A 115,343-nucleotide genomic window follows, 5' to 3' on the forward strand; every position below is an offset into this window, starting at 1 on the left:
CGGCAGTACGCCGAGAGCTGGCCCATCGAGGACCCGTACCCGCTCGTCGTGCCCTGGTCGACCCTCGGCGTCCTCGTGCTCGTGCCACTCGTGGCGATGCTCGGGGCGGGGCTGTTCACCCGCTCCCGGCTGCCGGTCGAGCGGCGCCTGGACTGACCGCACCGGGGTGGCCGGCCCGGCCTTCCTGTGCACCCCCGCCGGCCGCGACGCGGTCCCGGGACGCGGCCGGGAGCGGGCGGCCGGCAGACTGTCCCCCGTGTCCGTGTTCGGTGCCGTCACCCGCCGCCTGGGCCACCACCGCTGGTTCGCGGCGGTCGCCCGCCTGCTCGTCCCGGCCGACCGGGCCGTCGGGCGGCTCACCCGGGGGCGGGTGGTCGCCCTCGGCCTCGTCCCGTCCCTCATCCTCACCACGACCGGCCGCCGTTCGGGCCAGCCCCGCAGCACGCCGCTGCTCTACGTCCGCGACGGGGACGCGTACGTGGTGGTCGGCTCGAACTGGGGCCAGCCGCACCAGCCGGGCTGGTCGCTGAACCTGCTCGCCGACCCGGCCGCGGAGGTGACCGTCAGGGGCCGCCGCGTCCCGGTCCGGGCCGAGGTCGTCACCGGCCCCGAACGGGACCGGCTCTGGCAGCGCCTGGTCACCGAGTGGCCGGCGTACCGGACGTACGTGCGCCGGGCCGGCGACCGGGAGATCCGCGTCTTCCGGCTGGTCCCCGGCGGGCGCGGCGTGCCGGGTGCCGGCGACCGCCGCCGCTAGGGTGGTGCCCAGCGGGGCCACCGGCGCGCACGTCGCCGCCGGGGCGCCCGCGGTCAGCGGGGCGAGCGGCCCGGGCCGGCCGGCGACGCCCTGACCGGGCAGCGGACGCGCCGCGCGCGTCCACGAGGTCGCAGGGGGCGTCGGGCGTGAGCGTCGACAACGAGGACGTCGAGATCGACCGGCACCTCACCGATCCCCGGTGGACGGTCGCCGAACGCGTGGCGGAGGCGGCCCGGCGCCGGTTCCCGGCCGACGTGCTCGCGGTCGCCGTGCACGGGCCGTTGGCACACGGCGACGACGACGGCGGCGGGGACGGGGAGATCGGGATCCTCGTGGTGACGTACCGCCCGGGCACCGGCCCGGCGCCGGCCACCCGCCGGGTGGACGGGGTGCTGGTCGACCTCACCGTGGCCGGTGCCGAGGACCACCTCCGGCAGGCCCGCGTGATCAGTTCGCTCTGGCCGTTGACGGCCGACCGGTACGTCACGACCCGCCCGCTGCACGACCCGACCGGCTGGCTGCGGACCCTGCGCGACGAGCACCTCGGCCGTCTGGCCCGGGCCCGTCCGGCCGAGTTCAGCGCCGCCGCCCGCCAGGCGTGGTACCGGGGCCACGCGGCGCACGCCCGGGCCGCGCGGCTGGCCGAGTGGTACGAGACGGACCAGGCCCTGCTCATGCTGGGCGAGGCCCGGCTGGCCGCCGCGACCGTCAACGGCCTGCTCAGCCGCACCTACTTCCGGGACCCGGGGGACGCCGTGCGGCGTACCGGGCTGGCGGGCGCGGACATGACCGAGGTGGGCGCGGTGCTGGCCCGGCAGGCCGAGGAGCTGGCCGCCCGGGGTCAGCCGGTCGACGGGACGGTCGACGACCTGCTCACCACGTGACGGCGCCTCAGCCGAGGCCGCCCTGGACGCCGATGAGGGCGCCCACCAGGTACGTGGCGGCGGCCGCCGCGGCGCCCAGCAGCAGCTGCCGCAGGCCGCTGGACCACCAGGGCCGGTTCGTGAACCGGGCGACCACCGCGCCGGCCGCGAACAGGCCCAGCCCGCCCACGCCGAGGGCGAGCCCGAGGCTGGTGAAGCCGAGCAGGTAGGTCACCAACGGCACGAACGCCCCGACGGAGAAGAAGAGGAACGACGAGATGGCCGCCGCCCACGGGCTCGGCTGGTCGTCCGGGTCGACGCCCAGCTCCTCCCGGACGTGCACCCGCAGCGCCTCCTCCGGGTTGCGCCGCAGCGCCTGCGCCACCTGCATGGCGAGGTCCGGGGGCAGCCCACGGGCGACCCACGTGTCGGCCAGTTCCTGCGCCTCGGCCTCGGGGTGCCGCTCCAGCTCGCGCCGCTCCTTGGCCACCTCCGCGGCGACCTGCTCGTTGGCCGACCGGACGCTGGTGTACTCGCCGAGCCCCATCGAGATCGCGCCGGCGACCAGGCCGGCGGCGCCGGTGAGCACGATGCTGCGCGGCGACACCCCGCCGCCGCCGACGCCGGCGATCAGCGCGATGTTGGTGACCAGCCCGTCCATCGCCCCGAACACGGCCGGGCGGAGCCAGCCGCCCGAGACGTCCGCGTGGTGCGCCTCGCGCAGCGCCGCCGGGCTGTCGGTCACGGCAGGGTCAGGATCTCGTGGCCGTCCTCGGTCACGACGATCGTGTGCTCGAACTGGGCGGTCCACTTCCGGTCCTTGGTGACCACGGTCCAGCCGTCGTCCCACATGTCGTACTGGTAGGTGCCCAGGGTGATCATCGGCTCGATCGTGAACGTCATGCCCGGCTCCATGACCTCGGTGGGCCGGGGGCTGTCGTAGTGCGGCACGTAGAGCCCGCTGTGGAAGGCCTCGCCGATGCCGTGCCCGGTGAAGTCGCGCACGACGCCGTAGCCGAACCGCTTGGCGTACGACTCGATGACGCGGCCGATCACGTTGATCTGGCGCCCCGGGGCGACGGCACGGATGCCCCGCATCATCGCCTCGTGGGTCCGCTCGACCAGCAGCCGGGCCTCCTCGCTCACCTCGCCCACGCAGAAGGTGGCGTTCGTGTCGCCGTGCACCCCGTCGAGGTACGCCGTGACGTCGACGTTGATGATGTCGCCGTCCTGCAGGACCGTCGAGTCCGGGATGCCGTGGCAGATGACCTCGTTGAGGCTCGTGCAGCAGGACTTCGGGAAGCCCTTGTAGCCCAGCGTCGACGGGTACGCCCCGTGGTCGCAGAGGAACTCGTGCACCACCTTGTCGATCTCGTCGGTGGTGACGCCCGGCTTGCAGTGCTCCCCGGCGAGCTGGGTCGCCTGCGCGGCGAGCCGGCTGGCCACGCGCATCTTCTCGATCGTCTCCGGGGTCTGCACGTGCGATCCGTGGAACTCCCGGGGGCCCTTCTTGCCCACGTACTCGGGACGCGGGATGTGGGCGGGAACCGCTCGCCACGGGGAGAGCGTGCCTGGGGTCAGCGGCGCACGGACGGTCATGGTCCAAGCCTATCGCCGCGACACGGACACGCCCGCGACGGTCCGCACGGGCGCCTGTTGCCCCGTCTGCCCCGTTGTGCCATGGTGGCGGGGTGGATCACGGGGTCGCGCCGCCCGTCTTCTCCGCCACGGCGGAGATCGACGGCGACGATCTTTTCGTCGTGGTGACCGGCGAGGTCGACATGGCCACCGCCGACACGATGTTCCAGACCGCGCTGCGCGAGCCCGCCGCGCGGGTGACGCTCGACCTGCGGGCGGTCACCTTCTTCGACTCGGCGGCGATCCACGCCCTGGTCCGGCTCGCCCAGCGCCTTCCCGACGCGCTCAGCGTCCTGCCGTCCCGGCAGGTCCGCCGCGTGCTGGACGTCTCCGGCCTGAGCGAGCAGCCCTGGCTGCGGCCGGAGTGACGGTCCCGCTCCCGGAGTGACGGTCCGGTCCCGCTCCCGCGGTGACCGTCCCGTCCCGCTCCCGCGGTGACCGTCCCGTCCCGCTCAGCCCCGCAGCCGCCGGCGCAGCGTCACCTGCGTGCCGTCCGGCGTACGGTCGACGGTCAGGTCCCCCAACGCCCGGATGAGGGACAACCCCCGGCCCCGGAACCCGGAGCCGGTCGGCTCCCGCCACCGCCCGCTGTCGCGGATCGTGGCGACCACCGTGCCGTCCTCGATCGCCACCTCGACGCCGATCGTCGGCTCGGCCGGGGCGACCGGGTGCTCGATCGCGTTGGCGGCCGCCTCCGAGATCGCCACCGTGAGGTCGAACAGGTCCGTCTCGCCGACGCCGTGGGCCACGAGGAAGTCCTCCAGGCGCTTGCGCAGCACGCTCAACCGGGTGGGGTCGGCCGGCAGCCGCAACGCGAACCGGTGGGGTTCGGTCGCCTCCAGCGCGAGCACCGCCACGTCGTCGCGTCGTGGCCGCCCGGCGACCCGGGCCACCACGGCGTCGATCAGGTCGGCCACGTGCTCCGTGGGCGCGGCCGCGTCCGCGCGCACCCGGGCCAGCGCCTCGTCGATGCCGACGTGCCGGTCCTCGATGAGCCCGTCGGTGTAGAGCAGCAGCCGGCCGCCGGTGGCCAGTCGACCCTCCACCGTGCGGTACGAGGCGCCGGGCAGGGCGCCGACCGGCGGTCCGAGGGCACGGTCGTGCAGGAGCACCACGTCACCACCGCGTACGAGCAGCGGCGACGGGTGGCCGGCGCTGGCGTAGCGCAGCCGCCCGGTGCCGGGGTGGTACAGCAGGCAGAGGACCGTGGCGAAGGATCGGCGCTCGGTGAGGGTGACCAGCCGGTTCAGCCGGGTCAGCGACTCGCCCGGGTCGAAGCCCTCCAGCAGGTACGCCCGCAGCGCGTTGCGCAGCTGCCCCATCGCGGCGGCCGCCTGCACCCCCTTGCCGACCACGTCACCGATGACCAGCACCAGCTCCCGGTCGTCGAGCACCATCGCGTCGTACCAGTCGCCGCCGACCTCGACGCCGGCGGTGCCCGGCAGGTACCGGCTGGCCACCACGGCGCCGGGCAGCTGGGGGAGCGACCGGGGAAGGAGGCTGTGCTGGAGGGTGGTGGCGGTGCGGTGTTCGGCCTCGTAGAGCTGGGCGTTCTCCAGCCGCGCGCCGACCAGCCGGGCCAGTTGGGTCAGCGCGGCCTCGTCGGTGTCCCCGCCGTCGCCGTCCCGCCGCCACACCCGCAGGTCACCCAGCGGCTCACCGCCGGTGCCGGTGAGCGCGAGCACGAACGACGGGTCGGCGCCGGCGCTGCCCCCGGCGTCCGCCTCGGCGCGCCCGCCGTCGGCGGTGACGACCACCCGGGCGGCGCCGACGAGGTCGAGCGCGTGCGAGGCGGCGACGCGGAGCACGTCGGCGGTGGAACGGGCCGTGTTGACGGCCACCGCCGCGTCGGCGAGCGCGCGGAGCCGGCGGATGATCTGTCCGCGTAGCTGCCCCAGCTCCACGTTGGCCCGCACGCGGGCGATCAGCTCCTGGCCGGAGAACGGCTTCGTGAGGTAGTCGTCGGCGCCGGCCGACAGGCCGGCCACCGCCTCGGCGGAGCCGGCGCGGGCGGAGAGCAGCACGATGGGCACGTGCCGCGTACGCGGGTCCGCGCGCAGCGCGCCGACCAGCCCGAAGCCGTCCAGTTCGGGCATCATCACGTCCGCGAGCACCAGGTCGAAGCTGCCCGTCACGGCCAGCCGCAGGGCCTCGGCGCCGTCGCCCGCGGTGACCACCTCCCAGCTCGGGGCGAGCAGCCGGGTGACGTGCTCCCGCAGGTCGGCGTTGTCGTCGGCCACGAGGATCCGCCCGGCCGGCGCGGCGGGACGGGCCGCGACCGAGACGGCCGCGCCCGTGCCGGTCCAGAGCGCGGTCTCCGCGACGTGGAGCAGCGCCTGCTCGGGCTCCGCGGGCTCCGGCCCGGCCTCGACCACCCGCTCGGGCGGCAGGTGGGTGCGACCGAACGGGACGGTCACGGTGAACGTGCTGCCCGCGTCGACCCGGCTGGTCACGGCGACCTCGCCCCCGTGCATCTCGACCAGCTCGCGGACCAGCGCCAGGCCGATCCCGGTGCCCTCGTGCGTACGGGCGCGCACGCCCGGCACCCGGTGGAACCGCTCGAAGACGTGCGGTAGCTCCTCCGCCGCGATGCCCACCCCGGTGTCGGCCACCTCGAGCCGGGCGCCCTCGGGCACCGCCCGCACCCGGACCCGGATCTCGCCGTGGAGGGTGAACTTCACGGCGTTCGACAGCAGGTTGAGGACGATCTTCTCCCACATGTCCCGGTCGACGTGGACGGGCGTCGGCAGCGGCGGGCAGTCGACCACCAGCCGCAGCCCGGCCCGTTCGGTCGCCGAGCGGAACGTGCTGGCCAGCCGCGCGGTGTAGTCGGCCAGGTCGGTGGGCTGGTACCGGGCGGCGAGCCGGCCGGACTCCAGCCGGGAGAAGTCCAGCACGGTGTTGACCAGCTTCAGCAGGCGCAGCGCGTTGCGGTGCATCACGGCGAGCCGGTCGGTGTGGGCGGCCGGCAGGGTCGGGTCGGCGAGCAGGTCCTCCAGCGGACCGAGCACCAGGGTGAGCGGGGTGCGGAACTCGTGGCTGACGTTGGCGAAGAAGTTGGTCTTGGCGCGGTCCAGGGCGGCCAGCTCGGCGGCGCGTGCGCGCTCCTGCTCGTACGCGCGCTGCTTGCCCACCGCGCGGGAGATCTCGGCCGCCACCAGGTCCAGGAAGCCGCGGTACTCCGCGGTCAGCGGCAGGAGGCGGGACACGCCCACGACGAGCGCGCCGACGGTCTGGTTCGCCGCCGTGACGGGCAGCACGAGCGCCCGGTCGGCCGCCGCGGCGGGCGGCGGGTCCAGCAGTTCCGCCACCGGGACGGTCACCGGCCCGCCGTCGTCGATCCGCGCGAGCGCGACCGGGGGCGCGGCCGGGGCGGTCGGCGCCTCGCCGCTGCACCCGGCCAGGACGAACCGGTCCCCCTCGTCGCGCAGCCAGATCTGGGCGAACGGCACGTCGGCCCGGTGCCGGTCGAGCACCGCGGCGGCGGCACGGCCGAGTGCGGCGGCGGTGCCCACGTCGGCGAGGTCGGCGGCGAGTTCGGCCAGCGCCCGCATGCGCCGCTCGCCGAGCACCCGCCCGGTGGTCTCGTTCACGATGCAGAAGACGCCGCCGACCGTGCCGTCCGCGTCGCGGATCGGGTCGTACGAGACGTCGAAGTACGTCTGCTCCAGGAAGCCGTGCCGTTCCAGCAGGAACGGGTGGTCCTCCGCCCGGTAGGAGCGGCCCGTGGCGCGTACGCCGGACAGCAGCGGGGCGAGCACGCTCCAGGTCTCCGCCCAGTGCGTCCGGGCCGGCCGGCCGAGCGCGTCGGGGTGCTTGCCGCCGATCGTCGGCCGGTAGGCGTCGTTGTAGAAGGCCAGGTGCTCGTCACCCCAGAACATGACGATCTGCGCACTGGAGGCGAGCATCGTGCCGACCGCGGCCGTGAGCGCGGCCGGCCACTCCCGAGGGGGCCCCAGCGGGGTCGATGACCAGTCGAAGGTGGCCAGGAGGCGACCCATCTCGCCGCCGTTGGCGAAGGCCGCCGCCAGCGACCGCGGAAGGTGGTCGTCGGCGGCCGGTCGTCGTTCCGCGTCCGTGCCCCCCAGCGCCGAACTCATGCACCCTCCCGGACCGGCCCCGTCCCACCCGGCCGATGATCTCCGCCGTGCTCCGCCTTGTACCCCGGCGGGACCACCGCGTAACGCCTGGGACACCTCGTACGCTGTTGTCGTCTTCCCGACCGGGCGGATTCCCGCCGCGACGCGACCCGGCGGCGCCGCCGGCGTCAGAGCGGTGTGACGTACGCGCCGGTGATGCCGCCGTCCACCACGAACTGCGCGGCGGTCACGAACGACGCGTCGTCGCTGGCCAGGAACGCCACCGCGGCGGCGATCTCCTCGGCCCGGCCGAACCGGCCCATGGGCACGTGCACCAGCCGGCGGGCGGCCCGTTCCGGGTCGGCGGCGAAGAGTTCGAGCAGCAGCGGCGTGGCGACCGGGCCCGGGCACAGCGCGTTCACCCGGATCCCCTCCCGGGCGAACTGCACCCCCAGCTCCCGGGTCATCGCCAGCACCCCGCCCTTGCTGGCCGTGTACGCGATCTGCGAGGTGGCCGCGCCCATCAGCGCCACGAACGAGGCGGTGTTGATGATGGAACCGCCGCCCTGCCGGCGCATGTGCGGGATCACGTGCTTGCAGCACAGGTAGACGCTCGTGGTGTTGACCCGCAGCACCCGCTCCCAGGCGTCCAGGCCGGTCTCCAGGATGGAGTCGTCGTCCGGCGGGGAGATCCCGGCGTTGTTGAACGCCACGTCCACGCGGCCGTGCCGCTCCACGACCCCGTCGAACAGCGCGCGTACGGCCGCCTCGTCGGCCACGTCGGCGACGACGGCATCACCGCCCACCTCGGCGGCGGCCCGCTGCCCGGCCTCGGCGTCGATGTCCACGCACACCACCCGGGCCCCCTCGGCGGCGAACCGCCGCACGGTGGACAGCCCGATCCCGCTGCCCGCCCCGGTGACCACGGCCACCCGATCCCGCAACCGATCCACCTGCTCACTCCTCCGTGGCGATGAAGACGTTCTTGACGTCGGTGAAGGCGTGCAGCGCGTCGGGGCCCAGCTCGCGTCCGAGACCGGAGCGCTTCATGCCGCCGAACGGTGTCCAGTAGCGCACCGAGGAGTGCGAGTTGACGCTCAGGTTGCCCGCCTCGACGGCCCGGGCCACCCGCAGCGCCCGGCCGACGTCCCGGGTCCAGATCGAGCCGGACAGGCCGTACTCGGTGTCGTTGGCGAGCCGGACGGCGTCCGCCTCGTCGTCGAAGGGCAGCACCGACACGACCGGGCCGAAGATCTCCGCACGCCAGTGCCGGTCCGCCGGGGAGTCGGCGAGCAGCACGGTCGGGGCGTACCAGAAGCCGGGGCCGTCCGGCCGGGCGCCGGTGAAGGCCACCCTGGCGCCCTCGACGTGGCCCGCCACCCGGTCCCGGTGTGCCGCCGAGACGAGCGGGCCCATCTCGGCGGTCTCCCGCGCGGGGTCCTCGACCCGGACCGCACGCACCGCCGGTTCGAGCAGCTCCAGGAACCGGTCGTACGCGCTGCGCTGGACGAGGATCCGGGAGCGGGCGCAGCAGTCCTGGCCGGCGTTGTCGAAGACCGCGTACGGCGCGGTCGCGGCCGCCCTCGGCAGGTCGGCGTCGGCGAAGACCAGGTTGGCCGACTTGCCGCCCAGCTCCAGCGTCACCCGCTTCACCTGTGCGGCGCAGCCCGCCATGATCCGGGTGCCGACCGCCGTGGAGCCGGTGAAACTGATCTTGCGTACGGCCGGGTGGGTGACGAGGCGCTCGCCCACCACCGGACCGGCGCCGGGGAGCACGGTGAACACGTCGTCGGGGAGGCCCGCCTCGCGACCCAGCTCGGCGAGGCGCAGCGCGGTGAGCGGGGTCAGCTCGGCCGGCTTGAGCACCACGGTGTTGCCGGCGGCGAGCGCCGGGGCGAGCGCCCAGGCGGCGATCGGCATGGGGAAGTTCCACGGCACGATGACCCCGACGACGCCGAGCGGTTCGTGCACGGTCACGTCGAGGCCGCCCGGCACCGGGATCTGCCGGCCCGCGAGCCGCTCCGGCGCGCCCGCGTAGTAGTCGAGCACGTCCCGGACGTTGCCGGCCTCCCACCGGGCGCCGCCGATCGGGTGGCCGCTGTTGCGCACCTCGATCCGCGCCAGCTCCTCCACGTGGGCGTCGACCACGGCGGCGAACCGGCGCAGCAGCCGCGCCCGCTCCCCCGGCGCCACCCACCGCCACCGCTCGTACGCCGCGGCGGCCCGTGCGACGGCCGCGTCCACCTGTTCCGGTGACGTGTCCGGAACCTCCGCGAACACCTCCCCGGTGGCCGGGTTCACCAGGCGCGTCACCCGCCCACCCCTCCCCGCCCCCCGCGATCTTGCAGTTTCGGCCCCGACAAAAGCCACGTACCACCACGAAGAGCGGGCACAAAGTGCAAGATCGCGGGGGCGTCAGAGGCGTTCGAAGCCACGGAACAGCTCCCAGTCGGTGACCGCGGCGTCGAAGGCGGCGAGCTCGACCCGGGCGTGGTTCGCGTAGTGGGCCACGACCTCGGCGCCGAACGCCTCGGCGGCCACGGTCGAGGACTCCCAGAGGGCGAGGGCGTCGCGCAGGGTGCCCGGCACCCGCTCGGCGGCGGCGTCGTCGTACGCGTTGCCGGTGCACTCCTCCCCGGGCTCCAGCTCCTGCTCGATGCCGTGCACCGCCCCGGCGACCAGCGCGGCGATCGCCAGGTACGGGTTGACGTCCGCGCCCGGCACCCGGTTCTCCACCCGCACGTCCGGGCCGTGGCCGACGCGTCGCAGCGCGCACGTGCGGTTGTCGGTGCCCCACCGCAGGGCGGTCGGCGCGAACGAGCCCGGTTGGTACCGCTTGTAGGAGTTGACGTTCGGCGCGAAGAACAGGCTGAACTCGCGCATCGTGGCGAGCAGCCCGGCCAGCACCTGCCGGCCGGTCACGCTCAGCCGCCCGGGCCCGTCCCCGAGCAGTGCCGGGTGGCCGTCCACGTCGCGCAGCGAGAAGTGGATGTGGCAGGAGTTCCCCTCGCGGGCGTTCGGCTTGGCCATGAAGGTGATCGACATGCCCTCCTGGGCGGCGATCTCCTTCGCCCCGTTCTTGTAGATGACGTGGTGGTCGGCGCAGGTGACCGCCTCGTCGTAGCGGAAGGCGATCTCGTGCTGGCCGAGGTTGCACTCCCCCTTCGCGCTCTCCGGGGACAGCCCGGCTCCCGCCATCTGGGTGCGGATGCGACGCAGCAGCGGCTCGACCCGGGCCGTCCCGAGCAGCGAGTAGTCCACGTTGTACTGGTTGGCCGGGGTCAGCTCCCGGTAGCCGCGCCGCCAGGCGTCCTCGTACGAGTCGCGGTAGACGACGAACTCCAGCTCGGTGCCGGCGTACGCCGTCAGCCCGTGCCCGGCCAGCCGGTCGAGCTGGTGGCGGAGGATCTGCCGGGGCGAGGCGACCACCGGACCGGACCCGTCCAGCCACTCCAGGTCGGCCAGGAGCAGGGCGGTGCCCGGCTGCCACGGCACCCGGCGCAGCGTGGCGAGGTCGGGCCGCATGGCGAAGTCGCCGTAGCCGCGCTCCCAGCTCGACATCGCGTACCCGTCGACGGTGTTCATCTCGACGTCCACCGCGAGCAGGTAGTTGCACCCCTCGCTGCCGTGGCCGACCACGTGCTCCAGGAAGTACGGCGCGTGGAACCGTTTGCCCTGCAACCGGCCCTGCATGTCGACGAGCGCCAGCACCACGGTGTCGATCTCGCCGTCGGCCACGGCGACCCGCAGCCGTTCCAGCGTGAGCGGGGCTTTCCTCATCGGCGGCCCTCCATCCCCAAGTCCTACTGGCCGGACCCGATCACCGTCAATGCCCCGGGTGTGGCGAATTGTGGTTGCCGGTGCCCGACGGGCGGCGCATCCTTGTTCCCGTGACCTGGCCCGATCGCGACGGGCCACCGCCGGGCGCTCGGACCGCCCGGCCCGCGGCGGCGCGGCGTGGTCGCCTCTCTCTCACCCGTACGGCGCTCCCTGCCGTACCCGACATGCGCGCCGCGCCGCCGCACCCACACCGTCCGTGCCGTCGTGCCGGGCTCACGTGAGCACCAGGCCGGCGACCCACAGCGCGGCGATCACCAGCCCGGCGAGGAACTCCAGCAGCATCGACAGGCCGGCCGCTGCCACCGCCCGTTTCGTGGCCGGCCAGGCGAGCCGGGCGTCGCCGAGCCGCAGCCGTTCGGCCGCCCACACCCCACCCACGAAGCCGAGCACCAGCCCGACCACGGGGACGACGAAGAACCCGACCAGGCCCAGCAGCCCGCCGGCGAGCAGGGACGACGTGGGCACCCCGCTGCGTTTCAGGTTCCGCCCCGGCCAGGCGTACTTCACCACCGTCCCGCCGAGGGCGACCAGGGTCGCGGCGGCGAGCACGAGCCACCGGCCGCCGCCCGCGCCGCCGAAGAGCGCCCAGATGAGCACCCCGCCCCAGCAGAGCGGCAGCGCCGGCAGGCCCGGCACGATCACGCCGGCCAGCCCGGCCAGGATCGCCAGTGCGGCGACCACCGAGACGACCGTCTCGCTGTCGGTCACGCTCATCGGCGCCGCCCCCCAATCCGCCCGGCCCACCGGGGATCCCGCCGACCCGTACCGGGCCGCCGGGCCGCCGGCGCGGTCACCGGTCGTTCCACCCTCGCATCAGGGCGCGGCGGGCGCACGCCCGGCCGCGCCCGCTCACGCCGCCTCCGTACCGGCCAGGCGGGCGGCGATGGCGTCGGCCGGCACGGGCGCGCCGAACAACTGCCCCTGCCCGGTGTCGCAGCGCAGCGCCCGCAGCCGCTCGGCCTGCACGACCGTCTCCACGGCCTCGGCGGTCACCCACAGCTCCAGCGCGTGCGCCAGCCGGACCAGCGCGTCCACGATGCGCTCGTCCCGGTGGTCGGCCGCCGTCTCCGGGGCGTCGCCCCGGATGCCCTCCACGAACGGGCCGGCCAGCTTCAGGCAGTGGATCGGCAGCCGGCGCAGGTACGCGAGGTTCGAGTAGCCGGTGCCGAAGTCGTCGACGGCCAGCCGTACGCCGAGCGCCGCGAGCCGGCGCAGCGACCGCAGCGGCTCCCCGGCGGTGCCCATCACGGCGCTCTCGGTCAGCTCCAGCTGGAGCAGCCGGGCCGGGAGGCCGCTGTAGACCAACGCGTCCGAGACGGTCTCCACGATGGTCGGGTCCTCGACCTGCCGGGCGGCCAGGTTGACGCTCACCACCAGCCCCGCGTCCGGGAAGCGGCGCCGCCACTGCTCGGCGTCCTCGCAGGCCCGGCGCAGCACCCAGGCGCCGAGCTGCACGATCAGCCCGGTCTCCTCGGCGAGCCCGATGAACCGGTCCGGGCCGAGCAGGCCCAGCTCGGGGTGCTGCCACCGCACCAGCGCCTCGACGGCGAGCATCCGCCCGTCGAGCAGCGACACGATCGGCTGGTAGTGGAGCACGAACTCGCCCCGGTCCAGCGCCCCCGGCAGGTTCGCGGCCAGCGACGAGCGGGCGATGTCGCGGGCGCTGCGCTCCGGGTCGTAGACCGCCCACCGCCCGCGGCCCTCCGCCTTGGCCCAGTAGAGGGTGGTGTCCGCCGCCTTCATGAGCTCCGACGCGCTGGTCTCCAGGGCCGGGCACTCGACGACGCCCACGCTCGCCGAGACGGTCAGCTGCTGGTCGTCGACGTGCACCGGCGTGGCCACGGCGGCCAGCGCGGCCTCCGCCACGGCCACCGCGTCGTCGAGGCCGTCCCCGCCGTCGACGAGGATGACGAACTCGTCCCCGCCCATCCGCGCCACGAGGTGACCGTGGTCGGCCACGGAGTCGGCGAGCCGGCGGGCGATCACGACCAGCAGCCGGTCGCCGAGGTCGTGCCCGAGGCTGTCGTTGATCGCCTTGAACCCGTCGAGGTCGAGGAAGCAGACGCCGACGCGCCGGCCGGCGTCGGCGGTCTCGAGGACGCGTCCGAGCGTCTCGAAGAAGAGGGTCCGGTTGGGCAGCCCGGTGAGCGGGTCGTGCAACGCCTGGAACCGCAGCCGCTGCTGCAACGCGTACCGCTCGGTGATGTCCTCGATCATGGCGACGGTGAACCGCGGCCGGCCGTCGTCGTGCCGGATGAGGGAGACCGCCAGGTCCGTCCAGAGGCTCGTCCCGTCCTTGCGGTAGTAGCGCTTCTCCAGCCGCACCGAGTCGTGCTTGCCCTCGATGAGCTCCTGGTAGAGCTCCCACATCCCGGCGGCGTCGTCGGCGTGGAAGAGCGCGGCGACGTTGAGCTGGCGCAGCTCGTCCGCCGAGTACCCGAGCATGTCGGCGAACGACTGGTTCACGTCGATGATCCGGCCGCTCGTGTCGGCGATGCCGATGCCGATCGCCGCGCCCGTGAAGACCGCCCGGAACCGCGCCTCGCTGTCGCGCAGGGCCTGCTCCACCTCGTCGCGGGCCTGCCAGGCCGAACGGGCGATCCGCTCCTGCTGGGCGAAGGTGCGGTCGCGCAGCGCCCGGGTGAAGCCGGCGGCGAGGGCGCCCTGGAGACCGGCCACCCGGGCCCGCGCGTCCGCCGGCGCGGCCTGGACCGGGACGACCCGGCCCACGAGGTCCTCCCCGAGGGCGCGCACCGACCACTCCAGCATGAGCGGCTCGGTCAGGTGCGCCTCGACCAGCGCCCGCCCGATCTCGGCGGCCGGCTGGGCGGAGAACGGGTCGGCGCGCAGCGCCGACGCCAGCCGCACGGTGTACGTGAGCAGCAGCCGCTCGGTCTCGGCCGCGCTGAGCGGCACGAAACCGAGGCGGCGTACCGCCCTGGCCCACCGCGCGGCGTACTCCTGCGCGCCGGCCGGGCTGACGTCGTCCCCCGTGGGATCCGGGACGCCGGCCACGGCCGTCAGCCGGCGACGGGCCGGTCGTTGCGCGCGACGCCGCCGAACGCCCCGAACCGCTCCGGGTGCTCGTCCACGTCGGACGGCGAGTCGGGACGCCAGAGCGGCATGTGCACCACACCCGGCTCGAGGATCGTCCAGTCACCGAAGAAGCCGGCGATCTCGGCCCGGGACCGCAGGGTGATCTCGGTGTCGGTACGCGCCGACAGCCGCTGCGCGTCGAGCATCTCCTGCGGCTGGTCCTCGAAGGTGGAGTGCGAGATGACCAGGTAGCAGCCCGGGGCCGCGGCGGCCCGCAGGGTCGCCAGGATCTCGGCGGGGCGGTCCGCGTCCGGGACGAAGTGCACCACGCCGGCGAGGAGGATGCCGACCGGCCGGTCGAGGTCGAGCAGGCCGCGCGCCTCGGCGAGGATCCGCTCCGGCTCCCGCAGGTCGGCGTGGATCACGGTGGTCAGCTCGTTGCCGGCGAGCAGTTCGCGGCTGTGCGCGACCGCCACCGGGTCGATGTCCACGTAGACCACCCGCGCCTTCGGGTTGGCGCCCTGGGCCACCTCGTGCACGTTGCCCACCGTCGGGATGCCCGACCCGATGTCGAGGAACTGGTCGATGCCGGCGTCCAGCAGCGCCCGGACCGCCCGGCGCAGGAACTCGCGACCGGAGCGCATGGTGGCCGGCAGGTGCGGCGTCATGGCCGCGATCTGCTCGGCGAGCTGCCGGTCGATCTCGAAGTTGTGGGCGCCGCCCAGGAAGTAGTCGTACACCCGGGCGGCACTCGGGCGGGACAGGTCGATCTCGGTCGGAAGGCCGTCCGGCATCTGCAGACTCCCCAGTTCGTCGCGCGAGCGGGGCGGAGCCGGCGCCCGACGTCAGCGACGCACGCGCGAGGGGGCGCGTGCGGGCGTCCGGCGGCCCACCGGCCGACCCGCGGAGGGTGTGGTGCAGAACACTCTAGGCCGCGGACTCCATCAGGAGGGAGATCCCCTGTCCCACCCCGATGCACATCGTGGCCAGCGCCCGCCGGCCGCCGCGGCGGCGCAGCTCCAGCGCGGCGGTCAGCGCGAGCCGGGCGCCGCTGGCGCCGAGCGGGTGGCCCAGCGCGATGGCGCCGCCGTTCGGGTTGACGTGCTCGGCGTCCTCGGGCAGGCCCAGTTCGCGCAGCACGGCGACGGACTGGGCGGCGAACGCCTCGTTCAGCTCGACGACGTCCACGTCGCCGAGCGCGACGCCGAGCCGGTCGAGCAGCTTGCGCGTCGCCGGCACGGGCCCAACGCCCATGATGCGCGGCGGCACGCCGGCCGTCGCGGCTCCGCGGATCCGGGCCAGCGGGGTGAGACCGTACCGGGCGACCGCCGCCTCGGACGCGACGAGCAGGGCGACCGCGCCGTCGTTGACGCCCGAGGAGTTCCCGGCCGTCACCGTGCCGCCCTCCCGGAACGGGGTCGGCAGCGCCGCGAGCTTCTCCAGCGAGGTCTCCCGGGGGTGCTCGTCGACCTCGACCTGCCGGGTCTCCCGGCGACCGGCCGGCACGGTCACCGGCACGATCTCCTCGGCGAGCCGGCCGTCGGCCTGCGCCTTGGCCGCGCGCTGCTGCGAGCGGAGGGCGAACTCGTCCTGCGCGGCGCGGTCGACGCCGAACTCGGCCGCCACGTTCTCCGCCGTCTCCGGCATCGAGTCGATCCCCCACTGCTTCTTCATCAGCGGGTTGACCAGCCGCCAACCGATGGTGGTGTCGTGGATCTCCGCCGCCCGCGAGTACGCCGACGTGGCCTTCGGCATGACGAACGGGGCGCGGCTCATGCTCTCCACACCGCCGGCCACGACCAGCTCGGCCTCGCCGGCCACGATCGCGCGGGCCGCCGTGGCGAGCGCGTCCAGCCCCGAGCCGCACAGCCGGTTGATCGTGCTGCCGGGCACCTCCTCCGGCAGCCCGCCGAGCAGGGCGGCCATCCGCGCCACGTTGCGGTTGTCCTCGCCGGCCTGGTTGGCGCAGCCGAGGAGCACGTCGTCCACCCGGGCCCAGTCCACCGACGGGTGGCGGGCGACCAGCTCGCGGATCACGTGCGCGGCCAGGTCGTCGGGGCGGACGCCGGCCAGCGCGCCGCCGTACCGGCCGATCGGGGTACGGACACCGGCCACCAGGTATGCCACGGTCATCGCGAGTCCTTCGGGGGGTGGGAGAGGCGGACCTTCGGGGTGGGACACGCGGTCCCTCGGGGGTCGGGCACGCGGTCCGGGGTGGTACGGGCGGGACGCGAGCGCCCGCCGGGGGCGCGAGACACCCGGCAGCCAGGATATCCACCGGCCGGAACGGATAGGTTGACGGCATGGCCCGGGCCCAGTTCAGCGCAGAGACCAGTGCCACCGGCGAGTTCGTCCGCCAGCCCAACCGGTTCACCGGCCGGGTCACCCCGCACTCGACGTCCCCGCCCGGTGGCGGCCCCGACGAGCAGGGCCGCTGGCCGCTGGAGGCCGGCCGCTACCGGTTGATCTGGTGCCGGGCGTGCCCCTGGGCGCACCGGGCCCGGATCGTGCGGAGCCTGCTCGGCCTGGAGGACGTGATCTCGCTGGGCACCGTCGACCCCATCCGCGACGAACGGGGCTGGCGGTTCGCCCTCGACCCGGACGGGTTCGACCCCGTGCTCGGCATCGGCTTCCTCTCCGAGGCGTACCTCGCCACCGACCCGGACTACACGGGGCGGATCACGGTGCCGGCGCTGATCGACACGGTGACGGGGCGGGTGGTCACGAACGACTACCCCCAGCTCACCCTGGACTTCTCCACCGAGTGGCGGCGGTTCCACGCCCCGGACGCGCCGGACCTCTACCCCGTGGAGCTGCGCCCCGAGATGGACGCGCTGATGGCGGAGATCCACCGGGACGTCAACAACGGCGTCTACCGGTGCGGCTTCGCCACCTCCCAGCAGGCGTACGACGAGGCGTGCCGGGCGCTGTTCGCCCGGCTGGACGCGCTGTCGGAGCGGCTCGCCGGGCAGCGGTACCTGATGGGCGAGAAGATCACCGAGGCGGACGTGCGGCTGTTCACCACGCTCGTCCGCTTCGACGTGGCCTACCACGGGCACTTCAAGTGCAACCGGCAGAAGCTCACCGAGATGCCGGTGCTCTGGGCGTACGCCCGGGACCTGTTCCAGACCCCCGGCTTCGGCGAGACGGTCGACTTCGACCACATCAAGCGGCACTACTACGCCACCCACCGGGAGATCAACCCGAGCGGGATCGTGCCGCTGGGCCCGGACACCTCCGGCTGGACCACGCCGCACGGGCGTGGCTGACCGGGCCCGACCCGAGCCGCCGCCGCTCACGCTCCGTGCCGCCGCCGCGGCCGCGGCCGCCGGCTGCATCCTCGCCGGGGCGTCCGCGGTGACGGTCGCCGTGCTCGCCGGTCCCGGCCCGGGATTCACCGGGTACGTGAGCGAGGCCGGCATCACCGGCAGTGACCACGCGCCGACGTACCGGGTGGGGGTGTACGCCCTCGCCGCCGGGCTGCTCCTGCTCGCCGCGGCGCTGCCGCCGGCGCTGCGGGTGGCGGCCGCGCTGCTGGCCGCGGGCGGCCTCGGCACGGCGCTGTCCGGGGCGGTGACCTGCAGCACCGGCTGCCCGCTGCCGCCGTTCGAGCGGGCCACCGTGGCCGACCTGGTGCACGGCGGGGCGAGCATCGCGGCCACCGCGGCGGTGGTCCTCGCGATGGTGGCGGTGACGCTCGCACGGGACGCCGGAGCGCGGCTGCGGCGCCTGTCCGCCCTCGCCGCCGCGGTGGCGTTGCCGCTGTGCGCCGCGGTCGGGCTCGCGATGCTGCTGGTCGGCCGCGGGACGCTGGTCGGCGTGCTGGAGCGCGTGGTGCTCGCGATCGCGGTGCTCTGGGGGGTGGCCGCGGCCACGACCGTCGGCCTCGTCGACCGGCGGTAGGTGCAGGCGGGTGCCGTGCGGGGCGTCAGCCATCGACAGACATATTTGTAAGGATCGTCACGCGCACCGCCCCTTCCGCACCGGACGTCCCCGGCGTATCGTCGTGCGGCGATGACCAACATCTGGTGCCTGACCGTCCGCCTGTACGTCGATCTGCGACTGCAGGCCAGCGGCATCTGTCCGGGGCAGCCCGTCTCCTGACCCTGCCCGGACCCACCAGACCCTTGGACACATCCCCATGCCCACAGCCCTGCGCAAGATTCCCTTCTCCGTACAGATCCTGCTCGGCCTCGTGCTCGGCGTCGCCCTCGGCTTCCTGGCCCGCGCGAACGACCTGAGCTGGCTGACCAGCACCCTCGACACCGTGGGCGGCCTCTTCGTCCAGCTGCTGAAGCTGGCCGTGCCGCCGCTGGTCTTCACCGCCATCGTGGTCAGCGTCGTGAGCCTGCGCGGCGTGGCCAACGCCGCCCGGCTTGCGCTGAAGACGCTGCTCTGGTTCGGCATCACCGCCCTGGTCGCGGTGAGCGTCGGCATCGGCCTCGGCCTCCTCACCAACCCGGGTCGGGGCGTCACCCTCGACCTCGCGGGCGCCGCCGAGCCGAAGCGGACCGGCTCCTGGACGGACTTCCTCACCGGCATCGTGCCGACGAACCCGGTCGGCGCGTTCGTCGAGGGCAACGTGCTCCAGATCGTCTTCCTGGCCATCGTCGTCGGCGCCGCCGCGCTGCTCGTCGGCGAGAAGGCCGAGCCGTTCGTGACGCTCAACCGCTCCGTCCTGGAGATCGTCCAGAAGGCCCTGTGGTGGGTGATCCGGCTCGCCCCGATCGGCACGCTCGGCCTCATCGGCAACGCCGTCGCCTCGTACGGCTGGGACCTGCTCGCGCCGCTCGCCAAGTTCACCACGGCCGTCTACGTCGGCTGCGCGATCGTGCTGCTGGTGGTCTACCCGGTGGTGCTCCTGGCCGCCGGCCGGCTCAACCCGCTGCGCTTCTTCGCCGGCGCCTGGCCCGCCATCGAGCTGGCCTTCGTCTCCCGCTCCTCGGTGGGCACCATGCCGGTGACCCAGCGGGCCGTCGAGCGGCTCGGCGTGCCCCGCGAGTACGCCTCGTTCGCGGTGCCGTTCGGCGCGACCACGAAGATGGACGGCTGCGCCGCGATCTACCCGGCGCTCGCCGCGATCTTCGTGGCCCAGGTGTTCGGCGTGCACCTCGGGGTGACCGACTACCTGCTGATCGCGTTCGTGTCGGTGGTCGGCTCGGCCGCCACGGCGGGCCTGACCGGCGCGCTCGTGATGCTCACCCTGACCCTCAGCACGCTGGGCCTGCCGCTGGCCGGCGCCGGCCTGCTGCTGGCCATCGACCCGATCCTGGACATGATCCGCACCGCCACGAACGTGGCCGGGCAGGCGCTGGTGCCGACCGTCGTGGCGGCCCGCGAGGGCACGCTCGACCGCACCGCGTACGACTCGGCCGGCCGGCGTGAGCTGATCGACCCGGAGCCGGCGGACGCCGCGACCCGGAAGGACGAGCTGGCGCCCGTCCCGGCCTGACCGAGACGCCGGGACCGGTCGACACCTGAGACCGACGGAGGGCCCCCATCCGGGGCCCTCCGTCGTGTGCACCGAGAGGATGACGCCATGAGCACGCTCTTCTCCCCCCTCGCCCTGCGGGCGGTCACCCTGCCCAACCGCATCGCCATGTCGCCCATGTGCCAGTACACGGCCGGCCCCGACGGCCTGCCCACCGACTGGCACCTCGTGCACCTCGGCGCCCGCGCCGTCGGCGGCGTCGGCCTGGTGCTCAGCGAGGCGACCGCCGTGCTGCCGGAGGGGCGGATCAGCCCGCAGGACACCGGGATCTGGTCCGGCGCGCACGTGGACGCCTGGCGCCCGGTGACCGCGTTCCTCGCCGCCCACAATGCGGTGCCGGCCGTGCAGCTCGCGCACGCCGGGTTCAAGGCCTCGACGTACCGTCCGTGGGCGGACGCGCAGGGCGGGGTGCCCGACAGCGAGGGCGGCTGGACCCCGGTCGGCCCGGGCACGGAGCCGTTCGCCCCGCACTACCGGACGCCGACCGCCCTCGACGCGGCCGGCATCGCGGCGGTGGTCGACGCGTTCGCGGCCGCCGCCACCCGGGCGCTGGACGCGGGATTCGCCGCCGTGGAGATCCACGCGGCGCACGGGTACCTGCTGCACGAGTTCCTGTCCCCGCTGACCAACCACCGCACCGACGCGTACGGCGGCGACCGTGCCGGGCGGATGCGGCTCACGCTGGAGGTGGCCCGGGCGGTACGCGCCGCGGTCGGCGAGGACGTGCCGGTGCTCGCCCGGATCTCCTCCACCGACTGGGTCGACGGCGGCTGGACGGTGGACGACAGCGTGGCGCTCGCCGCCGAGCTGGCCGCCGCCGGCGTGGACCTGGTGGACACCTCCTCCGGCGGCATCAGCCCCGCGGCCCGCATCCCGCTCGGCCCGGGCTACCAGGTGCCCGCGGCCGCCCGCATCCGCCGGGAGGCGGGGGTCGCCACCGGCGCCGTCGGCCTCATCGTGGAGCCCGAGCACGCCGAACGGATCGTCGCCGACGGCGAGGCCGACCTGGTGCTGCTCGGCCGTGAACTGCTGCGCGACCCGTACTGGCCGCTCCACGCGGCCGCGAAGCTCGGCGTCACCCCCACCTGGCCCAGCCAGTACCTCCGCGCCGCCTGACCCCGCCCCTCCCCCGCCAACCCCCGACCCCCGACCCCCGCCCGCCCCGCCGGCCCGCCGGCTACTCGGTCGATCATGAGGTTGGCGACGACGAATCGGGCATTCCGCCCCGCTAACCTCATGATCGACGCCGCAGTCCCGGGGCGGGGGGCCGGGACGCGGGGGTCGGGGGCGGGGCGCGCGGTGGGGGTCAGCCGGCGCGGTGGGGGTCAGCCGGCCAGGTGGCCCCAGTCGGGTTCCAGGTCGCGCCAGCGGCCCTGGGCGGCGACCGTGCCGCCCACCAGCACCACCACGTGGTCGGCGCGGACCAGCGCCGCCCGCTTGGAGGTGGAGCCGATTACCGTGACCCCGTGCTCCCGCAGCGCCGCCCACAACGCCAGCTCGGTCGTGACGTCCAGCGCGGACGACACGTCGTCGGCGACCAGCAGCTCGGTGCGGGGCGCGAGCGCCCGGGCCAGCGCCAGCCGCTGCAACTGCCCGCCGGACAGGCGGGTGCCCTTGTGCCCGATGAGCAGCCCCAGCCCGCCGCCGGCGGCCGCCAGGTCGTGCTCCAGCTGGGCGGTGGAGACGGCCGCCGCCGCGTCGACGTCGTGGCCGAGAGCGATGTTCTCCGCCACCGTCCCCGACAGCACCCGGGGCAACTGCCCCACGTACCCGACCTGGTTCGGGCGCAGGAACAGCTCCGGCTCGGTCACCGGTTCCCCGTTCCAGCGGAGTTCCCCGGTGTGGTGCACGATCCCGGCGAGCGCACGCAGCAGCGACGACTTGCCCGAACCGACCGGACCGACGACCAGCACCAGCTGCCCGCGCTCGACCGTGAGGTCCACGTCCCGGGCGGCCAGCGTCCCGTCCGAGTGCAGCGCCCCGAAGCCGGCCAGGTCGAGCCGGCGCAGCGGTCGTCGCGGCGGCGGCTGCGGCGCGGGCGCGGTCCCGGCGGCCAGGTCCACGCCGGGCACCGCCGCCGAGTAGGCCGCCGTACCGCTCATCGCCACCGTCCGGCGGGTCCAGACCCGGGCGGACGGGTAGTGGGAGACCAGCGAGGCCGTCGTCCAGGCGAACCAGCGGGCCGCGCCGAGGGTGGAGACCGCCACCAGCGTGGCGCCGGCGGACAGCCCTCCGGCCAGGTAGAGCGCCCACGCGCCGATCGGCAGCAGGCCGCTCGCCACGGACGGGGTCGACCGCGCCCACACCTGCATGGCGATCTCGCGGCGCTGCCGTTCGCTGCGGACGGTGTCCAGCGTGGCGAGGTGCGCGAGCACCGGCGCGGTCGCTCCGGCGAGCTTCACCGTACGGGCGGCGGACAGCGACGAGACGAGCGCCGTGGCGAACGCCGCCCGGGCCTTCACGGTGCCGGCCGCGGTGCGTTCCAGCCGGGGCCCGAACAGCGTCGCCGCGAGCCCGGAGACCACCATCGTCCCGAGGAAGAACAGCGCCGGCACCACGCTTCCGGTCACCGCCGTCATGGTGACCACGATCGCCAGGGAGATGAACTGGTCGACGAGGTTGTCGGCGAGCTGCACCACCCGCTCGGTGTCGCCGCCCTGGGCGACCACCTCGGCGGGGGTGTGCCCGCTGACCCGGCGCGGGCCGGTCTGCCCGTGCACCAGCCGCAGGCTGATCCGCAGCATCTGGCGGATCCACCACTGCGGGAACCACAGGTTCGTGAGGTAGGGCAAGGGCAGCACGACGAGCAGCGCCGCGGCGATCCCGAGCGCCGGTAGCCACGGGTCGCCCCCGTCCACCACGTCCGCCCAGAGCCACGGCAGCACCGAGCCGTCGAGGCCGAGCAGCGTCATCACGACGAACAGCGCGACGGAGACCAGGCCGAACCGCGGATCGTTGACGGCCAGCCGCAGGATCTCCCGCATGGTCCGCGCGGGCGGGGCCGGGGGCAGCGGCGGCGGGTCCGTCTTCGGTACGGCCACCGCCCGCTCGGCCGCCGCCGGCTCGGTCGCCGCCGACTCCGTGGCCGCCGGCTCGGCGAGGTCCCACTCGCGGCCCGGTCCCGGCAGCAGGTCCAGCCCGCCCCGCGCGGGGGCCACGCTGCCCGCACCGGCGTACGCGCCAGCGGTGGCGAGCAGTTCCGCGAAGCGCTCGGACTCGCGCAGCGGGCCGGCCTCCAGCACCTCGCCGTCGGCGAGCACCACCACCTCGTCGCAGCGGCGCACCGACGAGAGCCGGTGCGCGATGACGATGCCGATCCGGTCGGTGAGCAGCCGCTCGGTGGCCTGCCGTACGCGGACCTCGGTGACCGGGTCGAGCCGGGCGGTGGCCTCGTCGAGGATCACCACGCGGGGGTCGCGGACGAGGATCCGGGCGAACGCCACCAGCTGCTCCTGGCCGGCGGAGAGCACGTGCCCGCCCTCCCCGAGCCGGGTGTGCACACCGTCGGGCAGCTCGGCGATCCAGCCCGCGAGCCCCAGTTCCTCCAGTGCCCGGGTGGCGCCGTCGAGCAGGTCGGGGTCGAAGAGCGCCACGTTCTCGGCCAGCGTCCCGGCGAGGATCTCCGTCCGCTGCGGCACCACCGCGATCCAGCGGCGCAACTCCTCGACGTCCAGGTCGACGAGGTCCGTGTCGCCGAGGAAGACCGTGCCCCGGGGCACGTCGACCGCCCGCGTGAGCACCTTGGCCAGCGTCGACTTGCCCGAGCCGGTGCGGCCCACCAGCGCGTACGACCGGCCGCGCGCGAAGGTCAGCCGGATGTCCCGCAGCGCCGGGCCCCGGTCGTCGCTGGACGGGTAGCGGAAGGTCAGTCCCCGTACGGTCAGGTCACCGTCGGCGGGGGCGGCGCCGCCGGTCGGCTCCTGCGTGGCGCTGGAGAGCAGTTGCACCCGCGCCCAGGCGCCGAGCGCGTACTGCAGGTGCGGCACCCAGCGGGCCATGTGCTCGACCGTCGCCCCGAAGGCGATCGCGAGCAGCCAGATGGCCGTCAGCCGGGCCCCGTCGACCGGCCGCTGGCCAGCGCCCACGCACCCGCGAGCACCACGGCGGCGATGCCGGCGCGGATGGCGCCCGCGGCGACGGCGGTGACCCGGGCCGACATCCGGAACACCCGACCGGCGCGGGCGATCACCTCGGCGGCCCGGCGGGCGTAGAGGCGCAGCACGTACGGCCGGGCCAGGCTGGTGCGGACGTCGTCCTGGCCGTGGACCGCCTCCTCCATGACGGCGGCGAGGTCCGACCAGGCCTCCTCCTCGGCCATCCGGGCGGGGGCGATCGCGGCGGTGGGCCGGCGCAGCACGACGGTCAGCAGCGCGGTCACCACGACCATCCCGACGCCGGCGGGCCACCAGACGAACAGGGCGCTCACGGTCGCGAGCAGGCACACGGCCACGCCCTGCACCAGGCGGACGCCGGTGTTCCGCACCTCGGCGGCGACCTGGTAGACGTCGTTGTCGATGCGGTCGAGCAGCTCGCCGACCGGGGTGGTCTCCAGCGTGGGCAGGTCCTGCCCGAGCGCCACCCGGCAGAGCCGGCGCCGCACGTCGGCGGACCAGTCGGCGGTCAGGCCGGCCATCAGCAGCCCCACCGCCAGGTCGGTGACGACCGCGGCGACCAGCGCCACGGCGAGGGCCGTGAACCAGCCGGCCGACCGGTGGACGAGCACCGGCCCGGCGAGCGCGGAGGCGGCCGCCTGACCGGCGGCGCCGAGCACGACGAGCACGAGGACCGCCGCCATCCGGCGGGGTGCGGTCGCCCAGAGGTCACGGAGCAGGCGCATGGACAGTCCTCCGGACTCTGGTCGGGTGGGGGCGGTGACCCCAGCCTCGTCCGTCCGGCCCGGACGGATCAACGCATTTTCGGCTCCGCGGCCGGAAGCGGGTCAGGTCTGGGCGACCCGGCGGACGATGCCGAGCAGCGCCTCCTGCACGTCCTCGATGGGCCGCTCCGGCTGGAACACGAGCCAGTCCACGGCCACCACGAGGCCGACGCCGAACAGCGCGGACGACGCCGTCCGCACGTCGAGGTCGGCCGGCAGGTCACCGCTGCGCACACCGGCCCGTACCGTCTCGGCGATCACCTCGATCGCCTCGCCGCGCAACAGCCGCAGCGTCTGTTGCCACTCCCGGTTGGTCCGCCACATCTCGGAGAGCAGCAGTTGGGCGAAGGCCCGGTAGCGGCGGATGTACTCCAGTTCCGCCCGGACGAGGGCCGCCACGGCCTCGCGCGGCGGCAGCCCGGCCACGGCGGCCCGGAACTCGGCGGTGAGCAGGCCGATGCCGTGCCGCAGCAGCTCCTCGAAGAGCACCGTCTTGGACTCGAAGTTGTAGTAGACGGTCCCCTTCGCCACGCCGGCCCGCGCCGCGATGTCGTCGACGGTGGTGGCCGAGAAGCCCTGCTCGGCGATGAGCTCCACCGCCGCCTCGAAGAGACGTTGCCGGGTGTCCTCCCGGCGCCGCGACCGCCCGTCCGTCACTCGTGCCCCCGTCCCACCGCCGTCGCGCCCATCCTCACATGGTGAGCTCGGGGTGCAGCCGCGCCGGGGTCAGCCGGCGCGACCGCCGGGCGGCGTCGACGGTGAGCGCCAGCGCGGCCACCGCGAAGCCGGCGAGCACCAGCGCCGCCGTGACCACCGGCGCGGTCGCCCCGCCGTTGACGGTGTGCCGCAGGGCCGTCACCACGTAGGTCATCGGCAGGTACGGGTGGATGGCCTGGAAGAAGCCGGGCGAGGTCTGCACCGGGTAGGTGCCGCCGGACGAGGTGAGCTGGAGCATGAGCAGCGCCAGCGCGGCGAGCCGGCCGGCCGGGCCGAGCTGCGCGCCGAGCCACTGCATGATCGCGGTGAACGCGAGCGAGGTGAGCGCCAGCGTCCCGAGCGTCGCGGCCGGCCGGACCGGATCCAGGTCGAGCACCAGCGTGACCACGGCGAAGAGCACCCCGGCCTGGGCCAGCCCGACCGCCGCGGCGGGGAGCCAGCCGGCCAGCGCGACCCGCCACGCGGGCGCGCCGGACATCACGTGCCGCCGGTTCACCGGCCGCAGCAGCATGTACGTGATCATCGCGCCGACCCAGAGCGCGAGCCCGAGGAAGTACGGCGCGAAGCCGACCCCGTACGCGGCGGCCGGGTGCCTCGCGCTGCGGTCCAGGGCGACCGGATCGCCGAGGACGGCGGATCGGGCGTCCGCGTCGTCGTACCCGGGCAGTTTCTCCGCTCCGGCGGCCAACCCGTCGGCGAGGTCACCGGCGCCGTCGCCGAGCCTCGTCAGGCCGGCGGCGAGGTCACCGGCGCCGCTCTCCAGCCGGGTGAGCCCGTCGGCGAGCCGGTCGCTGCCGCCGCCCAGCGTGCCGAGGCCGCCGTCCAGCTCGCGGGCGCCGGTGGCGAGCCGGAACAGCCCGCCGCGCACCTGGTCGGCGCCGTCGGCCGCGTCACCGAGGCCGTCGCGCAGCGCCGCGCTGCCGTCGGCGAGCGTGCTCAGCCCGCCGGCCAGCTCGTCCACCTTGGCGCGGGCGGCCGCCACGTCGTCGGCCAGGTGCGGCGCCGCGGCGGCGATCTCCCGGGCGGTGGCGGCCACCGTGAGCATCCGCTGGCGCAACGCGGACAGGTCGGTGTCGTCCAGGGCGTCGGTGACCGTACGGGCCGCGTCGACCGTCGCGTCGGCGGCGGCGCGGGCGGCCACCACGTTCGGGTCGTCGGCGAGGTCCGGGTGGGCGGCGACGAGCGCGTCGAGCCGGTCGCGCACCTTCTCGGCCTGGGTCAGGGCGGTGTCCGCGTGCCGAGGCAACGCGTCGAGGTTGTCGGCGAGCGCCTGGGCGCCGTCGGCGATGGCGGTAGCGGACCGCGCGATCCGGTCGGCGTTGTCCCGCAGGACCGGCTCGACCCGGTCGATCGCGGCGTCGACGCGGGTCGCCACCGCGCGGGTCTCGCTGGCCGCCCGGGCGGTGCCGTCGGCGAGCTGCGCCGCGCCCGTGCGCAGCCGGCCGAGCCCGGCGGCGAGTTCGTCGGCGCCGCGCGCGGTCTCGTCCAGCCCGGTGGCGAGCCGTCCGGCTCCGGCGGCCGAGGCGTCCAGACCCTCCGAGAGCTGTCCGGCGCCGGCCACCGAACGGTCCAGACCGTCGGCGAGGGTGCCGGCCCCCGCCCGGCTGGTGCCCAGCCCGTCGGCGAGCTGCCCGGCACCGTCGGCGGCGCGACCGGTCTCGGCCTTGGCGTCGGTGAAGCCGACCAGCATCTTCTGGAAGTAGTCGGTGGCCGCGCTCTCCGCCGCGGCGGCGCGGATCTCGGTGAACGCGGAGCGGGCGAGCAGGCCGGACAGGTAGTTGGTGGCGTCGTCGCTGACCACCGTGAGCTGGCCGCGCCGGGCGGGCCGGTCCGGTTCGGGGCTGCCGGCGAGGCTCGCCGAGAAGTCCTCCGGGATGGCGAAGACGAGGTGGTAGCGGCCGCTGCGCAGCCCGGCGGCGGCGTCGCGGGCGTCGGTGACGTGCCAGCCGAACACCCGCCGGTCGAGCAGTTCGTCGGTGAGGTCCCGGCCGGCGTGGACCTCGGTGCCGTCGGCGGCGGTCACCGGCCGGTCGGCGTTCACCAGCGCCACGGGGATGCGGTCCAGCTTCCCGTACGGATCCCAGAAGGCGTAGAGGTAGAGCGCCCCGTAGAGCAGCGGGATCACGGTCAGCACGGCCAGCGCGGCGCGCGGCAGCCGCCCGCGGAGCATCCGCCGCAGCTCGAACCCGGCCAACCGGATCACGCTCATCGGGTCACCTCCAGGGTCTCGGTGTGCGCGCCGCCCCGTGCCCCGACCTCGGGGCGGGCCTCGGCATCGGGCTGGGTCTCGGGGCCGGCCTCGGTCCCGGGGTCGGGTTCGGCCTGCGCGGGCCCCGCGCCGGGCGGGCGTTCGGCCGACGGGCCGAGCCGGTGCTCGATCGCGCCGACCCCCGGCTCGACGGCCCGGGCGCTGACCACCACGGCGTGGCCCTGCGCCGCGAGCCGGGCCAGTGCCGCCCAGAGCCAGGCGCGCTCGGACGGGTCCGCGCCGGCGTCGACGTCGTCGGCGACGATCAGCCGCGGCCGGCTCAGCGTGGCGAGGATGAGACCGAGCACCTGCCGTTGCACCGGGGCCAGGTCGCGTCCCCGGGCGGCCGGGTCGAGCGGCACCCCGCCGGTGAGACCGGCGCCGTCGAGCGCGGTGGCGAGCGCGTCCCGCCGGTACGCCCTCCGCGCGGCCCGGGACGAAAGGTCGCGGGGCGGGCCGAGCAGCAGCAGCCGCTCGGTGACGTGCTCGGCCACGGTCAGTTCCGGATCGGGTTCGTGCACGCCCGCGACGTGACCGAGCGCGGCGGTGCCGTGCCGGACCAGCCGTCCCTCGGTGGTCGGGAACCGGCCGGCGAGCGCCAGCAGCAGCGACGTACGGCCGCTGGCCGCCGGCCCGGTCACCGCGTGCAGCTCCCCTTCGTCGGCGGTCAGGTCGACGTCCCGGAAGACCCAGCCGCGGCGGGTACGCAGTCCGAGCCCGTACGCCTCGATGATCACGTCTGCCTAACCTTTGCACTGACTGGTCAGTCTAAAAACATTCTCAGCCTAGTGCCCGTGTCCGGTTCCGGCGCGGCCGGCGACCGTGATCCGCCTCATCGCCGGGCGGACACCGGCGAGGGGCAGGAGGAAGGGACGAACAGCGGGAGCGGCGGGCTCGCCGGGCGCAGCGGCGGGCGCCGGTCAGAACAGCACGGTGGCCAGCGTGCCCACCGGCCGGAAGCCGCACCGCTCGTAGACGCGGCGGGCCGGCAGGTTGAAGTCGTTGACGTACAGGCTGACCGTCGGGGCGACCCGCAGCAGGGCGTCCCGCACGACGGCCGCCATCGCGGCCGTGGCGATCCCCCGTCCGCGCCACTCGGGCGCCACCCAGACCCCCTGGATCTGCGCCGTCCGCCGGGTCACCACCGCGAGCTCGGCCTTGAAGATGACCCGCCCGTCGGCGAACCGGGCGTACGCGCGGCCGCCGCGGACCAGCTCGCTGACCCGCCGCCGGTAGCTGCGCCCGCCGTCCTCGGCCAGCGGCGAGACACCGACCTCCTCGGTGTACATCGCCACCGCCGCCGGGAAGAGCCGGTCGATCTCCCCGCTGCGCACCCGGCGGACCTCGGGGTCGGCGGGCACCACCGGCAACGCCTCGGTGGCCAGCAGCGGCTGGTTCGGGCGTACGTCCCGGGCCGGCCCCCAGACGTCGGCGAGGCGATCCCAGAGCCCGAGCACGGCGTCGGCCCGGCCGACGATCGACGAGCAGAGCCGCTCCTCGCCGGCCAGCAGGTCGGCGAAGGCGGCGACGGCCGGCTCGGTGGCGAGCACCGGCGTGAGGTTGCCGCCCAGCCAGCAGATCGACTCCAGGTGCCGACGGGCGCCGTAGCCCAGGACCCGCCCGTCGGCCCGCCACCAGGAGAGCCCGCGCGCGGCGATCCGCTCGGCGACCGGCGCGCCCGCGTACGGGTCGAGGTCGAGCAGCCGCTCGACCGCGCGTCGTTCCGATTCCCCGAGTTGCCGCACCGGCACCGTCAGCACACCTCCAGCGTGCCAGATGCGGCCCCCGGCCCGCGGCCTGAGTGCCGACTCGGCGTCACGCGGCCACGAGCTGCTCCTCCCGGGTCCGCCCGGCCCACCGCACCACGGGCGGCACCAGCGCACCGAGGAGCAGGAAGAGCCCACCGAGGAGCAACCAGCCCGGTACGCCCCAACCGACCGCCAGCGTCGTCACCACGACCGGCGCCACCATCGACCCGAGCTGCATGCCCATCGCGTACGCGCCCTGGTACTGGCCCTGCGCGTGGGCCGGGGCGAGGCCGAACGAGACGCCCCAGCCGGCCGCCGCGTGCCACAGCTCGCCCACCACGTGCACCAGCGCCCCGCCGAGCAGCAGCGGCACGGCGACCGGGGCGGGTACGCCGCCGCTGGCCGCGAAGAGGACGCAGGCGACGGCGATCACGGCTCCCGCCCGGCGGGCGGCCCGGCCGGCGCCGGGCAGGTCCTCGGTGCCACGCGAGGCGCGGACCTGGAACAGCACCACCATCACCGTGTTGACCAGCATGCAGCCCGAGATCAGCCAGTGCGGTGCCCTGGTATGCCCGGCGATCCAGAGCGGCAGGGCGATGTTGAGCAGTCCGAAGTGCATCGACATCAGCCCGTCCAGCACCGTGAAGGCGAGGAACGGGCGGTCCCGCAGCGCGATGAGCCGCGGCCCGTGCGTCGGCGCCGGAACCGGCGGCACCTCCGGCAGCCGCAGCAGGATCGCGGCCGCCACCAGGTACGTGACGCAGTCCAGCAGGATCAGCGCCACGTACGCGGCCCGGGTGTCCGCGGCGAGGCCGACCCCGGCGACCACGGCACCGACCGAGATACCCACGTTGGTGACGGCGCGCAGGTGGGCCCGGGTGCGTACGCGCTGGTCGGCGGGGACCGCACCGGCGATCAGCGCCCCGCGCGCGCCGCGGGTGGCCGAGTCGGCGACCGCCATGAGCACGCCGACCACGAGGAACGCCGCGAAGGAGCGGACCGCCACGAGCGCGGCCGTGCAGACGGCGGACGCGACGAGCGCGGCGAGCTGGAGGCCGCGGGGCCCGTGCCGGTCGGCGAGGTAGCCCATCGGCGTGCTCGCGACGAGGCTCACGAGCGCCGTGACGCTGAGCGCCACACCGACCTGCGCCACGGTCAGCCCGACCGAGCGGGTCAGGAACAGGGCGCTCACGGTCAGCCACGTGCCGCGTCCGACGGTGTTCACCAGGGTGGACAGGGCGAGGGTCCGGGCCGGGCCCGGTTCGGGAAGGAGGCGCACGGCCGTGAGCTTAGCAAGACGTACGTACGGTTTGTGAACCCGGTTGCGCTTCCGTCTTGTCGCCGATGCATTGCCGATATATCGTTGATGCATCAGTGATAGGACGATGAAGGGAGAGCCCGATGGGCTTCCACCGACGGCTGCACGCGATGCACGAGATGCGCATGCGGGGCTTCGGCTTCCCGCCCGTACCTCCGGGCCCGCCGTTCCCGCCCGGGCCGCACGGCCATGGGCACGGCCGCGGGCGCGGCCGGGGACGCGGACGCCGCCCCAACGTGCGCGGGGCCGTGCTGGCCCTGCTCACCGAGCGGCCGATGCACGGCTACGAGATGATCCAGGAGATCGACTCCCGCACCGGCGGGGCGTGGCGCCCCAGCCCCGGCTCGATTTACCCCACCCTGCAGCTGCTCGAGGACGAGGGCGCCATCACGGCCGCCGCCGACTCCGACGGCGGGCGGAAGCGGTTCACGCTCACCGAGCAGGGGCGGGAGGAGGCGAACACGGCGGCGCAGACCCCGCCCTGGGCGGAGTTCGGCGAGACGACCGTCAACAGCTGGCACGACATCCGTGACGCGGGGGCACAGGCCATGCACGCCCTGCGGCAGGTGATGATGACCGGCACCGACGACCAGCGCGAACGCGCCGCCCAGGTGCTCGACGAGACGCGGCGCAAGCTCTACGCGATCCTCGCCGAGTCCGAGTGAGCGACTCCCACCACCACGACACGAGGGCGGTCACCGGCCCCCCCGTACGCGCGAAGGGCGGCCTCCCGCGGGAGGCCGCCCTTCGGCGATGCCGACGTCAGTGGACGGTGACCGTGGGACCGGTGACCAGCCCGCGCAGCTCCTCGGGGAGTTCCGCGCCCATCTCCTCGGCCAGGCGCAGCGCCTCCTCGATGAGCGTCTCCACGATCTGCCCCTCGGGGACGGTCTTGATGACCTGCCCCTTCACGAAGATCTGACCCTTGCCGTTGCCGGAGGCGACACCGAGGTCGGCCTCCCGGGCCTCGCCCGGGCCGTTGACGACGCAGCCCATCACGGCCACCCGCAGCGGCACCGGCAGCCCCTCCAGGCCGGCGGTGACCTCCTCGGCGAGCTTGTAGACGTCCACCTGCGCACGCCCGCAGGACGGGCAGGAGACGATCTCCAGGCCACGCTCGCGCAGCCCCAGCGACTCCAGGATCGCGGTGCCGACCTTGATCTCCTCCACCGGCGGCGCGGAGAGCGACACCCGGATCGTGTCGCCGATCCCCTCGGCGAGCAGCGCGCCGAACGCCACCGCCGACTTGATCGTGCCCTGGAACGCCGGGCCCGCCTCGGTGACGCCCAGGTGCAGCGGGTAGTCGCACTGCTCGGCGAGCTGCCGGTACGCCCGGATCATCACGACGGGGTCGTTGTGCTTCACGGAGATCTTGATGTCCCGGAAGCCGTGCTCCTCGAAGAGCGAGCACTCCCAGAGCGCCGACTCGACCAGCGCCTCGGCCGTGGCCTTGCCGTACTTGCTCAGCAGCCGCTTGTCCAGCGAACCGGCGTTGACGCCGATGCGGATCGGCACCCCGGCGTCGCTGGCCGCCTTGGCGATCTCCTTGACCTTGTCGTCGAACTGCCGGATGTTGCCGGGGTTGACCCGGACGGCGGCGCAGCCGGCGTCGATCGCGGCGAAGACGTACTTCGGCTGGAAGTGGATGTCCGCGATCACCGGGATCTTCGACTTCTTGGCGATCGCCGGCAGCGCCTCGACGTCGTCCTGGGACGGCACGGCGACCCGGACGATCTGGCAGCCGGCCGCGGTCAGCTCGGCGATCTGCTGCAACGTGGCGTTCACGTCGGCGGTGAGGGTGGTGGTCATCGACTGCACGGACACGGGTGCGCCGCCGCCCACCGGGACCGAGCCGACCATGATCTGGCGGCTGGCCCGGCGCTTCGCGAGCGGCGGGGGCGGCACGGGCGGCATACCGAGGCTGACTGCGGTCACTTCAGGCACTCACCTTGAGAAGAGCGTGATCGGGTTGACCACGTCCGCGGTGATGGTCAGCAGCGTGAACGCGCCACCGATCAGGATCACCGCGTACGTGAAGGGCATGAGCTTGAGGTAGTCGACGCGGCCCGGGTCCGGGCGGCGCAGCCGCGCGTAGACCCAGGACCGGGCGCGTTCGAACCAGGCGATGGCGATGTGGCCGCCGTCGAGCGGGAGCAGCGGCAGCAGGTTGAACACGCCGATGAAGAAGTTCAGCGAGACGAACAGCATGAAGAAGACCAGCCAGGCGTTGTTCTCGACGGCCTCGCCGCCGAGCCGGCTGGCGCCCACCACGCTGATCGGGGTGTCCATGTCCCGCTCACCGCCGGTGATCGCCTGCCACAGCGCGGGGATCTTCTGCGGGATCCGCTGCAACGCGTGCACCGTGTTCACCGCCATCTCGCCGGTGAAGTCGGCGGTCGCGCCGAACGCCGCGACCGGCCCGTACGTCACCCGCGTGGGGGTGCTCGGGATCAGACCCACGCCGAGCGCGGCGACCGGCGTGACGGCGCCCTCCGGGTCGTCCAGCGGGGGCCGCTCGGTCTTCGCGAGGACCGCCCGGGTCTGACCCGGCTGCCCGTCCCGGACGTACCCGATCGTCGCGGTGCTGCCCGGCGTGAGACCCCGCAGCGCGGTGAGCAGCTCACCGTAGTTGTCGATCGGCTGGCCGTTGAGCGAGGTGATCCGGTCGCCGTCACGCAGGTTGGCCTGCGCGGCCGGGCTGGCCGCGTCGCCCGGCTGGCACTCGCGGACGCTGTTGTCCGGCACCACGCAGTCGCTCAGCGCGACGACCGCCGGCTCCTGCCGGATCTCCGCCTCCGTGCTCGGGAAGTTCGGGTTGGGCAGGCCGGCGGAGACGGCGAGGATCCAGAGCGTGACCAGGGCGAGCGCGAAGTGGGTGATCGAGCCCGCGGACATCACGATCGTCCGCTTCCACACCGGGTAGCGCCACATGGCCCGCGGCTCGTCGGCCGGGTCCACGTCGTCGTCCTGCGGGGTCATGCCGACGATCTTGCAGAAACCGCCGAGGGGGATGCCCTTGACGCCGTACTCGGTCTCGCCGCGGCGGAACGACCACAGGGTGGGCCCGAACCCGACGAAGTAGCGTGTGACCTTCATCCCGAACGCCTTGGCGGTCAGCATGTGCCCCGCCTCGTGCAGGCTCACCGAGACGAGGATGGCCAGCGCGAACAGCGCCACCCCGAGCAGGTATGCCATCAAGCTCCTTCCACCGCCGCGGCGATGATCTCCTGTGCGTGCGCACGGGCCCACGACTCCGCCGCGAGCACGTCCTCGACGGTACCTGGTTCGCCGAACTCCGGAGCGTCCTCCAGCACCCTCGCGACGGTGTCCACGATGCCGAGGAAGGGCAACCGTCCGGCCACGAACGCGGCCACGCACTCCTCGTTCGCCGCGTTGTAGACGGCCGGCCGGCAGCACCCGGCCTCGCCGGCGGCCTTGGCCAGCGCGACGGCCGGGAACGCCTCGTCGTCGAGCGGGGCGAACTCCCAGGTGTGGCTGGTCGTCCAGTCGACGGCCGGGGCCGCGTCCGGGACCCGGTCCGGCCAGCCGAGGCCCAGCGCGATGGGCAGCCGCATGTCCGGCGGGCTGGCCTGGGCGAGGGTGGAGCCGTCGGCGAACTCGACCATCGAGTGGATCACGGACTGGGGGTGCACCATCACGGTGATGTCGGCGTACGGGACGTCGAACAGCTCGTGCGCCTCGATCACCTCGAGCGCCTTGTTGACCATGGTCGCCGAGTTGATCGTGACGACCGGGCCCATGTTCCAGGTCGGGTGCGCCAGCGCCTGCTCGGGCGTGACCCGCGTCAGCTCCTCGCGCCGCTTCCCCCGGAACGGCCCGCCGCTGGCGGTCACGACGAGCCGGCGCACCTCGCCCCGCGTCCCGCCGCGCAGGCACTGGGCGAGCGCCGAGTGCTCCGAGTCGACCGGCACGATCTGCCCCGCGCGGGTCACGGCGGCCTTCACGAGGGGGCCGCCGGCCACGAGCGACTCCTTGTTGGCGAGCGCGAGCGTACGGCCGGCGCGCAGCGCCGCGAGGGTCGGCGCCAGCCCGAGCGAGCCGACCACCCCGTTGAGGACCACGTCACACGGCCACTGCGCCAGCTCGGTCATCGCGTCCGGCCCGGCGATGATCTTGGGCAGCTTGAAGTCGCCGCTCGACCAGCCGCGCCGGCTCGCCTCGGAGTAGAACGCGAGCTGGAGGTCCTGGGCGGCGGACGCCTTAGCCACGCCGACCGCCTCGACACCGAGTTCGAGGGCCTGCGCCGCGAGCAGGTCGACGTTGCCGCCGCCCGCGCCGAGCGCCACCACCCGGAACCGCTCCGGGTTGCGCCGGACGATGTCGATGGCCTGGGTGCCGATCGAGCCCGTGGAGCCGAGCAGGACGAGTTCTCGCGCGGAAGTCACGCGGCCATTCTTCCCCAGTCGGGCCGTACGTCCGCTGGGAGCCTCAATCTTCCCCGCCGACCGCGGAACCCGTGCCGCTCCCGGCGGCCCCGCACCGTCAGCTCCGGACGGCCGCGCCGGCCCCGCACCGTCAGCTCCGGACGGCCGCGCCGGCCCGGAGCAGGCCCCGGTCACGGAGGAAGTCGGTGAGCGTGGTGCGGTCGGAGGGGTCCAGCCCGGCGATCGGCACCGGGATGACCTGTTGCCGGTTGATCTTGAACAGCAGCTGGCCGGGGATGGGTTCGACCGACTCCAGCGCCGGCCAGCGGACCAGGCCCTCGGTCAACGCCGACGCCATCCGCACGCCCTCGTCGGCGAACTGCCAGGCGATCGGGATGCCGTACGTCTTCCAGCTCAACTGGACCGCGTTCCGCACGATCCACCGCGGCGAGAGCACGAGGACGACCCCGCCCGCGACCAGCCCCGCCGCGATCACCGGAAGCTCGACGAGGACGACGAGGACCGCCAGCACCATCAGCAGCACTCCGGAGAGCCGGAGCAGCATCAGGTTCTGGCGGAAGGCGCGGCGCATCGCGTCCTCCAGCAGGCGGCGGTCCGGCTGGGTCTCGAAGCTGATCATCACGGCCGGACACGATACTGGTGCCCGCACGCGGGCGCTGCCCCGGCGATCGGCCCGGCCGGCGCTCGACCGGTGGCCGCGCCGCGGCGCCGCGCGGCGTGGCGGCGTCGCCCCGTCGGCGGCGCGGCATCGGCCTCGGCGGTGCGGGCTAGTGGGCAGCCGGGGCGGAGTCCCGGGGGACTGTCGGAGAGTCGGACTCGCGCAACCCGTAGCGCCGGTAGATCCGGCCCAGTGGACCCGGCGCCCACCAGTTCCACCGGCCCAGCAGCCGCATGGTGGCCGGCACGAGCAGCGCCCGGACCAGCGTCGCGTCGACCACGATCGCCACGATCATGCCGACGCCGATCAGCTTGATGTAGGCCATGCTGCCGCTCGCGAAGCCGGCCACCACGATGATCAGCAGCAGCGCGGCGGCCGTGATGATCCGTCCGGTGCGCTGGAGCCCGGCGGCCACCGACGCGGTGTTGTCGCCGGTGCGGTCCCACTCCTCGCGCACCCGGGACAGCAGGAAGACCTCGTAGTCGGTGGCCAGCCCGAAGAGCACGGCGAGCATGAGGATCGGGTTGCTCGGTTCGATGAAACCGGTCGGGGTGAAGCCGAGCAGGTCGGCGAGGTGACCGTCCTGGAAGATCCAGACCACCACGCCGAACGACGCGCCGATCGAGAGCAGGTTCATGAGCACCGCCTTGACGGGCAGCACCACCGAGCCGAACGCGAGGAAGAGCAGCAGGAACGTGGCGGCGGCCATCAGCAGCGCCATCCACGGCAGCCGGGAGCCGAGGCTGTCCAGCAGGTCGCGGTCCGCGCCGGGCCGGCCGCCGACGAGCACCTCCGCGCCGTCCGGACCGGGCAGGTCGCGCAGCGCCCGCACCACGTCCTGGGCGACCTCGCCCGTCGGCTCCCCCGGATACGCCACCGTGAGCAGGGTCGACTCGCCCCGGCTGGCGGCGACGTCCACTCCCGTGACGCCGGGCACGCCGGCGATCCGGTCGGCAAACGGGCGGACCTCCTCGGCCGACGCGCCGGAGACCAGCACCTCGACAGGGGCCACCGTGCCGCCGGGGAACTCCGCGGCGATCCGCTCGCTGACCACGCGGGGCTCGGCGCCGGACGGGAGCACCCGCTCGTCGAAGCCGCCGAACGTGATCCGCAGGAACGGCGTGGCCAGCAGCACCAGCACCACCGCGACCCCGACGAGGTAGGGCACCGGGCGGCGCATCACGCTGCGCGCGATCCGGGCCCACGCGCCGGCCTCCGGAACCGCCGCCGGCCCCGCACCCGCCGTCCGCCGCCGCCACGGCACGGGTACGCGCACCGCGTCGATCCGCGGGCCGAGCACCGCCAGCAGGGCCGGCAGCACGGTCAACGCCGCGAGCATGGCGACCAGCACGGCGGCCATCCCGCCGAAGCCCATGGAGCGCAGGAAGGACTGCGGGAAGATCAGCAGGCTGGCCATGGCGAGCGCGATCGTGAGCCCGGAGACGAGCACGGTGCGGCCGGCGGTGGCCATCGTGCGCCGTACGGCGTCGGCCGTCGTACGGCCGGCCGCCAGCTCCTCCCGGAACCGGCTGACCACGAAGAGCGCGTAGTCGACCGCCATGCCCAGCCCGATCAGCGTGATCACGTTGATCGCGAAGATCGACACGTCGGTGAAGAGGTTGACGACCCGCACGGCGATGAAGCCGCCGAGGATGGCCAGCCCGCCGATCAGCAGCGGTGTGGACGCGGCGACCAGCCCGCCGAAGATGACCACGAGCAGGACGAGCAGGACCGGCATGGAGAGCAGCTCGGCGCGGGTGATGTCCTCCGTGGTGCGGGTGTTCGCCTCCTCGAGGAAGGGCACGTTGCCGCCGATCTGCGTACGCACGCCGGGGGTCTCCAGCACCGGACGCAGGGCCCGGAACGCCACCGTCTTGCCGTCCTCGTCCCCGCCCCGCAACCGCACGAGGGCGTAGGTGGCGCGCCGGTCGGTGGCGAGCAGCGCGGGTGCGCCGCTGTCGTACCAGGTCGTCACGCTGGTCACCTCGGGCCGCTCGCGCAGCCGGGACACGGTCGCCGTGACCGGGTCGCGGAACGCCGGCTGGTCGGCCGTGGCGGTGTCGCTGGACCAGAGGACGATCAGGTCGGCGCCCTGCGGCCCCAGCTCGTCGGTGATCCGCGCGTACGCCCGGCTGGACTCGCTCGCCGGGTCGTCGAACCCGCCCCCGGTGAGCTGCCCGAAGACGCCGGCGCCCCAGGTCGCGCCGACCGCCGCGAGCAGCACCGCCGCCGCGAGCACGGCCCAGCGCAGCCGTACGACGGCCCGTCCCCACCACCCGAACACGTACGCCTCCCTCTCGCGACCGCCCCCAGCATGGTCCCCCACACCCCCGACCCCCGGTCCCCCTCCCCCTCCCCTCCCTCCCGCCTTCCCGCCTTCCCTCCCCGGTGATCATGGGGTTGGCGGGCGCGTTGGAGATCGAATCCCCCGCCAACCTCATGATCACCGGGGAGGCACGAGGGGGCGGGAGGGGGCGGGAGGGGGAGGGAGGGGGAGGGACGTGAGGGGGGGTGGGACGTGAGGGGGGAGGTGTGGGGCGGGGGTTCGGGCTAGGGTCCGGGGACATGAGTGGTGAACTCCCTGCCCGTGCCGACGTCGTCATCGTCGGGGCGGGGCACAACGGACTGGTCTCCGCGATCCTGCTGGCCCGTGCCGGGCTCGACGTGCTGGTGCTGGAGGCGGCGGACGTCATCGGCGGCGCCACCCGGACGGAGAACCCGTTCCCGAAGGTGCCCGGGCTGCGCCACTCGACCGGCTCGTACCTGCTCGGGCTGATGCCGCCGGAACTGCTCGCCACCCTCGACGTACGCATCCCGGTGCTGCGCCGCGACCCGCACTACTTCCTGCCCACCCCGGGCGGCCTCGGCTCGCCGTACCTGCTGTTCGGCAGCGACGCGGCGGCGAGCCGGCGGCAGCTCGCGGAGATGTTCTCCCCCGCCGACGCGGCCGCCGACGACGCGCTCCAGGCCGAGCTGGCCGCCCTCCGCGAGGACCTGGCGCCGGCCTGGCTGACCGAGCCGCTGCCCGTCGAGGAGACCGCCGAGCGGTACGTCCGGCCGGCGCTCCGGCAGGTCTTCGTCGACCTGGTGCGCGGTTCGGTCGCCGACTACCTCGCCCGCTTCGACTTCCGTTCCGAGCTGCTGGTGAGCATGTACGCCGTCACCGACGGCCTGTCCGGGCTCAACGCCGGTCCCGACGACCCCGGCACGGGCCACAACTTCCTGGTGCACAACATGTGCCGGCTCCCCGGGTCCGGCGGCACCTGGATGATCGCCGAGGGCGGCATGGGCACCGTCTCGCGTACGTTCGCCGACGCCGCACGGGCCGCCGGCGCGACGATCCGCACCGGCGCGCCGGTCAGCGCCGTCACCGTGGACGGCGGCGCGGCCAGCGGTGTCGTCCTCGCCGACGGCCGGGAGGTGGCCGCCCGGGTGGTGCTCGGCGCGTGCGACCCGTACCGCCTCATGGACATGCTGCCCGACGGCGCGCTCCCGGAGCCGCTCCGGGCGCGGATGGCGGCCGTCCGTCGGCCCGGCACGACCCTCAAGCTCAACCTCGCGCTGTCCGGGCTGCCGCGGTTCTCCTGCCTGCCGGCGGACGCGCCGAGCCCGTTCGGGTCGACCATCCACCTGCTGCCCGGCTCGGCCTCCCTGGTCGGCGGGGGCGGCGAGTCGCCCATGGCGGCGCTGCGCGCCATGTGGGCGGACGTGCGAGCGGGGCGGCTGCCCGCGGAGCCGACCATCGAGTGGTACCTGCACACGACCGTCGACCCGTCGCTCTCCGACGGCGCGGGGCACCACTCGTCGGCGCTGTTCGTGCAGTCGGTGCCGTATGAGCTGGCCGGGACCACCTGGGACGCCGCGCTGCCCGGCTACGTCGACCGGCTCATCGGGATCTGCGAGCGGTACGCGCCCGGGACCGGCGACCTCGTCGTGGACGCCGTGCCCCTGCCCCCGCCCGGCATCGAGGAGCACTTCGGCATCACGGGCGGGCACATCCACCACGTCGACAACACGGTGTCGTTCACCGACCGCATGCCGTACGCCACCGGGGTCGACGGCGTGTACGCGGGCAGCGCGGGCTGCCACCCGGCCGGCAGCGTGATCGGCGCCGCCGGCCACAACGCCGCCCGCCGGATCCTCGCCGACCTGGGCCGCTGACGCCCCGTACCCTGACGGGCGGGTCGGCGGGCGGAGGTCAGCTCGCGGGTTCCGGAGCCGGGGCGGGGGCCTCGTCGGCGCGGTGGGCGCGGATCTTGTGGCCGACGCTGGTGAGGCAGCGACCGCTGGCCAGGTCGAACCGCCAGCCGTGCAGTTGGCAGGTGAGCTGGTCGCCCTCGACGATGCCGAACCGGCTCAGATCGGCCTTGAGGTGCGGGCAGCGGCGCTGCACGACCCAGTCGCCGAGCGTGATGTCCTCCGCGTCGACGGCCCGCTCGTGCTCGTCGTACCAGCCCTCGGCGTACTGGAGGCGCTCCTCCGAGAGGCACTTGAAGAAGGCGTAGACGAACTCGTTGTACTGCCCGATCCGGGCCGCCGAGAAGCGGCAGGAGAGGAAGAGGGAGTTGACCCAGTCCACCTCGCCGCTGTGCAGGAGCTGCTCGATCAGCCCCCGGTGGGTGCGGAACCGGTAGCGGACCTTCTCGTCCGCGTACGGCCGCACCTCCTTGCCCGGGAAGTCCACGACGATCGACTCGACCGTCTCCTCGCCCGAGGCGTCGGTGTCGACCAGGTCGAACCGGACCGGCCCGCCGACCCCCTTGGCCAGGTAGATCGACTCGTCCAGCAGCGGCTCGATGCGGCGCTTCATCTCGCCGAGCACGTCCACCTCGGGGTGGCGCCAGGACGCCTTCTCCGCCTCGATGATCGGGCGCTTGCGCTCCCGCATCTCCTCCAGGTGCGCGACCTTGTTGGCGAAGAACTCCTCGACCGGCACCGGGTGGGTGGTCTCGCAGCCGTCCGTGGTGATCTCGGCGACGCTGCCGGGCAGCAGCACCACACCGTTGGTGCCGCCCACCTTGGCGTACTCGCGCAGGAAGACCGACTGGTCGGGGAAGATGTTGCCCTCGTCGCCGAAGATGTCGTTGAACTGCCACAGCTCGTCGTCGAGGAAGCAGGGCGGGCCGGCGATCGGGAAGACGTGCGACGCCTTCAGGTCGTCGATGTAGCGCCAGGTGCGGTCGAACTGCCGATCCCGCTTCTGCTTGCCGAACGCGGTCTTGGCCGCCTGCGGAAGCTCGTACACCATCGGGTACCAGATGGCGCCGGAGAACTGGAGCATGTGCGCGTGCACGTGGCCCAGCTCGGCGAACGTGCTGAGGTCGGTGGGGCGCGCGTCGTTCTGGTTCAGCAGGCGCACGCCGTCGTACTCGACCCAGAGCGAGGAGTCGCCGATCGGCCCGTCGGTGGGGCTGGTGAGCGCCTGGATCATGATCTTCAGCCCGCCGTCGAGTTCGACGACCTGCTCGTTCGGCGCCTTGAGGAACTTCGTGAACCCCAGCTCCCGCAGCTCGTCCTCCATCTCCGAGGTCGGGAACTCGGGCAGCAGCACGGTGGCCTGCTTCGACACGTACCGCTTGAGGTGCGCCGCGTCGAAGTGGTCCCGGTGCAGGTGGGACACGTAGAGGTAGTCGACCTGGCCGAGGGACTCCCAGTCGAGCTGCGAATTGTCGGGGAACGGGAACCAGGAGGCGAAGTAGGCCGGATTGACCCACGGGTCGCACAGGATGCTGCCCGCGGCCGTGTCGATCCGCATGCTGGCGTGCCCGGTACCGGTCACTCGCACCGCAGTTTCCCCCTCAAAAAGACAATCAAGGTGTACGCCAAACGCTACCGGAGTGACTGTGGCCCCCGGTCCGCGACGCCGGTAGTGCCGTACCGCCCTGGTCGGACCGGGTCCTTCGACCCGGGTACCCCGTCGGAGGGTCGGCACGCCGTCCGTCACCCCACCGGCCCCCGGTCGTGGCCGGCGGGCGGGCCGTGGTCGGACGCGGCCGCGCGCGGCCGGGGTGTCGCCGGCCGCGTGAGGCCGGACCCTGCGCCGCCGCTGGTACGGGGCGTGCCAGACTAACCGGAGATCCGATCGCGAGGGAAGGACCGACAGTGGCAGGAAGCGAGCCGGTAACGTCGCCGGACCAGCACAAGCCGGGGCACCGTAAGTCCGGGCGGATCGGCGCGGTGCTGACCGCGCTGGCACTGGTGGCGATGCTCTGCGGCAACCACGAGGGCAAGGTCGAGGACATCTGGCTCATCGGCCTGGCCGTGCTGCTGCTGGTCATCGTCATCGGCGACGCCGTGCTGCGGCGCAACGGCCTGCGGTCCTGACCGGGGCGCCGGCGCCGGGCGAACCCGGTGTGACCACGCGCGAGGGCCCGCCCGTTCCGAGCCGGAACGGGCGGGCCCTCGTCGTACGTGGCCGGGACGGAGCCGGGGTCAGCGGCCGAAGAGGATGTCCTGCACGTCCTTGAGCGCGGCGTCGACCTCGGCCTCGAAGTAGCCGCCGGGCACGAGACCGAAGCGCAGCGTGTCCAGGTCCTTCGGGTTGACCGGCATCGGGTTCCGCCCGGCCATCCCGCCGAGCAGGCTCTCGAAGAACCGGTCCACCTGATCCGGGTCGTACCCGCTGCCGAAGCGGCGCACCTGGAAGCTGCGCCGGATCTGGTCGACGCGGTAGAGGTCGCTGCCGGGCGGGCCGGCCATCGGCGGGCCACCCATGGGCGGGCCACCGACCGGCGGGCCGGGCACCGGCGGCGGGCCGCCGAAGCCCTGCTGCGGCATCGGGGGCGGACCGGCCGGCCCGCGACGCAGGTCACGCGGGTCCCGGTCAGGCATGTGGATCTCGGCGGTCATGTCGGGGCGGGCGCGTCGCCCCGCCTCGAAGCCGTCGAAGCGCTGCTCGTCGGGGCCGTAGCCTCCCTGGCCGGGCGGCAGGCCGCGCGGAGGACCGGCGGGGCCGCCCATCGGCGCGCCCGGCCCCATCGGCATGCCCGGACCGCCGGGACCGGCCGGCGGGCGTGGACCGTCGTAGCCGCCGCGCGGGGCGTCGTACCCGCCCGCGAAGCTGCCGGTCGGCTCGTCGTACCGCCCGTAGCCGCCGGCGGGCGGGCCGGCCTGCGCGGGCATCGGCCGCGGCGGCAACGGCTGCGGCGGCATGCCCCGGTCGTCGCGCATCGGCGGACCCATCCGGTCCGGCGGGCCCATCCGGTCGGGGGGGCCCATCCGATCTGGCGGGCCGAGCCGGTCCGCCGGGCCGAAGCGGTCGCCCATCCCGGAGTCGCTGCCGCGCCCGACCACGCCGCCGCGCTCCTCCATCTCGGCCAGCTGGCGCTCGACCCGGTCGAGGTGCAGGTCGACCTGCCACTCGTCGTAGCCGTTGAACCGGACCCGGAAGACGACGTCATGGACCTCCTGGGAGGCCACGGGCGCGCCGACCGGCTGCCCGGCGAGCGTCGCCTCCACGCGGTCGAGGAAGGCATCCACCTCGTCGACCTTGTATCCCCGGCGGAGCGCCTTACGCCGGAAACGTTGACCCTGACTCGCCACTATGTCTCCTGGTCTCGTTCGACTCGCCCGGTCACGCCGATGCCGCAGCGGCGCGGTCGATGTCCCTGTCCTCGGCGGCGGCGAGCTGACCACACGCGCCGTCGATCTCGCGGCCCCGGGTGTCCCGCACCGTGGTCGACACCCCGGCGGCCCGCAAGCGCCGGACGAACTCCCGCTCCACCGGCTTCGGGCTCGCGTCCCAACGGCTGCCCGGCGTCGGGTTCAGCGGAATGAGGTTCACGTGGGCCAACTTGCCGGCCAGCAGCCGGCCGAGCAGGTCGGCTCGCCACGGCTGGTCGTTCACGTCCTTGATCATCGCGTACTCGATCGACACGCGGCGTCCCGTCCGGGCCGCGTAGTCCCACGCTGCGTCCAGCACCTCGGCTACCTTCCAGCGCTGGTTGACCGGCACCAGTTCGTCGCGCAGATCATCATCGGGGGCGTGCAACGACAACGCAAGGGTCACGGAGAGGTCTTCGCTGGCCAGTCGGCGGATGGCCGGCACCAGGCCGACGGTCGAGACGGTGATGTGCCGCTGGGACAGGCCGAGCCCCTCCGGGGCCGGCGCGACGAGCCGGCGGATCGCCGCCACCACGCGGGCGTAGTTGGCCAGCGGCTCCCCCATGCCCATGAACACGACGTGGGACAGGCGCGGCGGGGAACCGGCGACGGCCCCGGACGCGGCCACCCCCGCGAGGTAGACCGCCTGGTCGACGATCTCCGCGGTGGACAGGTTGCGGGTCAGCCCGGCCTGGCCGGTCGCGCAGAACGGGCAGGCCATGCCGCAGCCCGCCTGGCTCGAGATGCAGACGGTGACCCGGTCGGGATAGCCCATCAGCACGCTCTCCACCAGCGAGCCGTCGTGCAGCCGCCACAGCGCCTTGCGCGTGGCCCCGTCGTCGCAGGTCAGCTCGCGTACGGGGTTGAGCAGCCGCGGCAGCAGCCGGTCGGCGAGCCGCTCGCGGGTGGCCGCGGGCAGGTCGGTCATCAGCTGCGGGTCACGGACCAGCCGGCCGAAGTAGTGCGTGGAGATCTGCTTCGCGCGGAACGCCGGCTCGCCCAGCTCGGCGACGAGCGCCTGGCGGCCCGCCAGGTCCAGGTCGGCGAGGTGCTGCGGTGGCATGGCGGCACGACGCGCGGGAGCGTCGGACGCGACGGGGATCAGGGGCAGGCTCGTCATGGCGCGTCCAGTCTGTCACGCCGAACGGCGAACGCACCTGTCCGGAGGTGCCGAACCGACCCCGACCCTCCGGTCAGGGCGGCGGCGCCGGGGCGACGGATCACCCGCCGGCCACCGGCACGAAGACCGCCAGCAGCAGGTACGCCGTCGGCACGGCGAAGAGGATCGAATCGAGCCGGTCCATGAGTCCGCCGTGCCCGGGCAGCAGGTTGCTCATGTCCTTCACTCCGAGATCCCGCTTGATCATCGACTCGGCCAGATCGCCGAGAACCGCGGCGCAGGAGACGGCGAGGCCGAACACCGCGCCCCACCAGGGGGCCACGTCGAACACGAGCCAGATCAGCAGGGCGCTGCCGAGCGCCGCCGCGGTGACCGAGCCCGCGAAGCCCTCCCAGGACTTCTTCGGGCTCACCGAGGGGGCCATCGGGTGCTTACCGAACAGCACCCCCGCGACGTACCCGCCGGTGTCGGAGAGCACCACCGCGACGAGGGTGGCGAGGATCCGCCAGGAACCGTCGTCGGGCGCCGCCGCCAGCAGCGCCGCGAATCCGCCGAGGAACGGCACGTAGACCGCGATCAGCGTGGCGGCCGTCAGGTCGCGCTGGTAGCCGCCGGGCCCGTCGCCCAGGCGCCAGATCATCGTGCCGAGCACCGTGACGATCAGGCCCAGGCTGAGCGCGTCCGGGCCGGCGAACCAGGCCAGGCCCACGGTGAGCGCACCGCCGGCGATCAGCGGCACCAGTGGAGGGTGCGCGCCGCTGCGCCGGACCGCCCGGCCCAGCTCCCACACGGCGACGCCGACCGCGGCCACGATGACCGCGAGGAACGCCGGCGGGTAGACGAAGAGCGCCAGCAGGATGACGGCGCCGAGGGCGACCCCGACGCCGATGGCGGCCGGCAGGTTCCGGCCGGCCCGGCTCGGGGTCTGGTGGGTGGCGGGGCGGTCGGCACTCGCGCGCCGCTTGCCCGGCCGGCGCCGGCGCGGCGGCTCGGGCTCCGGCTCGGGGCCGAGGTCGTCGCGCACGGGGGCGAGGTCGTCGCGCACGGGGGCGAGTTGGGCGGTCGCCGTGTCGTCGTCGTACCGGCCCGGGGCGGAGGCGGACGCCATGTCGTGGCGGCCCGCGCCGGAGGGCGGCGGCAGGTCGTACCGGCCGGCGCCGTGCTCGTCGGGATACCGCTCACCGTGGTCGTCGCGCCGTTCGCGGTACGGCTCGTCACCGTACGCGCCGGGGCGGCGGTCCTCGCCGTACCGCTCGGGGTCGTCGTGGCCCCGCCGACGGGGGCCGTCGTGGTACGGCCCGTCGTCGTACGGGCCCTCTCGGCGTGGACGGTCGTGGCGCGGGTCGTCGTGGCGGGGGCCGCCGTCGCGGTACGGGCCCGGCCGGCGCTCCTGGTACGGGTCCCGCTCGCCCCGGCGCCCCGCGCCGTTCCGCTCGGGGTGCGGCGCCGTCGGGTACCCGTCGTCGTGCGGCGCCGGAGGGTAGCCGTCGTCGTACGGGGGCGTCGGGTAGCCGTCGTCGTGGGGGGGTGTCGGGTAGCCGTCGTCGTGGGGGGCCGGCGGGTACGGAGCGCCCCGGTCGGCGTACGGGTCGGGCGGATAGGCGCCGCCCCGGTCGGCGTACGGGTCGGCGGGCGGGCGGGAGCGGACCTGCGGCTCCGCGTACAGCTCCGCCGCGGCGTCCGGGTGCCGCGCCCACGGTCCCGGGTCGATCGCGGGCTCGGGCCACGGCAGGGCCACCGGCCCGTCCGGCCGGTCCCAGCCGCGGGGCTCAGCGCCGCCGTAGGGGTCCAGGTGGGACATCACGCATCGTGACGCGGCACGAGTACCACCACATGACGCAGAACCACAAGCATCCCCTACACGCGCGACTGTTGCTTTCCGATGGCCGGCCCGACGACCGGTCGATCCCCGGCGTACACCGCCCCGTGGCCGGGAATCGTGCCGAGCCTACTGCACCCGCCGCCCCGCCACGGCGGACGCCGTTCCCCGCCCGGACACCCGCTCCCCCACCCCCACCCCGTCGATCATGAGGTTGGCGGGGAGTTCGATCTCCAACCGCCCCGCCAACCTCATGATCACCGCGGAGAGCCGGGGGGCGGGGAGGGGGGCGGGGAGAGGGCGGCGGGAGAGGGGGGCGGTAGGGGGTACGCGTGAGGCCCGCCCCGGTGGGGCGGGCCTCACCTCGCGTACGGCCGGGGGGGGCGGGTCTCAGACCTCGAGCAGCTCGGCTTCCTTGTGCTTGACCAGCTCGTCGACGGTCCCCACGAAGCGCTGGGTGAGATCGTCCAGCTCCTTCTCGGCGCGGCGCACCTCGTCCTCGCCGGCCTCGCCGTCCTTGACGATGCGGTCCAGCTCCTCCTTGCCGCGGCGGCGGATGTTGCGGATCGCCACCTTGGCCTCCTCACCCTTGTGCCGGGCCACCTTGATCATGTCGCGGCGGCGCTCCTCGGTCATCTGCGGGAGCAGGATGCGCAGCTGGTTGCCCTCGTTGTTCGGGTTCACCCCGAGGTCCGAGTCGCGGATCGCCTTCTCCATGGCGTTGATCTGCGAGTTGTCGTACGGCTTGATGATCGCCATGCGCGGCTCGGGGATCGCCACGGACGCCATCTGGGTCAGCGGCGTGGGCGAGCCGTAGTAGTCGATGATGATCTTGGAGAACATGGCGGGCGTGGCCCGGCCGGTCCGGATCGCCCCGAACTCCTCCTTCGCGTGCTCGATGGCACGCTCCATCTTCTCCTCGGCCTCGAGGAGGGTGTCGTCGATCACCTGTCTCCTCGCCTCCTTCTGTGCTCGTGGTGGGCTCTGCTGTGTGTCGGAGGACCGCTGCCGTCGCCGGGGGCGACCGCTCAGGCGGTGATCAGGGTGCCGATCTTGTCGCCACCCACGGCGCGGACGATGGTGTCCTCCCCCTGCGCGCCGAATACCAGCATCGGCAGGCCGTTCTCCATGCAGAGGCTGAACGCCGCGGCGTCCGCGACGCGGAGGTTGCGACGCAGCACCTCGGAGAAGGTGATCGAGTCGAACTTGCTGGCGGTGGGGTCGATACGCGGGTCGGCGGTGTAGACGCCGTCGACGCCGTTCTTGCTCATCAGCACCACGTCGGCGTGGATCTCCAGCGCGCGCTGGGCGGCGACCGTGTCCGTCGAGAAGTACGGCATGCCGGCGCCGGCGCCGAAGATCACCACCCGGCCCTTCTCCAGGTGCCGGATGGCGCGCAGCGGGATGTACGGCTCGGCGACCTGCGCCATGGTGATGGCGCTCTGCACCCGGGTCTCGATCCCCTCCTTCTCCAGGAAGTCCTGGAGCGCGAGGCAGTTCATCACGGTGCCGAGCATGCCCATGTAGTCGGCGCGGGCCCGGTCCATGCCGCGCTTCTGCAGTTCGGCGCCCCGGAAGAAGTTGCCGCCGCCCACCACCACCGACACCTGCACGCCGCGGCGCACCACCGTGGCGATCTGCCGCGCGATGGCCTGGACGACGTCCGGGTCGACGCCGATGGCGCCCCCGCCGAACACCTCACCGGACAGCTTGAGCACCACCCGGCGAGCCCGGCCGGGCGGCGGGGCGGTGGGATCGTCCACCGCCAGCGTCCGGTCACTCACAACCTGCGTCATCCGCCCCGCCCTTCCCCGTACCGGCGCCCCGTGCGCCGCGTACCGCGAACCTGCCGCTGCCGACCCTATGGGACGAGGAGGCCGCGGTGCCTGTCACGTACACCAGCGACCTCCTCGTCGACGTTCCTGCCCACGGGCGCCGAGACGACGCCCGGCGGCGGCTCAGGCCTGGCCGACCTCGAACCGCACGAAGCGGGTGACCTCGATGCCGGCCTCGGCCAGCACCTGCTTCACCGTCTTCTTGTTGTCGGTGACCGACGCCTGCTCCAGCAGGACGAAGTCCTTGAAGAAGGCGTTCACCCGACCCTCGACGATCTTCGGCAGGGCCGCCTCGGGCTTGTTCTCCTCGCGCGCGGTCTGCTCGGCGATGCGCCGCTCCGACTCGACGACCTCGGCGGGCACCTCGTCACGGGTGAGGTACTGCGGCCGCATGGCGGCGATCTGCATGGCCACGCCACGCGCGTCGGCGTCGCCGGCCTCGTCGGTCTTGCCCGTGTACTGCACCATCACGCCGACCGCCGGGGGCAGGTCCTGGGCCTTGCGGTGCAGGTAGACGGCGGTGGTGCCGTCGAGCTTGGCGAAACGGTTGAGCACCAGCTTCTCGCCGATCTTGGCCGACTCCTCCTGGACGAGGTCGGCCACGGTCTTGCCGTCGAGCGTGCTGGCGAGCAGCTCCTCGGCGTTGCTGACGCCGCTGGCCGCGCCGTGCTCGACGAGCTTCTGGGCGAGCGCGATGAACGACTCGGTCTTCGCCACGAAGTCGGTCTCGCAGTTGAGCTCGAGCAGCGCCTGGCCGGAGTGCGCGACCAGGCCGTTGGCGGCCGTACGGCCGGCCCGCTTGCCGACGTCCTTGGCGCCCTTGATGCGCAGGATCTCGACGGCCTTGTCGAAGTCGCCCTCGGCCTCGGTCAGCGCCTTCTTGCTGTCCATCATGCCGGCGCCGGTGAGGTCGCGGAGCTTCTTGACGTCCGCGGCGGTGAATTGGGACATGGCTCTCTCTTCGGTGTTGAAGCGGCGTGTGGATGGTCAGAGGTGCCGGTTACCCGGATTCGGGCCGGATGTGCCCGGCCTCGCCGCCGCACCCGCCGCCCGGCGAACCGGACGGCGGGGCGGCGACGGAACGGTCACTCGGCGGCGGCGGCCGCCGGCTGCTCCTGCTCGCCGGCCTTCTTCTCCTCGAGCAGCTCGCGCTCCCACTCGGCCAGCGGCTCGTCCGAGGCGACGCCCGGCTCCGGCTTCTCGTCGGTGCCCCGGCGCCGGCCGGAGCGGGCGATCAGGCCGTCCGCCACGGCGGAGGCGACGACCTTGGTCAGCAGCTCGGCGGAGCGGATCGCGTCGTCGTTGCCCGGGATCGGGAAGTCGACCTCGTCCGGGTCGCAGTTCGTGTCGAGCACCGCGATCACCGGGATGCCCAGCTTGCGGGCCTCGTCGACGGCGATGTGCTCCTTCTTCGTGTCGACCACCCAGATCGCGGCCGGGAGCTTCTGCATGTCCCGCAGGCCGCCCAGGGTGCGGGTCAGCTTCTCCTTCTCGCGGGAGAGCTGCAGGGTCTCCTTCTTGGTGTAACCGGCGGCGGTGCCGCTCAGGTCACCGAGGGCCTCCAGCTCCTTCATCCGCTGCAGCCGCTTGTACACGGTCTGGAAGTTGGTCAGCATGCCACCGAGCCAGCGGTGGTTCACGTACGGCTGGCCGACCCGGGTCGCCTGCTCGGCGATGGCCTCCTGGGCCTGCTTCTTGGTGCCGACGAAGAGGATGCTGCCGCCCTCGGCGACCGTGTTGCGCACGAAGTCGTACGCCTTCTCGATGTAGTCGAGGGTCTGGCGCAGGTCGATGATGTAGATGCCGTTGCGCTCGGTGAAGATGAAGCGCTTCATCTTCGGGTTCCAGCGCCGGGTCTGGTGCCCGAAGTGGACACCGCTCTCCAGCAGCTGACGCATGGTCACGACGGCCATTGGTGGCTACTCCTTGATCCCTGGTTGTCCCGCCCGGCCGGCGGCCGGGCGTCCTGGTGCCCGGTCGCCGGCCATGACGGGCCCGATCAAGATCGGGACCAGGGAGGCCGTCGCCCCACGACCAACCGTGGAGAGGGCACGCGAGGTCGACCGCGCGAGGCGGTCGCCAGTCGTCCAGTGTACGCCCCTCCCCCGCCCCGCAGGCTCCGGGTGGACGGCGAGGCCACCGGCGCGGCGGGGAGCCCGGGCGGCCGGCGCCCCGGGGCGGGCGACCGGTCAGCCCGCCGCGAGCGCGGCGGCCACGAAGAGCACCAGGGCGACGGTCAGGTAGGCCGTCGGCGGTCGCAGCCACCCGCGCCCGCCGTCGGACAGGGACAGGCCACCGGTACGCAGGCCGTACAGCCCCATCGCGAAGATCGGCAGACCGGCCACGAGGAAGGTGCCCGCCACCACGTTCGCGGGCGATACCGGATCCCCGGTCGCGCCGGCCGCCAGCAGCCGCAGCGCCGGAACCTCGAACACCAGGACCAGCACCGCGAAGAACACGGCGAGGACGGGCCGGCGCGTCCGGTAGACGCCGTCCCCCGCCGGGCGCGCCGGATCGGGCACGGCGCCCGGGACGTACGGCGGGGTGGCGTGCGGAAGGTCGGCCCGGGGAGTGACGGGCGGCATCGGCCCGGTCGGCACGTCGAGGGGATGCGCCGGCTCGGACGGCCGGCCGGGCTCGACGACCGGGTAGCCCGCCAGCGGGGACGGGCGGACCGGATCGGTGGGCTCACCCGCCGGGCCGGCCGGGACGCCCTCCCGGGCGGGCTCGGGCGCGGCCGGCGGAGGCGCGGCGGGTTGGGCGGCGGCCGTCTCCCGGGCGGCCCGCCTCCCCGGCAACTCACCCGACACCTCCGGTCCGGCCTGCGCTGCGCGGTTCGTCCGGTATCCCGCACTTTCGGCGCGCTCGTATCCCGCGGGTTCGGCACGCTCGTATCCCGCGGGTTCGGCGCGCTCGTCACCGCTGCCGCCGGTCGACCCGAACCGGCCGGCGTCGCGCTCCGCGACACCGAAGCGCGACGGCTCGGACCCGGACGCGAAACGGGCCGGCTCCGGGGCGCCGAACCGGGTCGGCTCGGGGTCGACGCCGAGGGAGGCCGGCTCACGGTCGACGCCGAACCGCGTCGGCTCGGGGTCGACGCCGAAGGGGGCCGGCTCACGGTCCACGGCGAGTCGGGCGGGGTCGGGGCCGGGGCCGAAGCGCGCCGGCTCGCGGTAGCCGGGGTTGTCGGCGTACCCGGGCTTCTCGGCGGCGCCGCGCTGCTCCGGCACGCGGAACTCCTCGTCGTGATGGCGTGCCCCGTCCGCGCCGCGCCAGTCCGGCTCGTAGCCGCGGCCGCGCTCGCCCGCGTACCAGGTCGGCTCCTGCTCGTCAGGGAAGCTCCGTCGTCCGTCCACGTGCCGCACCGTATGCGACCCGCGCCGGACCCGTCATTCCGCCCCTCGGACAACTCGTCGGGCGGGCGTGGGAGACGGGTCGGCGTTGCCGGGGCCGGTTCCCATAGCACGCCAGGTGCATGATCGTCCGGTCGTCCACAGCTCGACCGTTGTCCACAGCGCCGAGGTCGAGGGGTCGCCGGGCCCGGCCGGCGGACGGCAGCCTGCCCCTCATGACAACGCGGAACCAGGCCGTCGGCGCGTACGGCGAGCGGTGCGCCGTCCGGCATCTGATCGGGGCGGGGCTGCGGCCGGTCGCCCGGAACTGGCGCTGCCCGGCCGGCGAGATCGACATCATCGCGTGGGACGGGGACGTGCTCGCCTTCTGCGAGGTGAAGACGCGCCGGGGTGGCGAATTCGGCACTCCCGCCGAGGCCGTCGTGCCGGCCAAGGCCCGGCGGCTGCGCGGGCTCGCCGCCCGCTGGTTGGCGGAGACGGGCACCACGGCCGACGAGATCCGCTTCGACGTGCTGTCGGTCCGGCTGCCCGACACCGGACCGGCCCGCGTGCAGCACCTGAAGGGCGCGTTCTGAGGTGGCCGGCCACGCCGTACGCCCGGGCCGGGCGGGTGGTGCCCGGTGAGCTACGCCAAGGTGCTCTGCGTCGGGCTCGTGGGGGTGACCGGCCACCTCGTCGAGGTGGAGGCCGACCTGGCCGCCGGCCTGCCGGCGGTGGTGATCTCCGGCCTGCCGGACACGGCGCTGCAGGAGGCACGGGACCGGGTGCGCGCCGCGGTGGTCAACTCGGGCCAGCGCTGGCCCAACCGCCGGATCACGTTGAACCTCCTGCCCGCGACGCTGCCGAAGTTCGGGTCGGCGTTCGACCTGGCCATCGCCGCGGCGTTGCTCGGCGGGTCGGGCGAGCTTCCGCTGCTGCCGCTGGAGAAGGTGGTGGTCCTCGGGGAACTCGGGCTGGACGGGACGGTCCGGCCGGTGCGCGGGGTGCTGCCCATGGTCGCCGCGGCGGCCCGGGCCGGCATCCAGCGCGTGATCGTCCCCGTGGCGAACGCCGCCGAGGCGGCGGTGATCCCCGGGATGTGCGTCCGCGCGGTCGACACGCTGCACCGGCTGGTGACCTTCGTCCGCGAGGGCGCTCCGCTGATCGACCCGCCGACGGTCGCGCCGGCGCCGCCCGGCGCGGGTCCCGACCTGGCCGACGTGGCCGGGCAGGAACTCGGCCGGCGCGCCCTGGAGGTCGCGGCCGCCGGCGGGCACCACCTGGCGCTGCTCGGGCCGCCCGGCGCGGGCAAGACGATGCTGGCCGAGCGCCTCCCGTCGATCCTGCCGGGGCTGGACGACGACGCGGCGCTCGAGGTCACGGCGCTGCACTCCATCGCCGGCCTGCTGCCGCCGGGCGGGCGGCTGCTGCGCCGCCCGCCGTTCCAGGCGCCGCACCACACCGCGACCGTGCCGTCCCTCGTCGGAGGGGGTTCCGGGCTGGCCCGCCCCGGGGCCGTGTCGCTGGCGCACCGCGGGGTGCTCTTCCTCGACGAGGCGCCGGAGTTCAGCAAGGGCGCGCTGGAGGCCCTGCGCCAGCCGCTCGAGCACGGCCGCGTCCAGCTCGCCCGCAGCCAGGGCGGCACCGAGTACCCGGCCCGTACGCAGCTCGTGCTCGCCGCCAACCCCTGCCCGTGTGCGAAGCCGGCCGGTGACGCGTACTGCGAGTGCAGCCCGGTGGCCCGGCGGCGCTACCTCGGTCGGCTGTCCGGGCCGCTGCTGGACCGGATCGACGTGCAGGTCCGGCTCCCGCCGGTGCGGGCCGCCGAGCTGATGGCCGCCGACGGGGGCCGGGAGCCGTCGGCGGTGGTGGCGCGTCGCGTGGCGGCGGCCCGCGGGGCGGCCGCGGAGCGCTGGGCGGGCCTCGGGCACCGGCTCAACGCCGAGGTCCCCGGGCCGCACCTGCGTCGGTCGCCCTGGCGGCTGCCTGCCCGGGACACGGCGGAGCTGCGGGGCCGGCTCGACTCGGGGTCGCTCTCGGCCCGGGGGTTCGACCGGGTGATCCGCCTGGCCTGGACCATCGCCGACCTGGACGGCCGGGAGCGACCGGACCGCGACGACGTGCGCGAGGCCATCCAACTGCGGACGGGGGACGCGACATGAGCACCATCGAGGAGCGGACGCTGGCCCGGGTCGCGCTGACCTGGCTCACCGAGCCGGGGACCCGGTCGGTGCACCGGCTGGTGGCCCGGCTCGGCCCGGTGGCGGCACTGGACCTGCTGCTCGACGGCGGGGCGCCGGACGAGAAGCTGCGGTCGGCGGTCGCCGCCCGGGCGGCCGCCGGTGACGCGCGGGCCGTCGCGGCCGAGGCGGTGGCGCGTACCGAGCGGCTCGGCGCGCGGCTGGTCACGCCCGAGGACGAGGAGTGGCCGGCACAGCTGGCCGACCTCGGGCGGATGCGGCTCACCGACGCGTACCGGAAGGTGGACGTCGAGACGGCGCCGCCGCTCTGCTTCTGGGTACGGGGCTCGTGGCCGCTGGCCGAGGCGCTGGACCGCTCGGTCGCCGTGGTCGGCGCGCGGGCCGCCACCGGGTACGGGACGCACGTCGCCACCGAGATCGGCTACGGCCTGGCCGACCGGGGTTGGACGATCGTCTCCGGCGGCGCGTTCGGCATCGACGCCGCCGCGCACCGGGGCGCGCTCAACGCGGGCGGGCTGACGGTCGCCGTCCTGGCCTGCGGTGTCGACCGGCCGTACCCGATGGGGAACGCCGCTCTCTTCGAGCGGATCGCCGACACGGGGCTGCTGGTCAGCGAGTGGCCGCCCGGCGCCGACCCGTTGCGACCGCGGTTCCTCATCCGCAACCGGGTCATCGCCGCCGGCACGGCCGGGACGGTCGTGGTGGAGGCGTCGGCCCGCAGCGGCGCTACCCAGACCGCACGCCGCGCCCTGGCGATCGGCCGGCCGGCCATGGCGGTGCCGGGTCCGGTGACGTCGGCCATGTCGGTCGGCACCCACGAACTGCTGCGGGAGTACCCGAAGGCGCGCCTCGTGACCGGGGTGGCGCACGTGCTGGAGGAGGTGGGTCGGATCGGGTACGACCTGGCGCCGCCCGCCCGAGGACCCGAACGGCCGCGTGACCGGCTCGACGACGAGGCGACGCAGGTGCTGGAGGCGATGCCCCGCCGGGGCGCGGTGGGCGTCGAGCGGCTGGCCGCCCGGGCCGGCGTGACCCTCCGGACCGCCCTGCGCAAACTGTCCATGCTGGAGGAACTGACCCTGGTGGTACGTCGCGACGACGGCTACGCCCTCGCACCGCCCGACACGAGCGCCCCCGCCGCGGCCGACACGAGCGCCCCCGCCCCGCCCGCGGCGGGCGGCCCCGCCGCGGCCGACACGAGCGCCCCCGCCCCGCCCGCGGCGGGCGGCCCCGCCGCGGCCGACACGAGCGCCCCCGGCGCGGCGGGCGAGGGCACGCCGACGTGACGGTCAACCGCCGGCGGGGACACGCCGACGTGACGGTGAGCCGCCCCGACGACGCCGGGCGCCGGCCCGGGGCGAACCCGGTGCCGGCGCCGGCTCCGTCATGTCCGTGGTGCCAGCTCCAGCACCACGGGCGGACGTCAGCGGGCGGTCGCGTACGCGGCGCACCCGATCAGCTCGAGCGACACCTGGAGGCGCTCGAGGCTGATGTTCCTGGCGATCGTGTCCTCCGGGGTGTGGTAGGGCGGTTCGAGCAGCGCGGGCGTCTCCTCGCCGCGCCAGGAGAAGTTGGCGCTGGCGATGCCGACCTCCTGGAAGGCCTGGTGGTCGCTGGAGCCGCGCTGCGTCACCGGCGAGATCCGCGGGTCGTAGCCGAGGCGGGCGGCGGCGGCCGCCACCTCGTCGGTGGCCCGGTTGGCCTGCCCGGTGAACGAGAGCAGCCAGTAGCGGGTCGCCGGGTCCCAGCTGGTGGCCACCATGTCGTTCTGGTACACCGCGAGGAACCGGTCCCGCTCCTCCTGCGGCAGCTGCCGGACGTGGTAGCGGGAGCCGACGAGCCCCTGCTCCTCCGAGCCCCAGAGGGCGAACCGCAGGGTGGCGTCGACCGGGATGGCCTTGAGCACGCGGGCCAGTTCGAGGCAGAGCACGGTGCCGGAGCCGTCGTCGTTCGCCCCGGGTGCGCCGATGACCGTGTCGTAGTGGGCGCTGACCATCACCACCGGCCCGCCCGGGCCGGAACGCCCCACCCGCTCGGCGATGACGTTGTGCGAGGTCAGACCCCGGTGCGCGGAGGTGGAGACGGCGAGGGTGAACCGACCGGCGGCCAGCTGCTCACGCAGCCGTTCCTTCTGCGCCTGCGCGACCCCGACCACCGGGATCGGCACCGGCGAGCTGGCCGACCCCGGCAGGGTGGGCGAGAACGCCGAGGTCCGCCGGGGCGGTACGCCGTCGGCGGCGAGGAACACGACGGCGGCCGCGCCACGGGCCACGGCGGTGGCCACCAGTTGCTCGCGCCGCGCCGCCACGTAGTCGACCAGCACGACGCGGCCGGTCACGTCGCCCGGGTAGTTCTCCGGTGCGCCCGCGCCCACGTCCACCACGTCACCGCTCACCGTGGTGTCGAGCGCGGCGTGCGGGGAGGCGCCGGCCTGCCAGTTGAGGTCGGTGGGCAGTCCGGCCGGCGAGGCGAGCTGGGCGAGGAACTTGTCCGCCACGGTGAAGGGTTCCAGCCGGACGTCGTACCGCAGGTGGTCCAGCTCCTTGGCGATGTAGTCGGCGGCGCGGCGCTCCGAGGCCGTTCCGCCGATGCGCGGCCCGATGCCCTCGCTGAGGGCGCGCAGGTGCGACAGCGCCCGCTCGGCCGAGACCTGCGCGATGACCGTGCGGTCGTCGGGGGTGAGCGCCGGCGGACGGTACGCGCCGGGGCGCTGGTCGTCGGTCGCCCAAGCCGGAGCGGGAAGGGCTACGGTGGCGGCGCCACCGAGAGCGATGGTCAGCATCCGCCGTCGGTTCACTGTGGAGCCGACCGGGTTGTTCGACTGGGTAGCGGGTTGGCCGCCGTTGGTCATGGGTCCTCCTGATCCGCTGTGGAGCCCGCCGACCGGTAAGGGGTGAGCAGGCTCACAAGTCCTGTGACCGTATCCGCCCCCGGGTGGTCCTCCAAGATCCGTTCGGGCGGTCGTCCGCCCGCCGAGCAGCCGCCTGACCAGGACGGACGGCCCACACCGCCCGTCCCGGCGTGCCGCGTACCGAGCGCGCCGGGTGCGCCGTGCCGGCGTGGCGGCCTAGGCTCGCGGCATGCCAGCGGACACCGGGTCCAGGCCGGCCTCACGCGTCCCGCGTCCCGAGGCGGTGCGGCGGTGACGCGCCGGAGCGACGGCGGCACCCGGGCCGTCCACCAGGCGCTGCCACCCGCACTGCGCGACGCGGTGGACGAGTTCGCCGACCACCTGGCCCGGGTGCGCAACCGCTCGGCGCACACGGTCCGCGCGTACGTCACGGACGTGGTCTCCCTCCTCGACCACGCCGCCCGGGCCGGCTGCGCCGAGGTCGCCGACGTGGACCTGGCCGTGCTCCGCAGCTGGCTGGCACGGCTGCGGACCGCCGGCGCGGCACGCAGCTCGCTGGCCCGGCGCGCGGCGTCGGCCCGGGTCTTCAGTGCCTGGGCGCACCGGCGAGGGCTGCTGCCGACCGACGTGGGCGCCACCCTGGCCAGCCCGCGGGCACCCCGGGAACTGCCCGGCGTACTCCGCGCCGACCAGGCGGCCGCCCTGGTCGAGGCGCCGATCCGCCCCGCCTCCGGTACGCCGGAGACCACCGGCCACCCCGCCGGCGCGGCGCGTACGGACGAGGGCGACCAGCCCGGCACCGCGGCCGACCCCGACGCCGTGCTCCTCCGGGACCGGGCGCTGCTGGAACTGCTCTACGGCACCGGGGTACGGGTCAGCGAGGCGTGCGGGCTCGACCTCGCCGACGTCGACCCGGCGCGCCGCGTGGTCCGGGTGTTCGGCAAGGGGGGGCGGGAGCGGACCGTCCCGTACGGTGTGCCGGCGCAGCGCGCTCTGGACGACTGGATGCGCCACGGCCGCCCCGTGCTGGCCACCCCGCGCTCCGGTGACGCCCTGCTCCTCGGCGCCCGCGGCGGGCGGCTCAACCCGACGACGGCCCGCCGGATCGTCGGCGGGTACGCGGACGCGGCCGGCCTGCCCCGGACCAGCCCGCACGGGCTGCGCCACTCGGCCGCCACGCACCTGCTGGAGGGGGGCGCGGACCTGCGCGCCGTGCAGGAACTGCTCGGCCACTCCTCGCTCGCCAGCACCCAGATCTACACCCACGTGTCCGTGGAGCGGCTGCGCGCCGCGTACCGCCAGGCGCACCCGCGGGCCTGACCGGAACCGACCGATCATGATCCACCGACGGTTACGATCACCGGGTGAGCGTCCCGCAGCCACCGGAGCCGATCCCGGGTGCCCGCCTGCTCTTCTCGCTGGATCCGGCGGTGAGCCACCTCAACCACGGCTCGTTCGGCGCGGTGCCGATCACCGTGCAGCGGGCCCAGCAGCGGCTGCGCGACGAGATGGAGTCCAATCCGCTGCGCTTCTTCACGCAGGGACTGGTCGACCGGATCGCGCACACCCGCCGGCACCTTGCCACCTTCCTGGGCGCGGACCCGGACGGCGCCGCGCTGGTCGGCAACACCACCACCGGCGTCGCCGTGGTGCTCCAGTCGCTGGGGCTGCGCCCCGGTGACGAGATCCTGAGCACCGACCACGGGTACGGCGCGGTCGGCCTCTCCATCCAGCGGGAGTGCCGGCGCACCGGGGCGGAGAGCCGAGTGCTGCCGATCCCGCTGGAGGCCACGGACGAGCAGGTCGTCGAGGCCGTCCGGGAGGCTCTGCGCCCCGGTCGGACGCGGCTGCTCGTCGTCGACCAGATCACGTCGGCCACCGCGCGGCTCTTCCCCGTGGCCGCCATCGCCGCGACGGCCCGTGAGCAGGGCGTGCCGGTCCTGGTGGACGCGGCGCACGTACCCGGGATGCTGTCGGCCACCGTCGCGGGCGTCGGTGCCGACTTCTGGGTGGGCAACCTGCACAAGTGGGCGTACGCGCCGCGCGGCACCGCCGTGCTGGTCGTGGCCCCGCAGTGGCGGGAACGCATCGAGCCGCTGGTGGTGTCCTGGGAGCAGGAGTCCGGTTACCCGGCCCGCCTCGAATGGCAGGCCACCCTCGACTACACCTCGTGGCTGGCCGCGCCGGCCGGCCTGTTCACCCTCCGCAGTCTCGGCGCCGACCGGGTACGGGCGCACAACGCCGGGTTGGCGGCGTACGGCCAACGGGTGGTCGGCGACGCCCTCGGGGTGGCGCCGACCCACCTGCCGGACCCCGGCGGACCCGAGGTCGCCATGCGGATCATCCCCCTGGCACCGGGTCTGGCCACCACCGTCGAGGGGGCGCGGGCCCTCCAGCAGCGGATCGCGGAGCGGATCGCCACGGAGGTGGCCGTTATGTCGTGGAACGGCCGGGGTTGGCTGCGCCTCTGCGGGCAGGTGTACAACGCGCCCGAGGAGTACGAACGCCTGGCCGTGCGGCTGCCCCCGCTGCTCGCCCAACGCTGACCAGGCCGGGCGCGGCTGCCCCGCCGCTCCCCGACGCCGGCTCGGGCCGCGGCTGCCCCCTGTTGACCAGGCCCGGGGCTGCCCGCTGCTCGTCCGACGCCGGCCGGCGGCCCGATCGCGCCTCGGCCACGTCGGGCGCGACGGGCGGGAACGCCTCGCCGTCGAGCGGGGCGAAAACCGGGCGGCGCAGCGGGGGCGGACCGGTGCCCGTCGACGGGTAGCAGGCGGACCGGGCCGAGACCGAGCAACGCCAGCGGGTCGAGGTACTCCTCGCCGCGCTTCAGGCCCCAGTGCAGGCAGGCCGCTGCCAGGCAGCCCGGGTGGCCGGCCCGCAGGACGCCCACCGGCGTCCCGGCCGCGACCGGCTCGCCGGCGGCGACGGTGGGCTGCACCGGCTCGTACGTGGTCCGCAGCCCACCGCCGTGCGCGACGGTGACCACCGGCCGCCCGGCCACCGTGCCCGCGAAGAACACGGTGCCGGAGCCCGCGGCCCGCACGGTGGCGCCGGGCGGGGCGGCCAGGTCGACGCCCCGGTGCCCGCGTAGCCACGGCTGGGCCGGCGGATCGAAGCGACGCACCACCTGGGACGACCCGTCGAGAGGCCATCGGAACCGAGCCCTCTCCCCCGGCTCGGCTGCCACCCACGACGAAGTCACAGCCCCCGAGCCCGTCGCCACAGAACCCCAGCCCGGGGCCGCGGAAGCCCAGCCTGGGGCCACAGAATCCCAGCCCGGGGCCGCGGACGCGGCGAGCGGCACCGGCGGTGCGGCCAACAGCAGGGCCAGGCCGAGCGGAACCGCCAACCGTCGCGCCGGAACGGCCCGACGGGACGGACGGGTACGCCGGAGCACGGCCGGAGGGGCCGACGACGGAGGTCGCATGACAGGCAGCCTGCCCGGCGAGGTCGGGCCACGCCGTCCCCTGTGGACAACGGACCGCCCTGTGGACGGCCCCCGTTCGCACGGACGATCTGCTAAGCACGTCCCGCGGGCCGCGTCTCCCCCGCTGACGTCGAGTCCGCCCTGCCCCGCCCCGGGCAGACGGCCCTAAGCTGGGGCCGGGCACGGCGGCCGCACCGCCGTGGGGACGGGGAGATCATGACGACGGTGGACGACACGACGCCTCGGAGCATGAGCGAGGTCAGCGGGCCCTCCCGGCTCGCCGGGCCCGACGAGGGGATCAGCACCGAGGAGTTGCAACTCGCGGCCCGCAACCACGGCATCCCGCTGGAGGCGCTGCGCTACGACGTCACCCCGGCCGGGCTGCACTACCTGCTGATCCACTACGACATCCCGGACCTGGACCCGGCCACGCACGCCCTCGTCGTCGACGGCGCCGTGGCCCGCCCGCTGACGCTGAGCCTGGCCGACCTCCGCGACCGTCCCCGGGTCACCCGGCGGGTCACGTTGGAATGCGCCGGCAACGGTCGGGCACTGCTGCACCCGCGCCCGGTGAGCCAGCCGTGGCTGGTCGAGGCGGTCGGGAACGCCGAGTGGACGGGCACACCGCTCGCGCCCCTGCTGCGGGAGGCGGGCATCGCGGCGGACGCGGTCGACGTGGTGTTCACCGGCGCCGACCACGGCGTCGAGCGCGGTGTCGAGCAGGACTACCAGCGGGCGCTCCCGGTCGCGGACGCGCTGCGCGAGGAGGTGCTGCTGGCGTACGAGATGAACGGCGCTCCCCTGCTGCCGCAGCACGGGGCCCCGCTGCGGCTCATCGTGCCCGGTTGGTACGGGATGGCCCACGTCAAGTGGCTGCGGTCGGTCACCGTGCTCACCGAGCCGTTCGAGGGTTACCAGAACGCGGTGGCGTACCGGCTTCGGCAGGACGCCGACGACCCGGGCGTGCCGGTGACCCGGATCGAGCCGCGGGCCCTGGTCCGCCCGCCCGGTTTCCCGGACTTCATGTCCCGCGCCCGCGTGCTGCGCCCGGGTCCGTGCACTCTGGACGGTCGCGCCTGGTCGGGGCACGCCCCGGTGGTGGCGGTCGAGGTCACCACCGACGGCGGCTCCACCTGGGCACCGGCCATCCTGGACGAACCGACGGGCGGCGACTTCGCCTGGCGGCGCTGGCGCTACGAATGGTCACCGCGGCCGGGCCGCTACGTTCTCGGCGCCCGCGCCACCGACGCGTCGGGGCGCACCCAGCCGCTGGAGCAGCCCTGGAACCGGGGCGGCTTCGCCAACAACCTGGTCCAGCGGGTCGAGGTGACGGTCGTCGCGGAGTGACCCGTCGCCATCCGGCGCGCCACGACGCGGGCGCGCCGGACCGGCGGGAACCACGCCGGCCCGCCGCCCGGCGGGCCGGCGACGCACAGACGCCACGACGCGACGCGCCGGGACGGGCGTGCACCACGACAACGGTGCACGCGAAGATTTCATGATCGGTGACGCGGGGGTCGGTGCGGGGGCGCGGCCGGCGAGGTGGGGGATTCCGGCGCGGCCCGGTGGGGCGGGCCGGTCAGCCCCCGAAGCCCGAGTCGGCCGGCAGCGAGATGTCCGGCTTCTCCAGCTCCTCGACGTTCACGTCCTTGAAGGTCATCACCCGGACGTTCTTGACGAACCGGGCAGGACGGTACATGTCCCACACCCAGGCGTCGTGCATCTCGACCTCGAAGTAGACCTCGCCGTCGGAGTTGCGCACGTGCAGGTCGACCTGGTTGGCCAGGTAGAACCGTCGCTCGGTCTCCACCACGTAGGAGAACTGGCGGACAATGTCGCGGTACTCCCGGTAGAGCTGCAGCTCCATCTCGGTCTCGTACTTCTCGAGATCTTCCGCGCTCATCGCTCTCCGCCTTCCATGACCACATCTTCCCCCACCGGCGCCGGCGGTCGAGGCCGCTCGCCCAACGCCACGCCGACGGTACTCCCTGGCGCCCAGAAGCGCTCCATCGGCTCGTCCGGACCCTCCTCCGACGCCCCCGCGACGTCCCCGGACGGCATGTCCCGGATGTCGGAGAAGAGCGCATCCGGGAGGTCGGCGGCAGCCGCGTGCCCGACCACCGGCGCGGGACGCCGGGCCCGCGGCGGGCTGCCGTCCCGGCCGGAGACGGTCGCCACGTTCACGTACGAGAAGCGGTGCTCGCGGCAGGGGCCGTGCTCCCGCAGCGCCGCGGTGTGCTCCGGCGTGATGTAGCCCTTGTGCTCCGCGAAGCCGTACGCCGGGTAGGTCTCGTCCAGTTCCACCATGATCCGGTCCCGGGTGACCTTGGCCAGCACGCTGGCCGCCGCGACGCAGGCCGCCACCCGGTCCCCCTTCCAGACCGCCAGACCGGGCACGTCGAGGCCGTCCACGCCGAAGCCGTCGGTCAGGACGTACTCGGGCCGGGTCGTGAGCGAGGCCAGCGCCCGGCGCATCGCGGCGAGGTTGCACACGTGCAGCCCGCGGGCGTCGACCTCCTCCGCCGGGATGACCACGACGGCGTACGCGAGCGCCCGGGCGACCACCTCGTCGTAGACGCGCTCCCGGCTGGCCGGGGTGAGCAGCTTCGAGTCGGCCAGCCCGTCGATCTCCCCGCGGCGCCCCTCGGGCAGGATCGCCGCGGCGGCGACCAGCGGCCCGGCGCACGCGCCCCGACCCGCCTCGTCGGCCCCGGCCACGTACCGGAAGCCGCGCCGCTGCAACGCCCGTTCGAGGGCGTAGAGGCCGGCCTCGCGGCGCACGATGGTGCGGGGCGGGGTCAGCACGGCACACCACCCGCCGGGCCGTCCGCGCCGGCGAGGACCCGGGACAGGAGCGCCGGAAGGTCGCCGGGGTAGTAGCGCTCGCCGCTCGACACCAGCTCGGCGGCCGACCACCAGCGGTGGCCGGTGACGCTGGCCTGCTCGATGTCGTTGAAACCCGTGGTGTCCACCTCCCACGACGGCACACGCACCAGGAAGAACTCCTGCTCCTGGCGGTACCACACCCCGTCGAACGGGTACTCGACCGTCTCCCGCCACACCGGCTCGCCCAGCTCGGCGGGGGTCAGCCGCAGCCCGGTCTCCTCGGCCAGTTCCCGTGCCGCCGCCGCGGCCGGCGACTCGCCCGCGTCGAGCCCGCCACCGGGGGTGAACCAGTACCGGTGCTCGGGGCGCGCCGGGTCGAACCCGGCGAAGAGCAGCACCCGGCCGTCCGCGTCGACCAGCAGCACACGTGCGGCGCGTCGAGGGGTGTAGACGGTCACCGCCCCAGCCTGCCAGACCCGTGGCCGATCGCCCACGGCCGCCCGGCCGTCACGGGTTCGGGATGCTGTCGTACTCCTTCGGCACGCTCAGCCACTTGGCCCGGCCCACCGGCCAGAAGACGGTGAAGGCACGCCCGACGACCTCGTCCTCGGCGATGGTGGCCGCCTCGATGTCCTGCCCGGACTGCTGCCAGTGCTCCAACGAGTCGCCCGAGGCCGAGCGGTGGTCGCCCATCACCCAGAGGCGGCCCTCCGGCACCGTGATGTCGAACGGCTGGTCGGCCGGCTTGTCCCGCTGGCCGTCGGCCGAGAAGATGTACGGCTCGTCCAGCGGCTGGCCGTTGATCACGAGGCGGTCCTCGGCGTCACAGCAGACCACGTGGTCACCGCCGACGCCGATGACCCGCTTGATGAAGTCCTCGCCCTCCCGGCCGCTCCACTCGACCGGCGCCTTGAAGACGACGACCTCGCCGCGGTGCGGCGACCGGAAGTCGTAGACCAGCTTGTTGACCAGCACCCGATCGTCGATCTTGAGGGTGTTCTCCATGGACGGAGAGGGGATGAAGAAGGTCTGCAGGACGAAGGCGCGGACCAGCACCGCGACCAGGATCGCCACACCCAGCAGGATCGGCAGCTCCTTCCAGAAGGAACTGCGCGGCTTGTCGGTCTGCTCGTCAATCACGCCAAGGAGCCTACGTTGCCCGGCTCGACGTCACCGTCCGGAACCCGCGAGTACGACGCAGCGCCGCCGCGAGAGGGAGGATCAGGAACACGCCGCCCTCCGGGGTCGGCCGGACGGGGGCCGGCTCGGCCGGCGCCGCGGCGGGCGGCGCGGCCACGTCCTCGAACGTGTCCGGGACGGACAGCGCACTCCACCGGGAGGACGGCCAGACCACGAGGAAGGCACGGCCCACGACGTTGTCGATGGGCACCGGCCCCTGGCACCGGGCGTCCTGGGAGACCAGCCGGTGGTCGCCCATCACGAAGATCTGACCCGGCGGGACGACCACCTCGTCGAAGCGCCGCGACCGGCACTCCTTCGGGTTCGGTGGGATGTCCAGCGGGGAGTCCTGGAGGACGTACGTCTCGTCCAGCGGCGTGCCGTTGACGGTGACCCGGCCCTGCGCGTCGCAGCACTTCACCCGGTCCCCGGGCACGCCGATGACCCGCTTGATGAAGTCCTTCTCGCCGGGGCGGCTCACCCCGACCAGGTCGCCGATGGTGCGGCCCAGCCTGTCGAGCGCGCTGAGCCGCGGCTCCTCGCCGACCTGCGGCGCCCACCGGTCGGTGCCCCGGAACACGACGACCTCGCCGCGCTCCGAGTCGCGTACGTCGTAGACGACCTTGTTCACGAGCACCCGGTCGCCGACGAGGAGGGTGTCCTCCATCGAGCCGGAGGGGATGAAGAACGCCTGGAGCAGGAACGTGCGGATCAGCACCGCGAGGCAGAACGCGACCACCAGCAGCAGCGGCAACTCCTGCCAGAGCGGCATCTGGCGCCGGGGCCGCCGGACCCGCCGGCGCCACGGATCGACGGTGCCGTCCTCGTCAATCGACTGCGCCACGCCACTCCTCGATCCGCAGAAACGACACCACCGCCCGGGAGCCTCGACGAGGCCCCACGGGCGGCAGTGGACGACTTCCCGCGGTGTCGCGGGACGATGCCCTCGCTGCGCCCGCGCCGACCAGGGTAGTGCGGTGGGACCGGTGCGGCACAGGTGCAGCCAGGCGTGGCGGGCGGAGCGTCAGCTCGGCTGCTTCTCGCGCTTCTCCTTGATCTTGGCCTTCTTGCCCCGCAGCTCGCGGAGGTAGTAGAGCTTGGCCCGCCGGACGTCACCGCGGGTCACGACCTCGATGCGGTCGATGGCCGGGCTGTTCACCGGGTAGGTCCGCTCCACGCCGACGCCGAAGCTGATCTTGCGAACCGAGAAGGTCTCGCGCAGCCCGTCACCCTGGCGGCGGATGACCACGCCCTGGAAGATCTGCACACGGGACCGGTTGCCCTCGACGACCCGCGCGTGCACCTTCACGGTGTCACCGGCACGGAAGTCGGGGATGTCGACCCGCTTCGACTGGGCGTCAAGGGCGTCCAGGATGTTCATCGCTGCGTCCTCGTGAGGCTCACGGCGCACCGTCAGTCGGTGCGCGAATGGGTGATTCTGATCCCCGGGTGGCGATCGGTGGAGCCGACCCCGGTCGAGGATCCTCGCAGCCGCCCGCGGCGCGGCCGACTGCGGCAACCCCTCTACTTTGCCACATCCCCCGGTGGCACCTGAAATCCGGCCCGCTCCAACGCGGCCCGGTCCCGTTTGTCCAGGCGTTCCGGGTCGAGCGCGGCGAGCAGGTCCGGGCGGCGCACGGCCGTACGCACCAACCCCTCCTCCCGCCGCCAGCGGGCGATCCGCCCGTGGTCGCCCGAGCGGAGCACCTCCGGCACGTCGTGTCCCCGCCAGCTCGGCGGCTTCGTGTAGACCGGCGCCTCCAGGAGGCCGTGGGCGTGCGACTCCTCGTCCAGCGAGCCGGCGTTGCCCAGCACCCCGGGCAGCAGCCGGGTGACCGCCTCCATGATCACCAGAACGGCCACCTCGCCGCCGAAGAGGACGTAGTCACCGAGGGAGACCTCGGTGACCGGCATCCGGGTCGCGGCGTGGTCGAGCACCCGCTGGTCGATGCCCTCGTAGCGGCCGCACGCGAAGAGCAGGTGCTCCTCGGCCGCCAGCTCGTACGCCATGGCCTGCGTGAACGGCGTGCCCGCCGGCGTGGGCACCACGAGCCGCGGCGGCGTGGCCTCCGGCGGCACGAGGGCGTCCAGCGCCTCGCCCCACGGCTCCGGCCGCATCACCATGCCCGGCCCGCCGCCGTAGGGGGTGTCGTCGACCGTGCGGTGCACGTCGTGGGTCCAGGTCCGCAGATCGTGTACGGCCAACTGGAGCGTGCCGGTCGCCCGGGCCCGGCCGATGAGCGACAGCTCCAGCGGGGCGAAGTACTCCGGGAAGATCGACACGATGTCGACGCGCATGACGGGGAGGCTCCATCCGGGTGGTGGCGCGGCCGGGCCGGCGCGGCGGAAGCGCCCTACAGGTCGAGCAGACCACCGGGCGGGTCGACGACCACGCGCCCGCCGGCCAGGTCGACCTCGGGGACGATCGCCTTGACGAACGGGATCAGCGCCGTCTTCCCCTCGGGGCGGCGCAGCACCAGCAGGTCCGAGGCCGGTGCGTGGTCGATCCGGGCCACCTCGCCCAGCCGGTCGCCGGCCGGGGTCACCACGTCCAGCCCGACGAGCTGGTGGTCGTGGAACTCCTCCGGATCCTCCGGCGGCGCGATGTCGGAGCTCTCCACGCCGACGAGGGTGCCGCGCAACGCCTCCGCGACGTCGCGGTCGAGTACACCCTCGAACGCGACGAGCAGCCGGCCCTGGTGCCACCGCGCCGACTCGACGGTCAGCTCGGCGGGCACGTGGAACGGCACGCCGGGGCCGGGCGCGGGTGCGGGCGCGTTGCCCGCCCCTGGTTCGGTGCGCAGCACCGAACCAGGGGCGAACCGCGCTTCCGGTTCGTCGGTCCGCACCTCCACGGTGACCTCACCGCGGATGCCGTGCGGCTTACCGATCCTGCCGACGATGAGCAGCATCAGTACGAGTCGACGATGTCGACGCGTACGCCGCGCCCACCGATGGAGCCGATCACCTGGCGCAGCGCCTTGGCGGTCCGGCCGGACCGCCCGATCACCGTGCCGAGGTCCTCCGGGTGCACGCGGACCTCGAGCCGCTTGCCCCGACGGGAGTCGACCATCCGGACCCGTACGTCGTCCGGGTGGTCGACGATGCCCTTGACGAGGTGCTCCAGGGCGGGGCGCAGTGCCACGTCAGCCCTGCTCGCCGGAGTCCGCACCGGCCTGCTCCTCGGTCTGGGCCGGCGCCTCGGCGGCCTTGGCCGCCTTCTTCGCCGGCTTCGGCTCGGCCTCGGTCAGCCCGGCCGCGGCCTTCGCCTCGGCCTCGTAGGCCGCCGTCCGGTCCGCCTTCGCGGCGGCGACCTTCAGCGGCGGCGGGGCCGGCAGGCCCTTGAACTTCTGCCAGTCACCGGTCAGCTCCAGCAGCCGCTGCACCGCCTCACTCGGCTGGGCGCCGACGGACAGCCAGTACTGGACCCGGTCCGACTTGACCTCGATCACCGAAGGGTCCTCCTTCGGCTGGTAGATCCCGACGAACTCGATCGCCCGCCCGTCGCGCTTGGTGCGCGAGTCGGCGACGACGATGCGGTACTGCGGGTTGCGGATCTTGCCCATCCGCAGAAGCCGGATCTTTACGGCCACAGTTGTTTCGCTCCTGTTGCGATCTCACCGGCCCGTTGGGGGCGGTGTGCACGGGTGAGCGCCGACCGGCACAGTGGGGATGGGCCGGAGACTGCTCGGTGGACTGGCGACGCGCCCGGGGTAGAGGGCGCCGGAGCGCGCGCCGGATACCAGCGACCCATTCTGCCAGATCCGGCACGGATCTCTCACACCGGAGGCGGCACAACCCCGCACAGGTCGCCGGAAGGGTGAGGCGTACCACACTCGCCGGCGCCGGGGCGGCGCGCTGATGCCGGCGCCGCGCCCGCGACGGCGGCACCGGCCACGCGCGCGGCGCGGGACCCCCTGCCCGGCTCTCAGCGCACCGGCGGCCGGTCCCAGCCGGCCGGCAGGCTCTCCGGGGCGGTCCAGTCCGGCGGCGGTGTGAAGTCGCACCAGGTGCCGTCGAACGGGAACTCGCCGGCCTCGGCGAGCGCGATCACCCGCTTGCCCTCGGCGCGGACCGCCGCCTCGTCGGCCACCCAGTAGTGGTCGGGGTGGGCCAGCCGCTCGGCGAACTCGTCCTCGTCCTTCCACTCCCAGGTCCGGTCGGGGCGGATCACCACGTCCAGGTCCTGGTCGACCATGTCCACCCCGGCCACGTCACCGTCGTCCCAGCGGACGCCCGGTTCCTCCAGGTTCACGTACCAGTTGGCGAACCGGCCCCGCGCGTCCGAGAACCACCACACGGAGTGGGCCGCACCGGTGGGCAGGAACTTCAGCAGCGGCGGCCCGTTCCAGCGGTCCAGCGCGAGCGCGTACGACGAGGTGATCCACTCGGTGAACGGCACGGCCCGCATGCCGAACCCCGCCTCGGTCACCTCGTACGCCACGGGTGAGTTCCGGGCGATCCAGATCAACAGGCCGCGCTCGTCGTCGCTCACGACCCGGCCCGGCCGGACCCAGCCGATCCGGCCACGCCGCACGTTGCGGTGCAGGATCAGCCGTCCTGTCTCGAAGCGCACCGGTCCACCCATCGCTCGTCGAACGGTGGCCCCTCCCGGCGCGCACGCCGCGAAGGGGCCCTCGCGTGCCTCGGGGTCAGTAGGAGCGGGCGAGGATCGCGACCAGGTCGGGCTCGTCCTCCGAGTCGGGCACCGAGCCGTCCGCGCGCAGCAGGCAGCGGACGGTCACGCCCTGCCCGTTCGCCTCGGCCTCGCCCTCGACGCCCACGGCCGACCACGGCACCCGGGCCCATCCGGTCGCCGCCGCCTCGACGGCCTCCGCGAGCGTGCTCACGTCGGTCGTGCGGGACTCCCGGAAGGCCAGCGCCTGGTCGTGCAGCGCCCGCTGGTCCTCCTCCAGCGCGGCGAGCACCGCCCCCACCACGTCGGCCACCGCCGTCGGGCTCTTCGACCCGTCCGTACGCCGGACCACCACGGCGTTCCCCGCCGCGAGGTCGCGCGGGCCGACCTCGACCCGGACCGGGTAGCCGCGCAGCTCGGCGTCGACGGCCCGGCGGCCGAACGGGGTGTCCGTGCGGTCGTCCAGCGCCACGCGGACGCCCGCGTCCCGCAGCGCGTCACGCAGCTTGGCCGCCGCCTCACCGACGCCCTCGCCGTCCTTGACGACCATGACGTACGCCTGCACCGGCGCCAGCTTCGGCGGCACCCGCAGGCCGTTGTCGTCGCCGTGGCACATGATCAGGCCACCGAGCATCCGGGTCGAGGTGCCCCAGGAGGTGGTCCAGGCGTGCTCCCGGCCGCCCTCGGCCGAGGAGTAGGTGATGTCGAACGCCTTGGCGAAGTTCTGCCCCAGCTCGTGGCTGGTGCCCATCTGCAACGCCTTGCCGTCGCCCATCATGCCTTCGCAGGTGTAGGTGGCGATCGCGCCGGCGAAGCGCTCCCGGGCGGTCTTCAGGCCCACCACCACGGGGATGCCCAGCACGTTGACCATCAGGTCCTCGTACGCCTCGTGCAGGATCCGCCGGGCGTAGGCGCGGGCGTCCTCCCGCGTGGCGTGCGCGGTGTGCCCCTCCTGCCAGAGGAACTCGCTGGTCCGCAGGAAGATCCGGGGGCGCAGCTCCCAGCGGACCACGTTCGCCCACTGGTTGAGCAGCAGCGGCAGGTCCCGGTAGGAGTCGACCCACTTGGCCATGAACTCACCGATCACCGTCTCGCTGGTGGGGCGCACCACCACCGGCTCGGCGAGCTGCTTGCCGCCGCCGTGGGTGACCACCGCCAGCTCCGGCGAGAAGCCCTCGACGTGCTCCGCCTCGCGCTTGAGGTAGTTCTCCGGGATGAAGAGCGGGAAGTACGCGTTCTCCGCGCCGGCCGCCTTGATCCGCGCGTCCATCTCGGCCTGCATCCGCTCCCAGATGGCGTAGCCGGCCGGTCGGATCACCATGGTCCCCCGGACCGGGCCGTTGTCGGCCAGCTTCGCCTTGGCGATGAGGTCCTGGTACCAGCGGGGGAAGTCCTCCGCACGGGGAGTGAGCACGCGTGCCATGACCGCACATCCTATGCGCCCGCGGGCGCTCCCCCGCCACCGGCCACGCCCCTCACCCCGCCCCTTCGTCGGGTCCGGGGCGGGGTGGGTCAGCGGACGACGCGGCCGCGCAGGACGATGCGCGACGGCGTACGGACGACGCGCAGGTCGGCGCGCGGGTCCTCCGGGTAGACGACCAGGTCGCCGAGCCCGCCCTCGACGAGCCCGGGGAAGCCGAGCCACTCCCGGGCCCGCCACGACGCCGCCGCGAGCACGTCCACGGCGCTCATCCCGGCCTGCTCGTGCAGCAGCAGCATCTCCTCGGCGGCCAGCCCGTGGTCGATGCCCCCGCCCGCGTCCGTGCCCACGTAGATCGGCACGCCCGCCTCGTACGCCGACCGCACCACGGTCGGGAAGCGGTCGCGCAGGGCGAGCATGTGGTCGGCGTACCCGGGGAACTTGGCCCGCGCCTGGTCGGCGATCCCGCCGAACGTCCGGATGTTGATCATCGTGGGGACCAGCGCGGTGCCCTGGCGGGCCATCAGGTCGATCAGGTCCAGGCTGAGCCCGGTGCCGTGCTCGACCGAGTCCACCCCGGCACGCACCATGATCTCGACGGCCGACTCGGAGAACGTGTGCACGGCGGCGCGTACGCCCGCCGCGTGCGCCGCCTGCACGGCGGCGGTCATCGTGTCCGCGTCCCAGGCCGGGGCCAGGTCGCCCACGCCCCGGTCGATCCAGTCGCCGACCAGCTTCACCCAGCCGTTGCCGGCGGCGGCCTGCGCGGCCACCGTGGCGGTCACCTCGGCGGCGCCGACCTCCACGCCGATGTCGCGCAGGTAGCGCTTCGGCGGCGCGACGTGCCGGCCGGCCCGGGCCAGCCGGGGCAGGTCCGGCTCGTCGTCCAGTTCGGGGTACGGGAACGGGGAGCCCGCGTCCCGGATGGCGAGCACGCCGGCGTCCCGTTCCACCCGGGCCAGCTCGCGGGCCTGGTCGAGGGACGTGATCGGGGCGCCGCCCCGGGCGATGCCGATGTGGCAGTGGGCGTCGGTCAGGCCGGGGAGGACGAAACCGCCGTCGACCACCGTCTCGGCGCCGGGCACCGGCTCGAACGTCACCCGGTCGCCGACCAGCCAGAGATCGCGGACCTCGTCGTCGGGGAGCAGCACACCGCGCACATGCAGAGCCATGTGCACAGTCCTACCGGATCACTCGTCCCCGGTCGCCAGCAGGTCGTTCCTCCGCGTGGTGAGCGCCGACAGGTCGACCGAGACCTTCCACGGGCGCTCGGTGACGAACAGGTCCTCGGCGTGGGCCACCTGCTCGTACTGCCGGTCCGCACCGAGCGCGTACTCGGTCAGCGTGATTCGCTCCTGGAGCGGGTCCACCACCCAGTACGAGCGGACCCCGGCGTGCGCGTAGACCCGCGCCTTGTCGTACATGTCGCGGAAGGTCGACGTCGGCGAGACGACCTCGACCGCCAGCAGCGCGTCCTCGACCGGGACTGGAGAGCGGTCGGCGTGCCTGCGGTGGATGGCCACCACGTCGGGGCGCGGCTCGTTGCGGCGGTCGACCCGCATCGACAGGTCGATGCTCACGAGGTACTCGGACGGGCAGTTGACGCGAAGCGCGAGCAGCAGCTCGACGCACAACTCCTGGTGCACGGCGGTCGGCGACGGCACGATCAACCTTCCGTTGATCAGTTCGTACGGAAGGTCCCGGGGCAGCTCGCCCAGGTCGTCGACCGTCCACTCGTGCCGTTCGGGCAGGATCGGCGCCGCGGTCATGACATCTCCTTCCACGGGGGCGATCCGACCCTAGGTGATGACCGCGTCGCCCACCGTCACCGACACGCGTCAGCGGGAGCCCTTGTCCCCCTTGCCGAGCTTGTTGAAGTCGATCTTCGGAAGCTTGAAGCCGGGCGGGAGCCCCTGGCCGGCGAGGTCGTTCGGGTCCATGCCGGCCGGTAGCTGCGGCATACCGCCCGGGAACCCGCCGGGCATCCCCGCCCCGGTACGCGGACGCCCGCCGCCCTTGGTGCCCTTGCGCTTGTTCTTCGGGGACTTGGTCGCCTTGCGCCGGCCGCCGGGCAGGCCCATCATGCCGCCCATCTGCTTCATCATCTTCTGCGCGTCGGCGAAGCGGTTGAGCAGCTGGTTGACGTCCATCACGGTCACGCCGGAGCCGTTGGCGATCCGCGCGCGGCGGGAGCCGTTGATGATCTTCGGGTTGACCCGCTCGGCGGGCGTCATCGACCGGATGATCGCGGTGACCCGGTCGAAGTGCTTGTCGTCCAGCTCGGCGAGCTGGTCCTTCATCTGCCCCATGCCGGGCATCATGGCCAGCACGTTGGCGATCGGGCCCATCCGGCGGACCGCGATGAGCTGGTCGAGGAAGTCCTCAAGGGTGAAGGTCTCGCCGCCCATCAGCTTGGCGGTCATCTTCTCCTTCTGATCGGCGTCGAAGGCCGCCTCGGCCTGCTCGATCAGAGTGAGGACGTCGCCCATACCGAGGATCCGGCTGGCCATCCGGTCGGGGTGGAAGACGTCGAAGTCCTCCAGCTTCTCGCCCGTGGAGGCGAACAGGATCGGCTGGCCCGTCACCTCGCGGACGGAGAGCGCCGCACCACCACGGGCGTCGCCGTCGAGCTTGGAGAGGACGACGCCGGTGATGCCGACGCCGTCGCGGAACGCCTCGGCGGTACGGACGGCGTCCTGACCGACCATCGCGTCGATGACGAAGATGACCTCGTCGGGGTTGACCGCGTCACGGATGTCGGCGGCCTGCTGCATCATCTCGGCGTCGATACCGAGCCGGCCGGCGGTGTCGACGATCACGATGTCCCGGGCGGCCCGACGGGCGTACTCGATCGAGTCCCGCGCTACCTGCACCGGGTCGCCCACGCCGTTGCCGGGCTCCGGGGCGTACACCTCGACGCCGGCCCGGCCACCGAGCACCTGGAGCTGCCCGACGGCGTTGGGGCGCTGGAGGTCGGCGGCGACCAGCATCGGCTGGTGGCCCTGCGCCTTGAGCCAGCGGGCCAGCTTGCCGGCGAGGGTCGTCTTACCGGAACCCTGGAGGCCGGCCAGCATGATCACGGTCGGCGGCTGCTTGGCGAACTGGAGCCGGCGCCCCTCGCCGCCGAGGACGTTGATCAGCTCCTCGTTGACGATCTTGATGATCTGCTGGGCCGGGTTGAGCGCCTGCGAGACCTCGGCGCCGCGGGCCCGCTCCTTGACGTTGGCGATGAAGCCCTTGACCACCGGCAGCGCGACGTCCGCCTCCAGCAGCGCGAGGCGGATCTCGCGTGCCGTGGCGTCGATGTCGGCGTCGGTGAGCCGGCCCTTGCCGCGGAGCTTGGTGAAGATCCCGGAGAGGCGGTCACTCAAGGTGTCAAACACGGAACATCCCGTTTGTCAGTGTTTCGGCGGGCATGGTGCGGCCGGATCCCTGGAGCACGGCCACCGCTAGGGTAGCCCGCCACCGACAGCCCGCGCTCCGCGCCAGCGCTCCCCCGCGTCCCTGCCGCCACCCACGCCACTCCGGCCCCGCCCGGCAGGATCGCGCTGTTTCCTGGACGCAGTGGCATCCCGGTCACCCGGAGGCCCCCACATCATGGTTCGAGCGCGATCATGGGTCGCGCCGGCGCACGGCCCACCGGCGCCGGCCCCGGGATTACGATCGGGTCGGCAGGGCGAGTCGCGCGACGATCTCCACGGCCACCTCGTCGGGCGTACGCCCGTGGTTGTCGACCTCGATCGTGTCGGCTTCCCGGTCGGCGAGCCCGCCCAGCTCCGCGAGCGCCCGCTCCACGTGCCGGTGGCGCCACGCCCGGGCGGCCCGCTCCACGCGGTCACCATCGATTCGGGCGCGGAGCACCGGCCCGGGCACCCGCAACACCACCTGCCGCACCGACATGCCCCGGTTCCGCAGGCCGCCCAGGATCTCCGCCCGGTAATCGGCGCGGAGCACGGTCATCGGGACCACCAACGGGCGCGCATGCCGTGCGGCGAGCCCGGCGAGACGTACCGTCCAGGTCCGCCAGGCGGCCAGATCCTGGTAGTCCCCCGTCAGCCCCGGGCGGATCCGCCGCAGCACGAAGCCGACCCACTCGGGGTCGAACCTGCGGGCCCCGGCCAGCGCACGGCACAGCTCCGCGGCGACGGTGGTCTTGCCGGCGCCGAACGCGCCGTTCAGCCAGACGATCACGACTGGACCAGCCCCGACTGGTACGCGAACACCACCAGCTGGGCGCGGTCGCGCGCGGCGAGCTTCACCATGGCCCGGCTCACGTGGGTACGCGCCGTGGCCGGGCTGACCACGAGCCGCTCGGCGATCTCGGCGTTGCTGAGCCCCTCGCCGACCAGCCCGACGACCTCCCGTTCCCGGTCAGTCAGCGTGTCGAGCCGGGGGTGGGGTCGGAGGGCCCGCGACGGCCGGGTGGCGAACTCCCGGACGACCCGCCGGGTCACCGAGGGCGACAGCAGCGCCTCCCCCTCGGCCACCAGCCGGATCGCCCGGAGCAGCTCGGCCGGCCGGGTGTCCTTGGTGAGGAACCCGCTCGCCCCGTGCCGGAGCGCGTCGAAGACGTACTCGTCCAGCTCGAAGGTGGTCAGCACGATCACCCGGGTGTCCGCGAGCCCCGGGTCGGCCACGATCCGCCGGGTCGCCTCGATACCGTCCACGCCGGGCATCCGCACGTCCATGAGGACGACATCCGGGCGCTCCCGCCGGGCCAGTTCCACGGCGGCCAGCCCGTCGGCGGCCTCGCCGGCGAGCGCCAGGTCCGCCTCGCTCTCGACGAGGGCGCGCAGGCCCATCCGGACCAGGTCCTGGTCGTCGGCTATCAGCACCTTGATCATGAGCGCTCCTCCACGGGCAGGCTCGCGTACACCCGGAAACCACCGTCGGCGGCGGGCCCGGCGTCGAACGACCCGCCCAGCGCGGTCACCCGCTCCCGCATCCCGGCCAGCCCCGAGCCGCCCACGCCGCGACCGACTCCGGCGCCGCCGCGCCCAGTGTCGGTCACCTCCACGGCCACCTCGGCGGGGGCGTAGCGGATCCGCACCGCGGCGGTCGCCGGGCCGGCGTGGCGCAGCACGTTGGTCAGCGCCTCCTGCACCACGCGGTAGCCGGCCAGGTCCACGGCGACCGGCAGCGCGCGCGGCTCGCCGCTGATCTCGACGGTGACCGGCAACCCGGCGCCGGCCAGCCGGTCGCGCAGCGCCGGCACCTGGGCCAGCCCGGGCGCCGGCGAGCGTTCGCCGCCGTCGTCGCCGCGACGGACCACCGCGAGCGTCACCCGCAGCTCGTCCAGGGCGTCCTTGCTGGTCCGGCTGATCGCCGTCAGCGCGCTCTCCGCCCGTTCCGGCTGGGTCGGCATGAGGTGCAGGGCGATCTCCGCCTGCATGTGGATGGCGGCCAGACCGTGCCCGACGACGTCGTGCACCTCCTGCGCGATCCGCAGCCGTTCCTCGTCGGCCAGCCGGCGGGCCTGCTCGGACCGGTTCCGGGCGGCGGCGTCCCGGTTGAGCCGTACGGTGACGCCCACCGCGAACGGGACGACCACCCACGCGGCGCCGGGCACGAGCCCCACCAGGCCCGGCGCGGCGCCCGCGGAGAAGAACACGTGCACGAGCAGCACGGCCAGCGCCGGACCGGCGGCGAGCGCGGCGGGCCGGACCGGCAGGTACGCCGCGACCGTGTACACGGCGACGATGAACGCCACGAGGATCGGCCCGTACGCGTGCCCGAGCACCAGGTACGCGGTCGTCGCCAGGGCGGACACCGCGAGTGTGGCCCGGGGCCAGCGGCGGCGGACCGCCACGACGAGCGCCGCCACCGCCACGGCGGCGTACGCGGCCCCGTCGGGCGGCACGGCGCCGGGCTGGTTCTCGCTCGCCGGGCCGGTGCCGAGCAGCCCCAGGAGCAGCAACAGGAGGGCGAGCACGGGGTCGAGGAGGCGGCTGCGCCACCGCACCACCCACGGTGCGGCGCCGTGCGTCCCGTCCGGGCCGGGGCGGCCCGCCACCGCCCCGGCCCGGGTGCCGCCGGGCGCAGCCGGCTGCGGGGTCTCCATGCCGTCAGAGAATGTCACGTCGGCGCAGCAACGCCCCGCCCACCACGGCGAACGCGACCAGGTACGCGGCCACCACGAGCGCCGCCTGCCCACCGCCGACCGTCGCCGCCACCCCCGGCGTGTCCGAGGCCGCGCCGAGCGCGGCGGCCAGCGAGCCCGCGTTCGGACCGGGCAGGCCCTTCTGGAGCTGCGCCACCCAGTCCAGCAGTGGGGCGGCGATGGCGGTGAGCAGGTTCTGCACGGCGAGCATCCACACCAGTCCCAGTCCGACGGGCAGGGCGACGGCCCGCAGCGCGATGGCGAGCAGCGCGCCCAGGGCCGCCCACATGGACGCGATCAACCAGCCGGCGCCGATCCCGACGGCCAGGTCCGGCACCGAGGGCCACGCCACGGGCTGGGACTCGGTGGCGGCGATCAGGACGCTCGCCACGGCGCCCGCGCCGAAGACGGCGAGGACGACGACCAGCGCCGCCACGAGCAGCGCCAGCAGCTTCCCGGCGTACACGGCCAGCCGGGACGGCCCCTGCGACAGCACGGTCTTCCAGGTGCCCCAGCCGTACTCGCCGCCGACGACGAGCACGCCGAGGATCAGCACGATCGATCCGAGGAACACCGGGAAGCCGCCGAGCGAGTTGCCCACCAACTGGTCGGGCAGCAGCATCGGCAGCGCCCGGTCCGTGTTCGGGCCGGCCGTGCCGGCCGCGTACCCGGCGTACGGGAAGACGTACGTGAACAGGAGCGCGAGCACGAGCGCGACGCCCAGCAGCAGCCAGGCCGCCGGCCGCCGCACCAACTTGACCAGCTCCGCGCGGAAGCTACCGGACATCGGTCGTCTCCTTCCCGATCAGATCGAAGAACACCTGCTCCAGGTCGCGTTCCCGGGGCCGCAGCTCCCGGACCGCCACCCCGGCCCGGACGAGTTCCGTGTTCAGCCAGGCCGCCCGGTCCGGGTCGACGGCGAGCTCCAGCGCCCCGTCCGCCACCCGCACGCGCTCCGCGCCGACGAGGGCCCGGGCGTGCTCGGCCGCGTCGTCCAGCGGCTCGGCGAGCATCCGCAGGCCGGCCGCGCCGCGCAGCTCCGCGACGCTGCCCTCGGCGATGAGCCGGCCCTGGGACACCACGCCGACCCGGTCGCAGACCTGCTCCACCTCGCCGAGCAGGTGGCTGGAGAGGAGGACGGTGCAGCCGGCGGCGCCGAGCCGGCGGATCAGCCGCCGCATGTCGGCGGTGCCGGCGGGGTCCAGCCCGTTGGTGGGTTCGTCGAGGATGAGCAGGCGGGGGTCCTTGAGCAGGGCGGCGGCCACTCCGAGCCGCTGCTTCATGCCGAGCGAGTAGCCGGCGTACCGGTCGCCGGCCCGGTCGGCGAGGTCGACCAGGTCGAGCACGAGCGGCACCCGCTCGGCGGGGGTGCCGGCGTAGCGCGCCAGCACCCGCAGGTTCTCCCGTCCCGACAGGTACGGGTAGAAGGCTGGTCCCTCGATCAGCGCGCCGACTCCGGCGAGCCGCCCGGCGGCCGGCGGCCGGCCGAACAGCCGGACGGTGCCGGCGGTGGGGCGGACGAGGCCGAGCAGCATCCGCAGCGTGGTCGTCTTGCCGGCCCCGTTGGGGCCGAGGAAGCCGTAGACCTCGCCGGCCCGCACGCTGAGGTCCAGGTCCCGCACGGCGGCCCGTCCGCCGTACCGTTTCGTGAGTCCTTCGGTCTGCACTGGCAGGTTCATGCGTCGAGCGTGCCGCCGGGACCGGCCGTGGGCGTCGCCCCGGAAGCGGCATCCGGCCTACGTTCCCGGACGTAGACGCGCCGGCCGCCGTCGTCACACCGCGGCGAGCACCGCCTGCTCCAGCCGGGCCCGGGTGGCGTCGTCCGGCCAGCCGCCGACCAGGTAGAAGGCGTCCACCACGTCCCCGCCCAGCGTGGCGATGCGCGCGGCGCGGACCTGGGCGCCCACCTCGTCGAGGGCACAGGTCACCCGGTAGAGCAGCCCCGCGGCGTCGGCGGCGCGCAGTTCCAGCAGGACCGCGTCGGTGGCCGCCTCCCGGTGCCATACGACGCGCGGGGCGGCGGCCGCGCCACGGGCCGCGAGGGCCCGCCCGCGCAGACGCTGGGTGACCGAGACGTCGCCGCCGACCGCCCGGCGCAGGTCGCCGCTGACCGCGACCGGGTCGGGCGGCAGGCCGTAGCGGGGCTGCACCCGGCACTCCACCAGGGCCCGCCCGTCGACCACGGAGGCGTCCGCGGCGACCACGTCGAGGCGGTGCAGGGCCAGGCAGCCGGCCACCGTGGCGAGCAGGCCCCGCCGGTCGGCGGCGGCGACGGCCACCCGGTCGCCGGTCACCTGGATCACCGGCAGCGGCTCGGTGAGCAGCGCCGGGTCCGGCGCGGGTGGCGCCGGCAGCGCCCCGGTGTCGAGCGCGGTACGGACGCGGGCCACCAGCTCGGCGACGAGCCGCCCCTTCCAGTCCGACCAGGCGCCGGGCCCGGTGGCGGCGGCGTCGGCCCGGACGAGGGCGTGCAGCAGGTCGAGGGTGGCCGGGTCGCCGACCGCCTCGGCCACCCCGGCGATGGTGACCGGATCGGCGAGGTCCCGCCGGGTGGCCACCTCGGGCAGGAGCAGGTGCAGGCGTACGAGGGTGCCGATCAGGGCCACCTCCGGCGGGGGCAGCCCGATCCGGGCCGCCACCGCCTCGGCGATCGGTACGCCGGCCGCGCTGTGGTCACCGGCGAGGCCCTTGCCGACGTCGTGCAGCAGCGCGCCGAGCAGGAGCAGGTCGGGTCGCTCGACGTCACGGGCGTGCCGGCTCGCCTCGTACGCGGTCTGCACGAGGTGCCGGTCGACGGTGAACCGGTGCACCGGGTTGTGCTGGGGCAGGCTGCGCAGCCGGGTCCACTCGGGCAGCCAGGCGTCGACCAGCCCGTACCGGTCGCAGGTCTCCCAGGCGGCGAGCAGGCCGGGGCCGGCGCCGAGCAGCGTGAAGAGCGCCGCCCGGGCCTCGGCGGGCCAGGGCGTGGGCGGCGGCGGGCAGTACGCGGCCAGCCACTCGCAGGTGGCGCGGGCGATCGGCAGCCCGGTGGTGGCCGCCGCGGCGGCGACCCGCAGCGACAGGCTCGGGTCCGGCCGCGCGCCGATCGCGGTGCGGGCCAGCACCAGCTCGCCGTCGTGCGCGACGACGTCCCGGGCCACCGGCCGGCGTACGGGGCGGGCGATGCCGACCCGGGTGCGTCCACCCCGCAGCCGCTCGGCGGCGCGGAAGGCGTCGTCGAGGGCGTGGCGGATCGTCCGGGCGTCACCGGCCACCCGGCGCAGCAGCACGTCGCCGTCGTGGAGGGCCGGCTCAGCGCTGTCGCCGCGCTGCGGCTGCCGCAGCCCGAGCCGCGCGGCCACGCCGTCGCGTTCCTGGGCGACGAGGCGGTCGACCCGCCGGCCGACCTGTTCGTGCAGGGCGTCGCGGACGTCGAGCAGCCGCAGGTGCGCGGCGTGGACCGCGGGGCGCAGCGCGTCGGTGACGCCGGCGGACGCGATGGCCCGCAGGACGCCGACGTCGCGCAGCCCGCCGGCGGCCTCCTTGACGTCCCCCTCCAGCAGGAAGGCCAGTTCGCCGTGCGCGCGCCAGCGTGCGGCGGTGATCTCGCGCAGGCGCGGCAGCCGGCGTACGGCGGTGCGCCGCCAGTGGTCGGCGGCGGTGCGGACGAGGGAGTCGGCGAGCGCCGCGTCACCGGCGACCAGACGCGCGTCGAGCAGCCCGAGGGCCACCTTGTCGTCGTCCTGGGCCACCGACAGCGCCTCGGCGACGGTACGCACGGAGTGGTCCAGCCGCAGCCCGGCGTCCCAGACGGGGTACCAGATCGAGGCGGCCAGGTCGTCGATTCCGGGCACCCCGGCGTGCAGCAGCACGAGGTCGAGGTCGCCGTACGGGGCGCACTGCCGCCGGCCCAGCCCGCCCACGGCGACCAGCGCCACCCCGGGACGGCGGGGCAGGAGCCCGGCGAGGAACGCGTCGTACGCGGCGGCCCGCCGGTGCCGCGCCGGCTCGCCGACGCCGGCCGGGACCACGACGCCCGGAGAGGGGCCGGCGACCCCGCCGGGCGGGACGGTCGCCCCGCCGGACGCGGCGACCCCGTCGGGCGGGCGGTCCGTGCCGGTGGGAACGGGGGTTCCCGGCACGGCGCGCCCGGCCGACGGGGTCATGGCGCCTCCTACAGCGCGTCGAGGCCGCGCTCGCCGGTGCGGACCCGGACGACCTCGTCGACGCTCGTCACCCACACCTTCCCGTCACCGATCTTGCCGGTGCGGGCGGCACCGACGATCGCGTCCACGATCTTCTCCACGTCGATCTCGTCGGTGAGCACCTCGACGCGGATCTTCGGCAGGAACTCGACCGTGTACTCGGCACCCCGGTAGACCTCGGTGTGCCCCTTCTGCCGCCCGTACCCCTGGACCTCGCTGACGGTCAGGCCGGCCACGCCGAGGGCGTGCAGGGCCTCCTTCACCGCGTCCAGCTGGTAGGGCTTGATGACCGCGGTCACCAGCTTCATGTCCAACCCCTCCATCGGAGAAACGTTAACCGGCTACCTTCTCGCTGACCGGCGCGGCGGGCTCGCCGTCGCCGGTGGCGCCGGTGGCGCCGGTGGCGCCACCGGCCGCGGGCGCCCCGATGCCGGCCAGCGCGAACGCGCCGCCGCTGCCGCCCGCCGGGGAGAGGTCGTACGCGCTCTCCGCGTGCTCGGCGATGTCGATGCCGTCGGCCTCGGCCTCGGCGCTCACCCGGAACCCGATCGTCTTCTCGATGAGGAAGGCCAGCCCGTACGCGATCGCGAAGGAGACGACCGAGACGATCAGGGCGCTGAGCGCCTGCACGCCGAGCTGGGTCGCCCCGCCGCCGTAGAACAGGCCCTCGCGGGCGACGAGGGAGCTGACGGTGCTGGTGCCGAAGAGCCCGATCCAGAGGCAGCCGATCCAGCCGCCGACGAAGTGCACGCCGACCACGTCGAGCGAGTCGTCGAAGCCGAGCCGGTACTTCAGGCCGACGGCGACCGCGCACACGGCGCCGGCCACCAGGCCGAGCAGGACGGCGGCCCAGGGGGCGACGAACGCGCAGGCCGGGGTGATCGCGACCAGGCCGGCGATCGCGCCGGAGGACGCGCCGACCAGCGTGGGCCGGCCGTTGCGCAGCCACTCGACGACGATCCAGCCGAGCACCGCCGCGCCGGTGGCGACCTGGGTGTTGAGGAACGCGATGGCGGTGGTCGAGTCGGCGGTCAGCTCCGATCCGGCGTTGAAGCCGAACCAGCCGAACCACAGCAGGCCGGCGCCGAGCGCCACCATCGGCACGTTGTGCGGCTTCATGCCCTCCCGGGGCCAGCCGGCCCGCCGGCCGAGCACCAGGGCGAGGGCGAGCGCCGCGGCGCCGGCGTTGATGTGCACGGCGGTGCCGCCGGCGAAGTCGAGCGCGCCCAGGGTGGCGCCGATGAAGCCGCCGCCCCAGACCATGTGCGCGACCGGGAAGTAGACGAGCGTCGCCCAGCCGAAGGCGAACAGCAGCCAGCCGGAGAACTTCGCCCGGTCGGAGACGGCGCCGCTGATCAGCGCGACCGTGATGATCGCGAACATCATCTGGAAGGCCATGAAGACGTAGAGCGGGATGCCGGTCTCGCCCCACAGGTCCGTCTCGGCCATGAACGTCTTGGTGCCGAGGTACTGGCCCAGGTCGCCCCAGACGCCGTTCTGGTCGTCACCGAAGGCGACGGAGAAGCCGTAGAACAACCACAGGATGGAGATGAGACCCATCGACGAGAAGCTCATCATCATCATGTTGAGGACGCCCTTGGACCGGTTCAGCCCGCCGTAGAACAGCGCCAGACCGGGCGTCATGAGCAGCACGATCGCGCTCGAGATCAGCAGCCACGCGGTGTTGCCGGTGTCGATCGTCGGTGCTTCAGGCACGCTGGCCTCCTATAGGTGAAGTTCCCTCCTTTGCGGCTTCCGGGGCAGCGTCGCCCGTACGCCGGCAGCGGAAGCCTTGTCGCCGGCTGTTTCACCCAGGGACCCCGGCCGGTTTCCGTTCCGTGACGGGTTGTTTCGTACGTGTGAAGGACGACACGCGCCCGGCGGGATGGACGGCGGCGGATCCGCCGGACGGCGAACGTCGATGGACGACCGTCCGGCGCGATCCGTCGTCGCGGCTCAGCGGAGCGCGTACTCGAGGGCGTGGCGCTCGTAGTCGAGCAGCCGCAGGTCGCGCATCGGCCGGCGGAGGTGCCCCTTGTGCACGATCCGGACGAACGCGGGATCACCGGCCGCGGCCATCCGGCGGATGCCCTCCACGTGGTCCACGATCCGCTTGCGGATGGTCCGGATCAGCCGGTGCCGGTCCCGCGGGATGAGCCCGTACGCGTCGGCGAAGAGGCGCAGCCGGCGCGGCCGGTCCGGGTGCTTCCAGCCGAGGGTGATCGAGTCCCGGTCGGAGAAGATCGGCACCCAGGTCCACGCCGCGTACGCCACGTCGTAGATCCGGGCCCCCGGCGAGGCGAGGTCGAAGTCGATCAGCCCGAGGGTGCCGTCCGGCCGCCAGATGACGTTGTGGGGCGCCGCGTCGTGGTGGCAGATCACCTCGGTGTCCGGCGGGGGCGGCCCGAACGAGCGCCACACGGCGTTCGGCGGCGGCACGAAGCCGTACTGGGCGTCGTGGAACATCCGCAGCATGGTGGCGACGGTCACCAGCGCCTCGTCGGTCACCCAGTGCGGGGCGAGCGGGTACTCCCCGCACTCCCCCTCCAGGTACGACAGGACCTCCCGGTTGCGCTCGTCCATGCCGAGCGCGCGGGGCGCGCCGGTGAACCCGACGTACTCCAGGTGACGCAGCAGGGCGTGCACGGAGGGGGTCCACGGCCCGGCGTTGCGCCGCACCGTGTCGCCGACCCGGACGACGGTGCTCACGTTCCCGCCGTGCAGCGGGATCTCCTGTGACGTCACGTACGGTCTCCCCAGGCGCTGCGACGGGTGGCTCGGGTCGCGCCACCCCACGTACGCGCGATCGTCAGTGCTCACCCGAGCCTACGCGTCCCGTGCCGCGGCTTCGGTGCCGAGCAGCGCGTCGACGAACTGGGCCGGGTCGAACGGCGCCAGGTCGTCCGCCCCCTCGCCCAGGCCCACGAGCTTCACCGGGATGCCGAGCTTGCGCTGCACGGCGATGACGATGCCGCCCTTGGCGGTGCCGTCGAGCTTGGTGAGCACGACGCCGGTCACGTTGACCACCTCGGTGAAGACCCGCGCCTGCTCGAGGCCGTTCTGGCCGGTGGTGGCGTCGAGGATCAGGATCGTCTCGTCGATCGGGCCGTGCTTCTCCACCACCCGCTTGACCTTGCCGAGCTCGTCCATGAGGCCGACCTTGTTCTGGAGACGACCCGCCGTGTCGATGAGCACCGTGTCCACGCCGGTGTCGATACCCCGCCGGACCGCGTCGAACGCCACGCTGGCCGGGTCGGCGCCCTCGGGCCCGCGGACCGTCTCGGCGCCCACCCGGCCGCCCCAGGTCTCCAGCTGGTCCGCGGCGGCGGCGCGGAACGTGTCGGCCGCGCCGAGCAGCACGCTGCGCCCGTCGGCGACCAGCACCCGGGCGATCTTGCCGCAGGTGGTGGTCTTGCCGGCGCCGTTGACGCCGACCACGAGCACCACGGCCGGCACCCCCTCCTTCGGCGCGGTCCTCAGGGAGCGGTCCAGCGTCGGGTCGAGCGCGTTGACCAGCTCGGCGGCGAGCAGCGCCCGCAGCTCCGCGGCGGTGCGGGTGCCGAGCACACGGGTGCGCTCGCGCAGCCGGTCGACGATCTCGCGGGTGGCGTCCACGCCGACGTCCGCGGTGATGAGGCTGTCCTCGATCTCCTCCCAGGTGTCCTCGTCGAGGCGGTCGCGGCTGAGCAGGCCGAGCAGCCCCTTGCCGAAGACGTTCTGGGAGCGGGACAGCCGGCCACGCAGCCGGACGAGGCGGCCGGCGGTCGGCTCCGGCACCTCCAGCACCGGTGCCGGCGCCTCCACGACGGGCGGCGGTTCGACGAGCACTCCGGTCGAGAGGTCGGCTTCGGGCGCCTCGACGGGCGGGCCGGCCAGATCCTCCTCCGCCCGTGTCTCGACCTCCGTCGTCGGCAGCGGTGGCTCCGGGCGGCGGCGCAGGCGCGGCACGACCAGCCCGAGCGTGCCGAGGATCAGCACACCGAGCAGGACGAGTGCGATGAGGAGGTAGTCCATCATGCCGAAATCCTGTCAGATGCGGCCGGCGGCGTCCCAGCCACCGCACCCGGCAACCCCTCCGAAGCGGCGGTAGCCTAGATCACAGCCAGCAGGGGTGCGACCGCCGGCCGGGTAGTAAGGATGAAGCCCGCTCACGATCCGGAGGTCCGTCATGCCCGCCGCAGACCTGCTCATCGGCCCGCTGCTGCGCCGGGTGGCGGGCACGCGGGCCACCGTCTGGGTCGAGACCGCGGCGCCCGCCGTGGTCACCGTCCGCACGGCCGACGGCGCCTCGGGCAGCGCGCCGACCTTCACGGCGTACGACCACCACTACGCGCTGGTGGTGGTGGACGGGTTGACCCCGGACAGCGCCACGACGTACGAGGTGCTGGTCGACGACGAGGTCGTGTGGCCGGTGCCCGACTCCGGGTTCCCGCCCAGCGTGATCCGTACCCGGGCCGCCGACGACCGGGACCAGCCGGTCCGGCTGCTCTTCGGCTCCTGCCGGGAGACCACCCAGCACGCCACCGCCCGCCGGCTGCCCCCGGACGCGCTGGACGCGTACGCCCGTCGCCTGATGGCCGACTTCGCGCCGGCCGCGCTGCCCGACCTGCTGGTGCTCCTCGGCGACCAGGTCTACGCGGACGTCACCTCGCCCACGGTGCGCCGGCTGCTGCGCCGGCGGCGGCGCCGGCCCCGGGGCGCCCCGGCCGACCAGGTGGTGAGCTTCGACGAGTACACGAAGCTCTACCTGGAGTCGTGGCGCGACCCGGAGATCCGCTGGCTGCTCTCCACCGCGCCGAGCGTGATGATCTTCGACGACCACGAGATCATCGACGACTGGAACACCTCCGCCGCCTGGCGGGCCGACGCGCGGCGGCAGCCGTGGTGGGCCGAACGGATCGGCAGCGGCCTCGCGTCGTACTGGGTCTACCAGCACCTGGGCAACCTCGCACCGGACGAGGTCGCCGCCGACCCGGTGTTCGCCAAGGTGACGGCCGCCGAGGACGCCACCGGGGTGCTGCGGGAGTTCGGGCAGCGGGTCGACAAGGAGTCGGACCTCGCGCACGACACCGAGCGGTGGCGTGCCGTGCAGTACCAGTGGAGCTACGCGCTGGACCTGGGCCGGACCCGGCTGGTCATGCTCGACAACCGGTGCAGCCGCGTCCTCGACCCCGGCAACCGGGCGATGCTGCCGCCGGGCGAGTGGTCCTGGTTCCTCGACCAGGTGCACGGCGTGTACGACCACCTCGTGGTCGGCGCGTCCCTGCCGTGGCTGTTGCCGCCGGGCATCCACCACGTCGAGTCGTGGAACGAGCGGCTGGCCGACTCCCGGCGGCCCTGGGTCGCCCGGGTGTCGGAGAAGCTGCGCCGCGCGCTCGACCTGGAGCACTGGGCGGCGTTCCGGCGGTCGTTCGAGGCGCTGGCCGCCACGTTCGCCCGGATCGCCAGCGGCACCCCGGGCCGGGTGGGCGATCCGGTGGGCGCCGGGCCCGCGTACGCCCCGCCGGCGTCGATCAGCGTGCTCTCCGGCGACGTGCACCACTCGTACGTGGCCCGCGCCCGGTTCGACGACCCGGCCGTGACGACGCCGGTCCACCAGCTCACCTGCTCGCCGATCCACAACCAGGTGCCGGCGGGGCTGCGGCCGCTCATGCGGCTCGGCTGGTCGCCCGGTCCCGCGGCGGCGACCGCCGCGCTGGCCCGCTCGGCCGGCGTACGCCGGGCCGGGGTGCGCTGGCGCAAGCTGGCCGGCCCGTACTTCGGGAACGCGGTGGCCACGCTCGTGCACTCCGGGCGCAGCGCCGAGGTGACCATCGAGGGCACCACGGCGGACGGGCACCTGCGCCCGGTGATGCGCCAGCGGCTCACCGGGGCGGTGTGAGAGCGGCACCGTACCCTCTACGGGGTGGACGAGCACGCGGAGACCCTGCGGGCGGTCGAGCACGAGCTGACCGCCCTGCTGCGGCGCGGCCGCGCGGTCTCCTGGGAGGTCGCCCGTGAGGTGCACCCGAACCTCGAACCGAACGCGTACGGCCTGCTGCTCTGGCTGCGGCGCTCCGACCGGATCCGGCTCACCGACCTGGCGGCGCGGCTCGGCATCGGCAAGGGGACGCTGAGCCGGCAGATCCGCGCGCTGGAGACGCTGGGCCTGGTCAGCCGCACCCCGGACCCGAGCGACCGGCGTGCCTCCCAGCTCAGCCTCACCGAGGAGGGCCAGCGGCGTTTCGACGCCGCGCGGGCCGCGCGGCTGGAACACATCCGGCGGGTCCTGGAGACGTGGCCCGCGGCGGACGTGGCGGAGTTCGCGCGCCTGCTGGGGCGGTTCAACGACGCGTGGCCGTGACGTGCTCCACGCCCGGTGAGCCCGCGTGCCTGGGAATGGTCCGGACATCCGGACGGTTGTTGCTTCGGGCAACCAAATGGCAGGGTGGGACATGGCCACCGTGATGTTGTCGACGCGCCGGCACAACGACGGCTCGCCCGGCGTTGGCACCGGATGGGAGCAGGCGTTGCGGCCCGCACCATATCGATGGACGATCACATCCGAGGGAGGGGTCGTGGGCCAGCGCAGTGAGCGGATCATCAGGAACCGCGCGGCCCGACCCCGTGACGGCGCCCACCGGAGGGAGGCGGCATGAGCGTCGGAGCCCCCGACCGCGAGGAGTACGGCCCGCAGGCCCGACCGCTGCCGTTCGAACGCGGCACGGACGGCCCCCGGGTGGTGCTGGTCGGCGTGGACGGCACCCGCACCTCCGAGCGGGCCGGCTGGTACGCCGCCGGGCTCGCCCGCCGGCAGGGCGCCGCGCTCGTGGTCGTCTTCGTGAGCGCGCCGACCGGTTTCGCCGCCATGATGCCCGGCGTGGACGCGGGCGCCGTGCAGCAGGCGCAGGACGAGCTCGCCGCGGAGATCCGCCGCGACATCCGGCGCGGGGCCAAGGAGCTGGGCCTGCCGATCACGTTCGTCTGCCGGCGTGGTGACCCGTACGTCGAGCTGCGCGACGCGGCCGACGAGTTCCAGGCGGACATGGTGGTGGTCGGCGCGTCCGAGCAGGCGGGGCACCGCCTCGTCGGGTCGGTGGCCACCCGGCTGGTCCGCACCGGCCGCTGGCCGGTCGTCGTGGTGCCCTGAGCGGGCGCGGAACCGTCGCGGCGCCCTGACGGGCACGAAACGGACGGGAGGCGTCGACCGTCGCGCCGTGCCGACAAACCCGTCGCGTTTCGTCAGGGGTGCGGGCGAGGATGGCCGGCATGACGTGGACGGCACCGGCGATCACCCGGACCCCTGAGATCAGCGTCGGCGACGAGCGCCCGATGCTCGAGAGCTGGCTCGACTACCACCGGCAGACCCTGCTGCTCAAGTGCGCGGGCCTGACCGCCGACCAGTTGCGTACGCCCAGCGTCGAGCCCTCCGGGCTGACGCTGCTCGGCCTCGTCCGGCACCTGGCCGAGGTGGAGGCCTGGTGGTTCCGGGAGAACTTCGCGGGACAGCGGGTGGACTACCCCTACTACACGCCCGAGCACCCGGACGCCGACCACGACGTCAGCACGGCGGACGCCGAGGCGGACTTCGCCACCTACCACCGCGAGGTGGAGCTGGCGCGGGCCGCGGTGGCCGGCCGGTCGCTCGACGAGACCTTCACCGAGGTGGGCCCGAAGCGCCGCACGTTCAACCTGCGCTGGGTCTACCTGCACATGATCGAGGAGTACGCGCGGCACAACGGCCACGCCGACCTGATCCGCGAACGCATCGACGGCGTCACCGGCGAATGACCGCCGGTGGGCGAGGTGGCCGCCCGAGTCAGTACGCCAGCGCCGCCCGCAGGTAGCGCAGATCGGCCGCGCCGGTCCAGCGGTGCGCCGAGAGGCCGGCGGCCCGCGCGCCGCGTACCGACCAGTCCTCGTCGTCCACGAACAGCACCCGGTCCGGCGGCGTGGCCACCGCCTGGCACGCGACCCGGAAGTACTCCTTGGCCGGCTTGTTCACGCCGAGCCGGTACGAGTTGACCACCGCGTCGAACTCGCCGGCGAGGCCGAACGCGGCGAGGTCGTCGTCGAGCAGGTCGGTGGCGTTCGTGGCGAGACCGACGCGGATGCCACCGGCCCGGGCCTCGCGGACGAAGCCGAGCACGTCGGCGTCCACCTCGCCCCGGTACCGCTGCCACTCGTCCACCGCCGCCCGGGCGCGCTCCGCGCCGCCCGCCGGCTCGGCCAGCGCCTCGGCCACACCGGCCATCCAGTCGGCGTGGCTGACCTGCCCGGTGAGCGCCGGCTGGAGGCGTCCCCACTGCATCGCCGTCTCCAGCAGCGCACCCTCGGCGAGGCCGTAGCGCCGCTCCACCCCCGCCACGACCTCCGGGTCCCAGCGCCGCAGGACGCCGTCGAAGTCCACGAGGAGCGCCGTCGCGCGTTCCCGACTCACCCGTCCTTCTCCTGCCCGTCGTCGGCCCGGTTGAGCCGCTGGCTGATCACCTGGGTCACGCCACCGCGCATGGTCACCCCGTAGAGCGCGTCGGCGATCTCCATGGTCCGCTTCTGGTGCGTGATGACGATCAGCTGGCTCTTCTCCCGCAGCTGGGCCAGGAGCGTGATCAGCCGACCGAGGTTCACGTCGTCGAGGGCCGCCTCCACCTCGTCCATGATGTAGAACGGGCTGGGCCGGGCGCGGAAGATCGCCACGAGCATGGCCACCGCCGTCAGCGACCGCTCGCCGCCGGACAGCAGCGACAACCGCTTGATCTTCTTGCCCGGCGGCCGGGCCTCCACCTCGACGCCGGTGGTCAGCAGGTCGTCCGGGTCGGTGAGCACGAGCCGCCCCTCGCCGCCGGGGAAGAGCACCTCGAAGACCTGCTCGAACTCCCGCGCCGTGTCCGCGAACGCGCTCGCGAAGACCTCGAGGATCCGGTCGTCGACGTCCTTGACCACGGTGAGCAGGTCCCGCCGGGTCGCCTTGAGGTCCTCCAGCTGCTCCGAGAGGAACTTGTAGCGCTCCTCCAGCGCGGCGAACTCCTCCAGCGCCAGCGGGTTCACCTTGCCGAGCAGGGCCAGCTCACGCTCCGCCTTCGCGGCCCGCTTCTCCTGCACGGGGCGCTCGTAGCGCACCGGTTCGGGCACCGGCAGGCCGTCCCGCTCGGCGGCGGCGACGTCGGCCTGGGTGGGCGGCACGGGCTGGTCCGGCCCGTACTCGGCGACCAGCGTCTCCACGTCCAGGCCGAAGTCCTCGGCCGCCTTCGCCTCCAGCTGTTCGATGCGCAGCCGCTGCTCGGCGCGGGCCACCTCGTCCCGGTGCACCTGGCTGGTCAGCCGCTCCAGCTCCGCGCCGAGCCGCTTGGCCGCACCGCGTACCTCCTGGAGTTCGGCCTCCCGGGCGGCGCGTTCGCGCGCCACCGCGTCACGCTGCTCCTCGGCCGTGGCGATCGAGACGGTCAGCCGGGTGAGGGCCTCCCGGGCCCCGCCGGCCACGGCCCGCGCGATCGCGGCGCCGCGCGTGCGCGCTGCCCGCCGGGCGGCGGCCCGCTCCCGCGCGGCCCGCTCCGCGGCGGCCTGCCGGCGCAGCGAGTCGGCCCGGCCGGCGATCGACGCGACCCGCTCCTCGGCGGTACGCACCGCGAGCCGGACCTCCATCTCGTTCTGCCGCGCCTGCGGCACCATCGCGGCGAGCTGGTCCCGCTCCTCGGTGGAGGGCTCGGCGTCGACCGGGGTCTCCTCGGCCAGCCGCAGCCGCTCCTCCAGCTCGGCCAGGGCCAGCAGGTCCCGTTCCCGGGCGGCCTCGGCGCGGGCCCGGGACTCGCCGAGCCGCTCGCACTCGGCCTTCGCCGAACGCGCCGCCGCGCCCAGCTCGGCGAGGCGCCGGGCGGCCGCGTTGCGGTGGCTCTCGGCCTCCCGCTTGGCGGCCGCGGCGTGCTGCACCGCCTCCTTCGCGGTGGCCACCTCGGCGCGCGCGTCCACCAGTTGCTCGCGCAGCTCCGCCGCGGTCTGCTCGGCCGCGATGCGGTTCGCGCGCGCCTCCTCGACGGCCGCCTGCACCTCGATGAAGCTGGGTGCCTTGGCCGACCCGCCGGCCGCCGCGTACGCCCCGACCACGTCACCGTCGGGCGTCACGGCGCGCAGCTCGGGGTTGCCGGCGACCAGCTCGGCCGCCGCCGCGAGGTCGTCGACGAGCACGACGTCCCGCAGCGCCCGGTAGACCGCCGGCCGCAGTTGCTCGGCGCACTCCACGAGGTCCGGTGCCCAGCGCGCGCCGTCGGGCAGCTTCGGGCGCAGCGCGTCCGCCGGGCCCTCCATGCCCGGGCCGGCGGGGCTGCCGATGAGGAGCCCGGCCCGGCCCGCGTCGGAGATCTTCAGCAGGCGCATCGCCTCGACGGCCTCGTCCACCCCGGTCACGGCCACGGCGTCGGCCAGGCCGCCCAGCGCGGCGGCGAGGGCCGCCTCGTGCCCGGGTGCCACGGTGAGCAGCCCCGCGAGGCTGCCGAGCAGGCCCGGCACCTCGTTCGCCTTGGCGAGCAGGGCGCCCGCGCCGTCCTTGCGGCGCAGGCCGAGGGCGAGCGCCTCCTCGCGTGCCTTCCAGGTGGCCGCGTCCTTCTCGGCGGCGCGCTCGGCGTCGGTCAGCGTGCGGACGGCCGCCTGGGCCCGCTCGTGCACCGCGACCGCCTCGGCGTGCCGTTCGTCCAGCTCGGCGTTGTCCCGGTCCGCCTCGGTCGACTGGGCCGCCACGGCGTCCAGGTCGGCCTGCGCCTTCTCGGCCCGGGCCAGGGCGTCGGCGTGCGCGGCGGCGAGCCGCTCGATCTCCTCGCCGGCACTGGTGGTACGCGCACGCGCCGAGTTGACCTGGCCGGTCAGGCGGGCCAGCCCCTCGCGCCGGTCGGCGATCGCCTTGGCGGCGGCCACCAGTTCCCGCTCCGCGGCGGCGAGCTGCCGCTCCAGCTCCTGCCGGTGCTCGACGGCCTCGGCCAGCCGGATCTGGTCGTCGGTGAGCGCCGCCCGCAGCTCCTCCTCCTGCTCGCGGACCCGCTCGGCCTCGGCCTCCAGCTGGTCCGGGTCGCGGCCGGGCCGCTCGTCGTCCGGCGTCGCGCTGAGGTGGCGCAGCCGCTCCCGGGCGAGCTGCTCGATCGAGCGGAACCGCTCCTGCAGGGCGGACAGCTTGTACCAGGTGTCCTGTGCCGCGGCGAGCAGCGGGGCGTCCTCGGCGAGGGCCGCCTCCAGCTCGGCGAGGCGCCGCTGCACCTCGGCGTGCTCGGCCTCGACCTGCTCGCGCCGCTGCCGTACCGCCGTCTCGTCGGCGATCTCCTTGTCGAGGGTGGCGCGCAGTGTGGCCAGGTCGTCGGCGAGCAGCCGCAGCCGGGCGTCCCGCAGGTTGGCCTGGATGGCGGCGGCCCGGCGGGCCACCTCGGCCTGGCGTCCCAGCGGCTTGAGCTGGCGGCGCAGCTCGGTGGTGAGGTCCGTGAGCCGGTTGAGGTTGGTCTGCATCGCGTCGAGCTTGCGCAGCGCCTTTTCCTTGCGCTTGCGGTGCTTGAGGACGCCCGCCGCCTCCTCGATGAACGCCCGCCGGTCCTCCGGCTTGGCGTGCAGCATGCCGTCGAGACGGCCCTGCCCCACGATGATGTGCATCTCCCGGCCGATGCCGGAGTCGGACAGGAGTTCCTGGATGTCGAGCAGCCGGCACGAGTTGCCGTTGATCTCGTACTCGCTCTCGCCGGACCGGAACATCCGGCGGGTGATCGACACCTCGGTGTACTCGATGGGCAGCGCGCCGTCGGTGTTGTCGATCGTCAGGGTGACCTCGGCGCGGCCCAGCGGCGCCCGGCCGGCCGTGCCGGCGAAGATGACGTCCTCCATCTTGCCGCCGCGCAGCGCCTTGGCGCCCTGCTCGCCCAGCACCCAGGCGATGGCGTCGACGACGTTGGACTTGCCGGAGCCGTTCGGGCCGACCACACAGGTGATCCCCGGCTCCAGCTTGAGCGTCGTCGCGGAGGCGAAGGACTTGAATCCCTTCACCGTCAGGCTCTTGAGATGCACCTTCTCGATCCTCGTCCGGTGGCCGCCGTACCGTCGCCGGCTGCGCGGACCTGGGTGAACCCGCAGACTAACCCGCCGCCCCCGGTACGCCGGCACGCGACCCGCCCCGCCCTGCCGGTGTGGCGGCACCGGCCGGGCGCCGGAATCGCCCGGTGGCCCTCGCCACATCCTCGGCAAAGGTGCCGCCATTCGCGCCCGGAGGGATCCCCCGCGCCGTTTTCACCAATGGCGCGGTCCGGCCGCCCACCGCCGAACGGCAAGATCGAAAAATGGCGGCCGAAATGGGGTGGAGACAAAAGCTGCGCGCCGGCACACAGGTGTCGGCGCGCGATTTTGCGTGGTGCGATTCAGTTTTCCGACGCGAGGATCAGGTCAGCGCGGGCTCGGCGAGCCGGAGCAGACCATCCGCCTCGGTCGCGGCGGCAGCGAGCCGATCGTTCTCGGCGCGCAGACGCGTGAGCTCGAACTCCAGTGCCTGAACCCTGGCACGCAGTCGGGTGACCTCGTCGAGCAGGCGCCGGTCGGGCGCTGCACCTACGTGGCCGTAGAGGGCCTTCGCCATGTTGACTCCTTGATATGCGCTGCCGGAAAGGCCGGCCAACGCGCGCCCATGTGTTCGCGACTGCCATTCCAGCTGTATCTGGGCATGGCCGGGCGCGACTGGCGACATCTCCATATTGGGCCGCAAACCCCCTCGTCGTCAAGTTCCCGCAGGCCGTAGATCATCTCCACGCCGACCTGCCACTTGCCGGGGGGGACCGCCACGAGGCACGGACACGCTCTGTCCGGACTCCTTAACTGTACGCCAGCGGTCGGGGGAAGTCCGCACCGGGGCGTCCGACTTCCCCTTAACTCTTTCTTAGCCACGTTGCCGCAGGTCGCGGCGCAACCGTAGCGTCACTGCGGCCCACAACCGACCCCGTGGAGGCGACAGGCGTGTACGGCTGGACCGACCCGAACGAGCCGGACGGCGCCCACCGGCGTCCCGAGCCGCCGATCGACGAGCCGTCCTGGCTGACCGACCGCCCGGCCCCGCGATCGGCCTACCTGTTCGGAGACGACCCCGACGAGCCGGCCGTGACCGGACGTGACGGCGCCGGGTACGCCGACGCGCACACCGGGGACCGGGGCGTCGACGCGCGGTCCGGTGAGCCGACCGACCGGTGGACGGCCGGGCCCGGCCCACGGGACGAGTGGAGCGCCGGACCCGGCCCGGCCGACCGGTACGCCCCCGAACCGGAGCCGCGCCGCCCGTGGAGCCCCGAGCCGCACCACCAGTGGGCCTCCGAGCCCGCGGCGCAGGAGAGGTGGACGGCCGACGACGGCAGGGACGGGACCGGCGGCTGGGCCACCGACGCCACCGGCTGGTCCGGGAGCGGCGGCGCGTGGCGGGCGGACGAGCCGACCGGGCCGCGGTCGAACGAGCGCCCCGGCGCGCACCGGCCGGCCGACGAGTGGGAGACCGGACGCACCGACGGGTGGGAGACCGGACGCACCGGCGCCGGCTGGTCGGCCGACGACCGGCGCGGCGACGCCACCGACGGCTGGCGCCACGGGTCCGCCACCGGGTTCGGCGGGTACGCGACGGGCGGCTGGTCGGACGAGCGTTCGGAGGACGCGGCGCCCGGGTACGCGGCCGGCGGGTCCGCGGGCGACGACACGGCGTACGGCGTGCGAGCGGGCGGGTGGGACGCCGGCCACGACCCACGGCGGGACCTCGACGCCACGGCGCCCCTGTACCCCGTGTCCTCGGCACGGGACACGGGCTGGCCCACCGACACCGGCGGGGAACGCGACGACGCCTGGCACGTGCGCGACGAGGTCGCGTCGGCGCCGGGCGGCCCGGCGCGGGCCGGCGCCGAGGAGTCTCCCCGCTCCCGGCGCCGGCTCCCCCGGCCGCTGCTCATCGGCGGTGCCGCCGCGGCGGCCACGCTGGTGGTGAGCCTCGGCGTCGGCGCCCTCGCCCTGCCCGGCGGCGACGAGCCGGCCACCCCGAGCGCCGTCGACGACACCGTGGCGGAAGCACCGGTGGCGCCCACCGACGAGGCTCCCGCCGAGACGCTCACCGCCCCCTCCCCGACCGCCTCGCCGAGCACGGCGCGCCCCACCCCGTCGGCCAGCCGGAGCGTGCGGCCCACGCCGAAGGCGTCGCGCACCACGGCGCCGTCGCGGCGTACCGCCGAGCGGAGCACCCCGCCGAGCACCCGCGGCGCCACCACCGCCACGACCACGGCCCCGGCCGGCAGTGTGAGCGCCCAGGCGCGCGAGGTGGTCGACCTGGTCAACGCCGAGCGCGCCAAGGCCGGCTGCGGGGCGGTGAGCATCGACGACAAGTTGATGACCGCGGCCCAGCGGCACAGCCAGGACCAGGCCGACCACCAGAACATGTCGCACACCGGCAGCGACGGCAGCGATCCCGGCGACCGGATCGACCGGGTGGGCTACGAGTGGCGCACCTACGGCGAGAACGTGGCCTGGAACCAGAAGACCCCGGCCGCCGTCATGGATGCCTGGATGAACAGCCCCGGACACCGGGCCAACATCCTGAACTGCGCGTTCACCGAGATCGGTGTGGGGATCGCGACCAGCAACGGGCCGTACTGGACCCAGGTCTTCGCCGCGCCGCGTTGACCGGCGAGTCGTCGGCGGGCCCGCACTCGTTTCACCGGGTGTGAGGTACGCCGGCGAGGGGGCGGCGTACCGGAGCGGGCGGCGGGGCGCCGTCCGGGACCCGGGAGCTGCCGATGGGGATCCGGCCGCGCCGCCGCGCCGTCCGGTTGCGCCGCGCGTTCGCCGCCGGCGTGGCGCTGCTCCTGCTCGCTCCGGCGTACGGCTGCCGGGTCGAGGTCGCACCACCGGGCGCGCCCACGCCGTGGCCCGCCGCGTCGGCGCGGCACTGGCAGTGGCAGTGGCAGCTCACCGGCCCGGTCGACCCGGAGGTGGACGCCGACGTGTTCCTGCTCGACCCGGTGACTACCACGTCGGCGGAGACCGCCGAGCTGCGCGCGCGGTACCGGCGGCTGGTCTGCCAGGTGCACGTCGGGTCGGTACGCGCGGACGACCCGGACGCCAACCGTTTCCCGGACAGCGTCCGGGGCGCGGCCGGCCGGCGCCCGGGCAGCCGCTGGCTGGACGTACGGCGGTGGGACACGCTCCAACCGGTGCTGGCCGACCGGTTCCGGCTGTGCCGGGGCAAGGGCTTCGGCGCGGTGGCGCTGGCCGACGCGGACGGCTACCTGCACCGCTCCGGCTTCGCCCTCGGCTTTGACGACCAGTTGCAGTTCAACCGGCGGCTGGCCCGGCTCGCCCGGTCCCTGGACCTCTCCCCCGGGCTGATGAACGACGTGCCCCAGGTCGCCGCGCTCGCCCCGGACTTCGACTTCGCGGTGAACGAGGAGTGCGTCCGCCTGGGCCAGTGCGCCAAGCTGCTGCCGTTCGTCGAGGCCGGCAAGCCGGTCTTCCACGTCGAGTACACCGGCTCGACGACCGACTTCTGCGTCACCACGGTCGGCTACGGCTTCGCCTCCATCCGCAAACAGCGCGGCCTGGACGCCTGGCGGGACGCCTGCGCGCTGCCCTGACCGCCGGCACGGCCGGACCGTGCGGGCGTCGACCACGGCTCGGGGTCATCCCCGAAGCGACCCCCGGGGACGGGGCTGGCAGCGCGGGCAGCTGTACGACGACCGGTTCATGAACGGCTCGCGGCGGATCGGGGCGCCGCAGCGGCGGCACGGCTCGCCCTCGCGGCCGTAGACGTTCAGCGAGCGCTCGAAGTAGCCGCTCTCGCCGTTGACGTTGACGTAGAGGGCGTCGAAGCTCGTGCCGCCGGACCTGATGGCCTCGCCCAGCACGTCCCGCACGTGCCCGAGCAGCCGCTGGGCGGCCGGCCGGGTCAGCGCGTCGGTGGGCCGGGCGCCGTGCAGCCGGGCCCGCCAGAGCGCCTCGTCGGCGTAGATGTTGCCGACGCCGGAGATCAGCGTCTGATCGAGCAGGGCGCGCTTCACCTCGGTGCGCCGGCGGCGCAGGCTGGTCACGAACGCGGTGTCGGAGAAGAGCGGATCCATCGGGTCGCGGGCGATGTGGGCGATCTCCGACGGCAGTTCGGCCCCGCCCTCGCTCACCGCCAGCCCGCCGAACGTGCGCTGGTCGACGAAGCGCAGCTGCGGACCGTCGTCGGCGAAGCGGAACCGGACGCGCAGGTGCGTCTCGTCCGGCGCGTCGGCCGGTTGCAGCAGCAGCTGGCCGGACATGCCGAGGTGGCCCACGACGGCGTCACCGCTGTCCAGCGGCAGCCACAGGTACTTGCCGCGCCGGCGCACGTCGAGCACCGTCCGGCCGGCCAGCACGTCCGCGAAGTGGGCGCCGCCGGCGGTGTGCCGGCGTACGGCCCGCGGGTGGCGCACCTCGACGGAGGCGATCCGCCGGCCGGTCACCCAGGGGGCGAGCCCCTGCCGGATCGTCTCGACCTCGGGCAGCTCAGGCACTCGCGGGCTCCGAACTGGCCGTCTCGCCGCCCCGCGTACGCCCGCCGGCGTCCCGGGCGTCGGCGCTGCCGGCGCCGTCCACGCCGTCGCCCGACGGGCCGGCCGGGGCGCCGTCCGGGCCGGAGCCGTTGCCGGTGGCGCCGCCCGCCCGGGCCGCGCTGGCGCCGCCGTCGCCCTGCCCGTCCTGCTCCGCCTGCTCGGTGAGGGTCCGCCAGGCGGCCTCCGCGGCCCGCTGCTCGGCCTCCTTCTTGCTGCGCCCCTCGGCGCCGCCGTACCGGTTGCCGGCGACCACCACCCAGGCGGTGAACGTCTTCAGGTGGTCCGGCCCGGTGCCCTCGATCCGGTACTCGGGCACACCCAGCCCGAGCGCCGCGGTCAGCTCCTGGAGGCTGGTCTTCCAGTCCAGCGCGGCGCCCCGCCGGGCCGACTCGGCCATCAGCGGGTCGAAGAGCCGGTGGATGACCTCGGCGGCCGTGTCCAGGCCGTACTGGAGGTAGATGGCCCCGAGCAGCGCCTCCAGCGTGTCGGCGAGGATGCTCGCCTTGTCCCGGCCGCCGGTGGTCTCCTCACCCTTGCCGAGGAGCAGGTACGCGCCGAGCCCCTCCGGGCCGAGCCCCCGGGCCACATCGGCCAGGGCGCGCATGTTGACGACACTCGCCCGCAGCTTGGCGAGCTGCCCCTCGGGCAGGTCGGGGTGGTTGTGGAACAGCGCCGTGGTGATGACCACCCCGAGGACCGAGTCACCGAGGAACTCCAGGCGCTCGTTGGTGGGCAGGCCGCCGTTCTCGTACGCGTACGACCGGTGGGTCAGCGCGCGCTCCAGCAGCTGCGGGTCGAGCGACACGCCGAACGCGGCCTCGAGGTGACCGACGGACGCCCGTCGCCGCTTGTCGTTGCTCATGGTGTGGCTACCTCGGTGTCGATGATGTGGTCGTGAGCCGTGCGGGCACGCCCGGCGAGCAGAGCGGCGACCTGGTCGGTGGCGCGCCGCCGCCACAGGTGCGCGGCGAGACCGATGCCGGACGCGACGTCGTCGGCCCCGGCCGCGCCGTGGCAGACGACCACCGTGCCGGAGACGCCGAGCAGGGCGGCCGCACGGGGGGCGCCTCCGCTGGCCGGGGGGCCGCCGGCCATCGCGTACGCGCCCTCGATCGCCTTGAGCAGCACGTTACCGGTGAACCCGTCGGTGACCACCACGTCGGCGCGCGTGCCCAGCGAGACGTCGTAGCCCTCGACGAGCCCCACGTAGCGGGCGTCGCAGGGCAGCGGTTCGGCGGCGAGCACGGCGTCGGCGGCCCGCCGGACCCGGTCCCCCTTGCCCGCCTCGGTGCCGACGGAGAGCAGCCCGACCCGCGGCGCGTCGACCGCGTGCGCCACGGCCGCGTAGGCGGCGCCCAGCACGGCGTGCCGGGCGAGGGTCGCCGGGCGGGGTTCCAGGGAGCCACCCACGTCGAGGAACACGACGGGCCCGGCGACGGCCGGCAGGGTGGCGACGAGGGCCGGCCGGCGGACCTGCGGCCAGCGGCCGAGCCCGAGGGCGGCGGCGGTGACCGTGGCGCCGGTGGCACCGGCGGAGACGAGGGCGTCGGCGGTGCCGTCCCGCACCGCGGCGACGGCGGCGCGGACGGTGCTCTCCGCCCGTGCCGCGCTCGGGTGGTCGGCCATGCCGACCTTGTCCCGGACCGGGCGCACCGTGATCCGGGGCCGGTGCACCGGTTCCAGGGCGGCGATCAGCGCGTCGGCGACCTCGGGAGGTCCGACGAGCAGCAGGTGCAGGTCCGGATCGGCGCGGACGGCCCGCAGAGCGCCGTCAACCACGACGGCGGGAGCGTCGTCCCCGCCGAGGAGGTCAACGGCGATCCGCGCGGTGCCCGGCTCCACCGGAGGGCTGACCGGTGAGGACCGGTCGGCGCCGGAGGGAGCCGGGGCACCGGGCGATCGCCAGGGTGCGCGCGCCGCCCGACCAGGGGTCGGGAGCGTCACTCGGCGTCCAGGTCAGACCTCGAGGACCTGGCGGCCGTTGTACGTGCCGCAGACGGAGCAGGCGGCGTGCGGCAGCTTCGGGGACTTGCACTGCGGGCACGCCACGGTCGCGACCGCCGCGGTCTTCCACTGCGCCCGGCGGGACCGGGTGTTGCTGCGCGACATTTTGCGCTTGGGGACGGCCACGGTTCTTACTCCTCTTTACGGGTCAGTTGCGACAGGCTCGCCCATCGCGGGTCGATCTGCTGGTGGCTGTGGTCGGCCGGCAGATCGTCCCGGTGCACCCCACACTCGGGGCACAGGCCTGGGCAGTCCTCCCGGCAGAGCGGGTTGGTCGGCAGTGTGAGCACCACCGCGTCCCGCAACGCCGGTTCCAGGTCGATCAGATCGCCCTGCATCCGGCCCACCTCGTCCTCGTCGGTCGTGGTGTCCGTGGTGCTGTTCTCGTACGCGTACAGCTCCTGGATCCGTACGACCACCGAGTCGTCGATGTCGCGCAGGCACCGGCTGCACTCGCCCCGGATCGGACCGCTCACGGTCCCGGAGACGAGCACACCCTCGGACACCGACTCCAACCTCAGGTCGAGGTCGAGGTCCGCGCCCTCCGGCACGCCGATCAGCTCCACGCCGAGGTCCGCCGGTGCCGGCACGACCCGCTTGACCGTACGCAACGCGCCAGGTCGGCGCGGCAGGTCCCTCGTGTCGAGGACCAGCGGCGACCTGGGGTCGAGTGGGCTTGGCGAGTGTTTGGGCATAGTCAGACTCCGGCCGGTGCGAGGCCGACAATCGAGGTTACCTGGGCGACCGCCGTACCGTCGAACCGGGGCCGACGGCCGCCCCGCGTGCCGGCTGTGGCGTGCTGCCGGTCAGAAGGGTAGCGGCCGTTCCGCCTCGTCACCGGCGAAGGTCCCGATCTCGCGCAGCGCGTGCATCTTGTCGCGGCCGCGCTCGATCGAGGCGAGCGCCCGGGTGAGGAACTGCTCGAAGTTGGCCAGAGCGGTGTCGACGTAGTCGTCGACCTCCTCCCGCAGACGCTGGGCCTCGGCCCGCGCCTCCGCGATGATCCGCGCGCCCTCGTGCTCGGCGGAGACGGTGATCTCGTTGACCGACACCAGCCGGGCGTGTTCCGCCTCACCCTCGCTGATGATCCGGTCGGCCTCGCGCTTGCCGGCCTCCATGATCTTGTCGCGTTCCTCGAGCAGGGCCTGGGCCCGGCGCAGGTCGGCGGGGAGCTCGGCGCGCAGCTCGTCCAGGGCCGCGATCATCTCGGCCCGGTCGATCATGCAGTTGTTCCGCGACATCGGGACGGACCGCGCCGTCTCCACCATGGCGATCAGTTCGTCGATGCGATCGAGCGGGTCCACCGGTACCTCACTCCTGTCGTTCGTCGGCCGACCTACATGATGCGGGCTGCGGCCACTTCCCGCTCCACCCATCATCCCGTGCGCCGCCGTACGCCCACCCTCGCGGTGGCCCGGCGCGTCGCACCATCCCCTGATCGCGCCGATCTTGCACTTCCTGCCCCTGACTCGTCCCGGTACGGGCGGTTTGTCGGGGCCGAAAGTGCAAGATCGCGGGGAGGGTGGGGGCGGGGGGTGGGCGTCAGGGGCGCGGCGGCGGGGAGAGCCTTGCCTCCAGTTCGGCCCGCACCCGGTCGGGGACGTGCGGCGAGACGTCACCGCCCCACTTGGCCACGTCCTTCACGAGGCTGGAGGAGAGGAACGAGTAGAGCGGGTTCGTCGGCATGAACAGCGTCTCGACACCGGCCAGGCCGATGTTCATCTGCGCCATCTGGAGCTCGTAGTCGAAGTCGCTGACCGCGCGCAGGCCCTTGATCAGCACGCTCGCCTGCTGGGCACGGCAGAAGTCGACGAGCAGCCCCCGGAAGGACTCCACCCGGACGTTGTCGTACGAGGCGGTCACCTCGCGGAGCATGTCGATGCGCTCCTCGACGGTGAACAGACCGCTCTTCGACTGGTTGACCAGCACACCGACGATCACCTCGTCGAACAGCCGGCTGGCCCGACCGATGATGTCGAGGTGTCCGTTGGTGACCGGGTCGAACGAGCCGGGACACACCGCACGTCTCATGATCGGCGACCGTACCAAAGTGTGGTCTCCCCGTAACGGCGGCTGCGCTCGCCGGTGATGCCCGGCACCCAGCGCAGCTTTCCGCTCCGGCTGGACCGCTCCACGACCACGAGCGCGTCCGGCGCCAGCCAGCCGTGGTCGACCAGCGCGGTCAGCACGGCGGCGACCTCCTCGTCGGAAACGGCGTACGGGGGATCGGCGAAGACCAGGTCGTAGGGCTCCCCCTCCGGGCCGCCGGCCAGGACCGTGGCGACGCGACCGGTGACCAGCCGGACCACGGGCGCGGCGCCCAGGGCGGCGACGTTGCGCCGGATCACCCGGGCGGCCCGCGGATCGGACTCGACCAGCAGCACGTGCGCGGCCCCCCGGGAGAGCGCTTCGAGCCCGACCGCGCCGGAGCCGGCGTAGAGGTCGGCGACGCGGGCCCCGTCCAGGTCCGTCCCGGCCTGCACCGCGCTGAACAGCGCCTCCCGCACCCGGTCCGAGGTGGGGCGGGTGCCTTCGCCGGGTGGCGTGGCGATCCGCCGCCCGCCGAACGTCCCCGCGACGATCCGGGTCACGGTCTCCTCCTGCTCATGGCCACGACGCTACGCGACGGCCGGAGCCCGGTGCCCGGTCGGGCGCGGGCCGGAGCCCCACGCGGAGAACGACCTCCGCGATCACTCCGCACCCGCCGGATGACGGGCTGTATATCTAAGATCACAGATCCACAACATCATCCTTAAGGACCACTGAGGGCTGTAACGCAACCGGCCGGATCGATATGGTCTGCCGGGTGTCGGGCGTGGCGTGTCGATTTCCGCCCCGTTCGACGCAGTCTCCGATCACCCCGAATCAGGAGTAGACGTGAATCGTCTGAACCTCCGGCGCGTCGTGGCGGTAGCCGCCGGCGCGCTGCTCGGCCTCGCCGGCGTGGCCACCGTCGCCGCCCCGGCCAGCGCCCACCACAGCGAGGTCAAGGTCACCGCCGAGTGTGACACCGCCGCCGGCGAGTGGATCACGACCTGGACCGTACGGGCCGTCGCTCCGTCCGACGTGCAGAAGTTCAAGCTCATCGAGGTCAACGCCCAGAGCAAGAAGGGCGACACGACCGAGTCGTTCACCATCGAGGGCATCCAGGCGACCCAGGACGACTCCTACCCGTACGCGGTGGCCGAACCCCTGGTCGGCACGGCCAGGCTGGCCGGTGACGTCACCGAGGCGTCGCTGAGCGTCCGCGCCGAGTGGGACAACAAGTTCAAGGAGAAGGAGCCCAAGGGCGCCTCCATCAAGTTCAGCGAGACCTGCGACAAGGTCGTCACCCCGCCGCCGTCGACGGCCAACCCGAAGGCCACGGTGACCGCCGACTGCAGCGGCGACGTGACCGTGAAGCTGGAGAACGGCAAGGAGGCGACCAAGGAGGCCGAGTTCACCGTCACCGGCACCGACGGCTTCAAGAAGGAGGCGACGGTCGAGCCGGGCAAGGACAAGAGCATCACGGTTCCGGCCGCGAACGCCGGGAAGATCACGATCACCGAGGCCGGCCAGGAGAAGCCCCTCTTCGACGGCAAGCCCGCCGAGGCGAAGGACTGCGTGAAGCCCGGTGAGCCCTCGGGCAGCTACCTGTCCACCTGCGACGAGCTGATCTTCGAGGTCTCGAACCCGGCCGACGGCGAGACGGTCACCATCACCTTCACCCCCAACAAGGGCGAGGCCAAGACGCTGACCGTCGAGCCCGGCAAGACCGGCACCGTCTCCTTCCCGGCGCAGGAGGGCCTCAAGGTCACCCCGAGCGCCGAGGGAATGGACGAGACCGAGCCGATCGCCTGGGAGAAGCCCGAGGACTGCGACACCCCGGGCCAGGGCGGCGGTGGCGACGAGCCCGAGCTGCCGCTGACCGGTGCCGCCACCGGCGGGATCATCGCCGGTGCGGCCGTGCTGCTGGCCGCCGGTGTGGCGCTCTTCGTGGTGGCCCGCCGCCGCAAGATCCGCTTCACCGCCTGAACCGCGTAACCGTACGGCCCGAGGGCGCGTCGACCACCCGGTCGGCGCGCCCTCGGCGTTCCTGACGGCAGGGATCGCCCGGCGGACCGGACAGGCCAGCCGCCCGACGTGCCGGCGGCCCGACGTGCTTGCGGCCCGACGTGCCGGCCGGCGGCGCGGGCCGGGACGGCCCGGCGGACCGGACAGGCGGCCGGTCAGCCCTTCTCCAGGTACTCCGCCCGCTCCTCGTCGACCAGGGCGGCCACGGAGGCGGCGAGCGCCGGGTGCCGGGCCAGCTCCGGGTCCTCCTCGACGAGGGCGATCGCCTCGGCGCGGGCGTCCCGGATCAGGTCCGCGTCACGCAGCAGGGAGAGCAGGCGCAGGTGCGAGCGACGCCCGGACTGGGTCGCGCCGAGCACGTCCCCCTCCCGGCGCTGCTCCAGGTCGAGTTCGGCCAGCTTGAAGCCGTCCGTCGTGGACGCGACCGCGTCCAGCCGCTCCCGGGCCGGGCTGCCCTCCGGCGCCTCGGTCACCAGCAGGCAGAGCCCGGCCGCGGCGCCCCGACCGACCCGCCCCCGCAGCTGGTGCAGCTGCGAGACGCCGAAGCGGTCGGCGTCCAGCACGATCATCACGGTGGCGTTCGGCACGTCCACGCCGACCTCGACCACCGTGGTGGCGACCAGCACGTCGAGCTGCCCCGCGGCGAACGAGCGCATCACGGCGTCCTTCTCCTCGGCCGGCAGCCGGCCGTGCAGCGTCCCGATCCGCAGCCCGTGCAGGGGCCCCTCGGCGAGCAGCGGCGCGACCTCGGTCACCGCCAGCGGCGGTCGCCGGCCGGAGTCGTCCTCCCGCGGCGCCTCCTCCTCGCCGGTGGCGCCCTCCCCGATCCGCGGGCAGACGACGTACGCCTGGTGGCCGGCGGCCACCTCCTCACGCAGCCGCGCCCAGGCGCGTTCGAGGAAGGCGGGCTTCTCGGCGGCGGGCACCACGTGCGAGGCGATGGGCGAGCGACCCCGGGGCAGCTGCGAGAGCGTGGACACCTCCAGGTCGCCGTAGACCGTCATGGCCACGGTGCGCGGGATCGGGGTGGCCGTCATCACGAGCACGTGCGGCGGCTGGTCGGCCTTGGCCCGCAGCGCGTCCCGCTGCTCGACACCGAACCGGTGCTGCTCGTCGACGACCACGAGACCGAGGTCGGCGAAGTCGACCCCCTCGTAGAGCAGGGCGTGCGTGCCGATCACGATGCCCGCGCGGCCCTGCGCCACCTCGGCCAGGGCCCGACGACGGGCCGCGGCGCCCAGCGAGCCGGTGACCAGTTCCACCCGGGTGGCGTGGGCGGCCGCGTCCAGCTCACCGTCGCGCCCGAGCGGGCCGAGCAGGTCGAGGACGCCCCGGTAGTGCTGCGCGGCGAGCACCTCGGTCGGCGCGAGCAGCGCCGCCTGACCGCCCGCGTCCACCACCTGGAGCATCGCCCGCAACGCGACGACGGTCTTGCCCGAGCCCACCTCGCCCTGCAGCAGCCGGTGCATCGGGTGCGGCGTGGCCAGGTCGGCGGCGATCTCGCGGCCCACGTCCCGCTGACCGGGCGTCAGCTCGTACGGCAGCCGGGCGTCGAACGCGTCCAGCAGCCCACCGGGGCGGGCCGGGCGCGGCCGGGCCGGCCAGTCGGCGGCGCGGTGCTTGCGCTGCACGAGGGTGAGCTGCACGGCGAACGCCTCGTCCCACTTGAGCCGCCGGCGGGCCCGGTGGAGGTCCTCCTTGCTGGAGGGGCGATGGATCTCGCGCAGGGCGGTGCCGAGCCCGACCAGGTTGCGGCTCGCCCGCACCGTGGCCGGCAGCGGGTCCTCCGGCGGGGTGAAGGTGTCCAGCACCACCCGGACGCACCGGGCGATCACCCACGTCGGCACGGCCGCGGCGGCGGGGTAGACGGGGATCAGGGCCCCCGCGAACTCCTCGATCTCCTCGCTGGCCGCCGCCTCGCCGTCGCCGCCCTCGCCGAGCAGGACGTACTCCGGGCCGTTGAGCTGCCGCCGGCCCCGGAACTCGGTGACCTTGCCGGCGAAGAGCCCCCACCGCCCGGGGCGCAGGTCCCGTTCGCGCCAGGCCTGGTTGCCGAAGAAGGTGAGGGTGAGCACGCCGCCGGAGCCGTCGCCCACGGCGACCTCGAGCAGGTTGCCCCGGCGCTGGCGCATCGGCCGCACGGTGGTGCGCTGCACCTGGCCCAGCACCGTGACCTGCTCCCCGACGGCCAGCGAACGGATGTCGGTGTGCTCGCCCCGCTCGTCGTACCGGCGGGGGAAGTGGTAGATCAGGTCGCCGGCCGTGTGCAGGTCGAGGTGGGTGGCGAGGGCCTTGGCCGTCTTCTCGCCGACCAGCTTCTTCAACGGCGTGTCCACCGTGGCCGGTCCGCTCACGCCGGCTCCCCCCTTCGCCTGCTCATTCCACGCCCACCAGGAGCGGGTAGTGCGGCTGCCCGCCCGCGTACGCCTGCACGTCGACGAACGGCCACCGTCGGGCGACGTGCGCTTGCACCGCCTCCACGAGACCGGCCGGTGCGTCGGCCCCGGAGATCAGGGTGACGAGTTCCCCACCCCCGCCGAGCATCCGGTCGACCACCGCGACACACGTGTCGACGAGGTCGGTGCCGATGAGGTGCACCTCTCCCTCGACCAGGGCGAGCACGTCACCGGCCCGGCAGGGCCCCGCCACCGTGAGCGCCTCCCGGCTGGCGTAGCAGACCTCGGCGTAGCGGCACGCGCCCGCCGCCTCCGCCATGGCGATGACGTCGTCCTCGAAGCGGCGGCCCGGGTCGCGGACCGCCAGGGCGGCCAACGCCTGCACCGGGGACCGGGTGGGCACCACGCTGACCTTGACGCCCAGCCCGTGTGCCTCCCGCGCGGCCGCGCTCGCCACCGCCTCCGTGTCCGGGTCGTCGGGCAGCACCACCACCCGGGCCGCGCCGGTGGCCCGGATCGCGTCGAGCAGCTCGCCCGTGGAGGGGTTGCCCGGCACCACCTTGGCGCCCTCACCGCCGAACAGCTCGGCGATCCCCGCCCCGGGCGCCACCACCACGGCCGCCCGGCCGTCCGCCCTCGGGGCCGGGGCCTGGTCGGCGAAGCGCGTCACCGAGATCCGGTGCGGCCGTCCCGCCACGACCCCCGCCTCGATGGCCGCCCCGACGTCGTTGACGTGCACGTGCACGTTCCAGGTGCCGCCGCTGTCGTCGCCGACGATCACGAGGGAGTCGCCCAGCCCGGCGAGCACCGCCCGCATCCGCTCGACCTCCTCGCGGCCGGCGTCGAGAAGGAACTGCACCTCGTAGGCGTAGTCGTCGGAGCCCGTCTCGCGGACGGTGACGGGCGGCGGGGCGGGCGCCGTGCGCGGCGCGGCGGCCGGCCGGGCCGGCCGCTCCCCGGTGACCACCTCGACCAGGACGTCCAGCAGCAGGCAGAGCCCGCGTCCACCGGCGTCGACCACACCGGCCCGCGCGAGCGCGGGCAACTGCTCGGGGGTACGCGCCAGCGCGGCGGCGGCCTCCCGGGCCGCGGCGCCGGCCACCGCTGGCAGGTCGTCGGTGTCCGCCCGGTCGGCGCCCCGCGCGGCGGCGGCGACGACCGTGAGCAGCGTGCCCTCGACCGGCCGGGCCACCGCCGTGTAGGCGGTGGCGGCGGCGGCGCGCAGCGCGGCGGCGAGCGCCCGCCCGCGCACGGCCGGCACGGCGCCGGCCGCGTCGGCGAAGCCGCGCAGGATCTGCGACAGGATCACCCCCGAGTTGCCCCGGGCGCCGAGCAACGCGCCTCGGGCCATCAGCCGCAGCGCGTGCCCGTGGGGCGTGGCCTCGCCGTCGGGGAGGGTGTCGAGGTCCATGGCGAGCGCCTGGTGCGCCGAGGTGAGCGTGAGCACCAGGTTGGTGCCGGTGTCGCCGTCGGGCACCGGGTAGACGTTGAGCTGGTCGATCTCGGCCTGGTGCCGCTTGAGCGCGGCCAGCCCGCCCACACACCAGCGGCGCACCGCGGCGGCGTCGAGGGTGTCCAGCACGGCCGAAAGCCTACTGGCGCGCACCGACGCCCGCCGGGCTCGTCGGGACGTGTCCGCCGGGGGCCGCTATCCTGGCGGCGGTTCCGCCTCCGGCGCGCGGGCCCGGGCGACCGGCGGCGCTGGTAGCGGCCCGGTTGGGCGGGCCGGCCGCTCATCGGGTAACCTGGCCAGGTTGCCCGGGCAGCGCCTGCCGCCGGCGACCTCATGAACGTTTCAAACCCAGGAGTATCCCGTGGCTAGCGTGTGCGACGTCTGTGGCAAGGGGCCGGGCTTCGGCCACAACGTGTCCCACTCGCACCGGCGGACCAACCGCCGCTGGAACCCGAACATCCAGTCGGTGCGTACCCCGGCCGGTGGTGGCACCACCAGGAAGATGAAGGTCTGCACCTCGTGCATCAAGGCCGGCAAGGTCACCCGCGCCTGACCCGGTAGCGGACACTTCCCAGACAGACGACAGCCGGCGGACCGAACGGTCCGCCGGCTCTTGTCGTACCCGCACCCGCCGACCCGCTGTGCCACGGCCGCTGTGCCCGCCTCCCGAACGCGCGCTGACGGGTACGCGACGCCCCATGGACCGGGGCCCTACGTCCGGTTAGGGTCTCCCTGCGCCGAGTGCCGGACCGTCCGCCGGCGCCGACCACGGGAGGGATCGTGCGGGATCTGGGCCGCGAGCAGATGATCATCGTGGGGACCTCCCACGGCATGCTGCGCTGGTTCGTCGACGACCTACCGGCCGACAGCGTGGTGCTCATCGAGGAGCCGGACGTGATCCGGCGCCGCGACGTCGACGGCCTCGCCGAGCGGCTGCCCTTCATCTCCCGCCTCGTGGCCGCCGAGTACCAGACCGGCCTGGACGCGGCCGCGCTGCTCGCCCGCGATCCCGCGCTGGCGTCGGCCCGGCTCGTGATGCCCGGCCTGGAGTACGCGGTGGGCGCCGCCGCCCGGCTGGCCGACGCCCTCGGTCTGCCCGGTGCCGGGGTCGAGGCCGCCGACGTGTTCACCGACAAGCACCGGATGCGGCTCGTGGCGGCCGGGGCCGGCATCGTCAACCCGGCCTTCGAACTGGTCGACGACCCGGAGCGCGCGGCCGCGTTCGCCCGCCGGCACGGCGGCCGGTGCGTGCTGAAGCCCACCCGTCGTTCCGGGAGCCTCGGCGTGCAGATCCTCAACGACCCCGAGCAGGTGGCCGCCGCCTGGGCCGAGACGGCCGCCCCGGAGGACACGCCGGACGCCACCGACCGGGGGCTGCCCACCGACGTCCTCGTCGAGCAGGTGCTCGACGGACGCGAGCACAGCGTCGAGCTGCTGGTCGTCGACGGGGAGGTCATCTTCGGCAACGTCACCGACAAGCGGGTGCAGCCCGGGCGACGCCCCGTGGAGACGGGGCACACCGTCCCGTCCCTCCTGCCCGGCGACGTCCAGCGGGCGCTGCTCGACGCGGCCACCCGGCTCGCCGGTGCCGCCGGCTTCCGCACCGGCGTCCTGCACAGCGAGTGGATGGTGGCCGACGGCGTGCCGGCTCTCGTCGAGTGCGCGGCCCGCCTCCCCGGCGACATGATCACCGCGCTGATCTCGGTCGCGTACGAGTGCGGGTTCATCGAGGCGTACCTGCGGGTGCTGCGCGGCGAGCGGCCTGAGCCGCCGGTCCTGCCGGTGCGGCCGACGGGCGGGGCGGCGGTGGAGTTCCTGCTCGCCCCGCAGGGAACGGTCACCGGGATCGACGGCGTACGGGCGGCCCGCCGGGTGTCCGGGGTGCTGAACGTGCAGCTCGACGTCGGGGTGGGCGACACGGTCGGCGAGGTGACCCACTCGCTGGCCCGCAGCGGGCACGTGCTGGCCTGGGGCGCCGACGCGACCGAGGCGACCGCGTCGGCGGCCAAGGCCGCCGAGCAGGTCCAGATCGTCACCGGCTGAGCGCGGCCCGCACCTCGCGGGTCAGAGCGTGCGGCCGTACGACAGGCAGCCGGGCGCGTCCTTGTAGAAGCCGAAGTTCGGGATCCGCTCGTAGCCGGCCGAGGTGTACATGGCGACGGCCTCGGGCTGCCGGTCGCCGCACTCCAGGATCATCCGCTTGCGCCCGTGCTCCCGCGCGGACCGTTCCACGGCCGCCAGCACGGCACGCGCCACGCCCCGGCCACGGGCCGCGGGATCCGTGTACATCCGCTTCAGCTCGGCCACCTCGCCCGTGTCGCCGTGGCTGCGCCAGCCGCCGCAGCCCACCGGCTCCCCGTCGAGGTGGGCGACGAGGAAGGCGCCGGCCGGCGGGACGAACTCGGCCGGGTCGACCGGCGTCTCGTCGCCGCTGCCGCCGTACCGCGCGCCGAGGTCGGCCAGCGCGGCCCGGATGAGCCGCTGCGCCACCGGCGAGTCGAACGGCACGAGGCGAATCTCGATCTCACTCACCGGTAAAGGGTACGACCAGCAACGACCCTTACCGGAAGTGGTCCCAGCCGGCCGGTCCCGCGTACGGCTCGCCGTCGACGGTCACGCCCGACCCGTCCACCACCCGGCCGATGGGCCGCCACTGCGGCGGCAGGGCGACCTCCGGCGGGAACGAGGCGACCAGGGCGTGATCCTCGCCACCGCCGAGGATCCAGGTGTACGGGTCGGCGCCGAGCGCCTGCGCCGCGTCGCGCATCTGCCGGGGCACCTCGAAGGCGTCCCGCCGCACGTCGATCCCGACACCGCTGGCCCTCGCCACGTGCCCCAGGTCGGCCACGAGGCCGTCCGACACGTCGATCATCGAGGTGGCTCCCAGCTGGGCGGCCTGCGGCCCCGCCGCGTACGGCACCTCCGGCCGGCGGTACGCCTCGACGAGCAGCCGGGGCGTCCGGAACCCGCGGGAGAGCACGGTGAGCCCGGCCGCCGCGTGGCCGATGCGGCCGGCGAGGGCGACCACATCCCCGGGACGCGCCCCCGACCGCGTCACGGGCGGACGGCCACCGAGGTCGCCGAGCGCGGTCACGGCGATGGTCAGGGTGGGGCTCGCGGACATGTCGCCGCCGACCACGCCGGCGCCGACCGTGGCCGCCTCGGCCGCCAGCCCGTCGGCCAGCTCCTCCGCCCAGCCCGGGTCCAGCTCCGGCGGCATGCAGAGGGCGACCAGCAGGGCCGTCGGGCTGCCGCCCATGGCCGCGATGTCGGCCAGGTTCGCGGCCGCCGCCCGGTGACCGATGTCCCGGGCACTCCCCCAGTCCCGCCGGAAGTGCCGCCCCTCGACCAGCACGTCGGTCGACGCCGCGACCCGGCCGTCCGGGGCGGCGATCACCGCGGCGTCGTCACCGGGCCCCAGCAGGGTGGCCGGCCCGTGCGCCAGGCGGGCGGTCACCCGGTCGATCAACCCGAACTCGCCGATCTGCGCGACGCTCAACCCGCCACCCTCGTTCCGCTCCCGCCGCCCGGCCCCGCCGTGCTCGCTCACCGCTTCTCCTCGACCACCGATAGGGATCGGACCTGCACCGTACGGTAGTTTCACCCTTCAGGCCGCTTCGCGCGGCGACGGAGGGAGGTCGAGTCGTGGTACAGGCGTACATCCTCATCCAGACCGAGGTCGGCCGCGCGCGAGACGTGGCCGGCCGCATCGCGGACCTCGCCGGCGTGGTGCGCGTGGACGCGGTCACCGGCCCGTACGACGTGGTCGTGCTCACCGAGGCGAACACCGTCGACGAGCTCGGCAAACTCATCGTCAGCAAGGTGCAGATGGTGCCCGGCATCACCCGCACCCTCACGTGTTCGGTGGTGCGCCTGTAAGTGGACAAGATCACTACTACCTCCGTCGACGCGCAGACCGACGAACGGCCGGACGCGACGGGCGACCGACCGGGCCCGGACCGGACCACCCGCCGCGCCGCGCTGATCGCGGCCCTCGTCGCGCTGCCGATCACGCTGCTCGTGGGCGGGCTCACGTTCGCGCAGCTCGCGCCGGACGAGCCCGCGGCCGACCCGACGCCGTCGGCGACGGCTCCGCGCGTCCAGTCGACCGCGCCGGTCGAGATGGCGGCCCCGGCGCTGGCCGAGCGGCCGGCCACACTCTGCCGCGCGCTGCTCTCGCAGTTGCCGTCCAGCGTCCGCGACCTCCCGCAGCGCCCGGTGACCGCCGGCCCGGAGCAGAACGCCGCGTACGGCGACCCGGCGGTCACGGTGGCCTGCGGTGGCGCCGAGCCGACGATCCCGGCCACCTCCGACGTCTGGGTGGTCAACAAGGTCTGCTGGTACGCGGACGAGCAGTCCGAGGCCACCGTGCTCACGACGATGGACCGGGAGACCGCCGTGACGGTCCGCGTCCCGCGTGCCTACGAGCAGCCGTTGCAGTGGGTGGCCCCGTTCTCCGACACGATCGTTGCCTCGGTGCCCTCCGGCGGCGACATCCCGGCCGGCTGCCGGGGCTGACGCCGGCGCCCCGGCACAGGCCGGTGCCTCAGTGCAGGCCGGCGCCCCGGTTGAGGGCCGTGCGGATCAGGCGGTCCACCAGCTTCGGGTACTCCAGGCCGGAGGCCGCCCACATCCGCGGGAACATCGACGAGGGCGTGAACCCCGGCATGGTGTTGATCTCGTTGAGGTAGACGTCCAGCTCGGGCGTGACGAAGAAGTCCACCCGGGCCAGTCCGGCGCAGTCCAGGGCCGTGAACGCCCGCACGGCGTACTCCTGGACCTGCCGGGCCACCCGCTCGGGCAGGTTGGCGGGGACGTCGTACTCGCAGACCTCGTCCGAGTCGATGTACTTCGCCTCGAAGTCGTAGAACTCGTGGTCGGCCACGACCCGGACCTCGGCGAGCACCGACGCCTCCGGCGTACCGCCGGCCTCACCCTCCAGCACGCCGCACTCGATCTCCCGGCCGACCACGGCGGCCTCGACGAGCACCTTCGGGTCGATCTGCCGGGCGACGGCGACCGCCGCGTCGAGCTGCGCCCAGTCGCTGACCTTCGTGATGCCGAAGGACGAACCGGCCCGGGACGGCTTCACGAAGACCGGCAGCCCGAGCCGTTCCTTCTCCGCCTCGCTGAGGGTCATGCCGTTGCGCAGCACCGCGTACGGACCGATGGGGATGCCCTCGGCGGCGCAGAGCTTCTTGGTGAACTCCTTGTCCATGGCGGCGGCGGACGCGAAGACGTTCGCCCCGACGTACGGGATGCCGGCCATCTCCAGCATGCCCTGGATGGTGCCGTCCTCCCCGTACGCGCCGTGCAGGACGGGGAAGACCACGTCCACGTCGGCGAGCGCCCGGGGCCCGTCGACCGGGTCGAGCACCATGAGGCCGTTGCCGGTCGGGTCCGCGCGCAGCACCAGGTCGACACCGGACTGCGCGGTGATCTCGGGCAGCCGCCGGGACTGGATGGCGAGGCTGCCCGGGTCGCCGTCGGTGAGGACCCACTGCCCCGCCCGCGTGATGCCGACCGGCACGACCTCGTACTCGTCGGGGTCGAGCGCGCCGATCACGCTGCCGGCGCTGACGCAGGAGATGCCGTGCTCCGGGCTGCGACCGCCGAAGACGACGGCCACGCGGGTCTTGCCTGGGGTGGTCACTCCGGTCACCTCTCCGGTCGGCTGCGCTGGGTTGCTCACCGGTTGACCTTACTGTGCGTGGCGGCGAGACGAGGGCGATACCCGGCGAGACGCGGCAGACCCTCGAAACCGGTCAACGAGCGCACACGGTGCGTAATCACCCCGGGCGCGCGCTGGTCACAGCGGGGCGGTCGGTGCGCCGCTCCGTCCGCCGCCCCCACTACGCTGCCACCCTGTGAGTTCCGACGCGCTCCTCGACAGCCTGCGGGCGGCGGTCGACGCACGCCCGGAGGACGTGCCGCTGCGCCTGCACCTCGCCACGCTGCTGCTCGACGCCGACCGGGGCGGGGAGGCCATCGCCCACATCGGTCAGGCGCTCGCCCGGGATCCGGGCAACGAGGCCGCGCAGGCGCTCATGCAACGGGCACTCGGACCGGTGCCCCCGCCCCGGCCGGCGCCGGACGCGGCGTCGGCGGCCGATCCCGGTCCGGCCACGGCGGCGCCCCGACCGCCCGCGCAGCGTCCGGCCCCGGCCGGGCCCGGCGGTGACCCACTCTCGGCGTACGAGCAGGAGCTGTCGGACGTGGTCCCGCCGCGCTTCGTCCCGACCGGCGACGAGCCGGAACCGGTCGCCGGCGAGCACGACCGGCTGTACGACGTGGAGACCTCGACCCTGCGGCTGGCCGACGTCGGCGGCATGTCGGCCGTGAAGGAGCGGCTGGAGCTGGCCTTCCTCGGCCCGCTGCGCAACCCGCAGCTGCGGAAGATGTACGGCAAGAGCCTGCGCGGCGGCCTCATGCTCTACGGTCCGCCCGGGTGCGGCAAGACGTTCCTCGCCCGGGCGGTGGCCGGCGAGATGGGCGCGAAGTTCGTCTCGCTCTCCATCGTCGACGTGCTCGACATGTGGCTGGGCAACTCGGAGCGCAACCTGCACGAGCTGTTCCAGGCGGCCCGACGCAACGCGCCGTGCGTGCTGTTCCTCGACGAGATCGACGCGCTGGGGCACAAGCGTTCCCAGGTCAGCTCCAGTTCGATGCGGACGCTGGGCAACCAGCTGCTGGCCGAGCTGGACGGCATGGAGGGCGACAACGAGGGCGTCTTCGTGCTGGCCGCCACCAACACCCCGTGGGACGTGGACCCCGCGCTGCGCCGTCCGGGCCGGCTGGACCGCGTGGTGCTCGTGCTGCCGCCGGACGCCGAGGCCCGCGCCGCCATCCTCGAGTACCACCTGCGGGAGCGGCCGATCGCCGGCATCGACCTGCGGCGGGTGGTGGCGGCCACCGAGGACTACTCGGGGGCCGACCTGGCGCACCTCTGCGAGACCGCCGCCGAGTACGCCATGGCCGACTCCGTCCGCAGCGGCGAGGTGCGCATGATCGAGCAGCGGGACCTCGAACGGGCGCTGAAGGAGGTCCGGCCGTCGACCCGGCCGTGGATGGCCACGGCCCGCAACGTGGCGATGTTCGCCAACGAGGGCGGCGTCTACGACGACCTGGTCGCCTACCTCAAGAAGCGCAAGCTGCTCTGACCGCGTCCGGCCGTGGCGCGCGCCCGGCCGGTGGTCACTCGCGGGCGTGCCGGCGGCCGACCGCGATCACCTTCACCCGCTGCCGGCCGGCCCGCACCATGCCCAGGGCCATGAAGGCGCCCGCGATGCGGTCGGCCGCCTCCCGGCTGCTGGCGCCGACCACCTGGCGGCGCCGCTCCGGGCAGGCCCGCTCGTCGCGGCCGGGCCCGTCGAACGGGCGCACGTCGGTGAGCACCACCAGGAAGCGGGTCATGGCCGGCTCCCGGGGTGGTCGGGGTGGACTTGCGGACCGGTACGCACGCTCACTCCCTCCGCCAGGGGGACGGCGCGGCACGCGGCGACCGGGCACGGGGGAGAAACCCGATCGCCGCGCGCCCCATCCCCTCCGGTCGCTCACCGCCACCGTCGCCACGACAACCGGCGGTGAGGACGCGGTAACAGATTGACAGGTGCGCAGCCATGAATGCAACTCTCACCGGCGTTCTCTCATGTATACATTCCCAAAGATGTATGCGACCATCGATGCATGGCGCCGAAGACCGCTCGCGCCCGCCGACTCGGGCTCGCCCTGCGTACGCACCGGGAGGCCGCCGGCCTCACCCTCGAGGCCGCGGCGGACGAGATCAACAGCACCCGCAGCACGCTCTCGCGCTACGAGAACGCGCAGTCCCCGGTGAAGCCGGCCACCGTACGCGCGCTGCTCACCCTCTACGGAGTCGCCCCCGACGAGGTCAACGCGGCCGTGCAGCTGGCCAAGGACGCGCGCAAGCCCGGCTGGTGGGTCTCCTACTCGTACCTGCTGGACCGGCGCACCATCGACTTCATCGCCCTGGAGGCCGAGGCGACCGGCATCGCCAACTTCGAGCCCTCGGTGGTGCCCGGCCTGCTCCAGACGGCCGACTACATCCGCGGGGTGATGCGCGGCGGGCCCCACACGCTCAGCGACGAGGAGGTCGAGCAGCGCGTCAAGGTGCGGCTCGACCGCCAGGAGCGGCTCACCGGCGATGCCCCGCCCATCCTCGACGCGATCATCGACGAGGGCGCGCTGCTCCGCCCGGTCGGCGACCGGTCGGTCATGGACGGCCAGCTGCGGCACCTTCTGAAGATGTCCGAGCTGCCGAACATCACGGTCCAGGTGATCCCGCTGGCCGCCGGCTACCACCGGGGCACCCGCGGCTCCCTGCACATCCTGGAGTTCGCCGACCCGGAGGACCCGATCATCGCCTCGGTCGAGACGGTGGCCGGTCAGATGATCCTCGACCGCCCGGGCGACCTGCGTACCTGCACCAAGATCATGGAACACCTGCGGACGGTCGCGCTCAGCCCGACGGGCAGCCGCGACCAGCTGCTCCAACTCCTGAAGGGACGGTAGGGACGATGACACCGACGATCAGCGCGGCGCTGGCCGCGGCCGGCTGGCGCAAGAGCAGCCGCAGCGGTGACGAGGGCGCCTGCGTGGAGGTGGCGGTGATCCCCGAGCTGGTGGCCGTACGCGACTCAAAGGACCCGGACGGCCCCGCCCTGCTCTTCCCCCC

The 115,343-nt window shown here is 74.4% G+C and carries 103 protein-coding genes and 3 pseudogenes (2 of these 106 running past the window's edge); 31 read left to right on the plus strand and 75 right to left on the minus strand.

What is annotated here, in order from left to right:
- The 3 genes from D7I43_RS11480 to D7I43_RS11490 form a co-directional block, all read left to right on the plus strand.
- Positions 1 to 156: the end of an FtsX-like permease family protein gene (locus D7I43_RS11480; protein ID WP_240032919.1), read on the plus strand. It extends 2,637 nt beyond the left edge of the window; 156 of the gene's 2,793 nt are visible here — the last part of the coding sequence; the start codon falls outside the window, past its left edge; the stop codon is at positions 154 to 156.
- A 100-nt stretch (positions 157 to 256) separates the two neighbouring features.
- Entirely contained in the window at positions 257 to 757 is a 501-nt protein-coding gene (locus tag D7I43_RS11485; RefSeq protein WP_120328647.1) for a nitroreductase/quinone reductase family protein, read from the plus strand.
- Between the two features lie 146 nt (positions 758 to 903).
- On the plus strand, positions 904 to 1,641 hold the full coding sequence (locus D7I43_RS11490) for a nucleotidyltransferase domain-containing protein (RefSeq protein WP_240032920.1): 738 nt from the start codon (positions 904 to 906) through the stop codon (positions 1,639 to 1,641).
- Positions 1,642 to 1,648: 7 nt separating this feature from the next.
- On the opposite strand, the gene D7I43_RS11495 is transcribed toward D7I43_RS11490, so the two are convergent.
- Both D7I43_RS11495 and map read right to left on the minus strand, forming a co-directional pair.
- On the minus strand, positions 1,649 to 2,365 hold the full coding sequence (locus D7I43_RS11495; protein WP_120328445.1) for a VIT1/CCC1 transporter family protein: 717 nt from the start codon (positions 2,363 to 2,365) through the stop codon (positions 1,649 to 1,651).
- Entirely contained in the window at positions 2,362 to 3,219 is an 858-nt protein-coding gene (gene map, locus D7I43_RS11500; RefSeq protein ID WP_120328446.1) for a type I methionyl aminopeptidase, read from the minus strand. The genes D7I43_RS11495 and map overlap by 4 nt, the downstream gene beginning before the upstream one ends.
- Positions 3,220 to 3,311: 92 nt before the next feature.
- Between map and D7I43_RS11505 the strand changes: the two genes are divergently transcribed.
- On the plus strand, positions 3,312 to 3,626 hold the full coding sequence (locus D7I43_RS11505) for an STAS domain-containing protein (protein WP_120328447.1): 315 nt from the start codon (positions 3,312 to 3,314) through the stop codon (positions 3,624 to 3,626).
- An 84-nt stretch (positions 3,627 to 3,710) separates the two neighbouring features.
- Here the strand turns inward: D7I43_RS11505 and D7I43_RS11510 are convergent, their stop codons facing one another.
- The 8 genes from D7I43_RS11510 to pcaF form a co-directional block, all read right to left on the minus strand.
- Entirely contained in the window at positions 3,711 to 7,358 is a 3,648-nt protein-coding gene (locus D7I43_RS11510; protein ID WP_120328448.1) for a SpoIIE family protein phosphatase, read from the minus strand.
- A gap of 167 nt (positions 7,359 to 7,525) precedes the next feature.
- Positions 7,526 to 8,290: a 3-oxoacyl-ACP reductase gene (locus D7I43_RS11515; RefSeq protein ID WP_120328449.1), complete on the minus strand. Its 765-nt coding sequence runs from the start codon at positions 8,288 to 8,290 to the stop codon at positions 7,526 to 7,528.
- A 4-nt stretch (positions 8,291 to 8,294) separates the two neighbouring features.
- Positions 8,295 to 9,650: an aldehyde dehydrogenase family protein gene (locus D7I43_RS11520; RefSeq protein WP_120328450.1), complete on the minus strand. Its 1,356-nt coding sequence runs from the start codon at positions 9,648 to 9,650 to the stop codon at positions 8,295 to 8,297.
- Between the two features lie 102 nt (positions 9,651 to 9,752).
- On the minus strand, positions 9,753 to 11,117 hold the full coding sequence (locus D7I43_RS11525) for a glutamine synthetase family protein (RefSeq protein ID WP_120328451.1): 1,365 nt from the start codon (positions 11,115 to 11,117) through the stop codon (positions 9,753 to 9,755).
- A 273-nt stretch (positions 11,118 to 11,390) separates the two neighbouring features.
- The gene (locus D7I43_RS11530) at positions 11,391 to 11,891 is read right to left on the minus strand and encodes a DUF456 domain-containing protein (protein ID WP_120328452.1); all 501 of its coding nucleotides are present in this window, start codon (positions 11,889 to 11,891) and stop codon (positions 11,391 to 11,393) included.
- A 135-nt stretch (positions 11,892 to 12,026) separates the two neighbouring features.
- Positions 12,027 to 14,192 carry a putative bifunctional diguanylate cyclase/phosphodiesterase gene (locus D7I43_RS11535; protein WP_120328453.1) on the minus strand — a complete coding sequence of 722 codons (2,166 nt, stop codon included), beginning with the start codon at positions 14,190 to 14,192 and terminating at the stop codon, positions 12,027 to 12,029.
- A gap of 5 nt (positions 14,193 to 14,197) precedes the next feature.
- Positions 14,198 to 15,013, minus strand: a complete 816-nt coding sequence (locus D7I43_RS11540) for an SAM-dependent methyltransferase (RefSeq protein ID WP_120328454.1) — start codon at positions 15,011 to 15,013, stop codon at positions 14,198 to 14,200.
- Between the two features lie 127 nt (positions 15,014 to 15,140).
- A complete protein-coding gene (gene pcaF / locus D7I43_RS11545) occupies positions 15,141 to 16,346 on the minus strand; it encodes a 3-oxoadipyl-CoA thiolase (RefSeq protein WP_120328455.1) in 1,206 nt (401 codons plus the stop codon).
- A 170-nt stretch (positions 16,347 to 16,516) separates the two neighbouring features.
- Here pcaF and D7I43_RS11550 point away from each other — a divergent pair, with 170 nt between their 5' ends.
- The 4 genes from D7I43_RS11550 to D7I43_RS11565 all read left to right on the plus strand — a co-directional run bounded on the left by D7I43_RS11550 (position 16,517) and on the right by D7I43_RS11565 (position 20,820).
- Positions 16,517 to 17,482 (plus strand): glutathione S-transferase family protein, encoded by a 966-nt coding sequence (locus D7I43_RS11550; protein WP_120328456.1) that lies wholly within the window; start codon positions 16,517 to 16,519, stop codon positions 17,480 to 17,482.
- Complete coding sequence (locus D7I43_RS11555) at positions 17,475 to 18,116, plus strand: DUF998 domain-containing protein (RefSeq protein WP_120328457.1); 642 nt, start codon at positions 17,475 to 17,477, stop codon at positions 18,114 to 18,116. Before D7I43_RS11550 ends, D7I43_RS11555 begins: the two co-directional genes overlap by 8 nt.
- 250 nt (positions 18,117 to 18,366) lie before the next feature.
- On the plus strand, positions 18,367 to 19,665 hold the full coding sequence (locus D7I43_RS11560) for a dicarboxylate/amino acid:cation symporter (RefSeq protein ID WP_192902133.1): 1,299 nt from the start codon (positions 18,367 to 18,369) through the stop codon (positions 19,663 to 19,665).
- Between the two features lie 87 nt (positions 19,666 to 19,752).
- The gene (locus tag D7I43_RS11565; protein ID WP_120328459.1) at positions 19,753 to 20,820 is read left to right on the plus strand and encodes an NADH:flavin oxidoreductase/NADH oxidase; all 1,068 of its coding nucleotides are present in this window, start codon (positions 19,753 to 19,755) and stop codon (positions 20,818 to 20,820) included.
- Between the two features lie 209 nt (positions 20,821 to 21,029).
- Here the strand turns inward: D7I43_RS11565 and D7I43_RS11570 are convergent.
- The 6 genes and pseudogenes from D7I43_RS11570 to D7I43_RS11595 form a co-directional block, all read right to left on the minus strand.
- Positions 21,030 to 24,541 (minus strand): annotated as a pseudogene (locus D7I43_RS11570) (ATP-binding cassette domain-containing protein).
- Between the two features lie 102 nt (positions 24,542 to 24,643).
- Complete coding sequence (locus tag D7I43_RS11575; protein ID WP_120328460.1) at positions 24,644 to 25,237, minus strand: TetR/AcrR family transcriptional regulator; 594 nt, start codon at positions 25,235 to 25,237, stop codon at positions 24,644 to 24,646.
- 34 nt (positions 25,238 to 25,271) lie between these two features.
- Positions 25,272 to 27,506, minus strand: a complete 2,235-nt coding sequence (locus D7I43_RS11580; RefSeq protein WP_120328461.1) for a YhgE/Pip domain-containing protein — start codon at positions 27,504 to 27,506, stop codon at positions 25,272 to 25,274.
- Positions 27,503 to 28,282: an ATP-binding cassette domain-containing protein gene (locus tag D7I43_RS11585; RefSeq protein WP_120328462.1), complete on the minus strand. Its 780-nt coding sequence runs from the start codon at positions 28,280 to 28,282 to the stop codon at positions 27,503 to 27,505. The genes D7I43_RS11580 and D7I43_RS11585 overlap by 4 nt, the downstream gene beginning before the upstream one ends.
- 183 nt (positions 28,283 to 28,465) lie before the next feature.
- A complete protein-coding gene (locus D7I43_RS11590) occupies positions 28,466 to 29,305 on the minus strand; it encodes a GNAT family N-acetyltransferase (protein ID WP_120328463.1) in 840 nt (279 codons plus the stop codon).
- Positions 29,306 to 29,360: 55 nt separating this feature from the next.
- Positions 29,361 to 30,572 (minus strand): MFS transporter, encoded by a 1,212-nt coding sequence (locus D7I43_RS11595; protein WP_120328464.1) that lies wholly within the window; start codon positions 30,570 to 30,572, stop codon positions 29,361 to 29,363.
- Positions 30,573 to 30,694: 122 nt separating this feature from the next.
- On the opposite strand from D7I43_RS11595, the gene D7I43_RS11600 reads away from it, so the two are divergent.
- On the plus strand, positions 30,695 to 31,276 hold the full coding sequence (locus tag D7I43_RS11600) for a PadR family transcriptional regulator (RefSeq protein WP_120328465.1): 582 nt from the start codon (positions 30,695 to 30,697) through the stop codon (positions 31,274 to 31,276).
- Positions 31,277 to 31,373: 97 nt separating this feature from the next.
- On the opposite strand, the gene ispG is transcribed toward D7I43_RS11600, so the two are convergent.
- From ispG to D7I43_RS11625, 5 genes are all read right to left on the minus strand, one after another.
- A complete protein-coding gene (gene ispG / locus D7I43_RS11605; protein WP_120328466.1) occupies positions 31,374 to 32,546 on the minus strand; it encodes a flavodoxin-dependent (E)-4-hydroxy-3-methylbut-2-enyl-diphosphate synthase in 1,173 nt (390 codons plus the stop codon).
- Between the two features lie 9 nt (positions 32,547 to 32,555).
- A complete protein-coding gene (locus tag D7I43_RS11610; RefSeq protein WP_120328467.1) occupies positions 32,556 to 33,806 on the minus strand; it encodes a M50 family metallopeptidase in 1,251 nt (416 codons plus the stop codon).
- On the minus strand, positions 33,806 to 35,017 hold the full coding sequence (gene dxr, locus D7I43_RS11615; RefSeq protein WP_120328468.1) for a 1-deoxy-D-xylulose-5-phosphate reductoisomerase: 1,212 nt from the start codon (positions 35,015 to 35,017) through the stop codon (positions 33,806 to 33,808). Before dxr ends, D7I43_RS11610 begins: the two co-directional genes overlap by 1 nt.
- Positions 35,018 to 35,147: 130 nt before the next feature.
- A complete protein-coding gene (locus D7I43_RS11620) occupies positions 35,148 to 35,639 on the minus strand; it encodes a YcxB family protein (protein ID WP_120328469.1) in 492 nt (163 codons plus the stop codon).
- Between the two features lie 145 nt (positions 35,640 to 35,784).
- Complete coding sequence (locus D7I43_RS11625; RefSeq protein WP_120328470.1) at positions 35,785 to 37,959, minus strand: MMPL family transporter; 2,175 nt, start codon at positions 37,957 to 37,959, stop codon at positions 35,785 to 35,787.
- Positions 37,960 to 38,240: 281 nt separating this feature from the next.
- Between D7I43_RS11625 and D7I43_RS11630 the strand changes: the two genes are divergently transcribed.
- On the plus strand, positions 38,241 to 39,836 hold the full coding sequence (locus D7I43_RS11630) for a phytoene desaturase family protein (protein WP_120328471.1): 1,596 nt from the start codon (positions 38,241 to 38,243) through the stop codon (positions 39,834 to 39,836).
- 37 nt (positions 39,837 to 39,873) lie between these two features.
- Here D7I43_RS11630 and D7I43_RS11635 read toward each other — a convergent pair whose 3' ends face one another.
- Positions 39,874 to 41,460, minus strand: a complete 1,587-nt coding sequence (locus D7I43_RS11635) for a Rieske 2Fe-2S domain-containing protein (RefSeq protein WP_120328472.1) — start codon at positions 41,458 to 41,460, stop codon at positions 39,874 to 39,876.
- A 317-nt stretch (positions 41,461 to 41,777) separates the two neighbouring features.
- On the opposite strand from D7I43_RS11635, the gene D7I43_RS11640 reads away from it, so the two are divergent.
- Complete coding sequence (locus D7I43_RS11640; RefSeq protein WP_120328473.1) at positions 41,778 to 41,999, plus strand: DUF2631 domain-containing protein; 222 nt, start codon at positions 41,778 to 41,780, stop codon at positions 41,997 to 41,999.
- Between the two features lie 108 nt (positions 42,000 to 42,107).
- Here D7I43_RS11640 and D7I43_RS11645 read toward each other — a convergent pair whose 3' ends face one another.
- The 9 genes from D7I43_RS11645 to D7I43_RS11680 form a co-directional block, all read right to left on the minus strand.
- Complete coding sequence (locus tag D7I43_RS11645; RefSeq protein ID WP_120328474.1) at positions 42,108 to 43,217, minus strand: DivIVA domain-containing protein; 1,110 nt, start codon at positions 43,215 to 43,217, stop codon at positions 42,108 to 42,110.
- A 31-nt stretch (positions 43,218 to 43,248) separates the two neighbouring features.
- The gene (gene rlmN, locus D7I43_RS11650; protein ID WP_120328475.1) at positions 43,249 to 44,397 is read right to left on the minus strand and encodes a dual-specificity RNA methyltransferase RlmN; all 1,149 of its coding nucleotides are present in this window, start codon (positions 44,395 to 44,397) and stop codon (positions 43,249 to 43,251) included.
- Positions 44,398 to 44,497: 100 nt separating this feature from the next.
- A complete protein-coding gene (locus D7I43_RS11655) occupies positions 44,498 to 46,198 on the minus strand; it encodes a phosphatidate cytidylyltransferase (protein ID WP_120328476.1) in 1,701 nt (566 codons plus the stop codon).
- Positions 46,199 to 46,345: 147 nt separating this feature from the next.
- Positions 46,346 to 46,477 carry a hypothetical protein gene (locus tag D7I43_RS34070; protein WP_275670835.1) on the minus strand — a complete coding sequence of 44 codons (132 nt, stop codon included), beginning with the start codon at positions 46,475 to 46,477 and terminating at the stop codon, positions 46,346 to 46,348.
- Positions 46,478 to 46,606: 129 nt separating this feature from the next.
- Complete coding sequence (gene frr / locus D7I43_RS11660) at positions 46,607 to 47,164, minus strand: ribosome recycling factor (protein ID WP_120328477.1); 558 nt, start codon at positions 47,162 to 47,164, stop codon at positions 46,607 to 46,609.
- Positions 47,165 to 47,244: 80 nt separating this feature from the next.
- Complete coding sequence (pyrH, locus tag D7I43_RS11665; RefSeq protein WP_120328478.1) at positions 47,245 to 48,012, minus strand: UMP kinase; 768 nt, start codon at positions 48,010 to 48,012, stop codon at positions 47,245 to 47,247.
- Positions 48,013 to 48,174: 162 nt separating this feature from the next.
- Positions 48,175 to 49,002, minus strand: a complete 828-nt coding sequence (gene tsf, locus D7I43_RS11670; RefSeq protein ID WP_120328479.1) for a translation elongation factor Ts — start codon at positions 49,000 to 49,002, stop codon at positions 48,175 to 48,177.
- Positions 49,003 to 49,136: 134 nt separating this feature from the next.
- Positions 49,137 to 49,964, minus strand: coding sequence for a 30S ribosomal protein S2 (gene rpsB / locus D7I43_RS11675; RefSeq protein ID WP_120328480.1), 828 nt, complete (start codon positions 49,962 to 49,964; stop codon positions 49,137 to 49,139).
- 276 nt (positions 49,965 to 50,240) lie between these two features.
- Positions 50,241 to 51,407, minus strand: a complete 1,167-nt coding sequence (locus tag D7I43_RS11680; protein ID WP_147427243.1) for a hypothetical protein — start codon at positions 51,405 to 51,407, stop codon at positions 50,241 to 50,243.
- A 212-nt stretch (positions 51,408 to 51,619) separates the two neighbouring features.
- Between D7I43_RS11680 and D7I43_RS11685 the strand changes: the two genes are divergently transcribed.
- From D7I43_RS11685 to dprA, 3 genes and pseudogenes are all read left to right on the plus strand, one after another.
- Positions 51,620 to 51,979 carry a YraN family protein gene (locus D7I43_RS11685; RefSeq protein WP_120328482.1) on the plus strand — a complete coding sequence of 120 codons (360 nt, stop codon included), beginning with the start codon at positions 51,620 to 51,622 and terminating at the stop codon, positions 51,977 to 51,979.
- 45 nt (positions 51,980 to 52,024) lie between these two features.
- Positions 52,025 to 53,545 (plus strand): YifB family Mg chelatase-like AAA ATPase, encoded by a 1,521-nt coding sequence (locus D7I43_RS11690; RefSeq protein ID WP_120328483.1) that lies wholly within the window; start codon positions 52,025 to 52,027, stop codon positions 53,543 to 53,545.
- A pseudogene (gene dprA / locus D7I43_RS11695) lies at positions 53,542 to 54,699 on the plus strand (DNA-processing protein DprA); the annotation flags it as partial. The gene D7I43_RS11690 and the pseudogene dprA, both read left to right, overlap by 4 nt.
- 308 nt (positions 54,700 to 55,007) lie before the next feature.
- Here dprA and D7I43_RS11700 read toward each other — a convergent pair.
- Complete coding sequence (locus tag D7I43_RS11700) at positions 55,008 to 56,435, minus strand: M28 family peptidase (RefSeq protein WP_120328485.1); 1,428 nt, start codon at positions 56,433 to 56,435, stop codon at positions 55,008 to 55,010.
- A 291-nt stretch (positions 56,436 to 56,726) separates the two neighbouring features.
- Between D7I43_RS11700 and D7I43_RS11705 the strand changes: the two genes are divergently transcribed.
- Together D7I43_RS11705 and D7I43_RS11710 are read left to right on the plus strand one after the other, a co-directional pair.
- Complete coding sequence (locus D7I43_RS11705) at positions 56,727 to 57,755, plus strand: tyrosine recombinase XerC (RefSeq protein ID WP_120328486.1); 1,029 nt, start codon at positions 56,727 to 56,729, stop codon at positions 57,753 to 57,755.
- A gap of 44 nt (positions 57,756 to 57,799) precedes the next feature.
- Positions 57,800 to 58,981: an aminotransferase class V-fold PLP-dependent enzyme gene (locus D7I43_RS11710; RefSeq protein WP_120328487.1), complete on the plus strand. Its 1,182-nt coding sequence runs from the start codon at positions 57,800 to 57,802 to the stop codon at positions 58,979 to 58,981.
- A 206-nt stretch (positions 58,982 to 59,187) separates the two neighbouring features.
- Here D7I43_RS11710 and D7I43_RS11715 read toward each other — a convergent pair.
- A pseudogene (locus D7I43_RS11715) lies at positions 59,188 to 59,862 on the minus strand (murein hydrolase activator EnvC family protein); the annotation flags it as partial.
- 216 nt (positions 59,863 to 60,078) lie between these two features.
- Here D7I43_RS11715 and D7I43_RS11720 point away from each other — a divergent pair.
- Entirely contained in the window at positions 60,079 to 61,209 is a 1,131-nt protein-coding gene (locus D7I43_RS11720) for a sulfite oxidase (RefSeq protein WP_120328488.1), read from the plus strand.
- A gap of 232 nt (positions 61,210 to 61,441) precedes the next feature.
- On the opposite strand, the gene D7I43_RS11725 is transcribed toward D7I43_RS11720, so the two are convergent.
- The 25 genes from D7I43_RS11725 to ftsY all read right to left on the minus strand — a co-directional run bounded on the left by D7I43_RS11725 (position 61,442) and on the right by ftsY (position 84,224).
- Positions 61,442 to 61,765 (minus strand): DUF2469 domain-containing protein, encoded by a 324-nt coding sequence (locus D7I43_RS11725; protein WP_007075222.1) that lies wholly within the window; start codon positions 61,763 to 61,765, stop codon positions 61,442 to 61,444.
- The gene (locus tag D7I43_RS11730; RefSeq protein WP_120328489.1) at positions 61,762 to 62,667 is read right to left on the minus strand and encodes a ribonuclease HII; all 906 of its coding nucleotides are present in this window, start codon (positions 62,665 to 62,667) and stop codon (positions 61,762 to 61,764) included. Before D7I43_RS11730 ends, D7I43_RS11725 begins: the two co-directional genes overlap by 4 nt.
- The gene (locus D7I43_RS11735) at positions 62,661 to 63,146 is read right to left on the minus strand and encodes an NUDIX hydrolase (protein WP_120328490.1); all 486 of its coding nucleotides are present in this window, start codon (positions 63,144 to 63,146) and stop codon (positions 62,661 to 62,663) included. Before D7I43_RS11735 ends, D7I43_RS11730 begins: the two co-directional genes overlap by 7 nt.
- Before the next feature lie 49 nt (positions 63,147 to 63,195).
- The gene (gene lepB, locus D7I43_RS11740) at positions 63,196 to 63,828 is read right to left on the minus strand and encodes a signal peptidase I (protein ID WP_120328491.1); all 633 of its coding nucleotides are present in this window, start codon (positions 63,826 to 63,828) and stop codon (positions 63,196 to 63,198) included.
- A gap of 10 nt (positions 63,829 to 63,838) precedes the next feature.
- On the minus strand, positions 63,839 to 64,711 hold the full coding sequence (lepB, locus tag D7I43_RS11745) for a signal peptidase I (RefSeq protein WP_120328492.1): 873 nt from the start codon (positions 64,709 to 64,711) through the stop codon (positions 63,839 to 63,841).
- A 180-nt stretch (positions 64,712 to 64,891) separates the two neighbouring features.
- Positions 64,892 to 65,248: a 50S ribosomal protein L19 gene (gene rplS / locus D7I43_RS11750; RefSeq protein WP_120328493.1), complete on the minus strand. Its 357-nt coding sequence runs from the start codon at positions 65,246 to 65,248 to the stop codon at positions 64,892 to 64,894.
- Between the two features lie 143 nt (positions 65,249 to 65,391).
- Entirely contained in the window at positions 65,392 to 66,165 is a 774-nt protein-coding gene (gene trmD / locus D7I43_RS11755) for a tRNA (guanosine(37)-N1)-methyltransferase TrmD (protein WP_120328494.1), read from the minus strand.
- A 56-nt stretch (positions 66,166 to 66,221) separates the two neighbouring features.
- Entirely contained in the window at positions 66,222 to 66,776 is a 555-nt protein-coding gene (gene rimM / locus D7I43_RS11760; protein ID WP_192902135.1) for a ribosome maturation factor RimM, read from the minus strand.
- A gap of 2 nt (positions 66,777 to 66,778) precedes the next feature.
- Positions 66,779 to 67,039 carry an RNA-binding protein gene (locus D7I43_RS11765; protein ID WP_192902124.1) on the minus strand — a complete coding sequence of 87 codons (261 nt, stop codon included), beginning with the start codon at positions 67,037 to 67,039 and terminating at the stop codon, positions 66,779 to 66,781.
- Entirely contained in the window at positions 67,014 to 67,460 is a 447-nt protein-coding gene (rpsP, locus tag D7I43_RS11770) for a 30S ribosomal protein S16 (RefSeq protein ID WP_120328496.1), read from the minus strand. The genes D7I43_RS11765 and rpsP overlap by 26 nt, the downstream gene beginning before the upstream one ends.
- A gap of 335 nt (positions 67,461 to 67,795) precedes the next feature.
- A complete protein-coding gene (locus D7I43_RS11775) occupies positions 67,796 to 68,443 on the minus strand; it encodes a ribonuclease FAU-1 family protein (RefSeq protein ID WP_120328649.1) in 648 nt (215 codons plus the stop codon).
- A gap of 76 nt (positions 68,444 to 68,519) precedes the next feature.
- On the minus strand, positions 68,520 to 69,926 hold the full coding sequence (gene proS, locus D7I43_RS11780) for a proline--tRNA ligase (protein WP_120328497.1): 1,407 nt from the start codon (positions 69,924 to 69,926) through the stop codon (positions 68,520 to 68,522).
- A gap of 89 nt (positions 69,927 to 70,015) precedes the next feature.
- Positions 70,016 to 71,095 carry an amidohydrolase family protein gene (locus D7I43_RS11785; protein ID WP_120328498.1) on the minus strand — a complete coding sequence of 360 codons (1,080 nt, stop codon included), beginning with the start codon at positions 71,093 to 71,095 and terminating at the stop codon, positions 70,016 to 70,018.
- Positions 71,096 to 71,113: 18 nt separating this feature from the next.
- Positions 71,114 to 71,692: a Uma2 family endonuclease gene (locus tag D7I43_RS11790; RefSeq protein ID WP_120328499.1), complete on the minus strand. Its 579-nt coding sequence runs from the start codon at positions 71,690 to 71,692 to the stop codon at positions 71,114 to 71,116.
- A gap of 69 nt (positions 71,693 to 71,761) precedes the next feature.
- Positions 71,762 to 73,306, minus strand: coding sequence for a signal recognition particle protein (gene ffh, locus D7I43_RS11795; RefSeq protein WP_120328500.1), 1,545 nt, complete (start codon positions 73,304 to 73,306; stop codon positions 71,762 to 71,764).
- Positions 73,307 to 73,580: 274 nt separating this feature from the next.
- Positions 73,581 to 74,114 carry a P-loop nucleotide/nucleoside kinase family protein gene (locus D7I43_RS11800; protein WP_120328501.1) on the minus strand — a complete coding sequence of 178 codons (534 nt, stop codon included), beginning with the start codon at positions 74,112 to 74,114 and terminating at the stop codon, positions 73,581 to 73,583.
- Complete coding sequence (locus D7I43_RS11805) at positions 74,111 to 74,767, minus strand: response regulator transcription factor (protein WP_120328502.1); 657 nt, start codon at positions 74,765 to 74,767, stop codon at positions 74,111 to 74,113. The genes D7I43_RS11800 and D7I43_RS11805 overlap by 4 nt, the downstream gene beginning before the upstream one ends.
- Positions 74,764 to 75,984 carry a sensor histidine kinase gene (locus tag D7I43_RS11810; protein ID WP_120328503.1) on the minus strand — a complete coding sequence of 407 codons (1,221 nt, stop codon included), beginning with the start codon at positions 75,982 to 75,984 and terminating at the stop codon, positions 74,764 to 74,766. The genes D7I43_RS11805 and D7I43_RS11810 overlap by 4 nt, the downstream gene beginning before the upstream one ends.
- Before the next feature lie 4 nt (positions 75,985 to 75,988).
- Complete coding sequence (locus D7I43_RS11815) at positions 75,989 to 76,810, minus strand: ABC transporter permease (protein ID WP_120328504.1); 822 nt, start codon at positions 76,808 to 76,810, stop codon at positions 75,989 to 75,991.
- Positions 76,800 to 77,702: an ABC transporter ATP-binding protein gene (locus D7I43_RS11820; protein ID WP_120328505.1), complete on the minus strand. Its 903-nt coding sequence runs from the start codon at positions 77,700 to 77,702 to the stop codon at positions 76,800 to 76,802. Before D7I43_RS11820 ends, D7I43_RS11815 begins: the two co-directional genes overlap by 11 nt.
- A 93-nt stretch (positions 77,703 to 77,795) precedes the next feature.
- Complete coding sequence (locus D7I43_RS11825; protein WP_120328506.1) at positions 77,796 to 80,168, minus strand: [protein-PII] uridylyltransferase; 2,373 nt, start codon at positions 80,166 to 80,168, stop codon at positions 77,796 to 77,798.
- 8 nt (positions 80,169 to 80,176) lie between these two features.
- The gene (locus tag D7I43_RS11830) at positions 80,177 to 80,515 is read right to left on the minus strand and encodes a P-II family nitrogen regulator (protein ID WP_174242592.1); all 339 of its coding nucleotides are present in this window, start codon (positions 80,513 to 80,515) and stop codon (positions 80,177 to 80,179) included.
- A gap of 25 nt (positions 80,516 to 80,540) precedes the next feature.
- A complete protein-coding gene (locus D7I43_RS11835; RefSeq protein WP_120328508.1) occupies positions 80,541 to 81,923 on the minus strand; it encodes an ammonium transporter in 1,383 nt (460 codons plus the stop codon).
- A 240-nt stretch (positions 81,924 to 82,163) separates the two neighbouring features.
- Positions 82,164 to 83,003, minus strand: coding sequence for a phosphotransferase (locus tag D7I43_RS11840; RefSeq protein WP_240032932.1), 840 nt, complete (start codon positions 83,001 to 83,003; stop codon positions 82,164 to 82,166).
- 30 nt (positions 83,004 to 83,033) lie between these two features.
- Positions 83,034 to 84,224 carry a signal recognition particle-docking protein FtsY gene (ftsY, locus tag D7I43_RS11845; protein WP_120328510.1) on the minus strand — a complete coding sequence of 397 codons (1,191 nt, stop codon included), beginning with the start codon at positions 84,222 to 84,224 and terminating at the stop codon, positions 83,034 to 83,036.
- A 151-nt stretch (positions 84,225 to 84,375) separates the two neighbouring features.
- Between ftsY and D7I43_RS11850 the strand changes: the two genes are divergently transcribed.
- The 4 genes from D7I43_RS11850 to D7I43_RS11865 all read left to right on the plus strand — a co-directional run bounded on the left by D7I43_RS11850 (position 84,376) and on the right by D7I43_RS11865 (position 87,977).
- On the plus strand, positions 84,376 to 86,088 hold the full coding sequence (locus tag D7I43_RS11850) for an alkaline phosphatase D family protein (protein WP_120328511.1): 1,713 nt from the start codon (positions 84,376 to 84,378) through the stop codon (positions 86,086 to 86,088).
- 24 nt (positions 86,089 to 86,112) lie between these two features.
- Positions 86,113 to 86,550, plus strand: a complete 438-nt coding sequence (locus D7I43_RS11855; protein ID WP_120328512.1) for a MarR family winged helix-turn-helix transcriptional regulator — start codon at positions 86,113 to 86,115, stop codon at positions 86,548 to 86,550.
- Positions 86,551 to 86,841: 291 nt separating this feature from the next.
- Positions 86,842 to 87,336 carry a universal stress protein gene (locus D7I43_RS11860; RefSeq protein WP_120328513.1) on the plus strand — a complete coding sequence of 165 codons (495 nt, stop codon included), beginning with the start codon at positions 86,842 to 86,844 and terminating at the stop codon, positions 87,334 to 87,336.
- 119 nt (positions 87,337 to 87,455) lie between these two features.
- Positions 87,456 to 87,977 carry a DinB family protein gene (locus D7I43_RS11865; RefSeq protein WP_120328514.1) on the plus strand — a complete coding sequence of 174 codons (522 nt, stop codon included), beginning with the start codon at positions 87,456 to 87,458 and terminating at the stop codon, positions 87,975 to 87,977.
- Positions 87,978 to 88,005: 28 nt separating this feature from the next.
- Here D7I43_RS11865 and D7I43_RS11870 read toward each other — a convergent pair whose 3' ends face one another.
- From D7I43_RS11870 to D7I43_RS11880, 3 genes are all read right to left on the minus strand, one after another.
- Positions 88,006 to 88,626, minus strand: coding sequence for an HAD-IA family hydrolase (locus tag D7I43_RS11870; RefSeq protein WP_120328515.1), 621 nt, complete (start codon positions 88,624 to 88,626; stop codon positions 88,006 to 88,008).
- Positions 88,623 to 92,219 (minus strand): chromosome segregation protein SMC, encoded by a 3,597-nt coding sequence (gene smc, locus D7I43_RS11875; protein ID WP_120328516.1) that lies wholly within the window; start codon positions 92,217 to 92,219, stop codon positions 88,623 to 88,625. Before smc ends, D7I43_RS11870 begins: the two co-directional genes overlap by 4 nt.
- A gap of 367 nt (positions 92,220 to 92,586) precedes the next feature.
- On the minus strand, positions 92,587 to 92,781 hold the full coding sequence (locus tag D7I43_RS11880; RefSeq protein ID WP_120328517.1) for a hypothetical protein: 195 nt from the start codon (positions 92,779 to 92,781) through the stop codon (positions 92,587 to 92,589).
- A 359-nt stretch (positions 92,782 to 93,140) separates the two neighbouring features.
- On the opposite strand from D7I43_RS11880, the gene D7I43_RS11885 reads away from it, so the two are divergent.
- Both D7I43_RS11885 and D7I43_RS11890 read left to right on the plus strand, forming a co-directional pair.
- Positions 93,141 to 94,850 carry a CAP domain-containing protein gene (locus D7I43_RS11885; protein ID WP_120328518.1) on the plus strand — a complete coding sequence of 570 codons (1,710 nt, stop codon included), beginning with the start codon at positions 93,141 to 93,143 and terminating at the stop codon, positions 94,848 to 94,850.
- Between the two features lie 113 nt (positions 94,851 to 94,963).
- Positions 94,964 to 95,800, plus strand: coding sequence for an endo alpha-1,4 polygalactosaminidase (locus D7I43_RS11890; protein ID WP_120328519.1), 837 nt, complete (start codon positions 94,964 to 94,966; stop codon positions 95,798 to 95,800).
- Between the two features lie 45 nt (positions 95,801 to 95,845).
- Here the strand turns inward: D7I43_RS11890 and mutM are convergent, their stop codons facing one another.
- The 8 genes from mutM to rsmD form a co-directional block, all read right to left on the minus strand.
- Positions 95,846 to 96,703 carry a bifunctional DNA-formamidopyrimidine glycosylase/DNA-(apurinic or apyrimidinic site) lyase gene (gene mutM / locus D7I43_RS11895; RefSeq protein WP_120328520.1) on the minus strand — a complete coding sequence of 286 codons (858 nt, stop codon included), beginning with the start codon at positions 96,701 to 96,703 and terminating at the stop codon, positions 95,846 to 95,848.
- Entirely contained in the window at positions 96,696 to 97,604 is a 909-nt protein-coding gene (gene rnc / locus D7I43_RS11900; RefSeq protein ID WP_120328521.1) for a ribonuclease III, read from the minus strand. Before rnc ends, mutM begins: the two co-directional genes overlap by 8 nt.
- A complete protein-coding gene (locus D7I43_RS11905; protein ID WP_120328522.1) occupies positions 97,601 to 98,584 on the minus strand; it encodes a phosphate acyltransferase PlsX in 984 nt (327 codons plus the stop codon). Before D7I43_RS11905 ends, rnc begins: the two co-directional genes overlap by 4 nt.
- 114 nt (positions 98,585 to 98,698) lie before the next feature.
- Complete coding sequence (rpmF, locus tag D7I43_RS11910) at positions 98,699 to 98,872, minus strand: 50S ribosomal protein L32 (RefSeq protein WP_076470490.1); 174 nt, start codon at positions 98,870 to 98,872, stop codon at positions 98,699 to 98,701.
- A gap of 5 nt (positions 98,873 to 98,877) precedes the next feature.
- A complete protein-coding gene (locus D7I43_RS11915) occupies positions 98,878 to 99,441 on the minus strand; it encodes a YceD family protein (RefSeq protein ID WP_120328523.1) in 564 nt (187 codons plus the stop codon).
- A gap of 111 nt (positions 99,442 to 99,552) precedes the next feature.
- Positions 99,553 to 100,050 (minus strand): SPFH domain-containing protein, encoded by a 498-nt coding sequence (locus D7I43_RS11920; RefSeq protein WP_120328524.1) that lies wholly within the window; start codon positions 100,048 to 100,050, stop codon positions 99,553 to 99,555.
- 238 nt (positions 100,051 to 100,288) lie between these two features.
- Complete coding sequence (coaD, locus tag D7I43_RS11925; protein ID WP_120328525.1) at positions 100,289 to 100,777, minus strand: pantetheine-phosphate adenylyltransferase; 489 nt, start codon at positions 100,775 to 100,777, stop codon at positions 100,289 to 100,291.
- Entirely contained in the window at positions 100,774 to 101,337 is a 564-nt protein-coding gene (gene rsmD, locus D7I43_RS11930; RefSeq protein ID WP_120328526.1) for a 16S rRNA (guanine(966)-N(2))-methyltransferase RsmD, read from the minus strand. Before rsmD ends, coaD begins: the two co-directional genes overlap by 4 nt.
- Before the next feature lie 286 nt (positions 101,338 to 101,623).
- Here rsmD and D7I43_RS11935 point away from each other — a divergent pair, with 286 nt between their 5' ends.
- Positions 101,624 to 102,760, plus strand: coding sequence for an LPXTG cell wall anchor domain-containing protein (locus D7I43_RS11935; protein WP_120328527.1), 1,137 nt, complete (start codon positions 101,624 to 101,626; stop codon positions 102,758 to 102,760).
- A 194-nt stretch (positions 102,761 to 102,954) separates the two neighbouring features.
- On the opposite strand, the gene recG is transcribed toward D7I43_RS11935, so the two are convergent.
- Both recG and D7I43_RS11945 read right to left on the minus strand, forming a co-directional pair.
- A complete protein-coding gene (recG, locus tag D7I43_RS11940) occupies positions 102,955 to 105,153 on the minus strand; it encodes an ATP-dependent DNA helicase RecG (RefSeq protein ID WP_120328528.1) in 2,199 nt (732 codons plus the stop codon).
- Between the two features lie 22 nt (positions 105,154 to 105,175).
- Positions 105,176 to 106,777, minus strand: a complete 1,602-nt coding sequence (locus D7I43_RS11945) for a DAK2 domain-containing protein (RefSeq protein ID WP_120328529.1) — start codon at positions 106,775 to 106,777, stop codon at positions 105,176 to 105,178.
- A 232-nt stretch (positions 106,778 to 107,009) separates the two neighbouring features.
- Here D7I43_RS11945 and rpmB point away from each other — a divergent pair, with 232 nt between their 5' ends.
- The gene (gene rpmB / locus D7I43_RS11950; protein ID WP_120328530.1) at positions 107,010 to 107,201 is read left to right on the plus strand and encodes a 50S ribosomal protein L28; all 192 of its coding nucleotides are present in this window, start codon (positions 107,010 to 107,012) and stop codon (positions 107,199 to 107,201) included.
- A 227-nt stretch (positions 107,202 to 107,428) separates the two neighbouring features.
- The gene (locus D7I43_RS11955) at positions 107,429 to 108,691 is read left to right on the plus strand and encodes an ATP-grasp domain-containing protein (RefSeq protein WP_240032921.1); all 1,263 of its coding nucleotides are present in this window, start codon (positions 107,429 to 107,431) and stop codon (positions 108,689 to 108,691) included.
- Positions 108,692 to 108,712: 21 nt separating this feature from the next.
- Here D7I43_RS11955 and D7I43_RS11960 read toward each other — a convergent pair whose 3' ends face one another.
- Together D7I43_RS11960 and D7I43_RS11965 are read right to left on the minus strand one after the other, a co-directional pair.
- Positions 108,713 to 109,180 (minus strand): GNAT family N-acetyltransferase, encoded by a 468-nt coding sequence (locus tag D7I43_RS11960; RefSeq protein WP_120328531.1) that lies wholly within the window; start codon positions 109,178 to 109,180, stop codon positions 108,713 to 108,715.
- 28 nt (positions 109,181 to 109,208) lie between these two features.
- Positions 109,209 to 110,147 carry a thiamine-phosphate kinase gene (locus D7I43_RS11965; protein ID WP_120328651.1) on the minus strand — a complete coding sequence of 313 codons (939 nt, stop codon included), beginning with the start codon at positions 110,145 to 110,147 and terminating at the stop codon, positions 109,209 to 109,211.
- A 146-nt stretch (positions 110,148 to 110,293) separates the two neighbouring features.
- Between D7I43_RS11965 and D7I43_RS11970 the strand changes: the two genes are divergently transcribed.
- Positions 110,294 to 110,527 carry an Lrp/AsnC ligand binding domain-containing protein gene (locus D7I43_RS11970; RefSeq protein ID WP_120328532.1) on the plus strand — a complete coding sequence of 78 codons (234 nt, stop codon included), beginning with the start codon at positions 110,294 to 110,296 and terminating at the stop codon, positions 110,525 to 110,527.
- A gap of 9 nt (positions 110,528 to 110,536) precedes the next feature.
- A complete protein-coding gene (locus tag D7I43_RS11975; RefSeq protein WP_240032933.1) occupies positions 110,537 to 111,166 on the plus strand; it encodes a DUF3515 family protein in 630 nt (209 codons plus the stop codon).
- 28 nt (positions 111,167 to 111,194) lie between these two features.
- Here the strand turns inward: D7I43_RS11975 and D7I43_RS11980 are convergent, their stop codons facing one another.
- On the minus strand, positions 111,195 to 112,301 hold the full coding sequence (locus D7I43_RS11980) for a D-alanine--D-alanine ligase family protein (protein WP_120328534.1): 1,107 nt from the start codon (positions 112,299 to 112,301) through the stop codon (positions 111,195 to 111,197).
- 214 nt (positions 112,302 to 112,515) lie between these two features.
- Between D7I43_RS11980 and D7I43_RS11985 the strand changes: the two genes are divergently transcribed.
- The gene (locus D7I43_RS11985) at positions 112,516 to 113,808 is read left to right on the plus strand and encodes an ATP-binding protein (RefSeq protein WP_120328535.1); all 1,293 of its coding nucleotides are present in this window, start codon (positions 112,516 to 112,518) and stop codon (positions 113,806 to 113,808) included.
- Between the two features lie 34 nt (positions 113,809 to 113,842).
- On the opposite strand, the gene D7I43_RS11990 is transcribed toward D7I43_RS11985, so the two are convergent.
- Positions 113,843 to 114,061: a hypothetical protein gene (locus D7I43_RS11990; protein ID WP_120328536.1), complete on the minus strand. Its 219-nt coding sequence runs from the start codon at positions 114,059 to 114,061 to the stop codon at positions 113,843 to 113,845.
- A 273-nt stretch (positions 114,062 to 114,334) separates the two neighbouring features.
- On the opposite strand from D7I43_RS11990, the gene D7I43_RS11995 reads away from it, so the two are divergent.
- Both D7I43_RS11995 and D7I43_RS12000 read left to right on the plus strand, forming a co-directional pair.
- On the plus strand, positions 114,335 to 115,180 hold the full coding sequence (locus tag D7I43_RS11995; protein WP_120328537.1) for a helix-turn-helix domain-containing protein: 846 nt from the start codon (positions 114,335 to 114,337) through the stop codon (positions 115,178 to 115,180).
- A 5-nt stretch (positions 115,181 to 115,185) separates the two neighbouring features.
- Positions 115,186 to 115,343, plus strand: partial view of a DUF397 domain-containing protein gene (locus D7I43_RS12000; protein ID WP_120328538.1) — the 5' portion only. Its footprint extends 43 nt past the window's final position; the window shows 158 of its 201 coding nt (coding positions 1-158); it begins with the start codon at positions 115,186 to 115,188; the stop codon falls past the right edge of the window.

It is taken from the genome of Micromonospora globbae, from assembly GCF_003610785.1.
Classification (GTDB): domain Bacteria; phylum Actinomycetota; class Actinomycetes; order Mycobacteriales; family Micromonosporaceae; genus Micromonospora; species Micromonospora globbae.

Bases quoted from the DNA above. Each gene is read 5' to 3' on its own strand.
- map (WP_120328446.1), bottom strand. From the start codon at position 3,219: ATGACCGTCCGTGCGCCGCTGACCCCAGGCACGCTCTCCCCGTGGCGA.
- D7I43_RS11510 (WP_120328448.1), bottom strand. From the start codon at position 7,358: ATGAGTTCGGCGCTGGGGGGCACGGACGCGGAACGACGACCGGCCGCC.
- D7I43_RS11525 (WP_120328451.1), bottom strand. From the start codon at position 11,117: ATGAGGAAAGCCCCGCTCACGCTGGAACGGCTGCGGGTCGCCGTGGCC.
- D7I43_RS11530 (WP_120328452.1), bottom strand. From the start codon at position 11,891: ATGAGCGTGACCGACAGCGAGACGGTCGTCTCGGTGGTCGCCGCACTG.
- pcaF (WP_120328455.1), bottom strand. From the start codon at position 16,346: ATGACCGTGGCATACCTGGTGGCCGGTGTCCGTACCCCGATCGGCCGG.
- D7I43_RS11550 (WP_120328456.1), top strand. From the start codon at position 16,517: ATGGCCCGGGCCCAGTTCAGCGCAGAGACCAGTGCCACCGGCGAGTTC.
- D7I43_RS11565 (WP_120328459.1), top strand. From the start codon at position 19,753: ATGAGCACGCTCTTCTCCCCCCTCGCCCTGCGGGCGGTCACCCTGCCC.
- D7I43_RS11580 (WP_120328461.1), bottom strand. From the start codon at position 27,506: ATGAGCGTGATCCGGTTGGCCGGGTTCGAGCTGCGGCGGATGCTCCGC.
- D7I43_RS11600 (WP_120328465.1), top strand. From the start codon at position 30,695: ATGGGCTTCCACCGACGGCTGCACGCGATGCACGAGATGCGCATGCGG.
- D7I43_RS11610 (WP_120328467.1), bottom strand. From the start codon at position 33,806: ATGGCATACCTGCTCGGGGTGGCGCTGTTCGCGCTGGCCATCCTCGTC.
- D7I43_RS11630 (WP_120328471.1), top strand. From the start codon at position 38,241: ATGAGTGGTGAACTCCCTGCCCGTGCCGACGTCGTCATCGTCGGGGCG.
- rlmN (WP_120328475.1), bottom strand. From the start codon at position 44,397: ATGACGAGCCTGCCCCTGATCCCCGTCGCGTCCGACGCTCCCGCGCGT.
- D7I43_RS11655 (WP_120328476.1), bottom strand. From the start codon at position 46,198: ATGTCCCACCTGGACCCCTACGGCGGCGCTGAGCCCCGCGGCTGGGAC.
- pyrH (WP_120328478.1), bottom strand. From the start codon at position 48,012: ATGACGCAGGTTGTGAGTGACCGGACGCTGGCGGTGGACGATCCCACC.
- tsf (WP_120328479.1), bottom strand. From the start codon at position 49,002: ATGTCCCAATTCACCGCCGCGGACGTCAAGAAGCTCCGCGACCTCACC.
- rpsB (WP_120328480.1), bottom strand. From the start codon at position 49,964: ATGGCCGTCGTGACCATGCGTCAGCTGCTGGAGAGCGGTGTCCACTTC.
- D7I43_RS11685 (WP_120328482.1), top strand. From the start codon at position 51,620: ATGACAACGCGGAACCAGGCCGTCGGCGCGTACGGCGAGCGGTGCGCC.
- D7I43_RS11700 (WP_120328485.1), bottom strand. From the start codon at position 56,435: ATGACCAACGGCGGCCAACCCGCTACCCAGTCGAACAACCCGGTCGGC.
- D7I43_RS11720 (WP_120328488.1), top strand. From the start codon at position 60,079: ATGACGACGGTGGACGACACGACGCCTCGGAGCATGAGCGAGGTCAGC.
- D7I43_RS11725 (WP_007075222.1), bottom strand. From the start codon at position 61,765: ATGAGCGCGGAAGATCTCGAGAAGTACGAGACCGAGATGGAGCTGCAG.
- rplS (WP_120328493.1), bottom strand. From the start codon at position 65,248: ATGAACATCCTGGACGCCCTTGACGCCCAGTCGAAGCGGGTCGACATC.
- trmD (WP_120328494.1), bottom strand. From the start codon at position 66,165: ATGCGCGTCGACATCGTGTCGATCTTCCCGGAGTACTTCGCCCCGCTG.
- proS (WP_120328497.1), bottom strand. From the start codon at position 69,926: ATGGCACGCGTGCTCACTCCCCGTGCGGAGGACTTCCCCCGCTGGTAC.
- D7I43_RS11785 (WP_120328498.1), bottom strand. From the start codon at position 71,095: ATGGCTCTGCATGTGCGCGGTGTGCTGCTCCCCGACGACGAGGTCCGC.
- D7I43_RS11790 (WP_120328499.1), bottom strand. From the start codon at position 71,692: ATGACCGCGGCGCCGATCCTGCCCGAACGGCACGAGTGGACGGTCGAC.
- D7I43_RS11805 (WP_120328502.1), bottom strand. From the start codon at position 74,767: ATGATCAAGGTGCTGATAGCCGACGACCAGGACCTGGTCCGGATGGGC.
- D7I43_RS11810 (WP_120328503.1), bottom strand. From the start codon at position 75,984: ATGGAGACCCCGCAGCCGGCTGCGCCCGGCGGCACCCGGGCCGGGGCG.
- D7I43_RS11815 (WP_120328504.1), bottom strand. From the start codon at position 76,810: ATGTCCGGTAGCTTCCGCGCGGAGCTGGTCAAGTTGGTGCGGCGGCCG.
- D7I43_RS11820 (WP_120328505.1), bottom strand. From the start codon at position 77,702: ATGAACCTGCCAGTGCAGACCGAAGGACTCACGAAACGGTACGGCGGA.
- D7I43_RS11825 (WP_120328506.1), bottom strand. From the start codon at position 80,168: ATGACCCCGTCGGCCGGGCGCGCCGTGCCGGGAACCCCCGTTCCCACC.
- D7I43_RS11830 (WP_174242592.1), bottom strand. From the start codon at position 80,515: ATGAAGCTGGTGACCGCGGTCATCAAGCCCTACCAGCTGGACGCGGTG.
- ftsY (WP_120328510.1), bottom strand. From the start codon at position 84,224: ATGATGGACTACCTCCTCATCGCACTCGTCCTGCTCGGTGTGCTGATC.
- D7I43_RS11850 (WP_120328511.1), top strand. From the start codon at position 84,376: ATGCCCGCCGCAGACCTGCTCATCGGCCCGCTGCTGCGCCGGGTGGCG.
- D7I43_RS11860 (WP_120328513.1), top strand. From the start codon at position 86,842: ATGAGCGTCGGAGCCCCCGACCGCGAGGAGTACGGCCCGCAGGCCCGA.
- D7I43_RS11865 (WP_120328514.1), top strand. From the start codon at position 87,456: ATGACGTGGACGGCACCGGCGATCACCCGGACCCCTGAGATCAGCGTC.
- D7I43_RS11880 (WP_120328517.1), bottom strand. From the start codon at position 92,781: ATGGCGAAGGCCCTCTACGGCCACGTAGGTGCAGCGCCCGACCGGCGC.
- D7I43_RS11890 (WP_120328519.1), top strand. From the start codon at position 94,964: ATGGGGATCCGGCCGCGCCGCCGCGCCGTCCGGTTGCGCCGCGCGTTC.
- rnc (WP_120328521.1), bottom strand. From the start codon at position 97,604: ATGAGCAACGACAAGCGGCGACGGGCGTCCGTCGGTCACCTCGAGGCC.
- D7I43_RS11915 (WP_120328523.1), bottom strand. From the start codon at position 99,441: ATGCCCAAACACTCGCCAAGCCCACTCGACCCCAGGTCGCCGCTGGTC.
- coaD (WP_120328525.1), bottom strand. From the start codon at position 100,777: ATGAGACGTGCGGTGTGTCCCGGCTCGTTCGACCCGGTCACCAACGGA.
- D7I43_RS11990 (WP_120328536.1), bottom strand. From the start codon at position 114,061: ATGACCCGCTTCCTGGTGGTGCTCACCGACGTGCGCCCGTTCGACGGG.
- D7I43_RS11995 (WP_120328537.1), top strand. From the start codon at position 114,335: ATGGCGCCGAAGACCGCTCGCGCCCGCCGACTCGGGCTCGCCCTGCGT.